The organism is Roseomonas aerilata DSM 19363 (assembly GCF_000711725.1).
GTDB lineage: Bacteria > Pseudomonadota > Alphaproteobacteria > Acetobacterales > Acetobacteraceae > Roseomonas > Roseomonas aerilata.
Genome location: NZ_JONP01000001.1, coordinates 500,206 through 598,756 on the forward strand (window position 1 = coordinate 500,206; position 98,551 = coordinate 598,756).

Sequence of the window (98,551 nt, forward strand, 5' to 3'; positions counted from 1 at the left end):
TGCGCGATCGCGCCTCCTACGCCTTCGCACTCGTCTCCGTGGCGGCCATCGTGCAGCCGGACGGCACGGGACGGGTGGCGATGGGCGGCGTGGCGCACAAGCCCTGGCGCGTCGAGGCGGCCGAGGCGGAACTTCCGCGCGGCGCGAAGCCGGCCATGGCGGCAATCCTGAATGGGGCGAAGCCGATGCCGGACAACGCCTTCAAGCTGACCCTCGCGGAGCGAATCCTGACCTCCGTGCTCACCGAGGCGAAGGGCTGAGACGATGAAGTTCGACACCCCCGCTACCACGAGCCCGATCGACCAACTCAAGTTCGTCGGCCGCCCGCTGGACCGCATCGATGGGCCGCTCAAGACGACCGGCACCGCCCCTTACGCCTATGAACGGCACGACGTCGCGCCCAACCAGGCCTATGGCTTCGTCCTCGGCGCCGGGATCGCGAAGGGGCGCATCGCCGCCATGGACACCACGGCTGCCAAGGCGGCGCCGGGCGTGATCGCCGTCGTCTCCACCCTCGACATGCCGAGGATGGCGAAGGGGCGGATGAACATTGCCTACCTATTCGGCGGCGCTGAGATCCAGCACTACCACCAGGCCATCGCCCTCGTCGTCGCCGAGACCTTCGAACAGGCGCGCGGGGCTGCAGGGCTGATCCGCGTGGACTACGCGCGCGAGCCGGGGCGGTTCGACCTCGCCGCGGCCGCAAAGACCGCGCCGCTGGCGGGCGGCGACAGCGACGAGGGAAGCGGCGCCCCCCCCGAGGACCGCTTCGGCGACTTCGAGGGTGCCTTCGCGGCCGCCCCCGTCCAGCTCGACGAAACCTACACCACCCCGGCCGAGAGCCATGCCGCGATGGAGCCGCACAGCTCCGTCGCCTCCTGGGAGGGCGACAAGGTCACCATCTGGACCTCGAACCAGATGATCGCCTGGGGCCGGCGGGACGTCGCCATGACCCTCGGCATCCCCGTCGAGAAGGTCCGGCTCGACTCCCCCTATGTCGGCGGCGGGTTCGGCGGAAAGCTCTTCGTCCGCGTGGACGCGATCCTCGCGGCACTCGGCGCCAAGGCGGCAAGGCGGCCCGTGAAGATAGCGCTGACGCGCCCGCTGATCGCGAACAACACCACCCACCGCTCGGCGACGATCCAGCGCATCCGCATCGGTGCTGGACGGGATGGGAAGATCACGGCCATCGCGCATGAGAGCGCTTCCTACAACCTGCCGGACGGCAAGCCGGAAACGGCGGTCTCCCAGACGAAGCTGCTCTACGCCGGAGCGAACCGCCTGACCGCCATGCGCCTCGCCGAGCTCGACCTGCCCGAGAGCAATGCCATGCGCGCACCGGGCGAGGCGCCGGGCCTCATGGCGCTCGAGATCGCGATGGACGAGATGGCCGAGAAGCTCGGCATCGATCCCATCGAGTTCCGCATCCTGAACGACACGCAGGTCGATCCGGAGCATCCCGAGCGGCCCTTCTCGCAGCGCCAGCTCATCCAATGCCTGCGTCAGGGCGCGGAGCGCTTCGGGTGGAACCGGCGCAGCGCGATATCCGGGCAGCGGCGGGAAGGCCAGTGGCTCGTCGGCATGGGTGTCGCGGCCGGCTTCCGCAACAACCTCCTGACGAAGTCGGGCGCGCGCGTCCGGCTGGACAAGAGCGGCGTGGTCACGGTCGAGACGGACATGACCGACATCGGCACCGGCAGCTACACCATTATCGCCCAGACCGCGGCGGAGATGATGGGCGTACCGATGGAGAAGGTGGTCGTGCGCCTCGGTGACTCCGACTTCCCCGCCTCGGCCGGGTCGGGCGGGCAGTGGGGCGCCAACAACTCGACCGCCGGCGTCTACGCGGCCTGCACGAAGCTGCGCGAGGACGTGGCGCGCAAGCTCGGCTTCAACTCGGCCGATGCCGTCTTCACGGATGGCGTGGTCCGCGCCGGCAACCGCGAGGTTCCGCTCGGTCAGGCGGCGGGCGAGGAGGGCATGACGGCGGAGGACGTGATCGAGTACGGCGATCTCGCCAAGCGCTACCAGCAGTCCACCTTCGCCGGCCATTTCGTGGAGGTGGGCGTGGATGCCATGACCGGCGAGACGCGGGTACGCCGCATGCTCGCCGTCTGCGCGGCGGGTCGCATCCTCAACCCGAAATCGGCGCGCAGCCAGGTGATCGGCGCGATGACCATGGGCGTGGGCGCCGCCCTGACGGAGGAGCTCTCTCTGGACAAGCGTCTCGGCTTCTTCGTCAACCACGACCTCGCGGGCTACGAGGTGCCGGTGCACGCCGACATCCCGCACCAGGAGGTGATCTTCCTCGACGAAGTGGACCCGATCTCCTCGCCCATGAAGGCTAAGGGCGTGGGCGAGCTCGGGCTCTGCGGGGTTGGCGCCGCCATCGCGAACGCCATCCACAACGCGACCGGCATTCGCCTGCGCGACTACCCGATGACTCTCGACAAGCTGCTGGACAAGCTGCCGCAGCCGGCGTGAACGGCCGGGGGAGGGGTCTTGTCCTTCCCCCGTTCCACTTGTCAGGCGGGAAATCCCCCGTCGAGCACCCCCGCCGGCCGGAAGGTGCCCGCGCCGATCAACCCTGCCCCCATGCCCGCGTTCAGCGATTTAAGCGGCCGGCGCCGTGGGGAGGAACGGGCTTGGCTCTGCTGACGCGCGACGACATCCGCCGGCAATCGCGCCTTGCCTGGTTCTGCCTCCTCCTCCTCGCCGCGATGTCCGCCTGGTTCTGGTCGCTCGACAAGCGCAACGCCTCCATGGGCGTGCTCGTCTCTCTCGTGGGCTGCCTCGGCCTCATCCTGCCCCCGCGGGAGAGGATGGAGGTGCTGCCGGCCCGCCTGCGCTCCCTGCCACGCGCCCTCGACTGCACGCCGATCCTCGCCACGCTCCTCAGCAGCCCTGGCTACGGGCTGAACTGGTTCTACGGCGAGAACCCTTATGACGAGATCGTCCACCTCTTCAGCGGGGCCATGGCCGGGGCCGTCTTCGTCGCGCTGCTGCTGGCGGACGGTCGCCCCTGGCGGAGCGGGCGGGTCATCCTCGCCGGCGCCGCCTTCGGCCTCCTGCTCGGGTGCTCATGGGAGGTCTTTGAAGCGATCACTGGCCTCATCGGCGATTTCACCGACACCTGGACGGACATTGTGCTGACCACGCTCGGCGCCACCGTCGCGGCAATGGTCCTGGCGCGGCGGGCGGAATGAGTCACGCGCCACCCCCGCCGCCCGGCCGACCGATGCTGGTCGCCACCTACAACGTCCATCGCGGGCGCCCGCCCGCGGGGCTCTTCCGCCCGGAGGGCATCGCCCGCGTCATCGCGGAGATCCGCCCGGATCTCATCGCGCTGCAGGAGGCGCAGCACTACCTCCGCCGTGACGCCCCGATGCTCGATGAGGATCATCTGGCGCAGGAGGCCGGTCTGCGCCCTCTCCGACTGCATGATCGCCCGCGCGAGCAGGGCTGGCGCAGCAACCTCATTCTCATCCGCCGTGACGCGGCGGTGCTGCGGCCGCCGATGGGCCTGCGGATCGGCGGCATGGAGCCGCGGGGCGCAATCATGGCGGAACTCGACCTCGGCTGGGGACCCTTCCGCGTGATCGCGACGCATCTCAGCCTCGGCGCCGCGCGCCGCAAGCGGCAGGCGCAGGCCCTGCTGGCGGCGATGGAAGCCGGCCACGGCGCGCGCTTGCCGACGGTCCTGCTCGGTGACTTCAACGAGTGGCGCCTCGGCGCCTCGGCCCTCGGCGTGCTGCAACCGGTCTTCGGCACGCCGCCGCAGGTGCCGACCTTCCCGTCCTTCCGGCCATTCCTCAGCCTGGACCGGATCATGGCGCATCCCGCCGGGATGATCGGGCCAGCGGAGGCGCATGACACGCCGCTCGCGCGCCGCGCCTCGGATCACCTGCCTCTCAAAGCCAAGGTGTCGTTTCCGGCAGTTGCGTAGGGGCCGCGGCCCGGTTGGGGCCGCGGCCGGCGCTTTGTCAGCCGATCTTGCGGCTGGCAGCGGGCGGCAGGAAGCGGTCGGTGAACATGTCCCCGACCTTCGGCGGGTTCGCCACGCCATAGGCCTCGGCATTGACGCGGATGAGCGTCTCGGCGCGCGCGTTGTCGAGCACGCCCGTGCCGCCGGCCTTCACGTTCGGCGTCAGGATGGAGCGCTCGTAGGTCATGCCCCAGCGGCGCTTCTCCAGCGCCTCGTCGAAGAGCGGCTCGCGCTTCTTGAGGGAGGCCATGCCAGCATCGGGCTCGGCGATCAGCATCTTCAGCCCCTCGACCGAGGCGCGGACGAAGGCGGCGGCCACCTGCGGGTTCTTGTCCAGCCAGTCGGCCCGGGCAACGAGGGCGCTGCCGTAGATGTCGAGGCCGTTCTCGGCATAGGGCCAGGCCACAATGTCGCTCTCCGCCGTGCCGAGGCCGACAAGGTTGAAATAGGTGGTGAAGAGGAAGCCCGTCACCGCATCCACCTGGCCCTGGGCGAGCATCGTGTCGCGCAGGTTCGCCGCCATGCTCGTCCAGCGGACGCCCGAGGCATCGATGCCGGCCACGCGCGAGAAGGCGGGGAAGAGCATCCGGCTGCCCTCGCCCTCGGGCGCGCCGAGGCGCTTGCCGGCCACGCCCTTGGGCGAGGTGATGCCGGACTTCTTGAGAGTGATCAGCGCCGCCGCCGTGCGGTCCAGCACCTGGTAGAAGCAGACGAGGCGCTTGTCCGGGTTCTCGGCGTTGAACTTCACCATGGTCGAGACATCGGTGTAGCCGACATCGTAGGCGCCGGAGGCCACCTTCACGGTCGTGTCGCCCGAGCCGAAGCCGCGGTCCATCCGAAGGTTGATGCCCTCGCGACGGAACACGCCGCGGTCGTCGGGCAGGGAGAACATGCCGTGGTTGCCCTGCAGCGCCCAATCGAGGGCGAAGCGCACGGGCGTCGCGGTCTGCGCGCCAGCGGGGCGGATGGCCGGCATCGCCAGCCCGGCGGCGCCGGCGGCGAGGAGGGTGCGACGAGCGAGCATAGGCGGCGTTCTCCGGTAAGTCTCAGCCATGTGACCTGGCACCGGTATCGCCCGGCGCGAGGCGAGCGTCCATGCAGGATCGATGCCGATGCGGCTCAGCCCGCCGCCACCGCCGCCTCGTCCATGTCCACGCCAACGCAGACCGAATGCCTGCCGCCCCCCAGGATGACACCGAGCAGCGGCGAGACATCCCCGAAGTCGCGGCCCCAGCCGAGGACCACGTGCTCCTCCGCGACGAAGAGGCTGTTGGTGGGATCCATCTCCACCCATCCTGCCTCAGGCCCCATCCAGGCGGCCACCCAGGCATGGGACTGGTCCACCCCGACCCGGCGAACTCCGCCTGGTGGCGGCCGTGTGCGAATATAGCCGGAGACGTAGCGCGCGGGGATGCCGAGCATCCGGAGGCCGGTCACGAGCAGATGCGCAAAATCCTGGCACACCCCGGCCCGGCGTCGCAGCACCTCCTCCACCGGGGTGGAGACGGTGGTGACGCCCGCGCGGAAGGCCATGTGGTCGCGGAAATCCGCGATCAGCTCTACTGCCGCCTCCCCGACCGGGCGACCGGGCGTGAAATAGGGGGCGAGGAAAGCGCGCGCAGCCTCCACGGGCGGCAGGGTCGGGCTCGGAAAAAGGAACTCCGCCGCCTCGGCGCGCGCGAGGGCAAGGCCGCGGATCGCCTCCCAGGGCGGGGTCGCAGTCGGCAGCGGCGCGGGCGCCGTCACCTCCATGATGGAGTCGGCGGTCACCGTCAGGCGCGCGTGCGGCCGGTCGAGGTAGAGCCAGGCGGTCGGGTTGCCGAAATGGTCCAGCCCCTCACTCCGCCGCGCCGGCGCGGGATCGCAGGACAGCGACGTGTTCAGCACCCGCTGGCGCGGCAGCGGGCGCGGCGTCAGGTGCAGGAGATGCGTCGCCATCTCCACCGGCAGTTCATAGGCATAGGCTGTGACATGGCGGACCCGGTAGATCACGCCGCCCCCCGCACGGGCACTTCCGCCGTATCCACGCCCAGCAGCCGCGGCGCCGCGACGAGGGTGAAGTAGCGCCGCCCGATCGCGTCCGAGAGGGTCCCGACCGAATTCTCGAGCGAGAGCAGCCGCGGCGAGAGGCGGGTCGCGGCCAGCGCGGGATCCGAAGCCTCCGCCACCTCCGCCGCCATCGCCTCGCCTTCCCGCCGCAGCCGCCCCGCCCAGCCCGAGAGCGTGGGATCGCCGCCGCCCTCGACGCCCGCCAGCAGCGCCTCCGCGGCGGCAAGCTGGAAGACGAGGCCCCGCGGATTGGCCGGATCCGCCATCACCAGGTCCAGCGCCGGCGCCGGCTGCAGGAGGTGGAGGTAGCGCGTGCGATAGGTGATGACGGAATCGCAGAGCTCGAGGGAGAGGGCGAGCGCGCTCTCCACCCGCGCCGGCGGCTCAGCCAGGAGATGCCCGAGAAGCGCCGCGACGCTCGCCCCCCGCTCCAGCCGCCGACCGAGGTCGAGGAAGGTGTGGGCACCCCCGCGCACCATGTTCTCCGCCGCCACTCCGGCAACGCCGGACGCATAGCGCACGAGCCCGCCGAGCGCCGCCCCCAGCGCCGCGGGTGTTGCTGCTTCCATCAGCGCGGCCCGGCAGTCCCGCAGCGGCAGCGTGAAGGCGGCGTGCATGTCGCCGGTCAGCCGGTCCCGCGTGCCCTCCACCAGCCGGGCGACCTCGCCCGTCAGCCGGTGCAACCGGCCGCCGCCGCGCCCCGATTGCAGCAGCGCCCGGCGCAGCGCCGCGTCGTCGCCGGAAGTCGGCAGCTCCTCCTCGGTGATAAGCTTCGCGTCCAGCAGGCAGCGCGACAGGGCTGCGACCTCCGCGAGGTCGCGGGGAAGCATGGGCGCACGGTCCAGCCGGGCCATGGCGGCCCGCATCAGCCGCGCGGAATCGTCCAACCGTTCTACGTAGCGGCCAAGCCAGAAGAGATTGTCCGCCACGCGTGAAGGCAGGTCACCCGCCGCACGGCGGATCGCGAGCGCCGGCACCTGCAACGCCCCCGGACCGCGGATCTCCGCGCCCTCTTCCGAGAGCACCCAGACATCCTTCGAAATCTCGCCCGAACGCCCCTCCGCATCCGCCACCCGCGCGACGCCGCCCGGCAGGCATCGCCAGCCCGCCCCGTCGTGCAGCAGGAAGAGCCGCAGCGCGACCGGCCGCGGTTCCAGGTGCTCCCCGACCAGCGTGGGAGCGAGCGAGGCGGCCCCCCGCGCCACGGCCGCCCAGCCCCTCGGGTCGCCCCCGGCCTCCACGGCCCCGGCGCCCGCCTCGCCGGCCCGGCGCAGGACATATCCCGTGGGCGCGGCTTCGTAACGGGCGAGGGAGGCCGGATCGCCCAGCCAAAGCGTCTCCACCGAGGGCAGCGCCAGCTCCTCGCCGAGCAGGTCCCGGCACAGCACGGGCAGAAAGGCCGGCAGGGCAGGGGCCTCGGCCAGCCCGGCGCCCGGGTGGTTGTGCACGGAAAGACTGCCCGCCCGCACGGCATCCAGCAGCCCCGAGACGCCGAGCGCCGTCCGGCCGCCCAGTTCCAGCGGGTCGAGCAGCGCCCCGGGCACGCGAGAGAGAAGCACGCGCACCGGCTGCAGCCCACGCAACGTCTTCAGGAAAAGCACCCCGCCGCGCGCCGTCAGGTCGCCGGCCTCGGCCAGCGCGCAGGAGAGATCGCGCGCGAGCGTTACGTGCTCCGCCCATTGAGGGTGGGCAACGCCGGGGGTCAGGAGGGCGACTGCCGCGGCCCCCGCATACTCGGCACCTGCCGCCCGCTGCAGCACGTCCCGCCAGGCGTCCACGAAGGGGCGCAACGGTCGCATCTGCACGGCGCGCGCGCATTCCGGCAGTGTCCGCGCCATGTGGGAGCGGTTGGCATAGGCCTGCGCCAGCCCCTCCATCGAGACCACGCTGTCCGCCGCGACGCGCCAGCGCCCGTCGGCCCCGCGGATCAGGTCGGCGGCATAAAGGTGCAGGAAGGGCCCGGGCACGCTGTTGCAGCAGGGCCGGAGGAAGGCGGGGTTGGGAAAGACAAGCTCCGGCGGGATCGCGCCGCCGGCGAGGAGGGATTGCGGGCCGTAGAGATCGGCCAGCACCGCTTCCAGCAGCCGGGCGCGCTGGGCCAAGCCCTGCGACAGTTCGGCGAACTCGGTGCCGTCCAGCAGCAGCGGCACCGGGTCCAGCCGCCCCGCGGCGCGCTGCCCGGGCGAGGCGGGCGAGGGGAGAAGGCCCGCCGAGCCCTCCTCCTCGAAGGCGCGATCCAGCAGGCGCGCGCGGGCGGCGAGCCCTCCCTCCGGCAGGCTCGAAAGCGCCCCAAGCAGCCCGCGCCAGCGCGGCCGCACATGCCCCCTGCCGTCGACCATCTCGTCGACCGGCTCGGCGGCGTCGCTCACGCGGGAACCAGGGTGAGGGAGGCGGAGAAGTCCACGCCGCAGGCCTCGTGCGTGCCACTGACCGGCGCAGCCAGCCGCGGATCGGAGGCGGCGGAGAGCGGCAGGTGGAACTCCGCCGCGAGCAGCCCGGAGGTCGGGTCGAAGCCTACCCAGCCCGCGCCAGGCAGGAATGCTTCTGCCCAGGCGTGCAGCTCGGCCGTCCCCTCGTTCGTGTCGAGGAGATAGCCGGAGCAGAAGCGGGCGGCGATGCCCATGGCCCGGAAGGCCTGCACGAGGAGCCAGCCGGTGTCGCGGCAGGAGCCCTCGCCGCGGGAGACGACTTCCTCAGCTTCCCAGATGCCCGGTTCGTCCCGGCGGATGTAGCGAATTTCGCCGGCGACGCGGCGGGCGAGGGCGATGAGCAGCGGGATTGTGTCCTCCCCGCCGGCCTGCGCCTCCGGCAGTAGCGCCGCGAGACCCGGCCCGGCGGCCCCGCACCGCAGGTTCGGCGCCAGCTCCGCCGCCAGCAACGGCTCGTAGGTGAAGGGCCAGCGGTCGGCGCCGTCCTCCAGCAGGAAGGCGAAGGGGTTCACCGGCACCAGCTCCGCCTCCAGCACCGCGGTAATGGTGAAGTGCTCCACGCGTCCGTCGAAGACCGCCCGCGCCTCCGGATTGCCCTGCGGGTCGCGCCGCTGGAACAGCCGATGGTTCGCGGGCTCCACCGTTAGCGCATGCCGCCGGATCACGGCCGCCGCGTGCGGCGCGGGCGAGAGCCGGATCGTCTGCGGCCCCAGCAACACCGGCCGGTCATACCGATAGGTGGTGACATGGGTGATGGTGACGGCGCTGACCATGCGGGGCGGAAGATGACCTCTCGGTGACGGGGCGCGCAGCATAGCCACCGGCGCGGCGGGGGATAGCCCGGATAGCCGCGCCGCGGCCCTGGCGCCCTGCCGCGCCGCCATGGCATCAAGGGCGGCGCGCATCGCGGCGGGCAGTGGGCCCGCCGACGGAACCGGCATCCAGGTACGGAGAAGCGGCCTCATGGGCACGAAATATGTCATTCAACGCCGTGCCCTGCTGGCCGGCGGCACCGTGCTCTCCCTCGTTCCGGTGCCGGGCGCGCGCGTCACTGCCCAGGTGCTGGACAAGGTGGTCTTTCAGACGGACTGGCGCGCCCAGGCCGAGCACGGCGGCTACTACCAGGCGGTCGCGAATGGCATCTACCGCCGCTACGGCATCGAATGCGACCTGCGCCAGGGCGGCCCGCAGCAGTCGCCCGCGCAGCTCCTCGTCGGCGGGCGGGCGGACATGATCATGTCCAACCCCTTCCAGGCCGTGAACTACGTGCGGGAACGGATCCCCTTCCTCTGCATCGCCTCGATCTTCCAGAAGGATCCGGTGATCCTGATGACGCATGAGGAAGCCGGCATCAACGGCTTCGAGGACATGCGCGGCAAGCCGATCATGATGAGCGCCGCCGGCCGCGTCACGCACTGGCCCTTCCTGCGCAGCCGCTTCGGCTTCAGCGATTCGCAGATCCGCTCCTATACCTTCAACCTGCAGCCCTTCATGGCCGACAAGGGCGCGATCCAGCAGGGCTTCGTCTCGTCGGAGCCCTTCGCGGCCATGCAGGCCGGTGCGCGGCCGCGCGTCCATCTCCTCGCGGATGCCGGCTACGAGGCCTACAACACGACGATCGACATCTCGCGAAAGATGGCCACCGAGAAGCGCGACCTCGTGCAGCGCTTCATCGACGCGACGATGGAGGGGTGGAGCCAGTATATGAAGGGCGAGGACATCGGCGCCGCCAACGCCCTCATCCAGGCCCAGAACGCCGAGATGCCCACCGACAAGATGGCCTATGGCCTTCGTGTCATGCAGGAGCGAAAGATCGTGACCGACCACGAGGCCGCAACGCTCGGGATCGGCGCCATGACGCATGAGCGCTGGGGCCGCTTCTACGAGACGATGCGCGACTACGGCGTCTATCCCGCCGGCCTCGACATCCGGCAGGCTTATTCGCTGGACTTCGTGAACCGCCGCATCGGCCCCTGACCCCCGCGCCGGGCTACCAGGGCAGGTCCACCCAGGAGAGGTGGCCGCCCTTCCCCGCGCCCGTGTCCATGAACACGGCCGCCCCGCCGCCGGCGCCCACCTGCATCAGCGGGCGCCCGTTGGCGCTGCGCACCTCGTGGCCGCAATAGATGGTGAAGCCCTGGGGGATGCGGTCCACCCAGTCGTGCAGGCGCTCGGGGTAGCCGTCCTCCCGCATCCGGCTGGTCACCTGGCCGAAGATGGCGCGGGGCACGAGGCCCTCCGGCTTCCGCGCCCCCGCATCGGGCGGGGAGACGGCGTGCAGCATGCGCGGGTGGAAGCCGCCATGGACGAAAAGCCGCTGGTCGATCCTGAGCCAGGCCGGCGCCCGGCCGATCTCGAGCACCGCCCGCCGGCGCAGCGCCTCCGCGTCCTCCGCGGCGTCGATCTGCTCGAGCGTGCGGCCCAGCCCGTTCGCCTCGATCCGGATCGTTGCGCCTTCCAGCGCGCGCCGCAGCTTGTGGTCGTGGTTGCCGAGGACGAAGAGGCCGCGCCCCTCGGCCCGCAGCGCGAAGGCCCGGCGCAGCACGCCCGGCGCATCCGGCCCGCCATCCGTCAGGTCGCCGAGCTGGATAAGGAACAGCCGCTCCGCCTGCGCGCCGTCCGCGGCGGCGTGGAAGGCCGCGGCCTCCCCGTGCACGTCGCCGACGACGCGGATGCCTTCGAAGCGGTCGCGCAACTCCCTCAAGCCGCCTCCTCCTCGGACAGCGCGCCTCGGGCCACCGCGCGAAGGGCGGCGAGCGCGCGGGCGCGCCCGGCTGCGTGCTCCACCACAGGGCGCGGATACACGCCCTCCTCAAGCCCGGCCGCGCGGCGCACCGCCTCCGGCGCCTCCCAGGGGCGGTGGATGAAGCGCGAGGGCATGCGCGCCAGCTCCGGCACCCAGCGGCGCACATAGACGCCCTCCGGATCGAACTTCTCGCCCTGCGCCACCGGGTTGAACACGCGGAAATAGGGCGAGGAATCCGTCCCGCTGCCGGCGATCCACTGCCAGGAGGCGCCGTTGTTCGCGGGGTCGGCGTCGACCAGCGTGTCCATGAACCAGGCGAAGCCGTCCTGCCATGGCTGGAGAAGGTGCTTCACCAGGAGCGAAGAAGCGATCATCCGCACCCGGTTATGCATCCACCCGATCCGCCAGAGCTGCCGCATGCCGGCGTCCACGACCGGATAGCCGGTGCGCCCGCCACGCCAGGCGGCAAGCAATTCCCGGTCCGGCGCGAAAGGGAAGGCGGCGAAGCGCTCGCGCAGCGCGCCGCGTCAGCTCCGGCCGGTGCCAGAGGAGGTGGTGCGAGAATTCCCGCCACAGGACCTCCCGCAGGAAGGGCAGGGCCGCCTCTCCGCCGGCCTCCCGCGCCGCGTGCCAGACCTGGCGCGGCGAGACCTCCCCCCAGCGAAGATGAGGCGAGAGGCCAGATGAGCCCTCGATCCCCGGGTCGTTCCGACGCGTCGGATAGTCCGGCAGCCCGCCCGCGGTGAAGCGCGCCAGGCGCTCCATCGCCCCGGCTTCGCCAGGCCGCCATGCGGTGCCGAACTCCGCCGCCCAGTCCGGCTGGGGCGGGCGCGGAAGCAGGGCGAGGTCGTCCAGCGCCAGACCGGGGGAGGGCAGGGCGATACCGTCCAGACGCGCCGGCGCCTCCTGCGGCGTCGGCGGCTCGCCCATGGCCAGGATCTTGCGGGCGAAGGGCGCATAGACCGTATAGGGCCGTCCCGATCCCGCCAGGATCGAATCCGGCCGCAGCAGGTGGGTGGAGGCGTGCAGTTCCAGCCGTCGCCCCTCGGCCGTGAGCCGCGCGGACAGCGCCGCTTCCTGAGCCCGCGCCCAGGGCTCCGTCAGCCAGCCTGCCCGCACCGAGGCCGCGCCCGTTTCCTGCGCCAGCCCCGCCAGCAGGGACACGGCATCCCCACGCAGGAGCAGCAGCGGCGCGCCCCGCGCGGCGAGTCCCCTTCCCAGCGCCGCAAGACTGTGGTGCAGCCACCACCGCGCCGCGCCGCCATAGGCGAGATCCCCCGCCGCCACGTCGTCGAGCACGAAGACCGGCAGCACCGGCCCCTCCGCCGCCGCCAGAAGGGCGGGATTGTCGGCCAGCCGCAGGTCCTGGCGGAACCAGACGATCGAAGGGGAAGTCATGCCGCGCTCTCCGCCCGCCGCCGCATCGGGGGCAGCGGCACGCTGTGCAGCCGGTCCGCGCCGAGCATGAAAACCCGCCCGCCCCGCGGGAACAGCCCACCCAGCGCCGGATCGCGCATGTCGAGCCCGCCCGTATAGGCGCCGAAGGCCGGCAGGATCACCCGCCGCCCATCGGTCGCGAAGCAAGGACGGCTCACGGGGCCGGCGCGGGTGGCGAGCGTGGCCTTGGGGTGGAAATGCCCGCTCAACTCGCCCATGGCACGCGGATCGGCCTCGTGCCGGAAGGTGAGGGGGCCGTCCGTCATCGCTTCCACCGCCACCCCCGGCAGTCCCTCCGGTGCCACCGGGTCATGGTTGCCGAGTACCCAGACAACCTCCTCCACCGCGCCGAGGATGCGGACGAGGGTCGCGCAGTCGGCCGGCGCCATGCGCTGGCAGCCCAGCGCGTCGTGAAAGCTGTCGCCCAGCAGGATCAGGCGCGCCGGCCCGTAGCGCCGCACGGCGAGCGCGAGCTTCGAGAGCGTCTCCCTGGTATCGTAGGGCGGCACGAAAAACCCGCGCGCCGCGAAGTGGCTGCCCTTCTCGAGGTGCAGGTCCGAGACGACGAGCGTTCGCCGCGCCGGCCATGAGACGACGCCGCAGGGGTCAAGCATCAGCCGCTCTCCCGCCAGGTGCAGGGGGGCGGCGGTCACGTCGCGGGTCTCCCGTCCGGCAGTTTCGCCGATCGCACGAAGCGGCGCGGCGGGGGGCGGCGCTTTCTGTCCTGTCGTCTCGGGCGGTCCACCACCCCGGAACGCACGCGCAGGCCTTCCGTCACCTCCGAGAGAACATCGGCGAAATGGTCGGCGCCCCCGGTCGCGTCGTCCACCAGGGCGGCGGCCTCGGCCAGCAGCGCGTCCTCCGCGCCGCCAGCCACCCACTCGCGCCCCTCCTCGATGAGGGCGGGGACCGCAAGCGGCGAGACGCGGTCGAGGCGCCGGACCCGGATGGCGCCCCGGATGCGCGCCAGCAGGGTCGCGATGCGCCCGACATCGGTGAGCCCCGTCGCGGCCTCGGCGCGGGTCGCACGAAGGAGGATATGATCGGGCTCGTGCCGTCGCAGCACGTCATAGATCAGGTCGGAGTTCATGCTCATCTGCCGCCCGGACTTCTCGGCGCCGGGATGGTTCTTCTCGATCAGGCCCGCGATGGTCGCGATGTTGCGGAAGGTGCGGCGGAGCATGGAGCTCTCCGCGATCCACTCCTCCAGCTCCTCGCCGAGGATGTCCTCCTCGAACAGGCGCTCGGGATCGGCCGGCTCGAAGGCGCTCCAGGTCGCGAGGACGTAGTCGGTGCCGAGATAGCCCATGGGACCGTAGCCCAGGCGCTCCATCCGCTTCGTCACCAGCATCCCCAGCGTCTGGTGCGCGAGGCGGCCCTCGAAGCAGTAGGCGACCATGAACCAGCGACCGCCGCGCGGGAAAACCTCGATCAGCATCCCGTCACGCTGGGGCAGCTCGGAGCGCCGCTGCTGAAGCCGCAGCCAGTCTCGCACCGGCTCGGGCATGGCCCGCCAGCGCCGGGGATCGGCGAGGATGGAGCGCACCCGGAGCGACAGGTTGGTCGAGAGCGGCAGCCGCGCGCCGGCATAGGCGGGCACGCGCGGCTCCCCCTCGCCGCCGCGGGTGACGACCATGGTGAGGGCGTCGATCCCCTCGTAGCGCAGCGTCTGGCCCGCGAAGATGAAGCAGTGGCCGGGCTCGAGGGTGGAGGCGAACCATTCCTCCACCTCCCCCAGCACGGGGCCGCCGCGGATGCGCACCTTCAGCATCGGCGTGTCCACGATGGTGCCGAGATTCATGCGCGCCTGACGGGCGACGCGGATATCGCGCACATGAACCAGCCCCTCGGCATCCCGGAACAGGCGCCGGAACCGCTCATAGGCGCGCAGCGCGTAGCCGCCGTCCTCCACGAAGCGGAGCACGTCGTCGAAGTCCCGGCGGGAGAGCGTGGCGTAGGCCCCGGCGCGCGTGACCTCGGCATAGAGGTCGTCCGGGTGGAAGGGTGCCTGGCAGGCCATGGCGAGGACGTGCTGCGCCAGCACGTCGAGCCCGCCCGGCCGCGGCGGCTCGCCGTCCAGCTCATGCGCGCGCACGGCCTCGGTGGCGGCGACGCACTCGATCACCTCGAAGCGGTTGGCGGGGACCAGCACGGCGCGGGAGGGCTCGTCCATGCGGTGGTTCGCCCGCCCGATCCGCTGGAGCAGTCGCGCCACGCCCTTGGGCGCGCCGACCTGGATCACCTGGTCCACCGCGCCCCAGTCGATGCCGAGGTCGAGCGAGGCGGTGGCGACCACCGCCCGCAGCTTCCCCGCGGACATCGCGGCCTCCACCTTCCGCCGCTGCTCGATCTGAAGCGATCCGTGGTGCAGGCCGATCGGCAGGTTGCTCTCGTTCAGCCGCCACAGGGCGGCGAAGATCAGTTCCGCCTGGGCGCGGGTGTTGACGAAGACGATGGTGACGCCGGCACCCTCGATCCGCTCCAGCACGCGCGGGGCCGAGGCGATACCCATATGCCCGCCCCAGGGCAGGTGCCCCGCCGGAAGCATGAGGTCCATCACCGGCTCCGCGCCGCCGCGGCCTACTACCAGCCGTACGTCCTCGGTCTGTGCGGTGGGGGAAAGCCAGGCGCGCAGGGCATCCGGATGCGCGACGGTGGCCGAAAGCCCTACCCGCCGCAGGCCCGGCGCCAGCAGGTCGAGCCGCGCCATGAGGAGCGAGAGCTGGTCCCCGCGCTTCGTGCCGGCCATGGCATGCGCCTCGTCCACCACCACCGCGCGCAGGCCTCCGAACAGCTCCGGCGCTTCGGGAGAGGAGAGAAGGACGGCGAGGCTCTCCGGCGTGGTCAACAGGATCTGCGGCGGGGTCTGGCGTTGCCGGGCGCGTCGGTTCTGCGGCGTGTCGCCGGTCCGGGTCTCGATGCGGATACCGAGGCCCATCTCCTCCACCGGGTCCATCAGGTTGCGGGCGATGTCCACCGCCAGCGCCTTCAGGGGCGAGACATAGAGGGTGTGCAGCCCCTCCCGCGGGTTCTCGTGCAGGTCCAGCAGCGTGGGCAGGAAGCCGGCCAGCGTCTTGCCGCCGCCCGTCGGCGCGATCAGCAGCGCGCTCTCGCCCGCGCGCGCGGCGCGCCAGAGGGCCAACTGATGGGGGCGCGGTGTCCAGCCGCGCGCGGCGAACCAGCCCGCGAAGGGTTCCGGCAATGTTCCCATGGGCCCCCCGTATATGGCATGGATCGGGATAACGGCGAGGCCCCGCCCCGCGCGACAGGTGCTGAAAGACCCGCATGGCTGACTTGGCGACGCTTCTTCCCCTTATTCTCGCCGGGCTGGCGCTCATCGGAGTGGCGGTCCTCCTGCTGCGGCGGACAGGCGGGGACGAGGCGCTGGGGGCGCTGGCCGGTAAGCTCGACGCACTCGGCGCCGCGCAGGACCGCCAGGGCATGGCCGCCGCCGAGCGCATGGCCGCGACCGAGCGCGCCCTGGCCGACCGCCTCGCCGCCACGACCGCCAGCCTGACCGAGACGCTGACGAGCGCGCTCGCCCGCCAGAACGAGCGCCTGGCCGCGCAGGAACGCGCGCTGGCCGACCGGCTGGCGGGGCAGAACGAGCGCCTCGGCAAGGTGCTGAGCGACAACGCCCTGCGCGCCGAGGAAACCGCGGGAAAGATCCACGAACGGCTGGCCGTGATCGACGCCGCCCGCGCCAATATGGAGGCGCTGGGCGCGCAGGTCGGCAGCCTCGCGCAAATCCTCGGCAACAAGCAGTCCCGCGGCGCCTTCGGGGAGGTGCAGCTGCGGCAACTCGTTGAGGACCGCCTGCCGCCCGACGGCTTCTCCTGGCAGCACACCCTGGCCAACCGCACACGCTGCGACGTGCTCATCCGCCTGCCCTATCCGCCCGGCCCCATCGCCGTGGACAGCAAGTTCCCGCTGGAAGCCTGGCTCGCGGCCCGCGACGCCGCGGACGACGCCGCGCGCATCGCCGCCACGAAGCGCTTCGCCGCCGACGTGACGCGGCACGTGGACGACGTGGCCGGCAAGTACATCTGCCCCGGCGAAACGGCGGAGGGCGCGCTCATCTTCGTCCCCTCCGAGGCGATCTACGCCGACCTGCACGCCGCCCACGCGCCCGTGGTGGACGCGGCGGCGCGGCGGGGCGTCTACATCGTCTCGCCCAGCACGCTCTGGGCCGTGCTCGGCACCATGCGCGCCCTCATGCAGGACGTGCGGATGCGGGCCGAGGCCGGGCAGATCAAGAACCAGGTGGCCGAACTGATGAAGGACGTGACGCGGCTGGACGAGCGCGTGACAAAGCTCCGCAAGCACTTCCTGGACATGCAGATGGACGTGCAGCAGATCGAGATCACCACCGGCAAGATCACCCGCCGGGGCGTTTCGATCGAGGCGCTGGAGCTGAGCGACCTGCCGGCCATTGGCGCGCCCGTCGCCTCGCTGGCACCCGCGCAGGACTGACGCGCGGCGCCCGGCCGGTCAGGCCGGGACGCCGCCCACCCGCATCAGGTGGTGCATCCCGACCTCGGCCGGGGACTGGCAGCCGAGGAAGGCGAGGTTCCGGTTCACCTCGGAGGAGAGGATGGAGATGGCGTGGTGCACTCCCGCCTCTCCGCCCACGGCCGCCGCGTAGAGGAAGGGCCGGCCCACGAAGACGAAGTCGGCACCCATGGCGAGCGCCTTCAGCACGTCCGAGCCGCGGCGGATGCCGCCGTCCATCATCACCGCCATGGAGCCCGCCGCCGCGCGCACCTCCGGCAGGGCGCGGAAGGCCGAGATGGCGCCGTCGAGCTGGCGCCCGCCGTGGTTGGAGACGATGACGCCGTCCGCGCCCTCCTCCGCGGCGCGCCGCGCGTCCTCCCCGTGCAGCACGCCCTTCACCACCAGCTTGCCCTTCCAGCGCCGCCGGATGAGCGCGAGATGCGACCAGTTGAGGTGGTCCCGCGCGCCGAAGTCGCGCTCCACGTGGCGCGCGATGATCGGGGCGCCGCGCGTGGCGTAGGAGTTCTCGAAATGCGGCATGCCGTGCCGCATCAGCGTGGGCAGCATCGTGTCCAACAGCCAGCGCGGGCGGATGGCACCGTCCCAGGCAAGGCGAAGGCCTGGCTTCAGCGGGGTCGAGAAGCCGCTGCGCACGTTGTTCTCGCGGTTGCCGAGGGTGGTCGTGTCCACCGTCAGCAGAAGTGTCCCGAAGCCGGCCGCGGCCACGCGGTCCACTAGTCCGATGATGCGGTCATCCTCGCCGGGCAGATAGGCCTGGAACCAGCTTCCCGGCGCCTCCCGCGCGATCTCCTCGAGTGGGATGAGCGACGATCCGCTCATGATCATCGGGATACCGGCGTCGCGCGCCGCTCGGGCGAGGACGAGGTCGCCGCGATAGGCCATCATCGCGCTGATACCCATGGGCGCAATGCCGAACGGCGCCGTGTAGGTCGTGCCGAAAAGCGCCGTCGCGATGCTCCGGCGGGAAACGTCAATGAGGTAGCGCGGCCGGAAGGCCCAGTCCGCGAAGACGCCGCGGTTGTCCTTCAGCGAGGCATTGGTCTCCGCCGCCCCTGCGATGTACCCGAACAGCGGGCGCGGCAGCTTCCGGCGCGCCGCCGGCTCGAAATCGTCCAGCGCGAGGATCGGGCGCAGGGCGCGCGGGAGGTCCTTCGAGACGGTGCGGTACACCGATTTCGCGGGCGGCGGGACGGGCGCTGCCCCATTGCCGTCGGGCGGGCTCATGCGAGGCGCGCCAGCACGCGGTCCACAAACAGGCCCGCGCTGCCGAGATAGGTGGAGGGATCGGTGATGCGCTCGATCGCTGCCGCATCCAGCCGCGAGGAAACGGCCTCGTCCCGCCCCAGCGCCTCGGCCAGCGGCACATGCTCGGCCAGCGCCACGTCGCAGGCATGGTGCACGGCGTCGTGCGCCGCGCCGCGGCCGAGCATCGGGGCCAGTCCCATCATCACCGCCTCCGCCATGATCGCACCGCCCGTGACCTCAAGGTTCCGCCGCATTCGCGCCGCGTCCACCGTCATGCCCTCGGCGATCTGCCGTGCCTGGTCCAGCGCTCCATGGGTGAGCAGCAGCGCCTGCGGGATGGCCAGCGGCTCCGCCTGCCACGGCCCTGTACCGCGCTCGTGGTCCAGCGCCATGGCGGACATCACCTGCGGCACCAGCGCGTGCACGCCGCGCGCCTGGGCCAGCACGTATTCGCAGGCGATCGGGTTGCGCTTCTGCGGCATGGTGGAGGAACCGCCGCGCCCGGCCTCGTGCGGCTCGAAAACCTCGGCCACCTCGGTCTGCATGAGCAGCATCACGTCGGTCGCCATCTTCGAGAGCGACCCGCAGAGGATGCCGCACCAGGAGACCGCTTCCGTCACCGTGTCGCGCGCGACGTGCCAGGGGATTTCCGGAACGCTCAAGCCCAGCTCGCGCGCCAGCGCCTCGGCCACAGCCGGGCCTTTCTCGCCCAGCGAGGCAAGGGTGCCCACGGCGCCACCGAACTGCACGCGCAGCAGGCGGGGCAGCAGGGCGTCGAGCGTCTCCCGTGCGTTGATCAGCGGGGAGAGCCAGACGGCGCATTTGTAGCCGAAGGTCACGGGCAGGGCGTGCTGCAGATGGGTGCGCCCCGCCATCACCGTGTCCCGGTGCTCGCGCGCCCGGGCGGCGAGCGCCGCGATGGTGGCGTCGAGATCGGCGCGAATGAGGGCGAAGGCCTCCCGCAGCGCGAGGACGAGCGCGGTGTCGAGGATGTCCTGCGTGGTCGCGCCCCAGTGGGTCCAGCGCGCCGCGTCCTCCCCCGCGAGCGCGCCAAGCTGCTTCACCAGCCCGACCACGGGATAGCCGGTGTTGCGCGTGGCGGCGGCGAGCTTCGCAAGGTCCAGCCTGTCGGCGGTGGCCGCCGCGGTGATCGCCCGCGCCGCCTCCGCCGGCACGATCCCGAGCCCCGCTTCGGCGCGCGCCAGCGCCGCCTCCACGTCCAGCATCCGCTGGAGAAGCGCCATCTCTCCCACGACGCCGCGCATGGCGTCGGTGCCGTAGAGCGTGCCCCAGACCGTGCTGTCCGCCGGATTGACCGCCACGCTCAGACCACCATCCAGCCGGTTTCGCTCTGGAGGCGAAGGTGGAGGTTCCAGGTACCCCCAGGGCGCCGGGCGCCGTGCACCACCTCGCTCATCGCCTCTCCTCCCCTTCCGAAAGGATCCCCTTCGCAACCTTCAGCGCGTGGTTGGCCACGGGCACGCCCGCATAGGCGCCGACCTGCAGCAGCACCTCCGCGATCTCCTCGGGCAGCACGCCGGTGTTGCGGGTCGCGCGCACGTGCAGCGCGAACTCCCCCTCCCGCGCGAGGGCCGCGGTGATGGCGAGGGTAAGGAGGGAGCGGGTGTGCCGCGGTAGGCCCGGGCGGGTCCAGATCCCACCCCAGACATTGCGCGTGATGTAGTCCTGGAAGGCGGCGTCGAGCGCCGTGATGCCGGCGCTCGCGCGGGCGACGTGTTCCTCCCCGAGGACGGCCTTGCGCACGGCCATGCCGGCAGCGAAGGCATCCTCCTCCGGCGAGGGAGACAGATGCGCGAGCAGCGCCTCGGTCACCGCTTCGGCAGCCTCGAAGGTCGGGATATGCGCGACGCCCGGCAGGACGATCAGCCGGCTGCCCGGGATCGCCTCGCGGATCGCCTCGGCCGCGGAAACCGGGGAGGCCTGGTCGAGCTCCCCCACCACCACCGTCGCGGGGCCCTGCATCCGGCCAGCCAGCGAGGCGGCCCGCGCGTCGCGGAGCGCGGCCGCGCAGGCGGAATAACCCTCCGCCGGGGTCGCGAGCAGCATCGCCCGCAGCGCGCGGGAGGAAGGAAGTGACTGGTCCGCCACCCAGCGCGCCATCACGCCGTCCGCCACCGCCGCCATGCCGCCCGAGGCGATCGCCTCGATCCGCTGCTGCCAGCCCTCCGGCGGCGGGAACTCCATGGCGGTGTCGAGCAGAAACAGGGAGAGCACCCGCTCCGGCCGGCTCGCCGCCATCTCCATCGCGATGCGCCCGCCGATCGAGATGCCACCGAGATGGGCCGCGCGGATGCCGAGATGGTCGAGCAGTGCGAAGGCGTCCTCCGCCAGCGCCGCCATGGTCGCCTCGCCGGGTACCGCCGAGGTGAGTCCGTGGCCGCGGAGGTCGAAGCGGATCACGCGATGCGTGCGGGCCAGAACCTCCGCCTGCTCGTCCCAGACGTGCAGCGAGGTACCGAGGCTGTGAAGCAGGAGAACCGGCGGCGCTCCGGGCGGCCCCGCCACCTGCACATGCACCGACATGCCGCCCAGCGCGATGAACATCCGCCCGTTCACTCCCCCGGCGGGCCCGAGCCGCGCCGCGGGCAAGGCGTAACACGGGCACCCCCGGGCGAAAACCCGGGGGTTATTCCCTTCTCAGACGCCGGCGACCATCACCTGGCCCTGGTCTTGCCCGCGCATAGCCCAGCCGGTGGTGCGGTTCTCGATGGCAACGGCCACGACATACATGATGACGCCCATGACGCCCGTGATGATGAGGCCGGCAAAGACCAGCGGCACGTCGAACCGGGAGGAGGCAAGCATCATCAGATGCCCGATCCCCTTATTCGCCGCCACCGTCTCCGCGATGATCGAGCCGACGAAGGCGACGGTGATCGCGATCTTCAATGAGGCGAAGAAATAGGGCATCGCCCGCGGCAGGCCGACCTTGCGGATGATGTCCGACGGCCGCGCGCCGAGGGCCCGCAGCACGTCCCGCAGCTCGGGCTCCACCGTCGCGATGCCCGTCGCCACGTTCACGACGATCGGGAAGAAGGAGATGAGGAAGGCGGTGATCACCGCCGGCACCGTGCCGATGCCGAACCAGATCACGAGGATGGGCACCACCGCCACCTTCGGCACCGAGTTGAAGGCGATCAGCAGCGGGTAGAGCCCGTGGTAGAGAAGGGTGGAGGAGCCGATCGCCACCCCCAGCAGCAAGCCGAACACGATCGCCAGCGCGAAGCCGATGAGCGTGGTCATCAGTGTCTGCCAGGAATTGTCGAGCAGCGGCAGCCACCACTTGATCATGCTGGCGATGATGGCGGAGGGCGCGGGCAGGATGAACTGCGGGATCTCGAAGGCGCGGCAGATCACCTCCCAGAGGAGGAAGGTGCCGACGATGATGATCCAGGGCAGCCCGGCCTGAAGGCGCCGGCGCCGGCGTGCGGCGGCTGAGAGCGCCTCGATGCGGCGCTGGGCCGCGGTGGGCGCGGCCGGCGCGGCGGTGGGGGAGACGTCAAGCGGCATGGGGAGCCTCCTGCGGGGCCACCGTGGCGACGGGAGCATCGTCACCGCGACGGGCGGCGCTGATATGCTCGCGCAACTCGTGGACGAGCGCCTGGAAGGGCTGCGTGTAGGTCATTTCAAGTGAACGGGGGCGCGGGAAGGGCACCGTCCGCTCCGCGATGATGCGGCCCGGGCGGGCGGACATGATCATCACGCGATCCGCGAGGAACACCGCCTCCTTCAGGTCGTGCGTCACCAGCACCACTGTCGGCTTGAGGATCCCGCAGACCCCCTCCAGCTCCACCCAGAGATCCTCGCGCGTGAAGACGTCGAGCGCGCCGAACGGCTCGTCGAGCATCAGCAGTTGCGGATCGTGGATGAGCGCCCGGCAGAGGCTCGCCCGCTGCTGCATGCCACCCGAGAGCTGGTGGGGCGTCTTGTCCTCGAAGCCCTTCAGGCCGACGAGCTCGAGCAGCTTGCGCGCCTTGTCCTCGTACATCGCCCGCTCGCCCCGCAGGCGGCGGCGATGCGGCTCAACCACCTCCAGCGGCAGCATCACGTTCTGCAGGATGGTGCGCCAGGGCAGCATCGTCGGCGCCTGGAAGGCCATGCCGGCGATGGAGAGGGGCCCGTCCACCTCCTTGCCCGCCACGATCACGCTGCCCGCCGAGCACGGCCAGAGCCCCGTCACAAGCCGCATGAGGGTGGACTTGCCGCAGCCGGAAGGCCCGACCACCGCGACGAACTCCCCCTTGGCGATTCGCATGGAGGTGTTGCGCAGCGCGAGCGTCCCCTCCGTGCCGCCATACCGCATGGAGACGTCGTCGATCTCCACGAAGGGCCTTTCGAACCCGGTCATACCCGAACTGGCCTCCCGATGACGTTCCCGGCCAGACCAACCACGGCCAGCCTGCTTGGCGGCCCCTTCCGGTCCGCGGGCCCCGCTGGACCGCCGCGTCCCGGCACGCGGGGCGCCGAAATAGCCCGACCCTCCTAGCAAGGGCCGCGCCAGACAGGGTAGTGCAAAGCTCACTGCTCAGGACGGGTACATGTGCGGGCGCTACCCCCCCTGGTGGCGGACGGGCGCTCGACCAATCTTGCGCGGGACCCACAGATCCGCACCGAAGGAGCGCGCCATGCCCGTCGAGGACATCACCCCCAGCGACAGCTACGAGGCCCTTCGCACCGATCCCGACGCGCTGCTGGTGGACGTGCGGACCGATGCGGAGTGGAACTTCGTCGGCATCCCCGACCTTTCCGCCACGGGCAAGCAGCCGGTGCTCATCCCCTGGCAGGTCTATCCCTCCATGGGCGTGAACGGCGCCTTCGTGGAGCAGCTCCGGCGCGCGGGCGCGACGCCGCTCAGCAAGCTCTACTTCCTCTGCCGCTCCGGGGCGCGCTCCCTCGCTGCCGCCCAGGCGGTGCAGGCGGCCGGCTTCCCCAATGCCTACAACGTGGCCGACGGCTTCGAGGGGCCAGTGAACGCCGACGGCCACCGCGGCAGCACGGCCGGCTGGAAGGCCGACGGCCTGCCCTGGCGCCAGCGTTGAGCTGAAGCCGGATGAGGGGGCACCGGCCCCCTCGTTCATCCTGCCCTATTCGACCTGGATATTGGCGCGGCGGGCCACCTCGCCCCAGCGCCGGGTCTGCTCCGCCACGAAGTCGCGGAAGGCGTCGGGCGACATGGTGTTGGCCGTGATGCCCAGTTCCTCGTAGCGGGCGCGGATCTCGGGCGTCCCGATCGCCGCCAGCGCCTCGCGGTTCAGCCGCTCCACGATGGGGCGCGGCGTCGCGGAGGGGGCGAAGAGGCCGTGCCAGGACACGCTCTCGAAGCCCGGCAGGGTCTCGGCGACGGTCGGCACGTCGGGCGCCTGCGGCACCCGGTTCAGGCTGCCCACGCCGAGGGCACGGATGCGCCCCTCCTTGGCATGCGGCCAGGCGGAGGAGAAATTATCGAAAGCCATGGGCAGCTGGCCGGAGAGCATGTCGGTCATGATCTGCCCGCTGCTGCGATAGGGCACGTGCACCGCCGTCGTGCCGGTCAGCTGCGTGAACAGCTCCCCCGCCAGATGGATGGAGGTGCCGACGCCCGAGGAACCGTAATTGATCACCCCCGGCCGCGCCTTCATCAGCGCGATCAGCTCCGGCACCGTCCGGGCCTGGATATTGTTGGCAACCACGAGAAGATTCGGCTGGCTGCCCAGAAGCGCGAGCGGCGCGAAATCGCGCAGGTTGTCGAAGGGAATGCGCGGATAGATCGAGGCGTTGATCGCGTGGCTGCTGATCGTGCCCATGCACAGCGTATAGCCATCCGCCGGCGCCCGGGCGCAGGCCTCCGCGCCGATGTTGCCGCCTGCACCAGCCCGGTTGTCCACCACCAGCGGCTGGCCGAGGCGGCGCGACATCTCGCCGCCGACGAGGCGGGCGATGAGGTCCGTGGTGCCGCCGGCCGCGAAGGGCACGATCACGCGGATCGGCTTGTTCGGATAGCCCTCCTGGGCGAGCGAGGGCAGGGGCGCGAGGGCCATGGCGAGGGCGCCGGCGGCCCCTAGCAGGGCACGCCTCGCGAGGCCGCTCCGGAAGGGACGGTTTCGGCGCATGGCTGTTTCCTTCTCCCGCCCGGCCGTCGTCAGGCTGCGGCCGCGCTTGTTCAGGCTTTGCGGCGCGGCGGGTCTTCGGTCAAGCCGGGGGCTCAGCCCGCGCCGGCCGGCACCCAGACCTCCAGCGTGCCCTGGCGCGGGCGAGGCGTGAAGGTCGTGAAGTCCTGCACCATCCAGTCCCGCCCGAGGCTGCGGGCAAGCGCCTCGGCATCGTCCTGGTCCACGGGGTTGAAGTAGCGGATCACCCGGCGGGATGGCGTGGCGCCCACGACGCGCCGCTCCACCGGCACGCCGAAGCTGCTGAGCTGGTCCACCAGGACCTCCACCCCGTCCCAGAGGCCGGGCGGGTAGTGCACGACGATTCGCCGGCCGAGAGGCGCGGGCGCGCGCGGCACCTCGGCCTGCGGCCCGGGCGTCGGCACCAGCGGCTCGCCGCGATAGCCGGGGAAGCGCGGCGTGGCCTGGCGCGGCAATGCGGGCGGCGGCGCGGGGGGCGGTGGCGGCAACCCGGCCTCAGCCTCCGGCCTGACGGCAGGCGAGGCAGGGGAGGGCGGAACCGGCGCGGGGCTCGCCTGCGGCGGCACGGGCAGGATGGTGGCCTCCTGCACCGCCTCGGCCGTTGCGCCCGCCCCCGTTTGCGCGGGGCGGCCGCCGAGCAGCGCGGTGGCGACCCCCCCGGCAACCAGCAGGGCCGCCAGAGCCGTGTAGAGAAGGAGGCGCCTGCGCGACCGGCGCCCGGCTCGCGAGGTGGGTAGCGGCGGGCGGGGGGGCACGACCGGCGCACGACGCGGCGGGGCAAGCTCGGCCATCGCCGCCGGCGACTGCTGACCGGCGCGAGGCGCCTCCTCCGGCATCTCCGTCACCCGGGCACGGCGGGTCGGGCCCGCCTCCGCGGCGGAGGCCGCCATGGGAGGCTCGGCGGGCGGGCGGCGCGGCGGGGTGTCGAGGTCGGGTGGCATCGCTGCCGGAAGCGGCGGCCTCTCCCGCCGGAGCGCCGGAGCCACCTGGGGCGGCGGCGCGGACCGGGGCAGGGGCGGCAACTCCCTCGCCGCAACCGGCGCCTCCGCCGTTGGGGCATCCGTGATCGGGGCCTCCGTCACCGGGGCTTCCCCAACGACCGGCAGATCAGGCACCGGCGCCGCTGGTAACACCGGCACCGGCACCGGCGACGCCGACGGCGCGGCAGGCTTGGCCGGGGCAGCGGCCGGTGCCTCGCTGGCCCCGATCACGCGGCGCAGGCCTGCGGGCCACTCCCTGACCTGTGTAGGGATGGGCGGCAGGGCCGCGAATTGAGGGTCAAGGACACTGGTCAGCCGCCAGAGGTCCTCGCCAGTGAGGGAGTGATAGATCACTGGCAGGCCGGCCGGCCCGCCGGCCTCCTCCAGCCGCTTGAGAAAGGTTGCGACCGCCCCCGGCGTGGTCTCGGGCGCGAGGTCGAGCAGCGCCACGCCGAAATCCGGGTGCAGGGCCGTGAAGCGCGGCTCCTCCCTTTCCACGGCTCCCTTTGTCGGGCCAGGCCTGTGGCGCAGCACCTGCCAGCCGAGGTCGCCCAGGGCTTCCTCCGCGGATAGATCGGTCGCGGCCTCGGGCTGCAGGTCGGCGAAGGGGTCTGTCGCTGGCTTCATCACTCTCCGGGCCTCCCTCGGGCCGCGGGAGCGGCGCGGGGTAGGGCATGGACATGGGGCGGGCCGAGGGGAAACGGTCGCGGGGAAGCGCGCGGAGGTATCGGGCGCGGCGGCGCCTGTCACTTCACGATGCTGGGTGTGCGCAAACGGGGGACTGCCCGGCCGGTCACGCCGCCCGGCCGCCGTCCTCCGCCAGGGCCGCGTGCTCCGCCACGCTGGTGCGAGCCGGCCGTGTCCGCGCTTGTCCGGTGGGGCAGAGGTCCAGCAGCACGCAGCGGGTGCAGGCCGGCGCGCGAAAGTGGCAGGTGCGCTGCCCGTGCAGCATCAGCACCTCATGGTGATCGTAGACCGCCTGCGAATCCCACTCCTCCGGCAGCATCGCCTCCAGCACCCGGTGGGAGGGCCCAACCGCCAGCGTCTCGGGGATGATCCCCAGGCGCTGCGCCACCCGGTGATGATGGCTGTCCACGGGCAGCGCACGCGCGCGCAGCGCGGAGAAGGCGAGCACCGCCGCGCTTGTCTTTGGCCCGACGCCGGGGAGGGATTCCAGCCAGGCCCGCGCCTCCGTCACCGGCATGTCGGCCAGGTGATCGAGGTTGAGCGAGCCGCGCCGGCCGGTGATGAGGGTTAGGATGCGCTGCAGGGCCGGGGCCTTCGCCTCCGGCCAGGTGCAGGGGCTCAGCGCGTCCTGCACCTCGGCCACCGGTGCGTCCCGCACCGCCTCCCAGTCCGGAAAGCGCTCCTTCAGGTTGCGGAAGGCGCGGGCACTGTCGGCGTTGCGCGTGCGGTGGGAGAGAAGGGAGGAGACCAGCTCCTCCATCGGCCCATGGGCGTGAAAATACCCGATCGGGCAGTTGAAATGCTCGCAGAGCCGGCGATGGGCTTCCAGCAGGCGCTCGCGCGGCGCGGTGATCGGGGCGAACTCGGCCATGCGGGGATCCCAGCTGATGGGGTGGAACGCCGCGCCGCCGCCGCGGTTCCGGGGAGGGCTTCCGCCTGAGGTCCAGCCCCGTCGGTCGGCGCCCGATTGAAGCGGCGCGGGGCGCGGCCAAGTAGGAGGCGTGCCAGCCCCGCCAAGCCGTCCGCGGCCCTACCGCCTCGTCATCTTCGACTTCGACGGCACCCTGGCCGACAGCGCGGGATGGGTCCTCCACGCCCTGACCGAGGCGGCCGGGCTCTACAACTTCCGCCGCATCACCGCGGACGAGGCCGCGATGCTGCGCGGCTGGGACAACCGCGCGATCATCCGCTACCTCGGCGTGCCCTTCTGGAAGCTGCCATCCATCGCGCGCCACATGCGCGAGCGCATGGCGGCAGAAGCGGATCGCATCTCCCTGTTCCCGGGTGCGGAGGAGACGCTTCGCGGCCTGCTGGCGGCCGGTGCCAGGCTCGCCATCGTCAGTTCGAACGCCGAGCCCACGGTGCGCCGCATCCTCGGCCCCGAGCTATCGGCTGATATCGCGGCCTTCGAGTGCGGCGCCTCCCTCTTCGGCAAGGCGCGCCGCTTCCGGCGCGTGCTGCGCCGCCTGGGCGTCCCACCGGGGGACGCCATCGCGATCGGCGACGAGGGCCGCGACATCGAGGCAGCGCGCGCGGCCGGCATCGACACGGGCGCGGTGACCTGGGGCTACGCGACTGCCGCCCTGCTGGCCACCCGCCGCCCCACCGTCACCTTCGAGCGGATGGAGGAGCTGGCGCCGCGGCTCCTCGGCGCCCTACCGCCCGGCGATGGCCTTGTTCTCCAGCCGTGAGAGCAGCCGCACCACCGGCCAGAGAATGATGAAGTAAGCCAGCGCCGCCGCCACGATGGGTGAGGCGTTGTAGGTCACGCTCTGCGCCTGCCGCGCCTGGAACAGCAGCTCCGGCATCGCGACGACGGAGGCGAGGGAGGTCAGCTTCACCACCTCCAGCGTGTTCGAGACGAGGTCCGGCAGGACGTTCCGAACCGCCTGCGGGATCACGACGAGCCAGAGCGCGAGCCAGGGCCGAAGCCCGAGCGCGCGCGCTGCCTCCATCTGCCCCGCCGCCACACTATCGAGCCCCGCGCGCAGCACCTCCCCGTAATAGGCGCCGGTGTTGAGGAAGAAGGCGAGCGCCACCGCCCCCCAGGGGCCGAGGTCGATGCCCAGGAAGGGCAGCCCTGCATAGAGAAAGATGAGCAGCACGAGCGGCGGGAGGGAGCGAAAGGTATCCGTCCAGACCGCGAGCGGCAGCCGCACCCAGGGGCTGCGCGAGCGCGAGAGCAGGGCGATCGCCATCCCGCCGAGCAGGCCGAGCGGCACCACCACAGCCGAGAGCAGCAGCGTCTGCCCCAGTCCGCGCGCGAGGATCGGCCAGGCGCGGAGCACGATCTCGATGTTCAGGAAGTTGTCGACGAAGTCTTCCAGCACGTGCCTATCGACCCGGAATGGCGGCGCGCCGCTCGATCCACCGCCCGATGCCGACCACGGGCATGAAGAGCAGCGCATAGGCGATGGCGCCGAGCGTGAGCGGCGAGGGATTGCCCGAGAAGGCCATGGCCGATTGCGCCGAGCCCAGAATCTCCGCCACGCCGACCACCGAGGCCAGCGCCGTGCCCTTGGTGATGGCAATGGTGCGGTTGGTGAGCGGCGGCACCACCATCCGCACGGCCTGGGGCAGGATGATGCGGAAGAGGATGGTCAGGAAGCGCAGCCCCAGTGCGCGCCCTGCATCCCACTGCCCCCGCCCTGTGGCCGTGATGCCCGCCCAGAATATCTCCTCCGAGAAGGCGGCCAGGACGAGGGTGAGCGACAACCAGGTGGACCAGAAGCCCGAGAGGGAAAGCCCCATCCCCGGCAGCCCGAAATAGAGCAACACGATGATCACCAGCGGCGGCAGGGCGCGGAACAGGTCCACGAGGAAGATGATGCCCAGGTTCACCAGCTTGACCCCGAAGGCCCGCAGCACCGCCAGCGCGAGGCCGAGCGCGAGCCCCGCCGCGACGATGAGCGCGGCGAGCGCCACCGTCAGCACGAAGCCCGCCGCGATCTTCGGCAGCCACTCCGCCATCACCTTCAGGTTGAGGAAGGTGAAGGCGAAGCCGTCCAATCCCCCCACGGCTCAGTTACAGCGCGGTTCGTGCGGCGTCGGGTCGTAGCCGGGCAGGTTGGGCACGCCATAGCCGGGGAAGACGGTGTTCTCCGCGTCGTCGGCAGCGGGCTTGGCGCCGAACCACTTCTCGGACAGCGCGGCGAGCGAGCCGTCTCGCTTCATGCATTCGAGCACGTTCTCGACGGCGTCACGCAGCGCCGTGTTGTCGCGGCGAAAGGGCGCTGCCCAGTGCGCGCGCGTCTCCCGCAGCACGAAATCGGGCACGAGGTTGCGCTGCTGGCTCGCGGCGTACTTCACCACCGTATTGCCCGCCAGCACGGCATAGGCGCGGCCGGAAACCACGGCCTGCACCGCGTCAGGGTTGGTGTCGTAGGCCTGGATGGTGAAGCCAAGCCGCTCCGCATTCGCCTGGGCCCAGGCGTCATAGGCGCTGCCCTTGTTCACGGCGAGCGCCTTGCCGCGCAGGTCCTCCAGGCCTCGGATCGGCGCGCTGCCGCGGCGGATGCCGAGCTGGAACTCGGTGAAGAGGTAACCCTCGGTGAAGAGCATCCCCTCCGCCCGCTCCTTCGTCACCGTCACCGGCGCCGCGAGGAAGTCGTAGCGCCCGGCGTTCAGCGCGGGAACAAGGCCGGAGAAAGAGGCGCTATCGACAGTGATCTCCCGCCCCATGCGCCGCGCGACCTCGCGGAACAGGTCCACGTTGAAGCCCTGAACGCCGCCTTCCAGCCGCGGGAAGGCATGGGGCGCGAAGGTGCCGTCCACGGCAGTCCGCAGCGGCGGCCCGCCCTGGGCTCCCGTCTGGGCGTGGGACGGAAGGACAGGCAGGGCGGCCAGGACGGCAGCGAGCAGGAGGCGTCGCATCGGTGTCTCCGGAAATGAGGCGTTGGGAGCCTCGCACGCAAGCTCCGGGCCGTGGAGAGGGGGGGAGGCTCCGCCCTGCACGTGCCCCATTCCTGCCATCATCCGGTCGCGCGATTGCCGCGTGGTGGTCGTTCTATCCGGTGGTCATCCGGCGCATCGCCGGGATGGAGGTTGCCATGGACCGCATCGCCCTCTCCCTCGTGGCCACTGGCCTCGTCGTGATTCTTTCCACCGTTGTTTCCGTGCTCGGCGGCACGGGCGGCGCGATGGCCGACCTGACGGCGCCCGGCGCTGCCCTGGGTGGCCTCACGATCGTCGCCGGCCTCGCCATGCTGGAGCGCCGCGCTTTTGTCGCGGCCCGTCACACGCCGGGCCGCGCCCTCTCGGCCTAAGCGGCCTTCTCGGGGTAGAGGGCCGAAAGCCCCGCCTCGCTTGCCTCGCAGCGCCCGCGCTCGGTAATCAGCCCGGTCACCAGGCGGGCGGGCGTCACGTCGAAAGCCGGGTTCGCGGCCGGGGTTCCCTCGGCGGCCACCCTCACGGTTGCGACCGTGCCATCGGGCAGGCGGCCCGTTGCGTCCGTCACCTCGCTGCCCGAGCGCTCCTCGATCGGGATCTCGGCCAGCCCGTCGCGCACCTTCATGTCCAGTGTCGAATGGGGCAGGGCGACCCAGAAGGGCACGCCATTGTCCCGTGCGGCCAGGGCCTTGAGATAGGTGCCAATCTTGTTCGCCACGTCGCCCTGGCGGGTGACGCGGTCGGTGCCGACCAGCACGATATCGACCAGTCCGCGCTGCATGAGGTGGCCGCCCGCATTGTCGGCGACCAGCGTGTGCGGCACGCCATGCGCCCCCAACTCCCAGGCGGTGAGCGCCGCGCCCTGGTTGCGCGGCCGCGTCTCGTCCACCCAGACATGCACGTCCATGCCAAGGTCGTGCGCCTGATAGATGGGCGAGAGGGCGGTGCCGAAATCCACCGTCGCGATCCAGCCGGCGTTGCAGTGGGTCAGCACCCGCACCGGCTCGCCCGCGGGCTTGCGGGCGGCGATCTCCTGCAACAGCGGCAAGCCGTGCGCACCGATGCGGCGGTTTGTGTCCACGTCATCGTCGCAGATGGCGGCAGCCTCGGCATAGGCGGCGTCCGCCCGGCGCTCGGGCGGGTGGTTGCGGACGGCCGCGCAGATGCGGTCGAGCGCCCATTTCAGGTTCACCGCCGTCGGCCGCGTCTCGTTCAGCATGGCCGCCATGTGCTCGAGATTCCCGATCGAGGGATCCCGACGCAGTGCCATGGCCAGCCCATAGGCACCGACCGCCCCAATAAGTGGCGCGCCGCGCACCTGCATAGTGCGGATGGCCGCTGCCACTGCCTCCTCGTCGGAGAGGCGAAGCTTTTCCACCCCCCAGGGAAGCCGTGTCTGGTCGAGGATGCCGATGGAATGGCCGTCCTCCTCCAGCCAGACGCTGCGATGGGGCGTGCCGTCGATGTTCAAGGGCTCAGATCCGCTGGTGCATGGCGCAAACAAGGGTGAAGAGGCGCCGCGCCGTCTCGAAGTCGAGCACGACCCGGCCATCCAGCCGCTCCCGCAGCAGCTCCGCCGCCTCGTTGTGCAGGCCGCGGCGCCCCATGTCGATTGCCTGGATACGGGCCTCGGCCGCGCCCTCGGTCACCGCCTGCTCGTGACCCTCGATGACCATCTGATAGTCCTTGATCAGGCGACGGAACGGGCCGAGGGCGAGCATGTAGGCGTGCAGCGGCGCGTCGCCCTCGTCGCGGATATCGAGCAGCAGCCGCCCGTCACGCAGCGCGAGGTGCAGCACATAGGGGCCGGGCGGAAGCCCCTCCGGCGAGAAGCGGTTACCTTCCAGCAGGTCTGCCACGGCCTGCTGCCGATCCGCCTCCGCGAAGGGGGAGGGGAGCGGCGCATGATCCGGCAGTTCGATCCGAATGATGTCCCGCGACACGACCTCCCGCTCCGCCAGCGCCAGTTCAGCCATCTCGCAGGGCTCCGGGAGGGTTAGGCCCGTCGCGCGGCGGCTCGCCGTCGGCGAAGCCCAGTCGCAGCATCCAGGCGACCACTGCCCCTTTCACGGGGCGCAGCAGCAGGGTGCAGATGATGGCGAAGAGGGGCAGCCACACGACCATGTGCAGCCACATCGGCGGCTCATAGGCGCGCTCGATCCAGAAGATCGGCGGCAGCAGGAGATGGCCGGCCAGGAAGATGACGATATAGGGCGGCGCATCGTCGGCCCGCAACACGCCGAGCGGCGCGTGGCAGACCGCGCATTCGGGAACGACCGTCAGGTAGCCCTGAAAGATCCGGCCCTGGCCGCAGACCGGGCAGCGCCCGACAAGGCCGCGGCGGACCCCGGTCCACAAGGAGGGCGGGGAGATACCCTCGGCGCGAAGGGCCGATTCGGGCCGCCAGGTGGCGACGGTCTGCGGTACGCCGGGCTGGACGGGCATGGCATCGATCCTCCGGACAGGTGGGTTGAACGCGATCCCGCCCTGTCTTGTTGCATTGCAATATGGGCGCCCGCGGGAGGCGCGGCAAGGCTGGGGCGGGCTTGCCGCCCTGCCGGGCGGCCGTCACCATCCCCGGCATGGAACGGCGCATCCTCATCGTGAACCCCAACCAGGACGCGGCCTGCACGGCAGGGATCGCCGCCGCCGTCGCGCCGTATGCGCGGCCAGGACATGCCCGCTTCGACACGATCGGCCTGCCAGACGGTCCGCCGGCGATCGCAAGCTGGCGCGACTGGTACTCGGCCACCCTGCCGCTGGTCTCCGCCGTGCAGCGGGAGGCGGCGGATGCCTATGTCGTCGCTTGCGTCTCCGATCCCGGCGTCGAGGCGGTCAAGGAGGTGACGGACCGCCCGGTCATCGGCTGCTTCCGGGCGGCCACGCTGGGCGCCCTCGCACGCGCCGACCGCTTCGGCGTCATCGCCTTTGTGGAGGCAAGCAAGGAGCGGCAGCGCCGTGTGCTGCTCTCGCTCGGGATCGATAAGCAGCTCGTGGGCAGCGTGGCGCTCAATCTGACCATGACCGAGCTGATGGACGAGGAAGGGCCACGAGCGGCGCTGCTGACGGCGGGGCGCCAACTTGTAGCCGCCGGCGCCGGAGCGGTAGTCCTGGGCTGCACGGGGATGGCAGGCCATCACGCGTTCCTCCAGTCGGCGCTCGGCGTGCCGGTCATCGAGCCCTGCGCGGCGGCGGCAGCCCAGGCACTTCTTGCGGTCGCCTGAAGGCGGCCGGTCCCCGCCTTAGCGGACGGTGGCGATCTCGCTCCGGACGTCGCGGGCGGAACCTGCCATCTCGGCCGCCACAAGGCGGCGCTCACGTTCCCAGTAGCTGCGGCGAAGGTTCCGCGCCTCGCGCTCCCGATGTTGCGCCTCGGAGCCGACCGTGAGCGCCGGCGGTTCTGGCAGTGCGAGGATGTCGCCGAATAGAGAATCCCCGGCACTGGCCGGTGCGGCGGAGAGCAGCGACACGCCCAGAGCGGCGATCAGGGCGACGTCACGAGGGCGCATGGCACGTTTCTCCTTCACCCCCAACGTCGCCGCACCGAAGCGGTTGCCCGCGCCTGCGCTTCAGCGCCGGCGGCGCTCGTCGTCGAGGCGCCGCCGCTCATCGGCTAGCCTGCGTTGCTCCTCGTCCAGCCGGCGCTGCTGCTCGGCCAACTGGCGGTCGCGGTCTGACCGCCCGCGGTCGTCGGAATAGCCTCGGCTGTCGCGACGATCGCGGTCAGAGCGGCGCTCATCATTGTAACCGCGGTCGCTGCGGCGGTCATAGTCGCGCTCCCGGCGAGTCTCGTCGCGCCGGATCTCGTCGCGGCGCCGGCGCTCATCCTCTTCCGCACGCCGGCGTGCCTCCTCGGAGTTGCCACCGCCAAACTGGCGCACCGCACCCTCGAGAAGCTGGTTGATGTCCTGCGCCCGTGCGCCGCCGGCCGCCAGGGGGGCAAGCAGGCCGAGCGTGGCAGAAAGAAGGAACTGGCGGCGCATCTCTCGCTCCCCGTGAACTATTCTTCATGGGGAGAACGCCGCCCGTCCGCCGTCGTTGCCGGGTCGGGCTCAGCGCTGCGGGTTGTCGCTCAGCAGGGGGATGTTGGACTCCGGCACCGTCCGGGAGGTCACGCCGGGCGTGGATAGGCGCTCGGGCGTAAGGGTCGGCCGGTCGCGATTCAGGTCCTCGACAAGCGCCGGACCGCTGGTCCTCCCGCCGGTCGCCAACTCCCGCGCGGCGTCGTCCACCCTGTCCTCCGCCTGGTCACGCGCTACCTGACGCTGCGCCTCGCGCTGCGCGGGGCTTTGCGCATGGGCGAGCGCGAGAGGCGCCGCGGCGAGAACCAGGGAAAGGACGAGACGGCGCATGGCGGGATACCTCCGGGGCCTCAACGCGCCCCGGGGCATCGTGGTTGTCGTCAGCCGCGCGTTGGCTCCCACACCGACGGCGTCTCCGCGCCCGTCTGCGCGGTGATGCGGCCATAGGCCTCGACGCGGCGGTGGGCAGCGAAGTTGAAAATCGTCTCCCTTCCCAGGCGGCACATGTCGAGGTCGAGATCGGCGGTGATCAGCTCATCATCCCAGGAGGTCGCCTGGGCCATGATCTCGCCCTGCGGGTTGACGATGATGGAGTGGCCGAACAGCTCGTGCCCGTCCTCCACCCCGGCCTTGGCCGTCGCGATCCCGAAGGTCGCGTTCTGGTAGCACCCCGCCTGGATCGAGAGGTGGGAATGCAGGACGCGCAGGTGGTGCGCCTCGAAGCCGCGGTTGTCCATGTTCAGGCTCGGCGTGTTGTAGCCGAGCATCACCAGCTCGACCGACTGCAGCCCGAGCACGCGCCACGCCTCCGGCCAGCGCCGGTCATTGCAGATGAGCATGCCGATGTTCACCGGCCCCGCGCTGCCGACGGGCGCGCGCACCACGGGGAAGCCGAGGTCGCCCACCTCGAAGTAGCGCTTCTCCAGGTGCTGCACCGTGCGGATCGGGTCGTGCTCCGCATGGCCGGGCAGGTGGACCTTGCGATATTTGAGCGCGATCTCGCCGCTCGGATGCACATAGGCCGCGGTGTTGAAGTGGCGCCCCTCCGGCGTCTTCTCCGCATAGCCGAGATGAAAGCCGATGCCGTATTTGCGCGCGGCCTCGAAGAGCGGCGCAGTGGCATTGGAGGGCAGGGAGGTCTCGAACCAGTGGTCCGCGGCTGCGCGGTCCTCCTCGTACCAACGGGGAAAGAAGGTGGTGAGCGCGAGTTCCGGAAAGACCACCACCTCCACGCCGCGCCGGTGCGCCGCCTCCATCAGCCGCACCATGCGGCCGACGGCGACCTCGCGTCCTTCGTCCTTCTGGATGGGGCCCAGCTGGGCGGCGGCGACGGTCAGTCGGCGGGACATGCGGTGCACTCTCCGTGGTGGTGCGCGCACACTATATATGTGCGCGCGTCAGAACAGGCGGTTCGTGGTCTCCGGGCAGCAGCGTGCCGGCCGATGCCGCTCAGGTCGTGCCGTCGGGCCGGCGCCAGGGCGTGCGGTCCACCGGCGGCGGGGCGCGGCGGGTGGAGGGCGGAGGCGCGGCTTCCGCGCTCGTCGGCTCAGCGACGCGATTCTCCGGCATGACGCGCAGGGCGAGCCACCAGCCCGCGCGGCCGCAGAGCACTCCGCAGAGTAGAGCGATGAAGGCGTTCGGCACGGAGGTGCCGGGCCCTGTCAGCCATACCCAGCCGCCGAAGCCGAGCAGGGCGGCGAGCACGGCGTAAAGCAGCGGCTGCCTCATCGCTTCCTCTCCCTCCCTCCCGTCAGGCGGCCGGGGGCAGGGCTACGGGCAGCGCGTTCTGGCGTGGCACGAAGCGGCCGTCGCCGGGCTTCGCCAGCACCTGCGCCCCATCCCACACGCAGTGGCCGCGCAGGTAAGTGGCCGCGACGCGCCCGCGAAGGGCGCGGCCATGATAGGCGGAGTGCTGGAACTCCGGCCGGTCGAGGATCGCCGCCTGGTCGAAGACGAAGTCGCCCCGCTCGATGACGCAGAGATCGGCATCGCCGCCCACCGCGATGCTTCCCTTCTTCGGCGCGAGGCCGTGGTAGCGGGCGGGCTCCGCCGCGCAGTAGCGCGCCATGAGCGTGAGCGGCAGCCCGCGCTCCTCCAGCAGGGTGAACATGACAGGCGCGAAGCTCTGCATGCCTGTCAGCCCGGCGCCGAGGGCGAAGATGTCGCCCTGGTAGACCTTGCGCTCGCGCTGCCAGGGCGCGTGGTCCGTCGAGATATAGGCGACCTTGCCGGCCAGCAGCGCGGCCCACATGCGCTCCACCTCGTCGGCGGTGCGGAAGGGCGGGTTGCACTTCCCGAACCCCTCCAGCCGGACGATGTCCTCCTCAGTCATGCAGAGATAGTGCAGGCAGGCCTCGCCGGAGGAGCGGGCGCCGGCGCGGCGGAAATCCTCGGCGATCGCAAAGCCGCGGGCGAGGGAGGAGTGCGCGATATGGACATGCGCGCCCGTCTCCAGCCCGATCTCGAAGATGGCGAGGTTCGCCAGGTTCTCGGCCAGCGGCGGGCGGGTGCGGCAGTGCATGATGGGATCGGTCCGCCCGGCGGCCTTCGCCTCGGCCGTCAGCTTCATCACCAGCTCCTGGTCCTCGTTGTGCACGGCGACCATGAGGTTCGTTTTCGCGATCTCGGCGAAGGCCTCGCGCATCAGGCCCGGGTCAATCCGGGGGAAGCGCACCGCGTCGTACTCATAGGTGGAGAACTTGAAGGAGCAGGCCCCGGCCTCGGCGAGCCCCGCGATGGCCTCGACGCCGCCTTCCTTGCGGATGGTGCCATAGAGGGCGACGTCCACATGGGCGAGGCGGTGCAGCCACTCCACCTTGTCGCGCAGGATCGCGGCGTCCGTCACGGGCAGGGGGATGTCGTAGGGCATGTCCACGCAAGTGGTCACGCCGCCGGCGGCGGCGGACATGGTCGCGCCTTCGATCCCCGGCCAGCCGATGGAGCTCGCGGTATGCATGTGCCCGTCGACCAGCCCGGGAAAGACCAGCCGGCCGCGATGGTCCTCGGTCGCCGTCGCCGCCGGCGGCTCGCCCTCGCCGATCGCCGCCACCGTCTCGCCGCGCACGGCCACGTAGCCGTCCCGAAGGATCCTGTCCGGCAGGACGAGGTCGCCAAGGATCACGCGGTCGAAGGTCTGGCTCATGCTCTGGTCCCGGCTCTGCTACGGTGCGCCGGAGGTTAGGGCAGATCGCCCGCCCCGTGTATCCCGCGCGCCGCCGGGAAAAGCTCCCTCACCAGCGACAGGGCGAGGGAGGTCACCTCGCCCTCCCGCTCGGCGTTCCAGGCGAGTGCCACGCCCACCGCGCGGATAGGGCCGGCAAGCGCGCGGAATGCCACGCCGGGCGGCCGCAGCCGCGCCATGCCCGAGGAGACGAGGGCGACGCCCAGCCCAGCCGCGACGAAGCCAAGCTGCGCCATGGCCGAGCCCACCTCCCGCACCGCCCGCGGCGCGAAGCCGGCGCCGTGGCAGGCAGCAACCATGGCATCCGCATAGGCCGGCGAAATCGAGCGCGGCAGCATCAGCATCGCCTCGTCCGCGAGCAGCGCGAGGGGCAGCGGATCGGGGGCCGAGAGCAGCGCGTGCCCTTCGGGCAGCGCGACGAGAAGGTGGTCCTCGCCGAGCGGGCGGATGCGGATCGGCGGCCGCGCCCGGTCGTCGCGCAGCAGGGCGATGTCCACCTCGCCGCGCCGCAACGCCTCCATCGCGTCCGCCGTGTCCATCTCGCGCACCGACACCGCCGCCTCCGGCCGCGCGGCGGAGAGGGCGCGCACGAGGGGCGGCAATTCCTCCAGCAGCGCGGAGGTGACGCAGGCGATGGCGGCCGGCGCGTGGCGCCCCGCGCGCAGCTCACGCGCCAGCGCCTCCAGCGCGCCCGCATCCTCGGCCAGGCGGCGCGCGAGCGGCAGCAGCGCCTCCCCCGCCCGCGTGGGGCGCGTGCCGCGACCACCGCGCTCCAGCAGCCGCACGCCAAGTTCCTTCTCCAGCGCCTGGATCTGCGCGGTGAGCGGCGGCTGCGAGAGGCCGAGCCGTGCGGCGGCGCGGCCGAAATGCCCCTCTTCCGCCACCGCGAGGAAATGGCCGAGCCGGCGGACGAGGCGGAAATCCATCGCTCATACGAGAAGCCTATCGCGCAGTCCCGTCAATCGGATTGGACGATCAAGCGCGCCGGGTGCAGAACCGCGGACGTAGGATTCCAAGGGAGACGCCAATGCAGTCGCATGCCGTGAAAGTCCATCCGTCCAAGGCGCTGTTGAAGCGCGAGGACCAGCTTGCCTGGAAGATCGCGGCCGTTGCCGCCGATCCCGTGCCCGTGCCCGAGGACACGGCGGCGATGATCATCAACCGGGTGATCGACAACGCCTCCGTCGCCATCGCCGCCATCAACCGCTCCGCGCCCACCTCCGCCCGCCAGATGGCGCTCGGCCACCCGCGCCCGGGCGGCGCGACGGTCTTCGGGCTCGACCCCTCGCAGCGCGTCTCGCCGGAATGGGCAGCCTGGGCGAACGGCACGGCGGTGCGCGAGCTCGACATGCACGACACCTTCCTTGCCGCCGACTACTCGCACCCCGGCGACAACATCCCGCCGATCCTCGCCGTGGCGCAGACGATGGGCAAGTCGGGCGCCGAGCTGCTGCGCGGCCTCGCCACCGGCTACGAGATCCATATCGACCTCGTGCGCGCCATCTGCCTGCACGAGCACAAGGTGGACCACATCGCCCATCTCTGCCCCGCCCAGGCCGCCGGTCTCGGCACGCTGCTCGGGCTGGACCAGGCGACGATCTTCCAGGCGGTGCAGCAGGCCCTCCACGTCTCCGTGACCTTCCGCCAGAGCCGAAAGGGCGAGATCTCCTCCTGGAAGGCCTTCGCCCCCGCGCATGCCGGCAAGCTGGCGGTCGAGGCTGTGGACCGCGCCATGCGCGGGGAGGGCGCGCCGAGCCCGATCTACGAGGGCGAGGATTCGGTTATCGCCTGGGTGCTGGCCGGGCGCACCCATCGCTATCAGGGCGACGTGTACGAGCCCGTCTACTACGAGGTCCCGCTGCCCGCGCCGGGCGAGGGCAAGCGCGCCATCCTCGACAGCTACACGAAGGAGCACTCGGCCGAGTACCAGTCCCAGGCGCTGATCGACCTCGCCTTCCGCATGCGGGAGCGGATCAAGGACCTCTCCCAGGTCGAGAAGATCCTTCTCCACACCTCTCATCACACTCACTATGTCATCGGCACCGGCGCCAACGACCCGCAGAAGATGGACCCGAAGGCCAGCCGCGAGACGCTGGACCACTCCATCATGTACATCTTCACCGTCGCGCTCGAGGACGGTCGCTGGCACCACGTGGACAGCTACGCCCCCGAGCGCGCCGCCCGCCCGGAGACGGTCCGCCTCTGGCACAGCATGGAAACGCGCGAGGACCCGGAGTGGACGCGCCGTTACCACTCGCGCGACCCGAACGAGCTTGCCTTCGGCGGCCGGGTGGAGATCACCCTCAAGGACGGTACCGTGCTGACCGATGAGCTGGCGGTGGCCAACGCGCACCCGCTGGGCGCGAAGCCCTTCGGCCGCGCGGACTACATCCGCAAGTTCCGGATCCTGACGGACGGCATCATCGACAAGGCCGAGCAGGACCGCTTCATCGCGGCGGCGGAGAACCTGCCGAACCTTAAGGCGGGGGAGCTCGACCAGCTGAACGTGCGCCTGCCCGAGGGCAAGCTCACCGTCGGCGGCCCCGGCATCTTCTGATCGCACCCGCGCCGCCGGCCGACCCGGCGGCGCGCCCGCCCCACACGGAAAGAGGAAGCAACCAATGAGCGAAACCAAGCCCGACATCCGCAAGGGACTCGTCGGCGTCGTCGCCGACGTGTCCGCCGTCTCGAAGGTCATGGCCGAGACGAACAGCCTTACCTATCGCGGCTACCCCGTGCAGGACCTGGCCGAGAACTGCTCCTTCGAGGAGGTTGCCTACCTCCTCTGGAACGGGGAGCTGCCCAACGCCTCCCAACTCGCCGACTTCCGCGCGGAGGAAGCCGCCGAGCGCGCGCTGAGCCCCGCGCTGCACGAGGTCATCCGCGCCATGCCGCGCGGGGCCCACCCGATGGATGCCATCCGCACGGCCGTCTCCTTCATGGGGATGGAGGATCCGGAGGCGGGCGACGTGTCCGAGCCCGCGACGCGCCGCAAGGCAATGCGCCTGCTGGCGAAGATCCCGACGGCGATCGCTGCCGCCCACCGCGCTTCCAAGGACCTGCCGCCGGAGGCGCCCGACGCCTCCCTCACCTTTGCGGAGAACTTCTTCCAGCTCGTCTTCGGCCGGGTGCCCCAGCCGGAGGTGGTGAAGTCCTTCGACGTCTCCCTCATCCTCTACGCGGAGCACGGCTTCAACGCCTCCACCTTCACCGCCCGCACCATCACCTCCACCGGCGCCGACCTGCACGGGGCGGTCGTCGGGGGCATTGCGGCGCTGAAGGGTCCGCTGCACGGCGGCGCCAACGAGGCGGTGATGCACATGCTGAGCGAGATCGGCGATCCCTCCCGCGCGGTGGAGTGGCTGCAGTCCCGCTTCGACCACCGCGCGCTGGTGATGGGCTTCGGCCACCGGGTCTACAAGAACGGCGACAGCCGGGTGCCGACGATGACGAAGTACGCCGAGCGCATGGCCGAGGTGGTGGGCGACCGCCGCTGGATGGAGATGTCCCGGCTGCTGGCGGCGGAGATGCTGGCGAAGAAGAACATCCACCCGAACCTCGATTTCCCCGCGGGTCCCGCCTACCACCTGATGGGCTTCGACATCCCGCTCTTCACCCCGATCTTCGTCGCGTCCCGCATCACCGGTTGGGCCGCGCACGTCATCGAGCAGTCCGCCGACAACCGCCTCATCCGTCCGCTCTCGGAGTACACGGGCGTCGCGCAGCGCACGGTTCCGTCGATGTCCGCGCGCGGCTGACGCGCTCAGCTGACAGGCACCACGACGAACGGACGCGCTGCTTGCGCGTCCGTTAACGATCGTGGCGCAGCGCAACGCACTGCAGCGTGATTTGGATGCACGTCAAAATAAATGCGCGTGCTGCGTCTTTCCGTTGACAACATGCTTGTGCGTGAAGATAGCGTGGCGAGCGCATGAACGGTCACACGCGATTCGCACGCGATGCTGTCAAGCAGCTTGTGCTCACTCCATGCACCGGACTGCTCGGCCCAAAGCGACGCTGGTGACGGTGATCGGCGCGACGCAACACGGAAGGACGGTTCCTGGCATCCTCGGATGACACCTTGAACCAGGGGCGAGAGCGGAACGTGATCCTCGAAGGAGGATGCCGGACACCGCACGAAGCCCGGCACGGCGTGGCGCTGCCGCCAGAGGGCAAGGCCCCGGCGCGCGTCAGGCCCTTGGCCGCCCCGCTTCCGCGCTGCGAAGACCCTGTGACGCCTCCCTCCCGACAGGTGGGCGCGTCCTCGGGACAGTATTGGCCCATGACGTGACCCATCCGGCACGAAACCCCCAGGAGATCCAGCACGTGAGCGAAGAGAAGACCCCCCGAGCGGCCGCGATGGCCATGAGCACAACGCGCCGCAGCGCCGGCACGCGCAAGGCGAGCACCGCCGGCCGCGCGAAGCCGGCCGCAAAGACCACGAAGACCGCCGCGAAGAAGCCCGGCCCCGCCAAGGGCAGCGCGACCGCGAAGAAGGCGACCGCGACCGCCCGCAGCGCGAAGAAGGCGGCCCCCGCCCGCAAGACCGCCGCGACGAGGACTGCGACCAAGACCGCGGCGAAGTCCGGCACCACGCGCCGCACGACGGCGGCGAAGAAGGCCGCGCCCGCCCGCAAGACCGCTTCCACGCGCAGCACCACCGCGCGCAAGGCGGCGCCTGCCCGCAAGACGGCCACCGCGAAGAAGGCGGCCCCCGCGAAGCGCGCGACTGGCGCGAAGACCGCCGCGAAGTCCGCGACTGCCCGTCGCCCGGCGGCGTCCCGCACCAGCACCGCCGCCAAGCGCACCACCGCGACGACGGCCCGCAAGGCACCGGCCCGCAAGGCCGCGACGAGCACGCGCGCGACCGCCAGCCGCTCGACGAGCACGCGCTCGACCGCCGCGAAGGCGCCCGCCAAGCGCGCCGCCGCGACCCGCAGCACGGCCACCCGCAAGAGCGCCACGACCTCGGCGCGCAGCGAAGCCGCGAAGAAGGGTGCCGCCACCCGCGCCCGTCGGAAGGCCGAGGCCACTGCCTCCGCCGCGCCCGAGACAACGGCGCCGGAGACGGAGGCTCAGTCCAGCAGCGACGCGACCTGATCGCTCCGCGATCACCGTGAAGGGGGGCGCTCCGGCGCCCCCTTTTTTCATGCCTGCGCGGCGAAGGCGCTCAGCATGATGTCCCGCGCACCCGCGGCTCCGGGCTTGAGCAGGAGGTGGAGCGGCGCTCCCTCCACCGCGCACCAGGGCAGCCCTGCACCAGGCTCCGCACCGAGGCGAAGCGAGCGTGGGGCGAGCGCCGCGACCACGTCCTCGCACGCCTCCTCGCCCGCGACGAGCAGCCTCGTGACGCCGCGCGCCACCAGCCCCTTCGCAAGCTCCCCCGCCAGGTCCGCCCGCTTCGGCGCGGCGATCACCACCGGCGCCTCCTCGGACAGAAGCGGCGCAGCCCAGTCGAGCGCCGCCGCCAGCCCCTCTGCGTCGCGCAGGTCGTGCGTCGGCGCATAGAGCCGCGCGAGCCCGGCCTGGGAGAGCGTCTCTCGTGCGCCGGAGCACACGAGAACCGCGCCGGGGCCGTGCGGCGCCTCTGTCGGGCGCTCGGCGCGGGAGAGGTGCTGTGCGAGGCCGGAGGCGAGGCCCGCGCCACCGATAAGCAGTCCCTGCGTGCCGGCAGCTTCGCCCAGCGCCTGCAGGTGCGTCTGCGTCAGACCATCCACCACCGCGTAGCGCCGGCCCCACTCCGCAAGGCGCGACATCTCCGTACGGATCGCGCCCGCGCCCGCCTCGACCACGCGAAACGGGATCAGCCCCACCGGCTCCTCGGTCCCCGCCGCGAGGCGACGCGGTAGGTTCGCCTCGCCCGACGCCGGCGCGGTGCCGAGGAAGAGGTGCCCGAGATAGACGGTGCGTCCCCGCGCGGGATCGGCCGGCACGATCGGCGCGAAGCTCGTCCTCAACCGGCGCAGCAGCGCGTCGGCGAGGCGCCCCGTCGCCATGGGCTCGAAATCGGCGGCAATGGCCTGCACGATTCGCTCTGCGCCGGCCGCGAGCAGCGCGTCGCAGGCCGCCAGACCGTCCGGCGGCGCGATCACCACCACCGCCTCCGCCCTGGGCAGCGCGCCCTCGAAGGTGCCGGGCACCAGCGCCGTGTCGATCCCTTCGGCCGAGAGCGCCGCGCCGAATTCGAGCGCGGCCGCAAGGCTCTCCGCGATAGCTCCGAGGCGCGCCATCTCAGCGGGTCCTGGGCAGGGCGAGCAGGTCCGTGTGGCCGACCACGGCGCGCAGCCCGCCGCGCCGCGCCTGTGCCCTGCGCGCGGCCGACCAGGCCTGCACCGCGGCTCGTCCGCGCGGAAGCTGCTCCAGCGCGGCCGAAGCATGCCCGCCCGCGAGCTCCATCAGCATGCGTGTTTCCGCCGGACCGATGCGCCAGGGGGAGGGAGCGGTTGCCACCGCGTATCCCTCCTCCCTGAAGGCCGCTGCCATTGCGCCCACCGCACCGGGCCCGAGCGCCCGGCCGCCGAAGCCCTTGTCGCGCCCCTGGTCCCGCCGGAAGGCGCGGCCGACGAGGCCGTCCGCCGGATGCGGCGGCAGGAAGCGCGCGTCGCCGGCGACGTTCAGCGCGCTGTAGAAGGGAAGCTGCAGCTCCTCCGCCATGCGCGTCACCCAGGAACGGGAGACGAGGTCGCAGAGCGCTGTGCAGACCACGGCATCCGCGCGCTCGAGCGGCAGCCCGTCGGGCGCGTCCGCGAGGTCCCGCACCAGCCCGTCCACGCGCCAGGCGCCGGAGGGGGTATGCACGAGCAGCGTCCGCTTGTTCGGCGCCGAGACCTCGAAGCCGACGGAAACCGCGCGGTCCGCGATGGTGTCGAAGGCGAACTCGATCAGCGTCACGTCCGCATCCACCAGCGTCCAGGCCTGGGGGCGGTTCAGGATGGGCGCGAGCCAGCGGAAGAGGCTCCCGGTCCCGGCGCCGAGGTCCAGCAGCCGAGGGCGCGCAGGCAGTGCCTCCGACAGCGCCAGCGCCAGGGCGATGCTGCGCGCCCTCGCGTCGTGCGGCTCGCGTAGCTCCAGCCAGTCGGCGTCGAAGCTCTCGGTCATGCGGGGGTGCTCAAGCGATGGCTGCCCTTATCTCTGCGGCGAAGGCGGCCGCGCGGTCTTCCCAGCGGGGAAGCCCCGTGCCGGCGCGCCAGGCGGCGTCCGCCATCGCCTCGCGCAGGCCCTTGTCGTAGATGGGCCGGCGCATGGCGCGGGAAAGGCTGTTGTGGTCGCCGGGCGCGCAAACCACCGCGGCGTCGCGCGGGGCGAGGTCGGCCAGTGCGCCACCCTCGGTGATCGCGAGCGGCAGGCCGTGCGACAGGGCCTCCGCGACGGCCATGCCATATCCCTCCCACCAGCTCGCGGAGGCGAAGAGGTCGGCGCGGTCGTAGAGCGCCTCCAGCGCCTGGCCCTCTACCTGCCCCACGAAGGCAACGCGCGGCCCGATGCCAAGAGAATCGGCAAGGGCGCGAAGCTCGTCGAGAAGTCCCGGGTCGCGCGGTGCCCCTGCGATGGTGAGCGTCCACTCGATGTCCGTCAGCCGGCCGAGCGCCCGCAGCAGCACGTCGTGCCCCTTCCGCCGCGTGATGGTCGCGACCGAAAGGATGGCGCATCCGGTTCCCCCCGACCCGCGCGCACGGGCCGCCGGCTCCGTGCCGGGCTCTACGATCCCGATGCGCGCGGGCTCGGCGCCGAAATCCGCGGGCAGTCGGGAAGCGGTGAGTCGTGAGGTGGTGACGAGTCGCGCGAGCCGCGGGAAAAGCGTCCGCTCCCGCTCGCGCAAAGCATCGCGCTTCGCCTCGGGGAAGCCGGCCTCCAGTGCCGTGGGGTGGTGGATCAGGCCGAGGCAGCGCCGCATCCAGTCGCCTCCGGCGAGTGGCGCGAAGGCGGGGAGCCCGAGCCCGTCGAGCACGAGGGCCTCGTCAGGTGATAATCGGGCGATCACTGCGCGCGCCGCGGCCTCCGCCTCCTCGTCGGGCAGCGGATGGCGGCCCGGCATCTCCTCCACTCGCACATCGTGGCCGAGCTCGCGCAGCCCCGCGATGATTCGTCGGTCATACCCATAGCCGCCGCTGACCGTGGAGAGAGGTGCCGGAACCGCGAGGGCGATCCTCACGCGCCGACGGAGCTCGGCACGTCAGCCTCGTAGGCCGCCCAGGCGAGCGGGCTCTCGCGCAGCAGCACCTTCACCGCCCGCACCGCCCGCCCGCCCTCGCCGAGCTTGCCCTCCGCCAGCGCGGCGCAGAGCAGGGCGTGGATATGGAAGCAGAGGAACTCGGTGGTCGTGTTCTGGCCCGCAAAGGCGGGCAGGGTGTCGAGGTTGTTGTAGTCGAAGCTATCGAGGATCCGGCGCAGCTCCACCCGCGCCGCCGCGATGTCCACCAGCAGGTTGGCGTCGTCCAGCCGTGGGGCGCGGAACTCGGCCTCCACCACGAAGGTCGCGCCGTGCACGCGCTGGGCGGGGCCGAAGCCCTCGCCGCGGAAGGAATGGGCGACCATGACGTGGTCGGCGACGGTCAGGCTGTACATGCTCTTCTCATTCGTAGGTGACGACGGGCAGCAGCGGCGCGGCCCCTCCCTCGGCAGCGTCGCCCAGCAGCCCCGCCATCGCGCGCGGCAGTTCGCGGAAGGCGACCATGGGGCCGCAGAGCGCATCCAGCGCCGGATCGGAGAGGAGGCGGAGGGCGAGGGCCAGCCGCTCGGCGTGCGTCCGCCGACCGCGCATCGGCCCCGCGACCTGCCCGACCTGGCTGGAGCGGATGCTCACCCGCCCGGCATGGAAGGCCCCGCCGAGGGGCAGCGCGCATTCCTTGTCGCCGAACCAGGACGCCTCGACGATCCGCCCCTCGAAGCCGGCGCAGCGGATGGCGGTGCGCAGCCCCTCGGGGTTGCCGCTGGCATGCACGATCAGGTCCCGCCCGCCCGGCGCCTCCGCCGGCGCGACGAGGCGCAGGCCGAGCGCCTTCGCGACGGCCGCGCGCGAAGGGTCCGGATCGGCCACCACCAGCTCCACCGCCGGGAAGCGCGAGATCAACCAGGCGCAGAGCAGCCCGACCACGCCCGCGCCCACCACCAGCGCGCGCTCCCCGGCCATGGGCTGCGCGTCCCAGGCCACGTTCAGCGCGGTTTCCATGTTCGCGGCCAGCACCGCGCGCCACTCCGGCACGTTGTCCGGCACGCGCGCGCAGAGCGAGAGGGGGGCGACAAAGCGGTCCTGATGCGGGTGGAGGGAGAAGATGCGCGCACCCAGCCAGTCCTCCGGCCCGTCCTCTACCACGCCGACGGCGGCGTAGCCGTACTTCACCGGAAAGGGAAAATCGCCGGATTGCTGGGGCGCGCGCATCCGCGCCCACTCGCTCTCGGGCACGCCGCCATGAAATACGAGGCGCTCCGTCCCGCGGCTGATGCCGCTGGCCATCGTGCGCACCAGCACTTCACCGGCTCCAGGCTTGCGCAGCGTCTCGCCGTGGATCGCGCCCTGGCCGGGGCCGGTCGTCCAGAAGGCGGTGGCGGTGAGCGTGCCGCTCATGCGCCGCCGCAGACGCGCGGGCGAACCCGGGCGAGGGGGATATCGAGCAGGATGTCGCCGCCCTCCAGTGGAAAGGGAGTCCAGGTGAAGCGCAGCCCGTCCGCGATCCGGGTCGCTTCCGGCAGGGTGAAGGCCGCGCGGCCGGAGCCGAGGATGACAGGCGCGACGGTGACGTGCAGCCGATCGAGCAGTCCTGCCGCCAGGAAGTGCGAAACCGTGACGCCGCCGCCCTCCACGAAGATCCGCGAGAGGCCGCGCGCGCGGAGCGCCCGCAGCAGCGCCTCGAGGTCGAGTCCCGCCCCGCCGCGCGGCAGGCGAAGCACCTCCGCCTGACCGTGCCGCTCCCCACCCGGCGCATCCTCCCGGCAGGCGAGCAGAGTCGGCGCGGCCCCGTCCTGGAACACGCGCCGGTCATCCGGCAGGCGATGGGCGGGGTCGAGCACCACGCGCACCGGATTTGTGCCCTCTACCTCGCGCGTCGTCAGTCGCGGATCATCCTGCTCGACCGTGCCAGCGCCGACGATGACGGCGTCGCAGAGCGCGCGCAGGCGGTGCGTGTGCAGGATGTCGCCGCGTCCGCCGATCCACTGGCTGGAACCGCAGGCGGTGGCGATGCGGCCGTCCAGCGTCTGCGCCAGCCGGCCGATGACGAGGCAGCCGTCGCCGCCCGCCCCACCGCTGAGCACGGGGTCGAAGAGGCGCGATGGCCGCGTGGCGTCGCAGGCTCCCGCCTTCCTGGCGAGGAGCGAGGGCCAGCTTTCCTCGGTCGTGCAGTCCTCGGCCATGGCGTCCATCCGCCACGAGCTATGCCCCAGCGGGCCTCCTCGCGCCAGGGCGCATCACGCGCCGCGGCGCCGCGCAGGCTGATCAGGCGCGCGCGGCGAGCGCCAGCGCGGGTGTCTGGCGCGCCATCGCACGCTGGCCCATCCCGCCATAGGTCGTCGGCCGGCTGGCGGGGATCGCCGCGCCGGCGATCGTCTCGATCACGCGGGACTGCAGCCCGATCGCGCGCTCAAGCAACCGGCGGTTCTCGTCAGAGAGGTCGCGCAGCCGCGCGGCCAGGCGCTCGGCCGCGTCGCGCAGCTCGCCCTGCGCCTTGCCGCCCGTCTTCATCGCCGCGCCGAAGGCGGCCGCGAAGGCGTCGGAGGCCTGCAGCTTCGTGGTGGCGAGCGTCGCCGCGCGCGAGAGGTCGAGCCGCGCGAGCGCCTCGTTCTCCTCGCGCAGCGCCTCGGTCAGGCGCACGCCGGCGTTGAGCAGCGCCTGGATCATCGGCGCGTGGTTCGCGGGGCTCTCGTTCACGGGCGGGTTCCTTCCTGAGGTGTCGTCGGCAGCACGGGTGCGGAGGGGATGGAGGGAAGGGCGTTGCGCTGGCCGCCTGCGGGCGTCTCGCCTGACTGGGCGGCGGCCTGCATCCGCAGCATCTCGGCATGCACGGCGTTGGCCAGGCCGATGCCGCCGCGCTCGGCCCAGGACTTGGCGTGCTGCTCGATGAGCATGGGCCGCCACTGCTCCTCCGCCGCGCCGCCGGAGAGCAGGCCCTTCGGCGCCTCGCCATAGACGGGCTTCAGAAGGGCGCCGAGCGCCTGGGCCTCGAAGCGCCGCGCGGTGCGCGCCATCGCGGAGCCGTCGGTGGGGGAAAGGGCGTTCATCAGCGCACCTCCAGCTCGGCCTGCAATGCGCCGGCCGCCTTGATGGATTGCAGGATCGTGATCATGTCGCGCGGCCCGACGCCGAGGGAGTTGAGCCCACGCACGAGGTCCTCGAGCGTGACCGAGCGGGGGAGGATGCCGAGGCGCCGGTCTCGCTGGTCGTCCACCTGGATGTTGGTGCGCGGCACCACCACCGTCTCGCCGTTCGAGAGCGGACCGGGCTGGCTCACCTGCGGCGTCTCGGTCACGCGGATGGTCAGGTTGCCCTGGGCGATCGCCACGGTGGAGACGCGTACATTCGCGCCCATCACGATCGTGCCCGAGGCCTCCTCGATAATGACGCGGGCGGCCATGTCGGGCTCCACCCGCAGCTGCTCGATGTCGGTCAGCAGGCGCGCGACGTCGCGGCCGCCGGTCATCAGCACGATCGTGCGCGGGTCGGTTGCGGTCGCGCTGCCGTTGCCGATCGCGCGGTTGATGGCGGCCGCCATGCGCTGAGCCGTGGTGAGGTCGGGATTGCGGAGCGAGAGGCGGATGCGGTCGCGCCCGGCGAGCTCGAAAGGCACCTCGCGCTCCACCACGGCGCCGCTGCTGATCCGGGCAGAGGTCGGCACGCCCCGCTGCACGGAGGCCGCGCCGCCGCGGGCCGCGATCGCGCCCGTGGCGACGGCGCCCTGCGCCACCGCATAGACCTCGCCGTCCGCGCCGAGCAGCGGCGTGACGAGCAGCGTGCCACCCGTCAGGTTCGAGGCATCGCCGAGAGAGGAGACGGCGATGTCGAGCCGGCTGCCCGGCCGGGCGAAGGGCGGCAGGTTCGCCGTCACCATCACCGCCGCCACGTTGCGCGTGTCGAGCCGCGCCTCCTGGTCCCGCGTGTTGACGCCGAGGCGCTCGAGCATGCCGACCAGGGACTGGCGGGTGAAGATGGCGGTCCTCAGGCGGTCTCCGGTGCCGGGCAGGCCCACCACGAGGCCGTAGCCGACTATTTGGTTATCGCGGACACCCTCGATGTCCGCGATGTCCTTGATCCGCACCTGCGCCGCCGCCGGCCCGCTGACGAGAAGCACCCCGCCGAGAAGGAGGGCGGCAAGGAGGAGAACAACCCCCGCCACATGGCCCATCCTGGACCCCTCCTTCGCGGTTCGGAAACCGGTTGCGTGCAAGGTGACCTCCAGCCAGGCGCCGTCCTGGCGCAATCTCTTTGGCGAAGCAGCAGCGCAACGGCTGTGCCAGGGAATTGGCGGGGGACGGCGGCAGGAAGTGCCGGGAGGAGGGTGCTTTTCACCACCGCACTCGGCAGGATCGGGCGCCGGGCGCGGGCCGGGGCCGCGGGGGCAGGAGGATGGGATGGTAGGCACTGTGACAGGAATGGTTCCGGGACTGGGCGGCGCCCTCGCGGCGGGGCGGGCCGGCGCGGCCCGCGGCACCCGGGCGGGCAGTTTCCGCCTTCCCGAGTCGGCGCAGGAAGCCGCCGCCAGCGCGGCGACGGAGGAGGTGGCGCCCCTTGGCCTGATGGCACTGCAGGAGGTGGACGACGCCACCGCCCGCAACCGCCGCGGCGCCGCCCGGGCGCGGGAGATGCTGCGCGACCTTTCCGCCCTTCAGGCAGCGATGCTCTCGGGGGAGACGGACCCTGCCGCGCTCGAGCGGCTGGCGAGGCAGGCTGAGGAAGAGGCGCCGCCAGATCCGGTACTGGCGGAGGCGCTTGCCGGCATCGCGCTACGGGCGCGAATCGAGGCCGCGCGCCATGGGCTGCGCCTCGCAGGCCGGGATGGCAGGGCCTCCTCCCCGTCGCCTGAAGGTGCCGGACCAGGGCGATGAAGTGATGTCAATGTTGTGAAAGCCAATCGGTTTCAGTCCTTTGGCTGGTCAGCCCTCTTGTTTTGCGCGCATCCCCGTCGCTATACGCGGCTGCCTGACCGGCCGGGTGACCGGCTGGCTCGGAGCCAGGCCATCAGGATGCAAGCCATGCTCATCACCCTGCCGCCGGACTACAGGCCCTCGGACGACGAGGACTTCATGAACCCGCGGCAGCTCGCCTATTTCCGCCAGAAGCTGCTTCTCTGGCGGCAGGACCTGTTGAGGGAGGCGGGCGAGACCCTTTCCTCCATGGGCCAGGGCGGCATCGTCGAGGCGGACCTGACCGACCGCGCGAGCGTCGAGACCGACCGCGCCCTCGAACTTCGCACCCGCGACCGCGCCCGCAAGCTGGTCAGCAAGATCGACCAGGCGCTCGAGCGCGTGGACAACGGCACCTACGGCTACTGCGAGGAAACCGGCGAGCCGATCGGGCTTCGCCGCCTGGAGGCGCGCCCGATCGCGACCCTCTCGATCGAGGCCCAGGAGCGCCACGAGCGCATGGAGCGCGTTCACCGGGACGACTGAGCGCCCCGTCCTCCCGGTCAGGCCCGGAGCAGCCCGGACTTCTCCCCGATCGCGGCGCTGCCGGGGAAGGCCGCCGCGACGGCCGCGGGCGAGAGGCCGAGATGGTTGCGCAGCAGCGCCTTCGCCACCGCCCGCAGGTCCAGCGTCGGCATCAGGTCCCGCTTCTCGTAGAGCCGGCCCTCGGCGAGGCCGGGCCAGTCCGCCACGACCCGCCCCCCCGCCACCGCGCCGCCCAGGAGGAAGGCGGCGCTGCCGGTGCCGTGGTCGGTCCCGCCATTGCCGTTCACGCGCGCGGTGCGGCCGAACTCCGTCATCACCAGCACCGCGGTCCGCGCCCAGGCCGGGCCGAGGTGCTCTCGCAGGGCGTCCAGCCCGTTGTCGAGTTGCGCCAGCACCACGCGCAGCCGGCCGTTCTGCCCGGCATGCGTGTCCCAGCCCGTCATTTCCAGCGCCGCCACGCGCGGGCCGCCCGGCGCGGCCATCAGCCGCCCCGCGGCACCGGCCAGCTCCACGAAGCCGCCCCGCTGCTCATCGGGGGGCAACACCCCGGCGGTGAACCCGCGGGCCCGCAGCCCTTCCTGGATCGCCGGACCGGTCAGAGGGTCCGCGTGGTTGATCTCCATCAGCTTCGCGTAGAGGTCGGGCGGCGGCCGGTCGGAGCGGGAAGGGGCATACATCCCCACCGGCTCCGCGCCCCGCATGATCAGCGGCAGGTCGGTCCCGATGGCGAAGGCGGCGCGATTCGCGCCCTCCTCGTGCCCCGGCAGCCCGGCGAGCGCCCGGTTGAGCCATCCCGAGGCGAGCCGTTGCTCCGCGCCGATCTCGAGCATGTCCTGCGCGACGAAGTGGCTGCGCGAGCGGGTGGGGCCGCAGGCGGCGTGCAGCGCGATCGCCTCGTTCGCCGCGTACATCGCGTGAAGCTTCGGAAGGCGCGGGTGCAGGCCGAAGAAGCCGCCGAGGTCGAGCAGGCCTTCCTCCTCCCCCGGCTGGGCCAGGGCCAGCGGGCCCCGGAGCCCCGCCAGCGCGGGATCGCCATAGGGCTGCACCGCCGCGAGCCCGTCGAGCGCCCCGCGCAGCAGCACGACCACGAGGCGGGGGTCGCCCGACGGCCCGGCGCCGAGCGCCAGCCGCGCGCCGCCGAGAACCGCGCCCGCGCTGAGGCCGAGGAGGAGCCCTCTCCGGCCGAGGGGGGGAAGGTGGCGCGTCATCGGCGCTGGAACTCCGGGCTGCCGAGGAGAAGGGTGAGCGCCTCGCGGTTGGACCCGGCGCGGAGCACGGCCTCCCGCGTCCCGGGGGAGGCGAGGGGGCCGAGCGCCAGCTCCAGCGCCTCCCTCGCGTCCCGGCGCAGGAAGCGGCCGCTGATCGCGTGCATGCGGTCGAGGCGGAGGAGCATTCCCTCGGGATGGATCCAGGCATCGGCCACGTCCGGCCAGCCCTTCGGGGCGGTCGGGGACCAGATCCGCTGGCCAAGCGCGAATTCGGTCGTGGCCGCGAAGGGCGCCGCCCCGGCGTCCGCCCCCATCGCCCGGAGCGCGGCGATGACGAGGTCGTGGGGCGAGCGCAGCTTCGACAGCGGGGGCGACCAGGCCTCGGGCAGCGCCACCAGTTCCCGCGAGACGGCACCGAGGTCGCCGCCCGTGTCACGCAGCACCCCGGCCAGGCGCTCCACGACCGTCGGCGGGGGATCGTCGGCCACGAAGTGCCGCGCGAGCTTGAGCGCGAGGTGGCGGTGCGTCGCGGGATGGGCGGCGAGCCAGTCAAGCGCCGCGTCGATCGACGCCTCCCCGGGGGGGAAGACCTTGCCCATCACCGTCTTGTCGCCGGGCTCGTGGCTGGCCGACCGGAAGAAGGTGCCGAGCGGCTCGCGGTTCCGCTCAACCGTCAGGCCGGTGAGGAGGCGCGCGAACTCGGTCACGTCGCCCTGGGAATAGCCGGCGGCGGGCGTGAGGGTGTGTAGCTCCAGCACCTCCCGCCCAAGGTTCTCGTTCAGCCCCCGTCCGCTCCGCCGCCCGGCCACGCTGTCGGGCCCGACCGACGAGTCCTGGTTGAGGTAGGTGAGCATCGCCGGGTGGCGGATGGCCGCCTTCAGCAGCGTCCCGAAGGGCCCGAGGACATGGGGCCGGATGGCGTTCCGGACGTAGTCGCCCACCAGCGGCAGCATCGGCGATTCCCGCGCGCTGACCGCCAGGTGATTCGCCCAGAACGCCACCAGCCGTTCCCGGAACGGGGCCGCCGTCGTGAGGAGCCGCGCGAAATAGGACCTGAACTCCGCGTCGTAGAGGGTGGCCCCCCTCGACCGCTCCCCGGCCGGCAACCGGTTGCGCCGGTCGAGGGCATTGAGCGCGAGGGCGTCCGCGAGGGTCGGGTCCTGCTCCCAGTCGAGCGGTGGGTCCATGGCCTCCGGCGGCCCGTCGAGCTGGGCGAGCAGCCAGGCCCGCGCGTCGTCGGGCGGCGGGGCGTCCGGGCGCGGTCCCAGTCCGAACCGGAGGGCGGCGATATGGCCTGCGGAACTCATTGGCTCCGAAGGTAGCACCCGGCGGGCAGTCCGACTCAAGGGCGATCTGGCAACGAAACGTGACACGGCCGCCTGAATCAGGCGTCGCGGCGGCCGAGAAAGCTTGCAAAATCCCGCACGCGAGAGCATGTGTGCCGCCGCGGCAAGGGCGTGGCAGCCGAGCCTTGCGGCATCAGGCAGACCGGATTGGCAACGGGCGGAGCGACATGGTCGCGAAGGCCCGTGCAGCCGCATCCGGGACGCCGGGCCCTCGGGCAAATCAGCTGCAGCCCCAGGCGGCGCAGGCGGAGTCCTTCCGCCCCGCGCCGCACGAGACGACCGCACGGCACCGCCGCGCACAATCCTCGCGGCCCCCCGCCGCGGTTCAACCGCGCGGCCCGGCCGCGTACCAACGCCGCGGCAAGACCGCGACATGACGGCGCGGCCCGGCCGCGACTGACGGAGGCCCAAGTGGCGCGCACCCCCCTCGACCGAATCCGCAACATCGGCATCACCGCGCATATCGACGCCGGCAAGACCACGACGACCGAGCGGATCCTCTACTACACCGGCAAGAACCACCGCATCGGTGAGGTCCACGAGGGCAACACCACGACGGACTACATGGAGCAGGAGCGTGAGCGTGGCATCACGATCACCTCCGCCGCCGTGACCGCCGAGTGGAAGGACTACCGGATCAACGTCATCGACACCCCGGGCCACATCGACTTCAACATTGAGGTGAACCGCTCGCTGCGCGTGCTCGACGGCGCGGTGTTCATCATCGAGGGCGTGGCTGGCGTGCAGCCGCAGTCCGAGACCAACTGGCGCCTGGCGGACCGCTACAACGTTCCCCGCATCATCTTCATCAACAAGCTCGACCGCACCGGCGCCGACTTCTACCGCGCGGCCGCGACGCTGACCGAGAAGCTCGGCATCAACTGGGTCACCCTCCAGCTGCCGATCGGCATCGAGGACACCCTCAAGGGCGTCGTCGACCTCGTTGAGATGAAGGCCCTCATCTGGGAGGGCGACGAGCTCGGCGCCAAGTACCACGAGGCCCCGATCCCCGCCGACCTCGCTGACAAGGCCGCCGAGTACCGCCAGATCCTGCTCGACACCGTCCTGGGCGCCGACGACGCGGCTATGGAGGAGTATTTCGAGAAGGGTGACGTCTCCGTCGAGGCCCTGAAGCGCGCCATCAAGAAGGGCACGATCTCCGGCGAGTTCCGCCCGGTCTTCTGTGGTTCCGCCTTCAAGAACAAGGGCGTGCAGCCCCTGCTGGACGGCGTGATCGACTACCTGCCGAGCCCGATCGACATCGAGGGCATCAAGGTGGCCCCCGAGGAGGGCGAGGACGAGACGGCCGAGCGCCGCATCATCCCCGCCAACGTGGACGCGCCCTTCGCCGGGCTCGCCTTCAAGATCGTCAACGACAAGTACGGCAACCTCACCTTCGTGCGCGTCTACCGCGGCGTGCTGAAGTCGGGCGACACCGTGATGAACACGACGAAGGGGAACAAGGAGCGCATCGGCCGCATGTTCCAGATGCACGCCGACAAGCGCGAGGAGATCAAGGAGGTCACGGCCGGCGACATCGCCGCCTTCGTGGGCCTGAAGGACACCGGCACTGGTGACACCCTGGCTGACTCCTCGGACCCCGTCGTGCTCGAGCGCATGGCCTTCCCCGTCCCCGTGATCGACATCTCCGTCGAGCCGAAGACGAAGGAGGGCGTCGAGAAGATGACGCTCGGCCTGCAGAAGCTGGCCGGCGAGGACCCCTCGCTGCGCCTGCGCACCGACCAGGAGACCGGCCAGACCATCCTCTCCGGCATGGGCGAGCTGCACCTCGAGATCATCATCGACCGCCTGAAGCGCGAGTACGGCGTGGACGCCAACATCGGCGCCCCGCAGGTGGCCTACCGCGAGACGATCACCAAGTCGCACACCGAGACCTACACCCATAAGAAGCAGTCGGGCGGTTCGGGCCAGTACGCCGAGGTGAAGATCACCTTCGAGCCTCTGGAGCGGAACACGGGCGTCGAGTTCGTGAACGCGGTGGTCGGCGGCTCGGTGCCGAAGGAGTACATTCCGGCGGTCGACAAGGGCATCAAGGTCCAGGCCGACACCGGCGTGCTCGCCGGCTTCCCGACGGTGGACTTCAAGTTCTCCCTCGTGGACGGCAAGTACCACGACGTCGACTCCTCGGCCCTGGCCTTCGAGATCGCCGCCAAGGCCTGCTTCCGCGAGGGCATGAAGAAGGCCAGCCCGGTGATCCTGGAGCCGATCATGGACGTGGAGGTCACCACCCCCGCCGACCATGTCGGCGACGTCGTCGGCGACCTGAACCGCCGCCGCGGCGTCATCCAGTCGCAGGACATGGCCTCTACCTCGGTCATCATCCGGGCTCACGTGCCGCTGAAGGAGATGTTCGGCTACATCTCGAACCTCCGCGGCATGACGAAGGGGCGCGCCTCCTTCTCCATGCAGTTCCACCACTACGATCCGGTCCCCCGGAACGTGGCGGAGGAGATCATGAAGGCTTCGGCCTGATCACCCTCCGGCCGCGCCCGGCGCAGCCGGACGGGAACAGCGAAGGGGGCGGCACCGGACCCGGTGCCGCCCCCTTCGGCTTTTCTGGCGCTCCCTTCAGCGCCGCAGGTGGTGCAGCCCCGTTGCGTCCAGCACCACCACCCCATCCGCCGTGCGGGTTGCCACGTAGCGCAGCCGGGCCGAGCCCCGGTCCCGCCGGGCACGGGAGGTCTTCACCTCCATCACCTCCACGGTCACCAGCACCTCCTCTCCCGGGCGGAGGGCGGCGGGCCAGCGGACATCCATTGCCGAGCCCGCCAGGCTGATGTCGCGGAGCAAGGCGCTGGCCATCAGCAGCCCGAAACTGGCCGAGAGTGTGTGCAGCCCGGCCGCCACCACAGTGCCGAAGACCGAGGACCGCGCCGCTTCCTCGTCGAGGTGGAAGGGCTGGGGATCGTAGCGGGAGGCGAAGTCCCGAATCTCCTCCAGCGAGAGCGTCAACCGGCCGATCTCGTAGCGGTCACCCACGTGAAGGTCGTCGAGGGAGCGGAGACGGGGGGGCGCCATCTCCCCTCCTTAACCCTTCGGAGGGACCTCTTGAAGCACGGGCGGGCAGGGGCGACATGCGCCCCATGATCCAGGATCAACGCCGCCCGCCGGTTCTCGACATGACGCCCGATGGCGGCTTCCGCGAAGCGCCGCGGCCGCCCGTTGGCGCCACCTGGCTCGACCGCGCGCTGATGAAGGTCGGCGGCGTGGCTGTGCTGGCTGCCCTCATCGCGGGCGGGCTGGTGCTCGCGGCCTCCGCCGTCGTGATCCTCGGCCTGCTGATCCCGGTGCTGCTCGTGGCCGGGGCGGTGGGCTTCGGCTCGCTCTGGTGGCGCGTGCGGCGGGCCCGGCGCAGCGGCGGCGCGGTCTTCGTCGTCTCCCGCCGTTGATCCCCGCCTCCGCGTGGCCGGGGGCTTCGTCCCGGACCCTGCGCGGCTCTACGAGGTAGGCCGCGACGGGCTTCCCTATACCGTCGAGCCCGAGGCGCCGGGCGCCGCCGTGGCGCTGGAGACGCGGGCCCGTCGCTGGTGGGTCGGCGCGGTCCTCGCCAATGCCGCGGCCATGGGCGTCGCGGCCGGGGCGGCGATGCTGGGTTCCCGCCTGCTTGCGGCCTGGCTGGGGATTCTCCCGATCCTGACGGCACCGCTGTTGCTGGTCGCGCCGCTGCTGCGCCACTTCGCCCCCCGCCGCCTTCGCCGGTTTCACCGCAGGCGTCCGGGAGACTTCCCGCCGCCTCCGTCTCCTCCCCCGCCGGTGCTCCCGTCCTGACCGATTGCGCGTAGTCCAATGCCGTGGAAGCCTCCCGGGACGGCCTCAGAGCCGCAGGGGAGGATCTCCATGAAACGTCGCAGCCTCGGCGAAGGGGCGCTTGCCGCCGCCCTCATCCAGGCCATCGGGCCCGACGCCCTCGCGCAGGGCGGTCCTTCCGCGGGTGGCTGGGCGACGGCCTGGGCGGCCTCCGTCCAGGGCCCCTATCCCGTCGGCAACCCCTCCGCCCAGCCGGACCAGCGCTTCCTCTTCCCGGAGCCTGCGGAGGGCGCGCGCGACCAGACGCTGCGGCTCGTCCTGCGCCCCTCGCTCTGGGGCCAGCGCGCGCGGCTGCGCTTCTCCAACGCCCTGGGCACGCGACCCCTGGTGCTGGACGGGGTCTATGCCGGGTTGCATCTCGGCGGCGCGGCGGTCGTGCCCGGCACCAACCGGCCGGTCATCTTCGGCGGCAGCCCTTCCGTCACCATCCCGCCGGGCGGACAGGCCTGGTCGGACCCGGTAGATCTCCCCTTCGCTGCCGAGCCCGCCTCCCCCCTGCTGATGGGGCGCAAGCTGGCCGTCTCCTTCCACGTGGCCGGTGCCAGCGGGCCGATGACCTGGCACGCCAAGGCCCTGCAGAACTCCTTCGGTACCGCGCCCGGCGCGGGCTCCAAAGGCGCGGAGGAAGGGGAGGGGTCCTTCCCCTTCTCCACGGCGTCCTGGTTCTTCCTCGACGCGCTCGACATGGCCGCGCCCGCCGGCACCCCGGTCATCGTCTGCCTCGGCGATTCGATCACGGACGGCACGGCCTCCACCATGAATGGCGACGACCGCTGGCCCGACGTGCTCGCGCGACGGCTGGATGCCCAGCAGCCCAACAGGGTGGCCGTGGTGAACGCGGGCATCGGTGGCAATCAGGTGGTGGGACCGGCGGAGTACGGGCCGGACAAGCCCTTCCCTGGCGGACCCTCCGCCCTCTCGCGCCTGGACCGCGACGTGATCTCGCTCTCGGGGGTCACGACGGTCATCTGGCTGGAGGGAACGAACGACTTCAGCCGCAACGGCAACGCGAGCCTTGAGGCGGTGCGGGGCGGCATGCAGGAGGGCGTGCGGCGCCTCCGCGCGGGCATCCCCGGCGTGCGGGTGATCGGCGCCACCGTCACCTCCGCTCTCGGCAGCACGAGCGCGGCGCACGGGCACAAGGAGCAGGACGACAACCGCCGCGCCCTGAACGCCTTCATGCGCGACGGCAATCTGTTCGACGCCGTGGTGGATTTCGACCGGCCGACGCTCGACTCCGCCAGCGGCGGGCTGAAGCCGGAGATGGTCCCGGAATCCACGACTGGCGCGCCGGGCGACAAGCTGCACCCGAACCGCGCCGGCTACCTGGCGATGGGCTCCGCGATCGACCCCACCGCCGTCCTGCCGGCGCGCCGCTAGAGGCGGCTCAGGCGGCCCTGGCGCCGCCGAGATCCGCGCGCCGGTCGAAGCGCGCGACGCGGGAAAGGAGGTAGTCCACCTCCGCCCGCGCCGTCTGCGTCAGGCCTGGCCCGGGCCGGCGCTGCGCCTCGCTCGCGAGGATGCCGCGCCGCTTGAGCACGTATTTCCGCACCGCCAGCCCCACGCCCTGCTGCTGCTCGTAGCGGACCAGCGGCAGGTGGGCGTCGAACAGGTCGTGGGCGGCGTCGCGCTCGCCGGCGGCCTGCATCCGCACCACGTCCACCAGCATGTCCGGGAAGGCGTAGCCGGTCATGGCGCCGTCCGCCCCGCGCTCGCACTCGAAGTCGAGGAAGAGCCCGCCATTGCCGCAGAGGATCGAGATCGGCTTCATCGAGCCGTCCTTCTGGAAGCCGCGGAGTGCGGTGATCTTCTCGAGACCGGGCCAGTCCTCGTGCTTGAGCATCACGCAGGACGGGTTGCCCTGCACGATCCGCCGGATCACCCCCGGCGTCATGATGACGCTGAAGGAGAGGGGGTAGTCCTGGATGACGAAGGGCACGTCCGTCCCGATCGCCTCCGCCGCCTGGGCGTAATAGGTGACGATCTGGTCGTCGGTCCGCAGCGTGTTCGGGGGCGCGATCATCACGCCGGCCGCGCCCGCGTCCATCACCGCCGCGGTCAGCGACTTCATGGCCGCGAAGCCGGGGGCGGAGACGCCGACGATGATCGGGATGCCTGCCCGCTTGATCATGCGGGAAGCGATCGAGACGCTCTCCGCCATGTCGAGCTTCGGCGCCTCGCCCATCTGGCCGAGGACGGTGATGCCCGTCGCGCCGCTCTCGACGAAGAAGTCGGTGAGCCGGTCGTTGGAGGCCTCGTCCACCCTCCCGTCATCGTGGAAGGCGGTGGGGGCGATAACGTAGACGCCCTTGGCGGTGGTCAGGTCGGTCATGGAGGTCACCCCTTCTTCCAGGCCTCGTAGCGGGCCTTGTTCTCGGCATTCGGCGGGTAGAGGCCGGGGAGCGCCGCGCCCTTCTCCACCTCGCCCATGATCCAGGTCTCCTGGCGCTCCTGCTCCACCGCGGCCTCGGTCACGGCCTCGAGCAGGGCCTGGGGGATCAGCACGGCGCCGTCCTGGTCCACCACCACGACGTCATCGGGGAAGACGGCCACGCCGCCGCAGCCGATCGGCTGCTGCCAGGCGACGAAGGTGAGGCCAGCGACGGAGGGCGGGGCGGCGGCGCCGCTGCACCAGACGGGGAGGCCGGTGCCGAGCACCCCCGCCACGTCGCGCACCACGCCGTCCGTGATCAGGGCCGCCACCCCCTTCTTCGCCATGCGGGCGCAGAGGATGTCGCCGAAGATGCCGGCATCCTGCACGCCCATGGCGTCCACGACTGTGATGCAGCCCTCGGTCATCGCCTCGATGGCGGCGCGGGTGGAGATCGGGGAGGCCCAGCTCTCGGGGGTCGCCAGATCCTCGCGCGCAGGGACGAAGCGAAGGGTGAAGGCGCGCCCGACCAGGCGGGGCTGGCCCTCGCGGATGGGCCGGGTGCCGCGCATCCAGACGTTGCGCAGCCCCTTCTTGAGGAGGACCGTCGTCAGGGTCGCGGTGGAGACGCCTTCGAGCGCCTTCTTGATCTGGGGATCGAGGTCCAAGGGGTCTTCTCCGGAAGCGGGCCGCAGTCGGCCGGCTTCGCGCGCCCGGGCGAGCACGTCAAGCGCGTGGCAAAAGGTAGCAGGGCGCACCCCGGCCTTCTCCTCGGCGCTGCGGCGCACCATCTTGCGCCAGCATGACTCGCCTCTCGCTCATCGGCGGCCTCGGGGCCGCGGCCTTCCTGCTCGGGCTCGCCGCGCCTGCTCCGCAGGCGGCAGCGCAGGAGCGGCGGGTTTTCCAGGTGACGCCGGGCCCGCGGATCGTAACGCAGGAGATGCCCTCCCTGACCGACGCGGCGGCCATACGCCGCTGGCTCTGCCCCAATGGCGGCACGCCGATGCGCGGTCGGCCGGGGCGCTGCGATGGCCGGGGCGTCGCGCGGGTGGGGGGCGCCACAGGCGGCGGCACCGATCCAGACGTGGCCGGCTGGTACGCCGACCTTCCGCCGCCCTCGCGCCGACAGGTGGCCTGCCCGGCCGGGACCGTCGCCGCGGAGGCGCGCCTCAATCCCGGCACGGTTCGCTGCGTCCCCGGCTGAGCCGGGCGCGCAATCAGGCCGCCGCGCGGCGCCGAAGTACCCCGCGCGCGGCCCACCAGACGCAGGCCGCCACGTAGGTCGCAAGGCCCGCCACCAGCACCCAGACGGCCGGCCGGATCTCGAACTCGGTGTCGAAATTGGCCAGGAAGATCATGTCCGCCGGCAGCTTCGTCGCCAGGTCGTACCAGAGGTATTCCAGCCCGGCGGCCCCCGCTGCGGCCAGAAATGACACCGGCAAGAGTGGCCACAGGCTCATCCGCCAGCGCGCCGGCACCGCGCGCCAGAACATCACGTAGAGGAAGAAGCCGGTCATCAGCACCGGCTCCGACACGTTGATTTTCGATTGCATGTAGAAGTGCAGAAGGCCGAGCGCCGTCAGTGCATAGTTCAGCTTGTGCAGCGGCTTCCACTCCCGCCCGAGGTGCCGCAGCCAGCCGTCCGTCGAGGTCCAGCCAAGCACCACCAAGCCGATCAGCGCCGTGAAGCCGGTGGAAAGATAGGGCCGCTTCACGATCTCCAGCAGCACGTGCCAGAGCCGCAGGTGCTCGTTCCCGACATAAAGCAGGAGATGGAGCACGGCGTAGCCGAGCGCCGCGATCCCGAGCATCCGGCGAACCTGAAGGATCTTCGTCTCGTCGAGGATCCAGCGCGCGGGCGTCACCGCCAGGCCGATCAGCAGGAAGCGCACGCACCAGTCGCCGGTGTCGTGCGTCGCCCGCGTCAGCGGCTCCGGCCCGAGGTTGCGCGTCGCCCAGTCCCAGGCGAGCACCAGCAATGGCAGGAAGCAGCCGAGCAGCACGGCCGCTTTGAACCAGGAGAAGCGGCCGCCGCGGTCGAGCCAGGGCCACGGGCCGGGCTTCGGCGCCGGCGGCCCCTCTCGCCGCGCTCGTCGCGGCCGAGCGGGGGAGGGGAGGGTCGCGTCGCTCACATTGGCGGGACCACGCCGTCCTTCGCGACCGTAACACGGGCGGCGTTGAGGGTTCCGTCGGCACCCGGGGTTGCCGAGAGGAAGACCTGCGCGCCGGGCTTCAGGTCGTCGAAAGTCGCCGGGATGAGCGTCACCACCGGCACCTCCGGCGGAACCATCACCTGGATCCTCTGGCCGCGGGCGTTCAGCGTCAGGCTGCGCCCGTCATTGCCCTGGACGGCCGAATCGACCGTGGCATTGGTCATGGAGGAGGTGGGCGTCAGGTCCCAGGCGAAATGGCCCTCGCCCGTGCCGCGCATCGCCTCGGGGAAGACAAGCACCTCCAGCGCGCGCCAGACGCCGTCCGGCCCCGGCTCCGCCGCCGTGCCGATGAAGCTGCCGGGCGTGACGTCGGAGAGGGACATCTTCCGCAGCGCCGAGACTCCGACATTCTCCGCGAGCTTCACCGTCACCTTCGTTCCCTCGCGGGTGGTGATCGCCATGTCGCGGCCGGAGACGCTGTCGATCGTTCCGCGAAGGCGCCGCGGCGCCGCCTGGGCGTGGGCGGGCAGCCCCGGCAGGGCGCCGGCCAGAGCAAGGGCGGTGGCGGTCAGCAGCAGGTTACGCCGTGTCATCCAGCTTCTCCGTTAGGGCCGCGCCGTGCCCCGGCGCCGCGAATCGTCGTGATCGCTCGGTCAGCATCGCATGGTTCCCGCCCCTCTCTGGTCGGCGGAACCACGGCAATCCAGATCGGGTCGGGAGACAGAACGTCCAGTGCGGCGCCGCGTTGGCCCCATCACTCCACCCCGTCACTCCACCCCGTCACTCCACCCCGTCACTCCACCCGGATGTTCGCGGCGGCCGCCACCTCGCGCCAGCGGGCAAGGTCCGCGCGCAGGAAGGCGTCGCCCTCTGCCGCGCTGCGCGGGGTCGGCGTCGCGCCCTCGCTTTCGAGATAGGCGGCGAGCCGCCCGCCCGAGAGTGCCTCGTTCGCCGCCGCGTTCAGCCGGTCCCGGATCTCCGGCGGCGTTCCGCGGCGGGCGAGAAGGCCCCACCAGATTCCCGCCTCGTAGTCCGGCAACCCGCTCTCCCGCGGCGTCGGTGCCTGCGGGCCGCCGGGCGGGCGGTTCTCGGCGGTCCAGCCGATCGCCTTCACGCGCCCCGAATCGATGATCCCGCGCGCCGAGGGGAGAGTGGTGAAGAGAAGCTGGATCGTCCCCGCCGCGAGATCGGTCGTCGCCGGCCCCATGCCGCGATAGGGCACGTGCTGGAGCGACAGCCCGCCCGCCTTCTGCGCGAAGAGCTCGGCCGAGAGCTGGTTGATGCTTCCCGGACCGGCCGAGCCGTAATCCACCCGCCCCGGATGGGCGCGGAGATAGGTGACCAATTCCGCCAGCGTGTTCGGCGGGAAGCCCGGCGCCGCCAGCACCACCAGCGGCGCCACGGCCAGCATCGCCACCGCCTCGAACTCCGCGGCCGCGTCGTAGGGCGTGCGCTGCACCGCCGCACTGGTCGAGAAGGTGGAGGAGGTGACCATCAGCGTCAGCCCGTCCGCCGGCACCCGCACCATTTCCGCCGAGCCGATGGTGCTGCCGGCACCGGGGCGGTTCTCGACCACGAAGGGCTGGCCGAAGCGCGCCTGAAGATGCTCCGCCAGCGGGCGCGCGACGGCGTCGTTGCTGCCGCCGGGCGGGAAGGGGACAATCACGCGCACCGGCCGAGACGGCCAAGCGGCCTGGGCGCGGGCGAGGCCCGGCATCGCCAGCGCCGCCGCGACCGTGGCCCTCCTGCTGATGCCCATCGCTGCCCTCCTACCCCGTTCGCCGCGCACCATGCCGCCATCCGCCGGGCGGGCGCCAGTGCCCCTCGCGCGCCCTTGTTCCCGGCCGCCACTTCCCGGCGGAAGGGGTGCGTGCGAAAGCCCGGCTATGCGCATCCACGTCCAGAACCCGCCCAACGACCCGCATTTCGAGATCACCAAGGCGCAGTGGAACGCTGCCCTCGCCCGCCACCCCGACATGGGCCCGATGGCGGTTTCCTTCGCGCGCGACGATGAGGGTTTCGCCGGCGCAATCGGAGAGGCGGAGGTGCTGCTCACCTGGACCCGCCAGCTCCGCGCCCGCTTCCCCAAAGGCGCACTGCCCGGCCTCGCGCCGCGGCTGAAGGTGATCGCCACCACCTCCGCCGGCCTCGACCCTGCCGCGCCCTTCGACTGGCTGCCGGCGGAGGTCGCGCTGCTGAACAACCGCGGGACCCATGGCGACAAGGCCGGGGAGTTCGGGATCATGGCGATCCTCATGCTCCACACCCGCATGCCCGCTTTCGTGGAGCAGCAGCGCCGCGAGGAGTGGAAGCCGATCTTCACCTCCACGCTGGAGGGGCGGCGCGTGCTGATCATCGGGCTCGGCGCGCTCGGCGGAGGGATCGCGCGGCGGGCGCGGGCCTTCGGCATGCGCGTCATCGGCGTCCGCAACGGCGCTGCCCCGCACCCGGACTGCGACGAAACTCACCCGGCGGAGGCGCTGGACAGCCTGCTACCCGGCGCGGACTTCCTCGTCCTCGCCTGCCCGCTGACCGAGCGGACGCGCAACATTCTCTCCCGCGAGCGCATCGCGCTCCTGCCGCCCGGCGCGCGCCTCGTGAACATGGCTCGCGGTCCCGTCTGGGATCAGGAGGCGGTGCTGGACGCTCTTGATGCTGGCCACCTTGAAGGCTGCGTCACCGACGTGACGGTGCCCGAGCCGCCGCCGCCGGGGCACCGCATCTGGAAGACGCCTGGCATGATCGTGACGCCGCATATCTCCGCGGACGACCTCGTCCGCTACAACGACCGCACCCTCGATATCCTGATGGAGAACCTTCGGGCCCTGCGGGAAGGCCAGCCCCTGCCGAACCGTGTGGACCCGGCCCGGGGGTACTGAGGGCTGGTTCGGGGAGGGCAGGGCCTGCCCCAGCGGCCCGGTCGAGCCGCGATGAATCCGCCAAACTGCGCCCCCACCCCCGCGTTCCCGTCCCATGCAGGTTCATTCGATAGAATGCGGATCCATGCGCCCCTACGGGGGCGGCTTCTGGGATGCGACCACGCCAGGGCTCGGCCCAGCGCATCTGGCCTGCCGCTGCCTCCTGCTCGAGAGCGAGGCGGGGCTCGTGCTGGTGGACACCGGCTTCGGCCTGGATGACGCCGCGCAACCGGTGCCGCGCCTCAGCCGCGGGTTCTACCTGGCCGACCGGCCGCACCTGGAAGCGGACGAAACGGCGGTGAGCCGCCTGCGGCACATGGGGTTGGACCCGCGCGAGGTCCGCCACATCGTCATGACCCACCTCGATTTCGACCACGCCGGCGGTCTGACCGACTTCCCCGAGGCCACCGTCCATGTCTCCGCGCGCGAGATCGAGGCCGCCCGCCGCCGCGACACCCCGCGGGAGCGCGGACGCTATCGCCCGATGCAGTTGGCGCATCCGATGCGGGGGTATGACAGGACGGGCGAGCCCTGGTTCGGCCTGCCCGCGTTGCGCGGGTTGGAGGGCCTGCCGCCGTCGATCTTCCTGGTGGAACTGCCGGGCCACACGGCTGGCCATTGCGGCGTGGCGATCGACACCGGCAACGGCTGGGTGCTGCACGCCGGGGACACGATCTTCATGTACTCCGAGTTGGAGCAGCCCCCGAGGATGCCGCCCCTCGCCTCGGCCTACGCAAACTTCATGCAGGTGGACCGCGCGGCCCGGCTGGAGAGCCGGCGCCGCCTCATGGCCCTTGCCCGCGACCACGCGGAGGAGGTGACGATCATCTGCACGCACGATCCCTACCTGCCGGAAGAGGCCGGCAGGCGGGTGATCGGCTAGTTCAGCCCCCCTGGAGGGCGGCGACGCCCGGAAGGGTCTTGCCCTCCAGCCACTCGAGGAAGGCGCCGCCGGCGGAGGAGACATAGGTCATCCGCTCGGCCACGCCCGCATGGCGCAGCGCGGAGACCGTGTCGCCGCCGCCGCCGATCGACTTCAGCCCGGCGGACTGGGTGAGGCCCGCCACGCTCTCTGCCACGGCAACCGTCGCGGCATCGAAGGGCGGCGTCTCGAAGGCGCCGAGCGGGCCGTTCCAGACGAGGGTGGAGGCCTTGCGCAGCCGGTCCTCGATCGCGTCCACCGTCTCCGGCCCGACATCGAGGGCCATCATGTCGGCTGGCACGGAGTCGACGGGCACGGTGCGGGTGGCGGGGTTCGCCTTGAACTCCGCGGCCACCACGAGGTCGCGCGGAAGAAGGATCTCGCAGTTGGCGGCCTTCGCCTCGTCGAGGATGCGCAGCGCCGTCGCGTGCATCTCGGCTTCCTGCAGGGACTTGCCCATGCCGTAGCCCTGGGCCGCGAGGAAGGTATTGGCCATGGCGCCGCCAATCACCAGCACGTCCACCTTGCGCGAGAGGTTCCCCAGCAGGTCGAGCTTGGTGGAGACCTTCGCGCCGCCGACGATGGCGACGACGGGGCGGGAGGGATTGCCGAGCGCGGCTTCGAGGGCCTTCAGCTCCGCCTCCATCAGCCGCCCGGCATAGGCGGGAAGCAGGCGGGCGACGCCCTCAGTCGTGGAATGGGCGCGGTGCGCGGCGGAGAAGGCGTCGTTCACATAGACATCGCCGAGCTTGGCGAACTCGGCCGAGAGCGCCGGGTCGTTCTTCTCCTCGCCGGCGTGATAGCGCGTGTTCTCCAGCAGCAGCACGTCGCCGTCCGCCATCTTCGCCACGGCGGCCTCGGCCTCCGAGCCGACGCAGTCATCGGCGAAGGCGACGGGCCGCCCGAGGACGGAGGCGAGCGCCTCCACCAGCGGGCGGAGCGACATCTCTGGCACGCGCTTGCCCTTCGGCCGATCGAAATGGGAGAGCACGATCACCTTCGCGCCCTTCTCCGACAGCTCCTTGATCGTCGGCGAAAGCCGCTCGATCCGCGTGCGGTCGCTGATGGCGCCGTCCCGCACCGGCACGTTCAGGTCGGCGCGCAGCAGCACGCGCTTCCCCTTGGCGTCCAACTGGTCGAGCGTGCGGAACGAGGCCATCGGCGTTTCCTTCAGGGATGCACAAAAAGGGGGGGCGTCGCCGCCCCCTCCAGGTCTCAGAGCGAGCCGAGAAGGGCGGCGGTGTCGCTCATGCGGTTCGAGAAGCCCCACTCGTTGTCGTACCAGGACATCACGCGCACGAGCCCGCCATCGACCACCTGCGTCTGCGTCGCATCGAAGGTGGAGGAATGGGCGTCGTGGTTGAAGTCGATGGAGACGAGCGGCGCCGTGTTGTAGCCGAGGATGCCCTTCAGCGGGCCGCTCTCGGAGGCCGCCTTCATCACCGCGTTGATCGCGTCCTTCGTCAGCCCCTCCGTCTTGGCTGGCACGAAGTCCAGGCTGACGAGGGAGACGTTCGGCGTCGGGATGCGGATGGCCGTGCCGTCCAGCTTGCCCTTCAGCTCCGGCATCACGAGGCCGACGGCCTTCGCCGCGCCCGTCGAGGTCGGGATGGCCGAGACAGCCGCGGCGCGGGCGCGGTGCAGGTCCTTGTGCAGCGTGTCCACGGTGTTCTGGTCACCCGTATAGGCGTGGATGGTGACCATGTAGCCGCGCAGGATGCCGAAGTTGTCGTGCAGCACCTTCGCGATGGGCGCCAGGCAGTTGGTGGTGCAGGAGGCGTTGGAGACGATCTTGTGCTCCGGCTTCAGAACCTGGTGGTTCACGCCGTAGACGATGGTCGCCTGCGCGCTCTCGTCGGCCAGCTCCTCGCCCCAGGTCACGGGGGCGGAGACGAGCACCTTGCGGACGCCGGCCTGAAGCAGCTTCGCGGCGTCGGGGGACTTGGTGAAGATGCCCGTGCACTCGGCGCCGACGTCCACGCCCTGCCAGGGCAGCTTCGTCGGGTCGCGCTCGGCCGTCACCTTGATCGGCTTGTGGGTGCGGCCGGCGGCGGTGATCACCAGGCTGTCGCCCTCGACCCGCACCTCGCCGGGGAAGCGGCCGTGCACGCTGTCGTAGCGGAAGAGGTGCGCGTTCGCCTCGATGGAGCCGAGGTCGTTGATGTGCGTGAACTCGACGTCGTCCCGCCCGCTCTCCATCGCTGCGCGCAGAACCAGGCGGCCGATGCGCCCGAAGCCGTTGATCGCAACCTTGACCGCCATGCTTTCTCTTCCTTCTCTCTTAACCAATTGAGCCGGCCGTCCCGCGCGTCGCCGCGATGGGGGGCCAACCGAAGCGCGGTCTTCCCAGACGGGCGGCGGGGCCGCCGGTCCTTTCCGGGAAGCGCCGCCTCATGCGCCCGGCAGGCGCCTCCGGACCGCGGCCACCACGGCCTCGGCCGTGATGCCGAAATGCTTGTACAGGTCGTCCGCCGGCGCGCTGGCCCCGAAGCCCGCCATGCCCACGAAGATGCCATCCGGCCCGAGCCAGCGGGACCAGCCGAACTCCAGCGCCGCCTCGATGCCGACGCGCAGCCCCGAGCCGAGCACCCCCTCCTGCCAGGAGGGGTCCTGCAGCTCGAACAGCTTCCAGCAGGGGAGGGATACCACCGCGGTGGGGATGCCCTCCGCCTCCAGCGTCTCCCGCGCCGCCATGGCCAGCATCACCTCGGAGCCGGTGGCGATCAGCGTCGCCATCCGATCGCCGCTCGCCTCGGCCAGGACGTAGCCCCCGCGGGCGCTGCGGTTCTCGCCGACATCGGTGCGCAGCGTCGGCAGGTTCTGGCGGGAGAGGGCGAGCACGCTCGGCCCGTCCGTCCGCTTCAGCGCCAGCTCCCATGCCTCCGCCGTCTCGATCACGTCCGCCGGGCGGAACACGTAGAGGTTCGGGATCACCCGCAGCGCCGCCAGGTGCTCGACCGGCTGGTGCGTCGGGCCGTCCTCGCCGAGGCCGATGCTGTCATGTGTCAGCACATGCACCACCCGCTGGCGCATGAGCGCCGCGAGGCGGATGGCAGGCCGCATGTAGTCGCTGAACACAAGGAAGGTGCCGGAATAGGGGATGATCCCCCCGTGCAGCGCCATTCCGTTCATCGCGGCGGCCATGCCGTGCTCGCGGATGCCCCAATGGACGTAGCGCCCGCCGAAATTCTCCGGGCTGAGGGCCGGGATGCCCTTCACGTTGGTGTTGTTCGAGCCCGTCAGGTCCGCCGAGCCGCCGATCATCTCGGGCAGCGCCGGCACCAGCGCCTCGAGCGCGCGCTGGGAGGAGATGCGCGTCGCGATCTTCGGCCTTTCCGCCGCGGCCTTCGCCTTCCACTCGCCCAGCGGCGCGTCCCAGCGCTCCGGCAGGCGCCCGGCCATGGCGCGCTCGAACTCGGCGCGGCTCGGGTGCTTCGCCAGCCGCTTGAGCCAGGACCGGCGGGTTCCCCCGCTGCGGCGGCCGGCGGCCTCCCAGGATTCGCGGATCTCGGCCGGCACCTCGAAGGGCGCGCCCTCCCAGCCGAGGGCCGCCTTCGCGGCCGCCCCCTCCTCGGGCCCCAGCGGCGCGCCGTGGCTGCCCGCCGTGCCCGCCTTCCTCGGGGCGGAGAAGCCGATGATCGTGCGGCAGGCGATCAGCGTCGGCTTGCGGGACTTCGTCGCCGCGGCCATCGCCGAGGCCAGGGCGTCGTGGTCGTGCCCGTCCACGCGGCGCACCGCCCAGCCATAGGCGCGGAACCGCGCCAGCGTATCCTCGGAAACCGAGATCGACGTGTCGCCGTCGATGGAGATGTGGTTGTCGTCCCAGAGCACCGTCAGCTTGCCGAGCTGGAAGTGCCCGGCCAGCGAGGCCGCCTCGTGGGAGATGCCCTCCTGCAGGTCGCCGTCGCCCGCGATCACCCAGGTGCGGTGGTCCACGAGGCTCTTGCCGAAGCGGGCCGCGAGATGGCGCTCGGCCATCGCCATGCCGACGGCGGTGGAGATGCCTTGGCCGAGCGGCCCGGTCGTCGTCTCGATCGCCGGGTGCTCGCCGAACTCGGGGTGCCCTGCGGCGGGCGAGTGGAGCTGGCGGAAGCGCCGCAGCTCCTCCGTGCCCATTCCGGCATGGCCGGTCAGGTGCAGCCAGGCATAGAGAAGCATCGAGCCGTGGCCGGCGCTGAGCACGAAACGGTCGCGGTCGGGCCAGCGGGGATCGGCGGCGTCGTATTTCAGGAAACGGCTGAACAGGACGGTCGCCGCGTCCGCCATGCCCATGGGCATGCCCGGATGGCCGGACTTCGCGGCCTCGACGCCGTCGATCGCGAGGGCGCGGATGGCATCGGCCATGCGCCGGACCGGCGTCACCGGGCGAGCGAGGATCGCGTCCTGCGCCACGAGCGCCGGGCTTCGCTCTGGGGTTGCGGGCTGACGGTCTGGTTCGGAGGTGGCCAAGAAGGGTGTCTCCCGCAGCACAGGCGGCGCGGCCCTGAGCCGGTTCCGCACATCCCCGGTGCGCCGCGGCCGCTATAGAGGCCCGCCGGCCGGATGCCAACCCTGCCGGTCGTCCCACGCAACGAGACATACCCCTGGAATCGCTGGGTCGTCGTTGCGCTTTCCCGCGGATGCCGCCAACGTCCCCCCACCGCGTTCCGGATGGGCGACGGGGCCGCAAGGGGCGTCACCGGAGAGGATGGAAGCCGAGGCTTGACGCGCTCCGACGAGGCCACGCTGCGGGGTTACCGGCGCCTCGCCTTAGTGGGCGTGACCCTCGTCCTCGCGGCCGCCGTGGCGGCACTGGCGGCCGTGCTGCTGCTGCCCGCGGACTCGGTCCTGCCGGCGCTCGCCGCCCTGCCGCCGGCTCTCGCGGCCTTCCTTCTGGGGGCGGGGTTCATGGCATGGCCCGCGCTGCGCCAGGCAGTCCTGCTGCGCGAGGCGATCGAACGCGCGCCGATCCGCTACACCCTCCTCCGCCCGGACGGCACCCTGCTTGACCGCAGCGCTGCCCACGACCTGCCGGACGCCGGAGCGCCCGCGGGCGTCGAGGGCCCGGATCGCGACTACGACCTCGTACTGCCCGATGGCCGCACCTTGCGGGTGAGCGAGCGGCGCCTTGCCGGCGGCGAGGTCGCGCGCCTCGCCGTCGATGTCACCGCCGTTCGCGCCGCCGAGCGCCGAGCCCGCGCCATCCATGAGAACGTGCCCGCCGCGATCTGGCGCCTCGATGCGGAGGGCCGCACGCTCTCGGCCAATGGGCGGCTGCTGGACCTCTTCGGGGGAACGGCGCCCGGCAGCCTCGCCGAAGTTGGGCTCCACCCCTGCGGGCCCGCCGGCGGCGGCCCCTTCGGCCTCCCCGTCGGCCAGGAAGCGGAGGCGGTCCTGCCGCCCGGGGGAACCCTGCCCGAGCGTCGCGTCATCGTCGTCGCCTCCTCCTGGCTGGAGGACGAGGGCGGCGCCCGGGAGGCGGTGCTCATGCTGCAGGACATCACCCGGCGCCACCTGGCCGAGGCGCGGGCCGCTCACCTCGCGCTCCACGACCCCCTCACCGGGCTGCCCAACCGCGCCCGCTTCCGCCAGGCGCTGGCCGAACTGGGCGGCGATGACTCCGGCGGCGCGCTGATCCTCGCCGAACTCTGCGAGCTGCGCACGGTCAACGAGTCGCTTGGGCTCCTCGCGGGCGACGCGATGCTGCGCGAGGCCGGGGAGCGGCTATGCTCGGTGATCCGCCCGTCGGACATCGCCTTCCGCCTTGGCGGAAGCGAGTTCGCGGTCATTGCGCGCTGCCTGCGCGACGGCGTTGCCGCCCATGCCATCGCGGAGCGGATCGGCAGCGCCTTCGCCCGCCCGCTCGATCTCGGCAGCGGGGCGGCGCCGCTGCGGACGAGTATCGGCTTGGCGCGGATGCCGGAGGACGCGGCGGACGCAGGCTCGCTGCACCGCGCGGCGGCCCTTGCGCTCGCCGGGGCGCGGCGCGCGGGCGGGCCGGCGATCTGCACCTACGACGCCGCACTCGGCGAGAGCTTCGCGCGGCGCCGCGCGCTGCGGGAGGGCCTCCGGGCCGCGGCCACCAAGGGCGCCTTCCAGCTTGCCTGGCAGCCCCAGGTGGATGGGCGGACCGGCGCCCTCCGCGGCGCGGAGGCGCTGATCCGCTGGCCGAACGGGCCTGGAGGCCCCGTCAGTCCCGGGGAGTTCCTCCCCGTGGCCGAGGCGATGGGCCTGATGCCCGCGATCGACGCCTGGGTTCTGGAGGAGACGCTGCGCCAGAAGGCGGCCTGGATGGCTGCCGGCTCGGGCCCCGAGGTGGTGGGCGTCAACATCTCCCCCTTGACCCTGCGCGATCCCGGCTTCCCGGCCCGAGTGTCCTCGAGCCTCGCGCGATACGGCGTCGATGCCCGCTGGCTGGAGGTGGAGATCCCGGAGGTGGTTGCCGCGAGCGACATCGACAGCATCGCTCCCGTTCTCCACCAACTCATTGCCTATGGCGTGCGCCTCTCGCTCGACGATTTCGGCGGCGGCAGCTCGGCGCTGGCCCATCTTCTCCGCCTGCCGGTGGACCAGGTGAAGCTCGACCGCTCCATCGTGGCCGGCCTGCCCAGCGGCGAGCGGGAGCGCGCGATCCTGCGCGCCGTCGCGGCGCTCGCGCAGGGCATGGAAATCCCCCTCCTCGCGGAAGGGGTGGAGACGGAGGCGCAGCGGGACGCCCTCCTCTCGGAGGGCTGCTTCATTATGCAAGGCTGGCTCTTCGGCCGAGCGGTGCTCGCCGAAGAACTGCCAGCCTATCCGGCCGCGAGCTAGAGCGGCCGGTTCGCGCGGGCGATCACCGCCTCCAGCAGTACCTGGCAGCCGTCCGCCGCCTCCTCCGGGAGAATGCTCTCCGCCTCGTTGTGGGAGAGGCCGTCCTTGCAGGGGGTGAAGATCATCGCGGCGGGGATGCGGCGCGCCACATAGATCGCGTCGTGCCCGGCGCCCGAGATGATCTCGCGCGCGGGCAGGCCGAGCCGCGCCGCCGCCGCCCGCACGAGGCCGACGCAGTCGGGGTCGAAGGGCTGGGCGGGGATGCGGAACAGCTCGCGTAGTTCGAGCGCGAGTCCCAACTCCTCCGCGATGGCCGTCGCCCGCGCGGGGAAATCAGTCGCCAGGGCCTCGATCTCCTCGCCCGAGGGGTGGCGGAACTCGACGGAGAAGCGGACTTCGCCGGGGATGACGTTGCAGGAATTGGGGAAGACCTGCATCCGCCCGACCGTACCGCGCCCCTCCTCGCCCCGTGCGCGCATGAGGCTGTCCACGAGCGAGACGATGCGTGCCGCGCCCAGCAGCGCGTCCCGGCGCGCGGAGGGCGGGGTGGTGCCGGCATGGGAGTCCTGGCCGGTGATCACCGCCTCGTACCAGACCTGCGCCTGCCCACCGGTGACGATGCCGATCCGCATGCCCTCCCGCTCCAGGATCGGGCCCTGCTCGATATGCAGCTCGAAGTAGGAGTCGGCGGGGAAGGGGGCCGCGGGCGCCTCGCCGCGGTAGCCGATCCCCTCCAGCGCCTCGATCACCGACACCCCCTCGGTGTCGCGCAGCGCGTAGGTCGCGGCCTGGTCGTAGACGCCGGCCCAGACGCCGCTGCCCATAAGGGAGTGGCCGAAGCGGCTGCCCTCCTCGTCCGTCCAGTTCACGAGCTCCAGCGGCGCCTCGGTTTCGATGTTGAGGTCGCGCAGCGTCCGCATGACCTCCAGCCCCGCGATGACCCCGAGCGCGCCGTCGAACTTCCCGCCCGTCGGCTGGCTGTCGAGATGGCTGCCGAAGAGCACGGGCGGGCGGGAGGGATCGCGCCCGGGGCGGCGGGCGAACATGTTGCCCATGCTGTCCACCCGCAGCGCCAGCCCCGCCTCCTCGCACCAGCCGGCGAAGCGCTTCCGCCCCTCGCGGTCCACCTCCGTGAGCGTGAGGCGCTTCACGCCGCCCTTGGGCGTTGCGCCGACCTCCGCCATCGTCATGAGGCTGTCCCAGAGCCGCGCCGGGTCGATGCGCCAGTTGCTTCCGGGGCTGGTGCCTGTGGCGGACATGGGGCTCGGCCTCTCGCGGTTCGGTCCGCCGTGATGCGGCGCCCGCGCCAATGGGGCAAGGGGAGGGGCTTCAGCCCGTCAACTCGGCGCGGACTGCGGCCAGGATCTCCTCCGAGAGCGGGTCCTCGCCCACTGCCCGGGCGATCGAGACGGCGCCGACCATGGCCGCGAGCGCCAGCAGCGCGCGCTCACGGCGCCGGCGCCGCACCGCCGCCGGCAGCAGCCGCTCCAGCGCCCCGGCCAGGCCGCGGATTCCCGCGGCATAGGCCTGGCGGACACTGCCACCCGGCTCGTCACGCGCCGCCTCGGCCAGGAAGGTCGGCCCGGCGCAGCCGTTTCCCGGCGAGTCGCGATGGGCAGCGGCAAGGTAGCTGCCGAGCAGCCGGGCAAAGCCCTCGCCCGCCGGATCGGCCGCGAAGGATTCCCATCGGGCGCAGGCGCGGCCGAAGGCCTGCCCGCAGGCCTCAGCCGCCAGCGCCTCCTTCGACTCGAAATGTCCGTAGAAGCCGCCATGGGTGAGCCCGGCCGCCGCCATCACCTCCGCCACGCTCACGGCCTCGACGCCCCGCTCGCGGAAGAGCCGCGCGGCGACCTCGAGCACGGCCTGCCGCCTCTCGGCCACCTCCGCCCGCGTGGATCGCGCCATGGCTCGTCTCCTTCCGGTCCGTAAAATCTCTCTTGCTGTTTATCATGACGGGCGTCATGGTCATAGATGACAATCATCATGGAAAGCGTGACCATGCCCGCCCCTTCCACAAGCCAGGCCGCGTGATGCTAGCAGAGGCCCTCAATGCCCGGCTCGCCCGGCGCGGCATCCACTACGGCTGGGTGATGGTCGCGCTCACCTTCCTTGTTTCCCTCTCCTCCGCGGGGGCGATGGGCATCCTCGGAGCGCTGCTGCTGCCGCTCCAGCGCGAGACGGGGTGGGAGACGGCCACCATCTCCGGCGCGCTTGCGCTGCGCCTACTCCTCTTCGGGCTGATGGCGCCCTTCGCCGCGGCCATCCTCGCCCGCTACGGCCTGGCGCGCACCATCGCCGCGGCGCTGGCGCTCGTCGTCCTCGGCTGCCTTCTCTCGATGGGCATGACGCAGGCCTGGCAGCTCTGGCTCTTCTGGGGCGTGATGACCGGGCTGGGCACGGGGATGACGGCCCTCGTCCTCGGCGCCACCGTCGCCAACCGCTGGTTCGTGCAGCGGCGGGGCCTGGTGCTAGGGATGCTGACGGCGGCCAACGCCACGGGCCAGCTCGCCTTCCTGCCGCTCGCGGCCTGGCTGGCGACGAACCAGGGCTGGCGCGTCGCCATGGCCCCGGGGCTGACCGTCTGCGCGGTCGCGGCCGTCCTCGCGCTGCTGCTCATGCGCGACCGGCCGTCCGATCTCGGCCTCACTGCCTATGGCGAGGCGCCGGGCACCGCGCCCGTCCCGGCGGCGGCGGCCGGGAACCCGATCCGCAACGCTCTCGGCGCTCTCGGCGGCGCCTCGCGCGAGCCGATTTTCTGGATCCTCTTCGCCAGCTTCGCGATCTGCGGCATTTCGACGGCCGGGATCATCCAGACCCACTTCATCCCCCTCTGTGTCGATTTCGGCATGGCGGAGGTGGAGGCCGCCTCGGTGCTCGCGATGATGGGCGCCTTCGACTTCGTGGGCACGATCGCCTCCGGCTGGCTCTCCGACCGCTACGACAGCCGCAAGCTGCTGTTCTGGTACTACGGGCTGCGCGGCCTCTCGCTGCTCTTCCTGCCGATGAGCACCTTCTCGCTCTACGGGCTCTCGATTTTCGCGGTCTTCTACGGCCTCGACTGGATCGCGACGGTGCCGCCGACCGTGAAGCTGGCCGGCCAGGCCTTCGGGCGGGAGCGGGCGCCGATGGTCTTCGGCTGGATCTTCACCGGCCACCAGCTCGGCGCCGCCGCCGCGGCGCTCGGCGCCGGGCTCAGCCGGGATGCCTTCGCCACCTATCTGCCGGCCTTCTACATCGCGGGCGCTGCCTGCCTCGTGGCGGCCCTTCTGGTGCTCGGCGCGCGGCCGAGGCCGGCGGTGAAGCCCGCCGCGGCCTGAATCGCGGAGGGGCCGCGAGGCGATGCCTTGCGGTCCCGCCCGGTGGGCGCAACCCTGGGCGCCTCGGCGCCGACGCGCTGCCCCTTCCGGAATCCAGCCATGGCGCAAGCGCACCCCTACGCCCCCCCGATCCTCCGCAACAGCGACCTCGACGGGCCGGAGGTGCGCGCCGCCCGGGTGGACCTCGCGGCCTGCTTCCGCATGGCCGCCCGGCTCGGGTTGCAGGAGGGGATCTGTAACCACCTCTCGGTGCTGGTGCCCGGCCGCTCCGACCTGATGTTGGTGAACCCCTACGGCTGGTCCTTCGCGGAGATCACCGCTTCCCGCCTGCTGATCTGCGACTTTGAGGGCAGTGTCCTGGCCGGGCAGGGCGTGCCGGAATCGACGGCCTTCCACATCCACGCGCGCCTGCACCTGCGCCACCCGCGGGCCGTCGCCGCCTTCCACACCCACATGCCCAACGCGACCGCGCTCTCCATGCTGGAGGGGCCGCCCCTCGTCTGGGCCGGGCAGACGGCGCTCAAGTTCTACGGCCGGACGGCGGTGGACGAGGACTATAACGGCCTCGCGCTCGACAATGCCGAGGGAGACCGCATCGCGGCCGCCATGGAGGGCGCGGACATCGCCTTCCTCAAGAACCATGGCGTGATGGTCGTCGGCCCCTCCATCGCCGAGGCCTGGGACGACCTCTACTACCTGGAGCGCGCGGCCGAGGCGCAGCGCCTGGCCCTCTCCACCGGCCGCGCCCTCAAGCCAGTGCCGCGCGAGGTGGCCGAGCGGACCTATGCCCAGATGCGCGAGGGCGGCGACGAGAGCGCGCGGCTCCACCTGGAGAGCATCAAGCGCATCCTCCGCCGCGAGGAACCCGACTACCTCGACTGAGGCGCGGCACCGGGGGCTGGGCGCGCGGCGTCGATCCGGCCTATGCCCCCGCCATGTCCGACCTACCGCTGATCCGCCTCCTTCCCGGCCGCAACCGCCGCGCCAAGGGCGGCCACCCCTGGATCTTCTCGAACGAGGTGGCGATGACGCCCGCCGCCCGCGCCATCCCGCCCGGCAGCACCGTCCGGGTGGAGGCCGATGACGGCGCCCGCCTCGGGGTGCACCACTTCAACCCGCATTCCCTGATCGCCGCCCGCCGCCTCTCGCCCGACCCGGCGGCGGTGGTGGACGATGCCTTCTGGGGTGAGCGCCTGGGCGCGGCCCTGGCGCTGCGGGACCGCCTCTTCACGACGCCGCACTACCGTCTGGTCCATGCCGAGGCGGACGGCATGCCCGGCCTCATCCTCGACCGCTACGGCGACCTCGTGGCGCTCCAGGCGAATACGGCAGGGATGGAGGAGGCCACGCCCGCCATCCTGCGCGCCCTGGACGCGCTGATCGCCCCCCGCGCCGTGGTGGCGCGGAACGAGGCCGGGGTGCGCGCGCTCGAAGGGCTGCCGGAGGTCACGCAGCTGCTCCGCGGCACCGATGCGACGGGCACCGTGGAGGAAGGTAGCGTCACCTTCTCGGTCGATCCCCTCGGCGGGCAGAAGACCGGCTGGTTCTTCGATCAGCGGGAGAACCGCGCCCGCGTCGCGCGCCTCGCGCGCGGGGAGGCGGTGCTCGACGCCTTCTGCCACACGGGCGGCTTCGGCTTGCAGGCCGCGGCCGCCGGCGCCGCGCGCGTGACCCTGCTCGACCGCTCCGAGCACGCCCTGGCCACCGCCATGGAGACCGCCCGCCGCAACGGCCTGGCCGAGCGCGTGGAGGCCGTGCGCGGGGAGGCGATGGACACGCTGGAGCGGATGGGCCGCGAAGGCGCCCGTTTCGGCGTGGTGGTGGTCGATCCCCCTGCCTTCGCGAAAAGCCGCAAGGACATCCCGGCGGCCATCCGGGCCTATAACCGGCTGGCGCGCCTCGCCGCCGCGTTGGTGGCACCGGGCGGCTTCCTCTTCATCGCCTCCTGCAGCCACCACGTGCCCAGCGGGGAGTTTGCCGACACCGTTCTCGCCGGGCTGCACCGCGCGCGGCGGGATTCACGTATCCTGGCACTGACGGGCGCGGGGCCGGACCACCCGCTGCATCCGATGTTGCCTGAAAGTGCCTATCTCAAGGCACTCACTTTGCAGCTTTCCTAGCGGCAGACCGACGGCTTCCGGGCCGTTCGTGCCGCGGCTTGAATAGTCAGGGCGGCTGCCCAAATGGGCGCTATGTTAGCTTGCTACGATAGCCGGCCATGGCACTGAAGGCGGAGTTCGTGCTCGCGCTCCGCCGCGTCACCCAGAAGTGGCGCACGCGGTGGGACGCGGCGTTGCGCGACAGCGGGCAGACGCTCGGCCGGGCCCGCGCACTGATGCTGCTTTCGGAAGCCGGCGGCGGCGCCATGCAGCGCGACCTCGCGGCGGGGCTCTCGGTCGAGCACCCGACCCTCGTTCGCCTCCTCGACGGGCTCGAGCGGCAGGGGCTCATCCGCCGCGAGCCCGCGCAGGGGCGGGCGAACCGAATCCGCCTGACCGAAGAAGCCTGCCCCGTGGTCGAGGCGGTGAACCGCGTCTCCGAAGCCCTGCGCGAGCGCGTGCTGGCCGGCATCCCCGAGGGCGACCTCGAGACCGCCCTGCGCGTGCTCGGCCAGATTTCCGCGAACCTGGAGGGCCTCGGCCCCGTTGAGCCGTTGCAGGACGCCGCGTCCGAGGAGGCAGGATCGTGAGCGATACCGACCAGCCCCGTCCGGAGGCGCCCGCCACACCTCCCGCGCCACCGCCCGGGCCGGACCGGATCGTCCCCGGGCACCTGCTGGTCTACGCCCTCGCCTCCCTCACCTTCGGGCTGACGCAGGGGCTGGGGAACAACCTCGTGGCGGCGAACCTTCAGGCGGTCCAGGCGACCTTCGGGGCGACCACGAACGAGGCGGTCTGGCTCACGGCGGCCTACAGCTCCACCAGCATCACGGCCTCCATCCTTCTCTGGAAGCTGCGGACGCAGTTCGGCCTGCGGCTGGTGGCGAAGGTCAGCCTCATCTTCATGGTGGTGCTCTCCCTCGCCCATGTGGTGGTCACGGAGCTTGGGGCCGCGGTCATCCTGCGCGCGGTCGCCGGCTTCGCGGGGGCAATGCTGAACACGCTTGCCTTCCTCTATGTGCTGGAGGCGATGCCGGCGAAGCACAAGCTGACCACGGGCATCGCGCTCGGGCTGGCGGGCTCACAGATCGCAGTGCCGCTGGCGCGGCTGGTCTCGCCGAGCCTTCTGGACATCGGTCTCTGGCCGCAGCTGAACCTGCTGGAGCTGGCGCTCTCCCTCCTGTCGCTGGCCTGGGTCTACATGCTGCCGATCACGCCGCCGCCGCGCGCGAAGGTCTTCGACCGGGTGGACGCGATCAGCCTGCCGCTCCTGATCGTGGGCATGGGGCTGATCGCCGTCGTGCTCAGCCTCGGGCGCTACTACTGGTGGACCGAGGCGCCCTGGCTCGGCGTCTGCCTCGCCCTCGGCATCGGCCTGCTGACCCTCCTCGTCCTGGTGGAGCTGAACCGGGAGCGGCCGCTGGTGAACCTGCGCTGGCTCTCCTCCAGGGACATGATCCTCTTCGGCGGATCGATGTTCTTCGCCCGCTTTGTCCTGTCGGAGCAGACGACGGGCACCATCGGCTTCTTCCAGAACCTCGGCCTGCTGAACGAGCACATGACGGGAATGCTCTGGGTGGTTTTCGCCGCCACCTTCGCGGGCTTCATCCTCGTCGCGCCAATCAACAAGCCCGAGAATCGCGCCGCCATCCACATGGTCGCCCTCGCGCTGATCGCCATCGGCGCCTTCATGGAGAGCCGGGCCACCAACCTGACGCGCCCGCAGGACGTCCTCCTCGCCCAGGCGCTGGTCGCCTTCGGGGGCGCGATCTTCCTGCCGCCCGCGGTCGGCTGGAGCTTCGCCCACACCCTCCGCTGGGGCATCCAGCACCTGACCAGCTTCTTCGCGGTCTTCCTTGCCTCCCAGACGCTTGGCGGCCTGCTCGGCTCCGCGGCCCTCGGAACGCTCGTCACGGTGCGGGAGAAGTTCCATTCCAACCAGATCGTCGAATCCCTGACGCTGGCCGACCCGGTCGTGGCCCAGCGCATCCAGCAGTATGGCGGGACCTATGCCCGGGTGCTCGGCGACCCGGCGCTCCGCAGCGCGGAGGGTTCGGCCCTGCTCGCCCAGGTCGCCACGCGGGAATCCTATGTCCTCGCCTACAACGACCTCTTCCTCGTGGTGGGCATCGTCTCGGCGCTCCTACTCGTCGGCCTCATCATCAATCAGCTCGTCATCCGGCACAGCCGTGAGCAGACGGCATGAAGATCAACCGGTAATCCCCTGATGTTCCCGAAGTTCAGCCCTGCCCGCGCGACGATCCCGGCCCTGGTGGTGGGCCTGCTCGCGGTCCTGCTCATCCTCTACACTTGGCGGCTGCCGCCCTTCACCTCCTCGGTCCAGACGACTGATGATGCCTATGTGCGCGGCCTCGTCACGGTGGTGAGCCCGCAGGTCGCGGGCTACATCGTCGATATCCCGGTGCGCGACTACGCCGAGGTGCGCGAGGGCGCGCTCCTCGCCCGGATCGACGACCGCATTTTCCAGCAGCGCCTCGCGCAGGCGCGCGCGCAGCTCTCCACCGCCCAGGCGGCGCTCGCCAACCTCGACGTGCAGCGCCGGACGAAGGAGGCCAGCATCGAGGTCTCCCGCGCCGGAATCGAGAACGCCCAGGCCGTGCTCACCAAGGCGCAAGCCGATGAGCGCCGGATCGCTCCACTGATCGAGGCGAACATCCAGTCCCGCGCCCAGGGCGACCAGGTGCGCGCGGCCCTCCGGCAGGCCGAGGCCGGCCTCGCCCAGTCCCAGGCCTCCGAAACCGTCGCCCAGCAGTCCCTCGCCGAAACCCTGGCGACGCGCCCCGGCCTTGAGGCGGCTGTGCAGAACGCCGAGGCCGCGGTTCATCTCACGGAGATTGACCTGCAGAACACCCGCATCCTCGCGCCGGGCAATGGGCGCCTGGGCGAGGTGGGCGCCCGCGTCGGGCAGTACGTGACCGCCGGCACGCAGATCACCTCCCTCGTGCCCGAGCTGCGCTGGGTGGTAGCCAACTACAAGGAGACCCAGCTCGCGGGCATGCAGGTGGGTCAGCCCGTCACCTTCCAGGTGGACGCCCTCCAGGGTGCGCAGCTCGCCGGGCGGGTGGAGCGCTTCTCCCCGGCCACGGGCTCCGAGTTCAGCGTCATCCGTGCCGACAACGCCACCGGCAACTTCACCAAGGTGGCCCAGCGCCTGCCCGTGCGGATCGCCATCGATGCCGGCCAGCCCCTGGCGGACCGCTTGGCACCGGGCATGTCCGTGGTGGTGCGCATCGACACGGCGAGCGCGCCGGCTCCCGCTGGGCCGGCCATGGCTCAGGATTGAGCGTGAGGCCGGCTCTGGCTGCTCCTGGAGAGGGCTCTGCCCTCTCCAGGCCTCACCCGCCAAGGGCCTGAGGCCCTTGGATCCCCGGCTGACTGGCGCGGATGCGGTGGTCGAGGGCCGACTTCTTCTTCTGACCCCCTTCCTGCCTTTAGAGGCACGTCACCCTTCAAACCCTTCAAGTCGAAGAAAAAGATGATGGTGAGGGGGCTGGGGAGAGGAAGCATTCCTTCTTCCTTTCCCCAGCGTCACCAGCGCCGAAGGATCAAAGAAAGCGCGCCCGAAGATCGACGCTGTCGCGCTGACCAAGGGCGTCGCGGTTCTCCTGCAGCCAGCTCTCGGCAGCAGCGCGGCCGTTCTCCCGCAGGCTGGTCAGGAACTCCCAGTCACCGTTGTATTTGCTGCTCATCCCGAGCTTTCTCATCCGCTCCTCGTCCTCGATGAGGTGGACGAAGAGGCGCTGGTAGCGCGGCGGCTTGAGCACGCCCTGCTCGACGAGGCGCTGCACGAACTCGATGGCCCTCATCTCGTACATGAGCGAGGCGTTGAAGCTGATCTCGTTCACCCGCGTGTTGATGTCCTGAACCGTCTGCGGGATGTCCGGGCGGTTCAGCGGGTTGATGCCGACGAGCACGATGTCCGGCGGCCCGCCGCTGTCGTAGAGCGGCCAGAGGGCCGGATTTCCCAGGAACCCGCCGTCCCAGAAGGCTTCGCCGTCGATCTCGACGGCGCGGAACAGGGCGGGAAGGCAGGCGGAGGCCAGCAGGGCATCCTGGGTGACCTCGTGGCGCGCGAAGACGCGCGGCTTGCCCGTCCGGACATTGGTGGCGGTGACGAAAAGGCGGGGCGCTTCCGGGTGAGCGCAGAGGACGCTCATGTCCAGCACCGCCTCGAGGACCTTCCTCAAGGGGTTCATGTTCAACGAAAAAGGATCAAGCTGATAGGGCGAGAAGGCGCGGGTGACGGCGTCGAAGGCCTGCCAGGCGAAGCCATTGCTGAGATCCGGCCCCCAGAGGATCCGCTCGAAAGGGTTGTTCCGAAGCGGGCTGAAGGCCGCCCGCGCGCCGATCTCGCCCCAGAGCTTGTCCAGCAGGGCCTGGGCCCCGGCGCGGCCGCCAGCAGCCATCCCCTGCACGAAGGCGGCGCCGTTGATCGCGCCGGCCGAGGTGCCGGAGATAGCGGCGACCTCGATGCTCTCCTCCTCCAGCAGGCGCAGCAGCACGCCCCAGGTGAAGGCGCCGTGGGTGCCGCCGCCCTGCAGGGCGAGGTTGATCCGCCGCGGCTGCTGAGGGCGCGCAACGGCCGGGGAGGCCGGCGTGCCCTCGATCGGCGGCAGTCCCTCCTCGCCGGCCCCCTCCGTGGTCAAGAGGCGGTCCAGGCGCCGTCGATAGAGAGGGCGGCGCCGTTCACCGCGCCGCTGTTCGGGCCGCAGAGATAGACCGCCATGCCGGCGACCTCCTCCACCTCGACCCAGCGCTTGCTCGGCTGCTTCTCCAGTAGGAAGTCGGTCAAGGCGACCTCCTCCGGAACGTTGTGCTGCTTGGCCAGCGGCGGGATCTGCGCCTCGGCAAGGGGCGTGCGGACGAAGCCGGGGCAGATGGCGTTGCAGGTCACGCCCGTGCGCGCGATCTCGATCCCGACCGTCTTGGTCAGCCCGACCACCCCGTGCTTCGCCGTGACATAGGCCGCCTTGAAGGGCGAGGCGACGAGGCCGTGGGCGGAGGCGATGTTGACGATCCGCCCCCAGTTGCGCGCCTTCATGCCGGGCAGCAGCGCCTTGATCGCGTGGAAGTTGGAGGAGAGGTTGATCGCGAGGATCGCGTCCCACTTCGCCTCCGGGAACTCCTCCACCGGGCTGGTGAACTGGATCCCCGCGTTGTTCACGAGGATATCGACCCTCCCGAGGGCGGCGGTGGCGTCCGCGCACATCCCGCGGACGGCGGCGGCGTCCGAGATGTCGGCGGCCGAATAGGGCGTCTCGCCGCCCTGGATGGCAGCGACCTCGTCGCGCGCGGCTTTGATCGCCTCGGGCGTGCCGAAGCCGTGCAGCATCACCCGCGCCCCCTCCCGCGCGAAGGCGAGGGCGATGGAGAGGCCGATCCCGCTGGTGGAGCCGGTGACGAGAGCCGTGCGGCCCTCCAGGAGCTTGATCATGACCCAGGAATCCCGGTTCGTTGCGGCGCGAAGGTAAAGGCCTAAGGCAGCCGCTTCGCAATCCCTGCCAGCCAGCGCACTGCCGGGCGGGCGAGGTCGGGCGCGCGGTGTTCCAGCGCGGCGCGGGCGATGGCGGCGGAGAGGGTGGGGTGGGGCAGGGCGGCCGCCGCCAAGTCCGAGACCGGCCGGCCGAGCGCTAGGGCGAGCATCCCCGCCATCTCCAGCCCGCCCGGCGCGAGCAGCCCGGCGCCGGAGAGATGGCCGCGCCGGTCCACGCGAAGGGTCACAAGCCCCTCCGCGCCCTCGGCGGAGGCGCGGGCCGTGTCCGCCAGGGGCCAGCGGAGGGTCTCGTCGCCTTCCGAGGGAGCACCGATCTCCACGAGGGCGGGATCGGTGCGGATGGCCCGGACCGGCGCCGGCGGGTGGCTGGCTCCCGGCACGCGGAAGAGCATGCTGCGGGCGAGGATGCCGAGGTCGCCCGCGCCCGGGCGGCCGATGGCACCCCCCGCGGCCCAGACCCGGCGATTGCCGCCAACGCGCAGCCCGCCATCCACCGCCGGCACGGCGCCATCGATCCCGGCCGCCGCCAGGTCGAGCCCCACGAGATGCGGGCTGCGCCCAAGGGCGACGAGAAGATGCGAGCCCTCGAGCGCCGATCCATCCGAGAGGCGCAGCAGCACGCCATCCGCGGTTCGCTTCACGGAGGCGGGTTCCGCCCCGTCGATCAGCACCACGCTGTCCCGCTCCAGCGCCCTGGTGAGGCCGCGGGCAAGGTCCGGATCGGCCGCGGGGGCGATACGGGACGCGACGACGAAGGCGCGTGCGCCGAGGCGGGCGAAGGCCTGAGCCAGCTCCAGCCCTGGGCCCTCGCCGCCAAGCACGATCAGGTCGGAGGGAAGCGCCCCCAGCCCATGAGCCGTGTCGGCAGTGAGGTAGGGCACCGTCTCCAGCCCCTCAAGCGCCGGCACGACGGGGGAGGAACCAGTAGCGATGAGGGCGCGGCGGAAACGCCAGGCGCGGCCGGCGGCGGCCAGCGTGTCGGGCGAGTCGAAGCGGGCGGCGGCGCGGACGACCTCCACCCCCATGGCCTCGAAGCGCGCCTGGGTGGATTCCGGGGCGGCGTCGGCGGCGGCCTCGGCCATGCGCGCGCGGATAGCGGCCCAGTCCGGCACCGGCGCGCCGGCCGCGGTGCGGGCGGCCACCGCGCGCAGCGCCGCCTGGGCCACGGCGGGCTCCTCCGCCTCGCCGCCCATGGGGCCGCGTTCGAAAAGGGTCACGCGAAGGCCGAGGGCGGTGGCGAGGCCCGCGATGCCTCTCCCGGTCGGCCCCGCGCCGATCACGGCGATGTCCGTCTCTGCCATGCTGTTCCCATCCGGTGCGGCCGCAGGGATAACGCGGTTCTGTGGGAAGGATAGGGGGCCAGGGCGCAAGGCCGGCCCACGCTTTGGTTGACGCGGGAGCGGCCCTCTACCTATACACCGCCACCCGCGCCGGGCATCCCGCCGCGGCCGCCCGCGTCCGTGCCCGCTCAGCGGGGCGGTGGCCGGGAGGCCGGAAGATCGGAATGCCAGGCGGAAGCGGTCCGGTCCCGCCGGCCCGACGCGACACCACCACGCCGCCGCGCCCCGATCCAGGCCGGCCAGCACCCAGACGGAGCGACCTGCCGTGAAGCGTACCTATCAGCCCTCGAAGCTCGTCCGGAAGCGGCGCCACGGCTTCCGCTCCCGCATGGAGACGGTGGGCGGCCGCAAGGTCATCGCCAACCGCCGCTCCAAGGGCCGCGCGAAGCTCTCGGCCTGAGCGCCCCAAGGGTCCGGTAACCAGGGCTCCAAGGATGGGGCGCCGGCGATGGCGCCCCAGCGCGGTAAAGCCATGAAACTGCCCCGGATGAAGAAGCGGCGCGATTTCCTTCGCGCCGCCCAGCGCGGCAAGCGCGCCGCCCGGCCGGGGATGGTGATTCAGGCCCTGCCCGGGACGGGCGGCCCCCTGCGCCTGGGCTTCACCGTGACGAAGAAGGTAGGCAATGCCGTGGTGCGCAACCGCACCAAGCGCCGCCTGCGCGAGGCGGCCCGCCTCGTCCTCGGCGCCGAGCCGCCGGCGGGATGGGACGTCGTGCTGATCGGCCGCGATGAGACCCGTGGCCGCCCGTTCACCCAGTTGCAGGGCGACCTGCGCGGGGCGCTCCGCCAAGTGGGCGTGATGCCCGGGAACGCCGCCTCGGCTCCGCCCGGCGCCGCCCCATGACCGCACGATCGATCGACCCCGTCGCCGAGGCCTTGAAGCTCGGCATACGGGCCTACCAGTTCACGCTGCGCCCCTTCATCGGCGCCAACTGCCGCTTCCATCCCCATTGCAGCGCCTACGGCATCGAGGCCCTGTCCGAGCACGGCGCGCTGCGCGGCAGCGCCCTGACAGCCCGGCGGATCCTCCGCTGCAATCCCTGGAACCCCGGCGGCTACGACCCCGTGCCCCCTCCGAAGAAGACCTGAACGCCGGATCCGATGGACAACAAGCGACTTCTCGCGGCGATCGCGATCTCGATCGGCATCCTGCTGATGTTCGACCTCTGGCAGCGTCCGGCGCGGGAGGCGCAGCGCCAGGCCGCGCAGAACGTCCAGCAGTCCCAGACGAGCAGCGTGCCGCTGCCCCAGGCGAACACGGCGCTGAACCCGGCGGGGGTGGCCAGCACCGGCGGCAATGACGGCGCGCCCACCACGCCCGCCCCGCGCCTGCGCATCGAGAGCGCCCGCGTCGAGGGCAGCGTGAACCTCCGCGGCGCGCGCCTGGACGACCTCGTGCTGCGCGACTACCGCGAGACGATCCAGCCCAACAGCCCGAACGTTCGCGTCCTCGCCCCCCGCGAGGACCCGGCGGCCTATTTCGCCCAGTGGGGCTGGACGGCCGCCGACGGCCGCACCGCCGTGCCCGGCCCGAACACCGACTGGACCGCCGAGGGCACGCTGACCCCGACCACCCCGCTCACGCTGCGCTGGAACAACGGGCAGGGGCAGCGCTTCGAGATCGCGCTCTCCCTCGACCAGAACTTCATGGTGACGGCCGAGCAGCGGGTGGTGAACACGGGCGCCGAGCCCGTGCAGGTGCTGCCCTGGGCTCGGGTGCGCCGCGAGCACACGCCCGTCGTCGCCGGTTACTACATCCTGCACGAGGGCTTCGTCGGCGTGCTCGACGGCCGCCTGCGCGAGACGAAGTATGCCGATGCCAAGACGGAGGCCGCGCGCCGCAACGGCGCCCCTGCGCTGGAGCAGGAGGGGGCTGGCGGCTGGGCGGGCTTCACCGACAAGTACTGGCTCGCGGCCCTCGCGCCCGTGGACCAGGCCGGTCGCGACCGCGCCGCCTTCCGCCACACGAGCGAGGGCGGGCAGGATCGCTGGCAGGTCGATTTCAGCCCCGTCGCGCCCGTCGCGGCCGCGCCCGGGGCGACGGCCGGCTTCGCCACCCGCCTCTTCGCGGGCGCGAAGGAGGTCCACCTTCTGGACTCCTACACCTCGGGCCTCGGCATCACCGACTTCGACAAGGCGATCGACTTCGGCTGGTTCTATTACATCACCAAGCCGTTCTTCTATGGGCTGGACTGGCTGTTTAAGCTGACCGGCAACTTCGGCGTGGCGATCCTTCTCTTTACGGTCGCCCTCAAGATCCTGTTCTTCCCGCTGGCCAACAAGTCCTACAAGTCCATGGCGCGGATGAAGACGCTCGGCCCGAAGATGCAGGAGCTGAAGGAGCGCAACAAGGACGACCCTGCGAAGATGCAGCAGGAGATGATGGCGCTCTACAAGGCCGAGAAGATCAACCCGGCCGCGGGCTGCCTGCCGATCCTGCTGCAGATCCCGATCTTCTTCTCGCTCTACAAGGTGCTCTTCGTGACCATCGAGATGCGGCACGCGCCCTTCTTCGGCTGGATTCGCGACCTCTCGGCGCCCGACCCGACGAACCTCTTCACGCTCTTCGGGCTGATCCCCTGGGAGGCGCCGGCCTTCCTGCACATGCCGGCCTGGGCGATCATCATGGGCATCACGATGTGGATTCAGTTCAAGCTGAACCCGACGCCGCCCGACCCGATCCAGGCGAAGCTCTTCGGCTTCATGCCGATCATCTTCACCTTCATGCTGGCGAGCTTCCCCGCGGGCCTCGTGATCTACTGGTCCTGGAACAACCTCCTCTCGGTGGCCCAACAGTACTACATCGGCCGCGAGGACCGGATCGCGCGGGCCAACGAGAAGGCTCTGGCCCGGACGTGAGCGACGCACCGGCCAAGGAGCGGACCCCCGAGGAGGAGGCGCTGATGGAGGCCGGGCGGCTGCTCTTCGCCCGCCCCGTCCGCTTCTTCTTCGCGGCCCAGCAGCTGGAAGGCCTGCCCCCGACGGACGCGCCGGAGGTGGCCTTCTGCGGGCGCTCGAACGTGGGCAAGTCCTCGCTGATCAACGCGCTGGCGGGGCATCACGGCCTCGCCCGCGTTTCCCACACGCCCGGCCGCACCCGGCAGCTCAACTTCTTCATGGCCGGCGAGCCCGCGCCGGGCGACGCGCCGGGAAAGGGACCCTCCCGCCTCACGCTCGTGGATATGCCCGGCTACGGCTTCGCGGCCGCCAGCAAGCAGGTGAAGGCGGACTGGCAGGGACTGATGTTCAACTATCTCCGCGGCCGCCCGACCCTGCGCCGGGTCTTCCTGCTGATGGATGCGCGGATCGAGACGAAGGACGGCGACCGCGCCGCCATGGACCTGCTGGGCGAAGCCGCGGTTCCCTTCCAGATCGTGCTGACGAAGGCGGACGACGCGAAGCCTGCCTCCCGCCTCGCCAAACGGCAGGCCGAGATGGCCGAGATTGTGAGAAAGCGCGTCGCGGCGCACCCGGTGGTGCTGACCACCTCCTCCGCAAAGGGCGCGGGCATCCCCGAGCTGCGTGCCGCGCTGGCCGAGATCGCGCTGGCCGGCTGACCGCGCGCGGCCCGGCACGGGTTGACCGGCCCGTGGCCCGCCGCTTACCACCCCCGCCGCGGTTCGCGCCGCGCCGACACGCCTTCCTGGAACAGCTATGAACACCGACGCGCAAGACCAGATGGCCATTCTCGCCGGCGCGCTGCCCTATCTGAAGCGCTACGACGACCAGGTGGTGGTGGTGAAGTACGGCGGCCACGCCATGGGCGAGGAGGAGAGCGCGCTGCGCTTCGGCCGCGACATCGCGCTGCTGGAGCAGGTTGGCGTCAGCCCCGTGGTGGTGCACGGCGGCGGGCCGCAGATCAACGCCATGCTCAAGCGGCTGAACGTGCAGTCCACCTTCATCAACGGGCTGCGCGTGACCGACGCCCAGATGGTGGACGTGGTCGAGATGGTCCTCGCCGGCAGCGTCAACAAGCAGGTGGCCGAGGCGATCACGCGGGCAGGCGTCATTGCGGTAGGTATCTCCGGCAAGGACGGCAACCTCATCCGCGCGCGCAAGGCGCAGCGTACGGTCCGCGACCCCGGCAGCAACGTGGAGCGCGTGCTCGACCTCGGCTTCGTGGGCGAGCCTGAGCACGTGGACACGAAGGTCCTCAGCCTGCTGATGGGCGCCGATATCGTGCCGGTGGTCGCGCCCGTGGGCGTGGGCGAGGACGGGCAGACCTACAACATCAACGCGGATACCGCGGCAGGCGCCATCGCCGGGGCGCTGCGCGCCGCGCGGCTGCTGATGCTGACGGACGTGCCGGGCGTGCGCGGCCCGGACGGGGTGCATATCCCGGAGATGACGGTCGCCGAGGTCCGAGAGGGCATCCGCGCCGGCTGGATCTCGGCCGGCATGATCCCGAAGGTGGAGACCTGCATCTACGCGATCGAGCAGGGCGTGCAGGGCGCGGTTATCCTCGACGGCCGGGTGCCGCACGCGGTTCTGGCGGAGCTCTTCACCGCCGAGGGGCCCGGAACGCTCATCAAGCCCTGATCCCCGGCCCGCGGGTCAGGCGGCGCCGAGGAGATTGCCGACCAGCGCCTGCATGGCCGTGGGCTGCATCGCCCAGATGCCGCCAGGCAGGATGAGGAGTTCGTTCGGCTGGCTGCGCGTCAGCCGCATCTGGGCGAAAACGGCGGCGCTGGGCGAGAGTCCGGCCTTCCAGCAGAGGGCGACGAGCACCGGCGCCTCCCGCCGTTCCAGTGCCCGGATCACGGCGCCCGCGGGCAGGCCGCAGAGGGCCCCGAGGATGCGCCCGCACTCGTTCAGCGCGCCCTTGCGGGCTGCGGCGATGAAGCTTCCTTCATCGAGCCCGCCGGGCTCCGACAGCGCGGCGGCGTCCTCCTCCTCGGCCGGGCTGTACGCATGGGACCTGAATTCAGGCCGCGCCAGCAGCACGCGCAACGCCTCCTCCGCGAGAACACCCTGGAGACTCGTCAGGACCGCCGGGCTGAGCGCCGGGCGCCGGACCAGGGCGGCCTGCCAGGCCTTCTGGTCCGCGCAGCGCTCGGCAATGGCGAGCAGCGTCGCCTCCCGCAGCTTGGCGGTGGCGTTCGCCAGCAGGGCGGCGACCGATGGACCATCGGCGCGCGCCGCGATCGCGTCCGTAGGGGCTTCGGGAAGGTTCGGGCGGCGCGCGACCGCGGCCAGCGTCTCCGGCGCCGGCGGATCGGCGATGAGGACGAGAAGGTCCGTTTCCTCGAGCAGCGGGGAGCCGCGAATCACCGGCTCGGCCACCGCCATGGCGATGTCGTGGGCGAGGCGAAGCACCAGCGCGCGCGGCACGTCCGGCTGCTCCGCCACCAGCTCGGCCACCGCGGCGCGCACCGGCACGGCGTCATCGCGCACGAGGAGGAGGAGCGTGTCCCAATGCACCCGCCGGTTCCGGTCGGTCGCTTCCGGGTCGAGCATCGGGGAGAGGGCGGCGAGCTTGCGGGCCAGCACCCGGCGCACGCCGGGCTCGGCGTCCCGCGCCAGCACCTGGTCGGCGAGCGCGGGTGTGGCGGCGTTCGCCGCGATGGCCGCGCGCACGTTGGTCGCCGGGTCGTTGGCGAGAAAGAACAGCATCTCGGGCGGGGTATCGACCCGCTCCGCCAATCGCGCCCGGCCCATATCATCGAGGCGACGGGGCGCGAACGCCATCATGGCATCCATCAACGCCTCCAGTTTCCGGGCGCGTCCCGCCCGGAGAAGGTGACCCGCCCACGCGCAGGATGGCGCCCCTTGGATGAAGAAGGGATGAATCGGGCCTCGTTGACAGCGCCGCCCCGCCGGGCGAAGGGGGCCGCGCCCCGCATGCAGGACGAACCCATGGAACTCTCCGCCCTCCAGCCCCGCATCGAGGCGCTCTGGGAGCGCCGCGCGGACCTCTCCCCCGCGACCACTGGCGAGGACCGTGACGCGGTGGAGGCCGCGCTCGAGGCGCTCGACTCCGGCAAGGCGCGCGTAGCGGAGCCGGACGGGCAGGGCGGCTGGCGGGTCAACGGGTGGCTGAAGCAGGCGGTGCTGCTCTCCTTCCGCCTGGAGGACAGCGTCGTCACCGACGCCGCGGCCGGCGCCTACGACAAGGTGCCGCTGAAGTTCGCGGACTGGGGCGACAACCACTTCCGGGAAGCTGGCTTCCGCGCGGTGCCCGGCGCCGTGGTCCGCCGCTCCGCCTTCATCGCGCCCGGCGTCGTGCTGATGCCGAGCTTCGTGAACCTCGGCGCCTATGTGGACCGGAACACCATGGTCGATACCTGGACGACGGTCGGCTCCTGCGCGCAGATCGGGAAGAACTGCCACCTTTCCGGCGGCGTCGGCATCGGCGGCGTGCTGGAGCCGCTGCAGGCGAACCCGGTGGTGATCGAGGACGACTGCTTCATCGGCGCCCGCTCCGAGGTGGCCGAGGGCGTGATCGTCGAGCGGGGCGCGGTGCTCTCCATGGGCGTGTTCCTGGGCGCCTCCACAAAGATCATCGACCGCGCGACGGGCGAGGTCTTCGTCGGCCGCGTGCCCGCCTATTCCGTGGTGGTGCCAGGCACCCTGCCGGGCCGCCCGCTTCCGGACGGCACGCCCGGCCCGTCCCTCTACTGCGCGGTGATCGTGAAGCGCGTGGACGCCCGTACGCGGGAGAAGACCTCGATCAACGAGCTGCTGCGCGACTGATGGCGACCGACCCGCTCCCCCTCGCGCAGGCCCTCATCCGCTGCGCCTCCGTCACGCCCGCCGATGACGGGGCCATGGCGGTGCTGGAGGGGGCGCTGGCGCCGCTCGGCTTCGAACTCATGCGGCTCCGCTTCGGGGAGGTGGAAAACCTCTTTGCCATCCGCCGCTCCGGCGGGAACGGGCCGCACCTGTGCTTCGCCGGGCATACGGACGTGGTGCCGCCCGGCGAGGGCTGGCGGCACGGGCCCTTTGACGGCGCGGTGGAGGATGGCGTGCTCTACGGGCGCGGCGCGGTGGACATGAAGGGTGGCGTCGCCGCCTTCCTCGCCGCCGCGGCCGACGCGGTCGCCGACGGCACCGCGGACCGCGGCACTCTTTCTTTCCTCATCACCGGCGATGAGGAGGGGGTGGCGACCGATGGCACCACCCGCGTCCTCGACTGGATGGAGGAGAAGCGGATCATTCCCGACATGTGCCTGGTCGGCGAGCCGACCAGCCGGGCGCGGCTCGGGGACACGATCAAGGTCGGGCGGCGCGGCAGCGTCTCCGCCGAAATCATCGTGCACGGCACCCAGGGCCACGTCGCTTACCCCGATCGGGCGGACAACCCGATCCATCGCCTCGTCCGCGTGCTGCATCGCCTGACCGCAGCGCCGCTCGACGCCGGCACGGAGTGGTTCCAGCCGAGCACGCTGCAGGTGACGAGCGTCGATGTCGGCAATCTCACCGGGAACATCGTGCCGGCGCGCGCGGTGGCCCGGTTGAACATCCGCTTCAACGACACCCACAAGGCCGCGAGCCTGGAGGCCTGGATCCGCGGCATCCTGGCGGAGGAGGCGCCGCGGCACGAGGCATCCTTCTCCTCCTCCGGCGACGCCTTCCTGACGAAGCCCGGCCCTTTCGTCGAGGCGCTGCAGCGCGCGGTGCGGGCGGAAACCGGGGAGGAAGGCTTGCTGGATACCGGCGGCGGCACCTCCGATGCCCGCTTCATCACCCGCCTCTGCCCCGTGGCGGAGCTGGGCGCCGTCGGCACCACCATGCACAAGCTGGACGAGTGCACGCCGGTGGAGGAGCTGCGCCGCCTTTCCTCCCTCTACGGCGCCGTCATCCGGGAGTGCCTAGGCTGAGCGCCCCCGGGGTCAGCACGGAGGAGCAGGTCGCCGCCGGTGTCCGTGCGGCCGGGCTGCTCGCCATGGGGCGGGAGGAGGGGCTGCGCTATGCCCTGCTCTCGATGGAGGGCACCGCCCGGTCCTTCTGGGCCGGCGCCATCTGCCTGCTGCCCTTCCTGCTCATTCGATCGCTGGGCAACGATGCCCTTCTCGGCGCTGGCCTGCCGGTGGAGCTGATCGGCTACGTGCTGGGCTGGGTGGCCTTTCCGCTCGCCTCCCTCCTGCTGGTGGACGCCTCCGGCCGCGGGCCGCTCTGGCCTCTCTTCGTCGCCGCCTGGAACTGGGCGAACCTCGCACAGTACGCGGTGCTGTTGCTGAGCACGCTGCTCGGCTCGGTGCTGCCGCCGGCGCTGGCCGGCCTGCTGACCCTCGCCTCCTTCGCCTACGCGCTCTGGATGGAGTGGTTCGTCGCGCAGCGGGCGCTGCGGATCAGCGGCGTCCGCGCCGGACTCTTCGTGCTGCTCGACATCGGCCTCGGCCTGCTCATCGCAACCCTCGTCGGCCGCATCGGCGGCTAAGGATTCAGCGCCGGGCAGCGAGGCCCCGGCCGGCGAGCACCGCGCCCTCGCCGAAACGGGCGCGCAGCGACTCCATCGCGGCCCAGCGGGCAGCGCGACGTGGGGCCTCCGGGTCGGCCAGATCACCGTGATCGGCCGAGGCGGCCTCCACCAGCGGGGCCGCGCCGATGCCGATGAGGCGGAAGGGCGTGCCGTCCACCTCCCGCGCGAGGAGGGAGCGGGCGGTGGCGTAAAGGGTCTCCGGCACCGCGCTCGGCCCCGGCAGGCGCAGGTTGCGCGTGCGCTGGGCGAAGCGGGCGGTCTTGAGCTTCAGCACAACGCCGCCCGCCGCGAAGCCCTTCTCCCCGAGCCGGCGCGCGAGCTTCTCGCAGAGGCGCCAGAGGACTGGCTCCAGCTCCGGCAGGGTCGAGAGATCCCGCTCGAAGGTTGTCTCGGCGGAGATGGACTTCGTCTCCCGCTCCGGATTGACCGGGCGGCTGTCCTCTCCCCGCGCGCGGGCGACGAGGGTCGCGCCGTCCTCGCCGAAGCGGCGCATGGCCTCCCGCGGGTCCAGCGTCTGGAGCTGCCCGAGGGTGGCGTAGCCGAGCGCCGCGAGCTTCGCCGCGAAGGCGGGTCCGACACCGGGGAGGATCGTCACCGGTTCGGACGCAAGGAGGGAGGCGGCCTCCGCCGCGCCGATGCAGGCGAGACCGCGGGGCTTGTCCCGCTCGACCGCGATCTTTGCGAGCAGCCGGTTGGGGGCGAGGCCGATCGAGATGGTGACGCCTACCTCCCGCTCCACCCGCCGGGCGAAGCGGGCCAGGGCGACGGCGGGCGGCGCGCCGTGCAGGGCCTCGGTGCCGGAGAGGTCGAGCACGGCCTCGTCGATCGACATCGGCTGCACCAGCGGCGTCAGCTCTTCCATCAGCGCGCGGATCTGGCGGGAGGCCGCGACATATTTCGCGAAGTCCGGCTTGATGACCACCGCGTCCGGGCAGGCCTGCAGCGCCTTGAACATGGGCATGGCCGACTTCACCCCGCGCGTGCGGGCGACGTAGCAGGCGGTGGAGACGACGCCCCGCTGCCCGCCGCCGACGATCACCGGGCGGCTGGCCAGCTCCGGCCGGTCCCGCTTCTCGACGCTCGCGAAGAAGGCGTCGCAGTCGATATGGGCGATGGGAAGGGCGAACAACTCGGCATGGCGCGCGATCCGGGCCGAGCCGCAGGCGGTGCAGCGGCGCTGGTGGTCCTCGGGGCGCGCCAAACAGTCCCGGCAGAGGGAAGGCATGGCGCGATCATAGCACAGTGGCCGATTCGCCTCATGCGGCCCGTGCGAGTGGCGCCCGTGAAGGCAGGCTTCCTACCCCGGCGCCATCGGCCGGCCGGCGCTACCCCTTGTCCCAGAGGCGGGCCGCGCCGAACACGCCGGAGCTGTCCCCGTGCTTTGCCCGGACGAGGTTCACCTTCTTCGAATCGCCGAAGATCCAGGGGGCCATGAGGTCCGGCACATCGCGGTAGAGGTGCGCGTAGTTGGACACCCCGCCGCCGAGGACGATGACGTCGGGGTCCACGATGTTCACGATGAGGGCCAGGGCACGGGCAAGGCGGTCCGCGTGGCGGGCGAGGCCGGCCTGGGCCGCGGGATCGCCGGCCAGGGCGCGGGCCTCGACCTTGCCGGCATCGCGGTGGCCGGGCCCGTCCGTATCCTCGGCGATGGCGGGGCCGCAGAGGAAGGTTTCCAGGCAGCCGTTGCGGCCGCACCAGCAGGCCCGGCCGGGGAATTCCTCGGGGCGCATCCACGGCAGGGGGGTATGGCCCCACTCGCCGGCGACGCGGTTCAGGCCGTCCAGCGGGCGGCCATCCACCACCCAGCCGCCGCCGCAGCCGGTGCCGAGGATGGCGGCGAAGACCACGGGGTAGCCGGCGCCGGCGCCGTCCGCGGCCTCGCTCATGGCGAGGCAGTTGGCGTCGTTCATCACGCGCACCTCGCGGGAGAGGAGGGCACCGAGGTCCTTGTCCAGCGCCTGGCCGTTGAGCGCCTGGGTGTTGCCGTTGCGGACGAGGCCCGTGCGCGGATTGATGCTGCCGGGAATGCCGACGCCGACCGTTCCGGTCTCGCCCAGCTCCGCCTCGGCTTCGCGCACAAGGCGGGCGATCGTTTCGATGATCGCCTGATATCCCTGGCCGGTGGGCACGCGGCGGCGCAGCAGCACCTCGCCCCCGGGATCGAGCGCCACGATCTCCGTCTTGGTTCCGCCGAGGTCCACGCCGAGCTTGATTGCCATTCCCGATGAATGCCGGGGCGGCGCCGCCGCGTCCAGCGGGGGCGCGTTCACGGCCGCGTCGCTCGCGACCCTGGACTTGTGAGGGCCGCGGTGGTGGATTGGCCGGCCCCATGGCAACGCCTCCCACCAGCCCGGTACCGGGCCCCAAGCGCCCCTCCAGCACGGCCGCGAAGGCGGGCGGGGGGGAGAACCTGCTGGATGTGCAGGGCCTGACCTGCCCACTGCCGGTGTTGAAGGCGAACAAGGCACTGCGCGCCCTGCCGCCGGGCGCGCGGCTGACGGTGCTGGCGACGGATGCGGCGAGCGTCGCCGATTTCCAGGCCTTCTGCCGCGAGACCGGCCACGCGCTGGTCTCCTTCAGCGAGAGCGACGGGGTTTATAGCTACACGCTCCGCAAGCGGGACGCCGAACCGACCGCGAAGGGGGAAGGCTGATGCTGCTTCTCACGCATCCGGCCTGCCTCAAGCACGACAACGGCCCTGGCCATCCGGAATGCCCGGATCGGCTGCGGGCCGTGATGCAGGCGCTGGAGGCGCAGGAGTTCTCCACCCTCGTCCGCGCCTCCGCGCCGGAGGCGACGCGGGAACAGCTCTTGCGCGTGCATCCCGCGGACCATGTTGACCGCATCCTCCTCACCCGTCCGGCCGAGGGGCAGCGGATCCATCTCGACGCCGACACCTCCGTGAATGCCTATTCGGCCGAGGCCGCGCTGCGCGCCGCCGGCGCCGGGGTCGAAGCGGTGGACAGCGTCATGCGCGGCGAGTTCCCGCGCGCCTTCTGCGCCGTGCGCCCGCCCGGGCATCACGCGGAGCCCGACACGCCCATGGGCTTCTGCCTCTTCGCCAACGCCGCCATCGCGGCGCGGCACGCCCAGGCGGCGCACGGGGTGGCGCGGGTCGCGGTGCTCGACTTCGACGTCCACCACGGCAACGGCACCCAGGCGGCCTTCTGGGACGAGCCCTCGCTGATGCTCGCCTCCTCCCACCAGATGCCGCTCTATCCCGGCACCGGCGGGGCCTCGGAGACCGGGAGGGGCAACATCCTCAACGCGCCGCTCGATCCCGGCACGGACGGCGTCTGGTTCCGGCGGATCTGGGAGCGGGAGATCCTGCCGGCGGTGGAGGCCTTCGCGCCCGGCCTGATCATCATCTCCGCCGGCTTCGACGCCCACCGGGCCGATCCGCTCGCCAATCTCCGGCTTGTGGAGGGGGATTTCGCCTGGGTGACCGGGGCGATCTGCGATCTCGCGGGCCGCGTCTGCGGCGGGCGGGTGGTCTCCATGCTGGAAGGGGGCTACGACCTCCCCGCGCTCGGACGCTCCACGGCGGCCCATGTCCGCGCCCTGATGCATGCCTGACCACCGGAATTCCCGATGACCCAATCCACCCCCCCCGAGGTTGAGAGCCTCTCCTTCGAGGAGGCGATGAACGAGCTGGAAGCGATCGTCCGACGCCTGGAAGGCGGGCAGGCGAAGCTGGAGGAGGCGATGGACTCCTACGCCCGCGGCACCGCCCTTCGCGCCCATTGCGACCGCAAGCTGGCCGAGGCCGAGGCCCGCGTGCAGGCCCTGGTACCCGGTGCTGCTGGCCCGACCCTGAGGGACGTGGAATGAGCGCGATAGCGGGCACCGATCTGGCCGAGGATGCCAGGCTGAAGGCGGCACTCACCGCCGCCGCTTCCGAGGTGGACGAGGCGCTGGACGCCCTCCTCCCCGCCGAGGAAGGGGACGAGCGCGCCCTGTTCGCGGCCATGCGCTACGCCTGCATGGGCGGCGGCAAGAAGATGCGGGCTTTCCTGGTGCTGGAATCCGCACGCCAGTTCGGGGTGGCACCGCAATCCGCGCTGCGGGCCGCGGCGGCGGTGGAGATGCTGCACGCCTATTCCCTCGTGCACGATGACCTGCCGGCGATGGACAACGACGACCTCCGCCGCGGCAAGCCGACCGTCCACCGCGCCTGGGACGAGGCGACGGCGATCCTGGTGGGCGACGCGTTGCAGTCCCAGGCCTTCGTGGTGCTGGCCGCCCCCGAGACGCACTCGGACCCGGCCGTGCGGGCCGAGCTGTGCCTTCACCTGGCCCTGGCGGCCGGGCCGCGGGGCATGGTCGGCGGGCAGATGCTGGACATGATGGCGGAGAAGGCGACCACCCCGTTGGACGAGGCGGCGGTTGGCCGGTTGCAGCTTCTCAAGACCGGGCGGCTGATCGAGTTCTCGGCCGAGGCGGGAGCCATTCTCGGCAAGGCCGGGGCCCATCAGCGCCAGTGCCTCGCGGCCTATGGGCGCGAGGTCGGCGCGGCCTTCCAGATCGCCGACGACTTGCTGGACCTCACCGCGACGCCCGAGGAGGCCGGCAAGGCCACGGGCAAGGACGCGGGCGCGGGCAAGGCCACGCTTCTCTCGCTGCTCGGGCCGGAGCGCGCGCGCGCGCAGGCGGAGCGGCTGGTGGACCAAGCCGTGACGCATCTCGACAATTTCGACGACCGTGCGGACCTGTTGCGCGCCCTCGCGTCGCACGTGGTTCGGCGCAAGAACTAGAACGCCTAGGAAAGTCTCGATGTCTATGTCACGCCCTCGGACGCCATTGTTGGATCGCGTGTTGGTACCGTCCGACATGCGGAACCTGTCGGCCGAGCAGTTGCGTCAGCTGGCCGATGAGTTGCGGGCGGAGACGGTGGAGGTGGTTTCGACCACGGGGGGGCATCTCGGGGCGAGCCTTGGGGTGGTGGAGCTGACGGTGGCGCTGCACGCCATCTTCGACACGCCCAACGACCGGCTGATCTGGGATGTCGGGCACCAGGCCTACCCGCACAAGATCCTCACCGGCCGGCGGGACCGCATGCGCACGCTCCGCCAGGGGGGCGGGTTGTCCGGCTTCACCCGGCGCGCGGAGAGCGAGTACGACCCGTTCGGCGCCGCGCACTCCTCCACCTCGATCTCGGCCGGGCTCGGCATGGCGGTCGCGCGCGACCTGCTGGGGGCGCAAGGCGGGGGCGGGGTGCCGCTGCCGGGCGGCGGGGCCGCGCCCGACCGGTCCTCCCAGGCGGTGATCGCGGTGATCGGCGACGGCGCCATGTCGGCGGGCATGGCCTACGAGGCGATGAACAACGCGGGCGCGATGAGGTCGCGCCTGATCGTCGTGCTCAACGACAACGACATGTCCATCGCCCGGCCCGTGGGCGCCATGTCGGCCTACCTGTCGCGCCTCATCTC

The 98,551-nt window shown here is 71.8% G+C and carries 101 protein-coding genes (1 of these 101 cut by a window edge); 42 read left to right on the forward strand and 59 right to left on the reverse strand.

All coding sequences use genetic code 11. The features are described 5' to 3' along the window. From BO39_RS02390 to BO39_RS02405, 4 genes are all read left to right on the forward strand, one after another. On the forward strand, positions 1 to 260 hold the 3' end of the coding sequence (locus BO39_RS02390) for an FAD binding domain-containing protein (RefSeq protein ID WP_043829472.1). It extends 691 nt beyond the left edge of the window; only the last 260 of its 951 coding nucleotides appear in the window; its start codon lies beyond the left edge, outside the window; the stop codon is at positions 258 to 260. A gap of 4 nt (positions 261 to 264) precedes the next feature. Then, a complete protein-coding gene (gene paoC / locus BO39_RS02395; protein WP_043829475.1) occupies positions 265 to 2,484 on the forward strand; it encodes an aldehyde oxidoreductase molybdenum-binding subunit PaoC in 2,220 nt (739 codons plus the stop codon). Between the two features lie 161 nt (positions 2,485 to 2,645). Then, on the forward strand, positions 2,646 to 3,206 hold the full coding sequence (locus tag BO39_RS02400; protein WP_043829477.1) for a DUF2238 domain-containing protein: 561 nt from the start codon (positions 2,646 to 2,648) through the stop codon (positions 3,204 to 3,206). Further along, positions 3,203 to 3,946, forward strand: a complete 744-nt coding sequence (locus BO39_RS02405) for an endonuclease/exonuclease/phosphatase family protein (RefSeq protein WP_084697773.1) — start codon at positions 3,203 to 3,205, stop codon at positions 3,944 to 3,946. The genes BO39_RS02400 and BO39_RS02405 overlap by 4 nt, the downstream gene beginning before the upstream one ends. 37 nt (positions 3,947 to 3,983) lie before the next feature. Here BO39_RS02405 and BO39_RS02410 read toward each other — a convergent pair whose 3' ends face one another. The 4 genes from BO39_RS02410 to BO39_RS02425 form a co-directional block, all read right to left on the reverse strand. Beyond that, complete coding sequence (locus tag BO39_RS02410) at positions 3,984 to 5,009, reverse strand: ABC transporter substrate-binding protein (RefSeq protein ID WP_043829481.1); 1,026 nt, start codon at positions 5,007 to 5,009, stop codon at positions 3,984 to 3,986. Between the two features lie 95 nt (positions 5,010 to 5,104). Next, positions 5,105 to 5,977, reverse strand: coding sequence for a transglutaminase family protein (locus tag BO39_RS02415; RefSeq protein WP_043829482.1), 873 nt, complete (start codon positions 5,975 to 5,977; stop codon positions 5,105 to 5,107). Further along, positions 5,974 to 8,403 carry a circularly permuted type 2 ATP-grasp protein gene (locus tag BO39_RS02420; protein WP_052401334.1) on the reverse strand — a complete coding sequence of 810 codons (2,430 nt, stop codon included), beginning with the start codon at positions 8,401 to 8,403 and terminating at the stop codon, positions 5,974 to 5,976. The genes BO39_RS02415 and BO39_RS02420 overlap by 4 nt, the downstream gene beginning before the upstream one ends. Next, positions 8,400 to 9,428 carry a transglutaminase family protein gene (locus BO39_RS02425; RefSeq protein WP_169742715.1) on the reverse strand — a complete coding sequence of 343 codons (1,029 nt, stop codon included), beginning with the start codon at positions 9,426 to 9,428 and terminating at the stop codon, positions 8,400 to 8,402. Before BO39_RS02425 ends, BO39_RS02420 begins: the two co-directional genes overlap by 4 nt. Here BO39_RS02425 and BO39_RS02430 point away from each other — a divergent pair. Continuing rightward, entirely contained in the window at positions 9,427 to 10,440 is a 1,014-nt protein-coding gene (locus BO39_RS02430; RefSeq protein ID WP_043829485.1) for an ABC transporter substrate-binding protein, read from the forward strand. The two genes, BO39_RS02425 and BO39_RS02430, sit on opposite strands and share 2 nt — an antisense overlap. A gap of 13 nt (positions 10,441 to 10,453) precedes the next feature. Here BO39_RS02430 and BO39_RS02435 read toward each other — a convergent pair whose 3' ends face one another. From BO39_RS02435 to BO39_RS02450, 5 genes are read right to left on the reverse strand one after another with little or no spacing between them, the layout of a single operon-like run. Further along, positions 10,454 to 11,167, reverse strand: a complete 714-nt coding sequence (locus BO39_RS02435) for a metallophosphoesterase (RefSeq protein WP_043829486.1) — start codon at positions 11,165 to 11,167, stop codon at positions 10,454 to 10,456. Further along, positions 11,164 to 11,682, reverse strand: a complete 519-nt coding sequence (locus tag BO39_RS35130; protein ID WP_342666305.1) for an FAD-binding domain-containing protein — start codon at positions 11,680 to 11,682, stop codon at positions 11,164 to 11,166. Before BO39_RS35130 ends, BO39_RS02435 begins: the two co-directional genes overlap by 4 nt. Then, complete coding sequence (locus tag BO39_RS02440) at positions 11,594 to 12,607, reverse strand: deoxyribodipyrimidine photo-lyase (protein ID WP_342666306.1); 1,014 nt, start codon at positions 12,605 to 12,607, stop codon at positions 11,594 to 11,596. The genes BO39_RS35130 and BO39_RS02440 overlap by 89 nt, the downstream gene beginning before the upstream one ends. Further along, positions 12,604 to 13,299, reverse strand: coding sequence for a ligase-associated DNA damage response endonuclease PdeM (gene pdeM, locus BO39_RS02445; RefSeq protein WP_043829488.1), 696 nt, complete (start codon positions 13,297 to 13,299; stop codon positions 12,604 to 12,606). Before pdeM ends, BO39_RS02440 begins: the two co-directional genes overlap by 4 nt. Beyond that, positions 13,296 to 15,857, reverse strand: coding sequence for a ligase-associated DNA damage response DEXH box helicase (locus tag BO39_RS02450; RefSeq protein WP_084697775.1), 2,562 nt, complete (start codon positions 15,855 to 15,857; stop codon positions 13,296 to 13,298). The genes pdeM and BO39_RS02450 overlap by 4 nt, the downstream gene beginning before the upstream one ends. 74 nt (positions 15,858 to 15,931) lie before the next feature. Here BO39_RS02450 and BO39_RS02455 point away from each other — a divergent pair, with 74 nt between their 5' ends. Continuing rightward, positions 15,932 to 17,119, forward strand: a complete 1,188-nt coding sequence (locus BO39_RS02455; protein WP_043829489.1) for a DNA recombination protein RmuC — start codon at positions 15,932 to 15,934, stop codon at positions 17,117 to 17,119. An 18-nt stretch (positions 17,120 to 17,137) separates the two neighbouring features. On the opposite strand, the gene BO39_RS02460 is transcribed toward BO39_RS02455, so the two are convergent. The 5 genes from BO39_RS02460 to BO39_RS02480 form a co-directional block, all read right to left on the reverse strand. Next, positions 17,138 to 18,385 carry an alpha-hydroxy acid oxidase gene (locus BO39_RS02460; protein ID WP_084697776.1) on the reverse strand — a complete coding sequence of 416 codons (1,248 nt, stop codon included), beginning with the start codon at positions 18,383 to 18,385 and terminating at the stop codon, positions 17,138 to 17,140. After that, a complete protein-coding gene (gene pcaB, locus BO39_RS02465; RefSeq protein ID WP_043829492.1) occupies positions 18,382 to 19,728 on the reverse strand; it encodes a 3-carboxy-cis,cis-muconate cycloisomerase in 1,347 nt (448 codons plus the stop codon). The genes BO39_RS02460 and pcaB overlap by 4 nt, the downstream gene beginning before the upstream one ends. Before the next feature lie 91 nt (positions 19,729 to 19,819). Next, on the reverse strand, positions 19,820 to 20,971 hold the full coding sequence (gene pcaDC, locus BO39_RS02470; RefSeq protein WP_043829494.1) for a bifunctional 3-oxoadipate enol-lactonase/4-carboxymuconolactone decarboxylase PcaDC: 1,152 nt from the start codon (positions 20,969 to 20,971) through the stop codon (positions 19,820 to 19,822). A 93-nt stretch (positions 20,972 to 21,064) separates the two neighbouring features. Further along, the gene (locus BO39_RS02475) at positions 21,065 to 21,937 is read right to left on the reverse strand and encodes an ABC transporter permease (RefSeq protein ID WP_084697777.1); all 873 of its coding nucleotides are present in this window, start codon (positions 21,935 to 21,937) and stop codon (positions 21,065 to 21,067) included. Beyond that, complete coding sequence (locus tag BO39_RS02480) at positions 21,927 to 22,775, reverse strand: ABC transporter ATP-binding protein (RefSeq protein ID WP_052401335.1); 849 nt, start codon at positions 22,773 to 22,775, stop codon at positions 21,927 to 21,929. The genes BO39_RS02475 and BO39_RS02480 overlap by 11 nt, the downstream gene beginning before the upstream one ends. Before the next feature lie 277 nt (positions 22,776 to 23,052). Between BO39_RS02480 and BO39_RS02485 the strand changes: the two genes are divergently transcribed. Then, positions 23,053 to 23,466, forward strand: a complete 414-nt coding sequence (locus BO39_RS02485; protein WP_043829495.1) for a rhodanese-like domain-containing protein — start codon at positions 23,053 to 23,055, stop codon at positions 23,464 to 23,466. Positions 23,467 to 23,511: 45 nt separating this feature from the next. Here the strand turns inward: BO39_RS02485 and BO39_RS02490 are convergent, their stop codons facing one another. From BO39_RS02490 to BO39_RS02500, 3 genes are all read right to left on the reverse strand, one after another. Beyond that, a complete protein-coding gene (locus tag BO39_RS02490; protein ID WP_052401336.1) occupies positions 23,512 to 24,516 on the reverse strand; it encodes a Bug family tripartite tricarboxylate transporter substrate binding protein in 1,005 nt (334 codons plus the stop codon). Positions 24,517 to 24,608: 92 nt separating this feature from the next. Then, entirely contained in the window at positions 24,609 to 26,141 is a 1,533-nt protein-coding gene (locus tag BO39_RS02495) for a hypothetical protein (protein WP_043829497.1), read from the reverse strand. Between the two features lie 166 nt (positions 26,142 to 26,307). Continuing rightward, positions 26,308 to 27,072: an endonuclease III domain-containing protein gene (locus BO39_RS02500; RefSeq protein ID WP_084697778.1), complete on the reverse strand. Its 765-nt coding sequence runs from the start codon at positions 27,070 to 27,072 to the stop codon at positions 26,308 to 26,310. Positions 27,073 to 27,202: 130 nt separating this feature from the next. On the opposite strand from BO39_RS02500, the gene BO39_RS02505 reads away from it, so the two are divergent. After that, positions 27,203 to 27,892, forward strand: coding sequence for an HAD hydrolase-like protein (locus BO39_RS02505; protein ID WP_043829499.1), 690 nt, complete (start codon positions 27,203 to 27,205; stop codon positions 27,890 to 27,892). Here the strand turns inward: BO39_RS02505 and BO39_RS02510 are convergent. From BO39_RS02510 to BO39_RS02520, 3 genes are read right to left on the reverse strand one after another with little or no spacing between them, the layout of a single operon-like run. Next, positions 27,857 to 28,531 (reverse strand): amino acid ABC transporter permease, encoded by a 675-nt coding sequence (locus BO39_RS02510; protein WP_245614897.1) that lies wholly within the window; start codon positions 28,529 to 28,531, stop codon positions 27,857 to 27,859. The genes BO39_RS02505 and BO39_RS02510 overlap by 36 nt on opposite strands. Positions 28,532 to 28,535: 4 nt before the next feature. Further along, a complete protein-coding gene (locus BO39_RS02515; protein ID WP_043829501.1) occupies positions 28,536 to 29,219 on the reverse strand; it encodes an amino acid ABC transporter permease in 684 nt (227 codons plus the stop codon). A 3-nt stretch (positions 29,220 to 29,222) separates the two neighbouring features. Then, entirely contained in the window at positions 29,223 to 30,074 is an 852-nt protein-coding gene (locus BO39_RS02520; protein WP_043829502.1) for a transporter substrate-binding domain-containing protein, read from the reverse strand. A gap of 176 nt (positions 30,075 to 30,250) precedes the next feature. Here BO39_RS02520 and BO39_RS02525 point away from each other — a divergent pair, with 176 nt between their 5' ends. After that, positions 30,251 to 30,466, forward strand: a complete 216-nt coding sequence (locus BO39_RS02525; protein ID WP_156963394.1) for a hypothetical protein — start codon at positions 30,251 to 30,253, stop codon at positions 30,464 to 30,466. Here BO39_RS02525 and mtnA read toward each other — a convergent pair. The 3 genes from mtnA to BO39_RS02540 are packed head-to-tail and all read right to left on the reverse strand — an operon-like array spanning position 30,463 to position 32,534. Next, on the reverse strand, positions 30,463 to 31,560 hold the full coding sequence (gene mtnA, locus BO39_RS02530) for an S-methyl-5-thioribose-1-phosphate isomerase (protein ID WP_043829504.1): 1,098 nt from the start codon (positions 31,558 to 31,560) through the stop codon (positions 30,463 to 30,465). The two genes, BO39_RS02525 and mtnA, sit on opposite strands and share 4 nt — an antisense overlap. A 4-nt stretch (positions 31,561 to 31,564) precedes the next feature. Further along, a complete protein-coding gene (locus BO39_RS02535; protein ID WP_043829505.1) occupies positions 31,565 to 32,065 on the reverse strand; it encodes a UPF0262 family protein in 501 nt (166 codons plus the stop codon). After that, positions 32,058 to 32,534, reverse strand: a complete 477-nt coding sequence (locus tag BO39_RS02540; protein ID WP_084697780.1) for a DUF983 domain-containing protein — start codon at positions 32,532 to 32,534, stop codon at positions 32,058 to 32,060. The genes BO39_RS02535 and BO39_RS02540 overlap by 8 nt, the downstream gene beginning before the upstream one ends. 101 nt (positions 32,535 to 32,635) lie before the next feature. Between BO39_RS02540 and BO39_RS02545 the strand changes: the two genes are divergently transcribed. After that, positions 32,636 to 33,313 carry an aspartate/glutamate racemase family protein gene (locus BO39_RS02545; protein ID WP_245614899.1) on the forward strand — a complete coding sequence of 226 codons (678 nt, stop codon included), beginning with the start codon at positions 32,636 to 32,638 and terminating at the stop codon, positions 33,311 to 33,313. 18 nt (positions 33,314 to 33,331) lie between these two features. On the opposite strand, the gene BO39_RS02550 is transcribed toward BO39_RS02545, so the two are convergent. From BO39_RS02550 to BO39_RS02580, 7 genes are all read right to left on the reverse strand, one after another. Further along, entirely contained in the window at positions 33,332 to 33,598 is a 267-nt protein-coding gene (locus tag BO39_RS02550; protein ID WP_043829506.1) for a hypothetical protein, read from the reverse strand. 60 nt (positions 33,599 to 33,658) lie between these two features. Continuing rightward, positions 33,659 to 34,072: a hypothetical protein gene (locus BO39_RS29570; RefSeq protein ID WP_052401338.1), complete on the reverse strand. Its 414-nt coding sequence runs from the start codon at positions 34,070 to 34,072 to the stop codon at positions 33,659 to 33,661. Between the two features lie 69 nt (positions 34,073 to 34,141). Further along, complete coding sequence (locus tag BO39_RS02560; protein WP_156963396.1) at positions 34,142 to 34,441, reverse strand: hypothetical protein; 300 nt, start codon at positions 34,439 to 34,441, stop codon at positions 34,142 to 34,144. A 50-nt stretch (positions 34,442 to 34,491) separates the two neighbouring features. After that, on the reverse strand, positions 34,492 to 35,460 hold the full coding sequence (locus BO39_RS02565) for an N-carbamoyl-D-amino-acid hydrolase (protein ID WP_043829509.1): 969 nt from the start codon (positions 35,458 to 35,460) through the stop codon (positions 34,492 to 34,494). A gap of 100 nt (positions 35,461 to 35,560) precedes the next feature. Beyond that, a complete protein-coding gene (locus BO39_RS02570; protein ID WP_043829511.1) occupies positions 35,561 to 35,839 on the reverse strand; it encodes a hypothetical protein in 279 nt (92 codons plus the stop codon). A gap of 22 nt (positions 35,840 to 35,861) precedes the next feature. After that, positions 35,862 to 37,253, reverse strand: a complete 1,392-nt coding sequence (locus tag BO39_RS02575) for a dihydroorotase (RefSeq protein WP_043829513.1) — start codon at positions 37,251 to 37,253, stop codon at positions 35,862 to 35,864. A gap of 35 nt (positions 37,254 to 37,288) precedes the next feature. Further along, on the reverse strand, positions 37,289 to 38,218 hold the full coding sequence (locus BO39_RS02580; RefSeq protein ID WP_052401339.1) for a LysR substrate-binding domain-containing protein: 930 nt from the start codon (positions 38,216 to 38,218) through the stop codon (positions 37,289 to 37,291). 101 nt (positions 38,219 to 38,319) lie between these two features. Between BO39_RS02580 and BO39_RS02585 the strand changes: the two genes are divergently transcribed. Further along, on the forward strand, positions 38,320 to 39,849 hold the full coding sequence (locus tag BO39_RS02585) for an MmgE/PrpD family protein (RefSeq protein WP_043829514.1): 1,530 nt from the start codon (positions 38,320 to 38,322) through the stop codon (positions 39,847 to 39,849). Positions 39,850 to 39,913: 64 nt separating this feature from the next. After that, positions 39,914 to 41,050: a bifunctional 2-methylcitrate synthase/citrate synthase gene (locus BO39_RS02590; RefSeq protein WP_043829516.1), complete on the forward strand. Its 1,137-nt coding sequence runs from the start codon at positions 39,914 to 39,916 to the stop codon at positions 41,048 to 41,050. Positions 41,051 to 41,482: 432 nt separating this feature from the next. Here BO39_RS02590 and BO39_RS32400 read toward each other — a convergent pair whose 3' ends face one another. From BO39_RS32400 to BO39_RS02640, 10 genes are all read right to left on the reverse strand, one after another. Next, positions 41,483 to 42,325, reverse strand: a complete 843-nt coding sequence (locus BO39_RS32400; RefSeq protein WP_052401340.1) for a hypothetical protein — start codon at positions 42,323 to 42,325, stop codon at positions 41,483 to 41,485. 114 nt (positions 42,326 to 42,439) lie between these two features. Then, positions 42,440 to 43,522: a four-carbon acid sugar kinase family protein gene (locus BO39_RS02600; protein WP_052401341.1), complete on the reverse strand. Its 1,083-nt coding sequence runs from the start codon at positions 43,520 to 43,522 to the stop codon at positions 42,440 to 42,442. Between the two features lies 1 nt (position 43,523). Next, entirely contained in the window at positions 43,524 to 44,390 is an 867-nt protein-coding gene (locus BO39_RS02605; protein WP_043829518.1) for a hypothetical protein, read from the reverse strand. A 10-nt stretch (positions 44,391 to 44,400) separates the two neighbouring features. Then, on the reverse strand, positions 44,401 to 45,444 hold the full coding sequence (locus BO39_RS02610; RefSeq protein ID WP_043829520.1) for a glycosyltransferase family 4 protein: 1,044 nt from the start codon (positions 45,442 to 45,444) through the stop codon (positions 44,401 to 44,403). Next, positions 45,441 to 45,857, reverse strand: coding sequence for a 6-pyruvoyl trahydropterin synthase family protein (locus BO39_RS02615; RefSeq protein ID WP_043829522.1), 417 nt, complete (start codon positions 45,855 to 45,857; stop codon positions 45,441 to 45,443). Before BO39_RS02615 ends, BO39_RS02610 begins: the two co-directional genes overlap by 4 nt. A gap of 7 nt (positions 45,858 to 45,864) precedes the next feature. Then, positions 45,865 to 46,857: a zinc-dependent alcohol dehydrogenase gene (locus BO39_RS02620; RefSeq protein WP_043829524.1), complete on the reverse strand. Its 993-nt coding sequence runs from the start codon at positions 46,855 to 46,857 to the stop codon at positions 45,865 to 45,867. Next, positions 46,854 to 47,642, reverse strand: coding sequence for a RibD family protein (locus BO39_RS02625; RefSeq protein ID WP_043829914.1), 789 nt, complete (start codon positions 47,640 to 47,642; stop codon positions 46,854 to 46,856). The genes BO39_RS02620 and BO39_RS02625 overlap by 4 nt, the downstream gene beginning before the upstream one ends. Before the next feature lie 82 nt (positions 47,643 to 47,724). Continuing rightward, positions 47,725 to 48,156: a hypothetical protein gene (locus BO39_RS02630; protein WP_043829526.1), complete on the reverse strand. Its 432-nt coding sequence runs from the start codon at positions 48,154 to 48,156 to the stop codon at positions 47,725 to 47,727. Next, positions 48,153 to 48,506 (reverse strand): rod-binding protein, encoded by a 354-nt coding sequence (locus tag BO39_RS02635; RefSeq protein ID WP_052401343.1) that lies wholly within the window; start codon positions 48,504 to 48,506, stop codon positions 48,153 to 48,155. Before BO39_RS02635 ends, BO39_RS02630 begins: the two co-directional genes overlap by 4 nt. After that, positions 48,506 to 49,627 carry a flagellar basal body P-ring protein FlgI gene (locus BO39_RS02640; protein ID WP_052401380.1) on the reverse strand — a complete coding sequence of 374 codons (1,122 nt, stop codon included), beginning with the start codon at positions 49,625 to 49,627 and terminating at the stop codon, positions 48,506 to 48,508. The genes BO39_RS02635 and BO39_RS02640 overlap by 1 nt, the downstream gene beginning before the upstream one ends. 226 nt (positions 49,628 to 49,853) lie before the next feature. On the opposite strand from BO39_RS02640, the gene BO39_RS33560 reads away from it, so the two are divergent. Both BO39_RS33560 and dksA read left to right on the forward strand, forming a co-directional pair. Continuing rightward, positions 49,854 to 50,327, forward strand: coding sequence for a flagellar assembly protein FliX (locus BO39_RS33560; RefSeq protein ID WP_169742717.1), 474 nt, complete (start codon positions 49,854 to 49,856; stop codon positions 50,325 to 50,327). A 147-nt stretch (positions 50,328 to 50,474) separates the two neighbouring features. Further along, entirely contained in the window at positions 50,475 to 50,891 is a 417-nt protein-coding gene (gene dksA / locus BO39_RS02650; protein ID WP_043829527.1) for an RNA polymerase-binding protein DksA, read from the forward strand. Positions 50,892 to 50,908: 17 nt separating this feature from the next. Here dksA and BO39_RS02655 read toward each other — a convergent pair whose 3' ends face one another. Both BO39_RS02655 and BO39_RS02660 read right to left on the reverse strand, forming a co-directional pair. Continuing rightward, complete coding sequence (locus tag BO39_RS02655) at positions 50,909 to 52,099, reverse strand: DUF1501 domain-containing protein (protein ID WP_043829530.1); 1,191 nt, start codon at positions 52,097 to 52,099, stop codon at positions 50,909 to 50,911. Continuing rightward, positions 52,096 to 53,406: a DUF1800 domain-containing protein gene (locus BO39_RS02660; RefSeq protein ID WP_043829532.1), complete on the reverse strand. Its 1,311-nt coding sequence runs from the start codon at positions 53,404 to 53,406 to the stop codon at positions 52,096 to 52,098. Before BO39_RS02660 ends, BO39_RS02655 begins: the two co-directional genes overlap by 4 nt. 450 nt (positions 53,407 to 53,856) lie before the next feature. Between BO39_RS02660 and fusA the strand changes: the two genes are divergently transcribed. Further along, positions 53,857 to 55,938: an elongation factor G gene (gene fusA / locus BO39_RS02665; RefSeq protein WP_043829534.1), complete on the forward strand. Its 2,082-nt coding sequence runs from the start codon at positions 53,857 to 53,859 to the stop codon at positions 55,936 to 55,938. Positions 55,939 to 56,034: 96 nt separating this feature from the next. On the opposite strand, the gene BO39_RS02670 is transcribed toward fusA, so the two are convergent. Next, the gene (locus BO39_RS02670; protein WP_043829536.1) at positions 56,035 to 56,484 is read right to left on the reverse strand and encodes a MaoC/PaaZ C-terminal domain-containing protein; all 450 of its coding nucleotides are present in this window, start codon (positions 56,482 to 56,484) and stop codon (positions 56,035 to 56,037) included. A gap of 65 nt (positions 56,485 to 56,549) precedes the next feature. On the opposite strand from BO39_RS02670, the gene BO39_RS02675 reads away from it, so the two are divergent. The 3 genes from BO39_RS02675 (at position 56,550) to BO39_RS02685 (ending at position 58,653) form a co-directional block, all read left to right on the forward strand. Then, positions 56,550 to 56,855, forward strand: coding sequence for a hypothetical protein (locus tag BO39_RS02675; protein WP_156963400.1), 306 nt, complete (start codon positions 56,550 to 56,552; stop codon positions 56,853 to 56,855). Positions 56,856 to 56,868: 13 nt separating this feature from the next. Continuing rightward, a complete protein-coding gene (locus tag BO39_RS02680; protein ID WP_043829540.1) occupies positions 56,869 to 57,234 on the forward strand; it encodes a hypothetical protein in 366 nt (121 codons plus the stop codon). Positions 57,235 to 57,303: 69 nt separating this feature from the next. Continuing rightward, positions 57,304 to 58,653, forward strand: coding sequence for a GDSL-type esterase/lipase family protein (locus BO39_RS02685; protein WP_043829542.1), 1,350 nt, complete (start codon positions 57,304 to 57,306; stop codon positions 58,651 to 58,653). 7 nt (positions 58,654 to 58,660) lie between these two features. Here the strand turns inward: BO39_RS02685 and BO39_RS02690 are convergent, their stop codons facing one another. Then, the gene (locus tag BO39_RS02690; RefSeq protein ID WP_043829919.1) at positions 58,661 to 59,605 is read right to left on the reverse strand and encodes a dihydrodipicolinate synthase family protein; all 945 of its coding nucleotides are present in this window, start codon (positions 59,603 to 59,605) and stop codon (positions 58,661 to 58,663) included. Positions 59,606 to 59,610: 5 nt separating this feature from the next. After that, a complete protein-coding gene (locus tag BO39_RS02695) occupies positions 59,611 to 60,312 on the reverse strand; it encodes a ribonuclease activity regulator RraA (protein WP_043829921.1) in 702 nt (233 codons plus the stop codon). A gap of 134 nt (positions 60,313 to 60,446) precedes the next feature. On the opposite strand from BO39_RS02695, the gene BO39_RS29580 reads away from it, so the two are divergent. Then, positions 60,447 to 60,848, forward strand: a complete 402-nt coding sequence (locus BO39_RS29580) for a hypothetical protein (protein ID WP_052401345.1) — start codon at positions 60,447 to 60,449, stop codon at positions 60,846 to 60,848. Between the two features lie 13 nt (positions 60,849 to 60,861). On the opposite strand, the gene BO39_RS02705 is transcribed toward BO39_RS29580, so the two are convergent. The 3 genes from BO39_RS02705 to BO39_RS02715 form a co-directional block, all read right to left on the reverse strand. Beyond that, positions 60,862 to 61,776, reverse strand: a complete 915-nt coding sequence (locus BO39_RS02705) for a protein-methionine-sulfoxide reductase heme-binding subunit MsrQ (protein ID WP_084697782.1) — start codon at positions 61,774 to 61,776, stop codon at positions 60,862 to 60,864. Then, entirely contained in the window at positions 61,773 to 62,390 is a 618-nt protein-coding gene (locus BO39_RS02710) for a hypothetical protein (protein WP_043829544.1), read from the reverse strand. Before BO39_RS02710 ends, BO39_RS02705 begins: the two co-directional genes overlap by 4 nt. Positions 62,391 to 62,590: 200 nt before the next feature. Continuing rightward, positions 62,591 to 63,556 (reverse strand): Bug family tripartite tricarboxylate transporter substrate binding protein, encoded by a 966-nt coding sequence (locus tag BO39_RS02715; RefSeq protein ID WP_043829545.1) that lies wholly within the window; start codon positions 63,554 to 63,556, stop codon positions 62,591 to 62,593. 127 nt (positions 63,557 to 63,683) lie between these two features. Between BO39_RS02715 and BO39_RS02720 the strand changes: the two genes are divergently transcribed. Further along, positions 63,684 to 64,676 (forward strand): D-2-hydroxyacid dehydrogenase, encoded by a 993-nt coding sequence (locus BO39_RS02720; protein ID WP_043829547.1) that lies wholly within the window; start codon positions 63,684 to 63,686, stop codon positions 64,674 to 64,676. Positions 64,677 to 64,800: 124 nt separating this feature from the next. Then, on the forward strand, positions 64,801 to 65,598 hold the full coding sequence (locus BO39_RS02725) for an MBL fold metallo-hydrolase (RefSeq protein WP_211257360.1): 798 nt from the start codon (positions 64,801 to 64,803) through the stop codon (positions 65,596 to 65,598). A gap of 1 nt (position 65,599) precedes the next feature. Here the strand turns inward: BO39_RS02725 and BO39_RS02730 are convergent, their stop codons facing one another. The 3 genes from BO39_RS02730 to tkt form a co-directional block, all read right to left on the reverse strand. Beyond that, complete coding sequence (locus BO39_RS02730; protein WP_043829550.1) at positions 65,600 to 66,796, reverse strand: phosphoglycerate kinase; 1,197 nt, start codon at positions 66,794 to 66,796, stop codon at positions 65,600 to 65,602. A 56-nt stretch (positions 66,797 to 66,852) separates the two neighbouring features. Further along, complete coding sequence (gene gap, locus BO39_RS02735) at positions 66,853 to 67,899, reverse strand: type I glyceraldehyde-3-phosphate dehydrogenase (RefSeq protein ID WP_043829552.1); 1,047 nt, start codon at positions 67,897 to 67,899, stop codon at positions 66,853 to 66,855. Between the two features lie 129 nt (positions 67,900 to 68,028). Next, complete coding sequence (gene tkt / locus BO39_RS02740; RefSeq protein ID WP_043829925.1) at positions 68,029 to 69,981, reverse strand: transketolase; 1,953 nt, start codon at positions 69,979 to 69,981, stop codon at positions 68,029 to 68,031. 357 nt (positions 69,982 to 70,338) lie between these two features. Between tkt and BO39_RS29585 the strand changes: the two genes are divergently transcribed. Beyond that, entirely contained in the window at positions 70,339 to 72,426 is a 2,088-nt protein-coding gene (locus BO39_RS29585) for a putative bifunctional diguanylate cyclase/phosphodiesterase (RefSeq protein ID WP_052401346.1), read from the forward strand. Here the strand turns inward: BO39_RS29585 and BO39_RS02750 are convergent. Continuing rightward, the gene (locus tag BO39_RS02750; protein ID WP_043829553.1) at positions 72,423 to 73,685 is read right to left on the reverse strand and encodes a Zn-dependent hydrolase; all 1,263 of its coding nucleotides are present in this window, start codon (positions 73,683 to 73,685) and stop codon (positions 72,423 to 72,425) included. The two genes, BO39_RS29585 and BO39_RS02750, sit on opposite strands and share 4 nt — an antisense overlap. 70 nt (positions 73,686 to 73,755) lie before the next feature. Beyond that, positions 73,756 to 74,331, reverse strand: a complete 576-nt coding sequence (locus BO39_RS02755; RefSeq protein ID WP_043829554.1) for a TetR family transcriptional regulator — start codon at positions 74,329 to 74,331, stop codon at positions 73,756 to 73,758. Positions 74,332 to 74,387: 56 nt separating this feature from the next. Here BO39_RS02755 and BO39_RS02760 point away from each other — a divergent pair, with 56 nt between their 5' ends. The 6 genes from BO39_RS02760 to BO39_RS02785 all read left to right on the forward strand — a co-directional run bounded on the left by BO39_RS02760 (position 74,388) and on the right by BO39_RS02785 (position 81,146). Beyond that, a complete protein-coding gene (locus BO39_RS02760) occupies positions 74,388 to 75,743 on the forward strand; it encodes an MFS transporter (protein ID WP_342666307.1) in 1,356 nt (451 codons plus the stop codon). 99 nt (positions 75,744 to 75,842) lie between these two features. Then, positions 75,843 to 76,625, forward strand: a complete 783-nt coding sequence (locus BO39_RS02765) for an aldolase (RefSeq protein WP_043829555.1) — start codon at positions 75,843 to 75,845, stop codon at positions 76,623 to 76,625. Between the two features lie 53 nt (positions 76,626 to 76,678). Beyond that, positions 76,679 to 77,863, forward strand: a complete 1,185-nt coding sequence (locus BO39_RS02770) for a class I SAM-dependent rRNA methyltransferase (RefSeq protein WP_043829556.1) — start codon at positions 76,679 to 76,681, stop codon at positions 77,861 to 77,863. A 98-nt stretch (positions 77,864 to 77,961) separates the two neighbouring features. Then, the gene (locus BO39_RS02775; RefSeq protein WP_052401347.1) at positions 77,962 to 78,432 is read left to right on the forward strand and encodes a MarR family winged helix-turn-helix transcriptional regulator; all 471 of its coding nucleotides are present in this window, start codon (positions 77,962 to 77,964) and stop codon (positions 78,430 to 78,432) included. Then, a complete protein-coding gene (locus tag BO39_RS02780; RefSeq protein WP_052401348.1) occupies positions 78,429 to 80,048 on the forward strand; it encodes an MFS transporter in 1,620 nt (539 codons plus the stop codon). Before BO39_RS02775 ends, BO39_RS02780 begins: the two co-directional genes overlap by 4 nt. 21 nt (positions 80,049 to 80,069) lie before the next feature. Beyond that, positions 80,070 to 81,146, forward strand: coding sequence for an HlyD family secretion protein (locus BO39_RS02785; protein WP_043829557.1), 1,077 nt, complete (start codon positions 80,070 to 80,072; stop codon positions 81,144 to 81,146). 262 nt (positions 81,147 to 81,408) lie between these two features. Here the strand turns inward: BO39_RS02785 and BO39_RS02790 are convergent, their stop codons facing one another. The 3 genes from BO39_RS02790 to BO39_RS02800 are packed head-to-tail and all read right to left on the reverse strand — an operon-like array spanning position 81,409 to position 84,658. Further along, entirely contained in the window at positions 81,409 to 82,509 is a 1,101-nt protein-coding gene (locus BO39_RS02790; protein ID WP_245614901.1) for a patatin-like phospholipase family protein, read from the reverse strand. Further along, entirely contained in the window at positions 82,506 to 83,297 is a 792-nt protein-coding gene (locus tag BO39_RS02795) for a 3-hydroxybutyrate dehydrogenase (RefSeq protein WP_043829559.1), read from the reverse strand. Before BO39_RS02795 ends, BO39_RS02790 begins: the two co-directional genes overlap by 4 nt. Positions 83,298 to 83,338: 41 nt before the next feature. Then, positions 83,339 to 84,658, reverse strand: a complete 1,320-nt coding sequence (locus tag BO39_RS02800; protein WP_052401349.1) for an FAD-dependent oxidoreductase — start codon at positions 84,656 to 84,658, stop codon at positions 83,339 to 83,341. 304 nt (positions 84,659 to 84,962) lie between these two features. Here BO39_RS02800 and rpmH point away from each other — a divergent pair, with 304 nt between their 5' ends. The 6 genes from rpmH (at position 84,963) to argB (ending at position 89,236) form a co-directional block, all read left to right on the forward strand. Next, the gene (rpmH, locus tag BO39_RS02805) at positions 84,963 to 85,097 is read left to right on the forward strand and encodes a 50S ribosomal protein L34 (protein ID WP_043829560.1); all 135 of its coding nucleotides are present in this window, start codon (positions 84,963 to 84,965) and stop codon (positions 85,095 to 85,097) included. 72 nt (positions 85,098 to 85,169) lie between these two features. Next, complete coding sequence (rnpA, locus tag BO39_RS02810) at positions 85,170 to 85,541, forward strand: ribonuclease P protein component (RefSeq protein WP_084697802.1); 372 nt, start codon at positions 85,170 to 85,172, stop codon at positions 85,539 to 85,541. Next, complete coding sequence (yidD, locus tag BO39_RS02815; RefSeq protein WP_408735154.1) at positions 85,538 to 85,786, forward strand: membrane protein insertion efficiency factor YidD; 249 nt, start codon at positions 85,538 to 85,540, stop codon at positions 85,784 to 85,786. The genes rnpA and yidD overlap by 4 nt, the downstream gene beginning before the upstream one ends. Positions 85,787 to 85,798: 12 nt before the next feature. Next, positions 85,799 to 87,556 (forward strand): membrane protein insertase YidC, encoded by a 1,758-nt coding sequence (yidC, locus tag BO39_RS02820; protein ID WP_043829562.1) that lies wholly within the window; start codon positions 85,799 to 85,801, stop codon positions 87,554 to 87,556. Beyond that, entirely contained in the window at positions 87,553 to 88,254 is a 702-nt protein-coding gene (gene yihA, locus BO39_RS02825) for a ribosome biogenesis GTP-binding protein YihA/YsxC (protein WP_043829563.1), read from the forward strand. The genes yidC and yihA overlap by 4 nt, the downstream gene beginning before the upstream one ends. Positions 88,255 to 88,351: 97 nt before the next feature. Next, complete coding sequence (argB, locus tag BO39_RS02830) at positions 88,352 to 89,236, forward strand: acetylglutamate kinase (RefSeq protein WP_043829564.1); 885 nt, start codon at positions 88,352 to 88,354, stop codon at positions 89,234 to 89,236. A gap of 15 nt (positions 89,237 to 89,251) precedes the next feature. On the opposite strand, the gene BO39_RS02835 is transcribed toward argB, so the two are convergent. After that, entirely contained in the window at positions 89,252 to 90,388 is a 1,137-nt protein-coding gene (locus BO39_RS02835; RefSeq protein WP_169742718.1) for a DUF2336 domain-containing protein, read from the reverse strand. Positions 90,389 to 90,553: 165 nt separating this feature from the next. Here BO39_RS02835 and dapD point away from each other — a divergent pair, with 165 nt between their 5' ends. From dapD to BO39_RS02850, 3 genes are read left to right on the forward strand one after another with little or no spacing between them, the layout of a single operon-like run. Next, the gene (dapD, locus tag BO39_RS02840) at positions 90,554 to 91,390 is read left to right on the forward strand and encodes a 2,3,4,5-tetrahydropyridine-2,6-dicarboxylate N-succinyltransferase (RefSeq protein ID WP_043829942.1); all 837 of its coding nucleotides are present in this window, start codon (positions 90,554 to 90,556) and stop codon (positions 91,388 to 91,390) included. Continuing rightward, on the forward strand, positions 91,390 to 92,517 hold the full coding sequence (dapE, locus tag BO39_RS02845; RefSeq protein ID WP_043829568.1) for a succinyl-diaminopimelate desuccinylase: 1,128 nt from the start codon (positions 91,390 to 91,392) through the stop codon (positions 92,515 to 92,517). Before dapD ends, dapE begins: the two co-directional genes overlap by 1 nt. Further along, the gene (locus tag BO39_RS02850) at positions 92,505 to 93,077 is read left to right on the forward strand and encodes a hypothetical protein (RefSeq protein WP_156963406.1); all 573 of its coding nucleotides are present in this window, start codon (positions 92,505 to 92,507) and stop codon (positions 93,075 to 93,077) included. The genes dapE and BO39_RS02850 overlap by 13 nt, the downstream gene beginning before the upstream one ends. 4 nt (positions 93,078 to 93,081) lie before the next feature. Here the strand turns inward: BO39_RS02850 and BO39_RS02855 are convergent, their stop codons facing one another. Both BO39_RS02855 and BO39_RS02860 read right to left on the reverse strand, forming a co-directional pair. Beyond that, the gene (locus BO39_RS02855) at positions 93,082 to 94,344 is read right to left on the reverse strand and encodes a DNA polymerase IV (protein WP_043829570.1); all 1,263 of its coding nucleotides are present in this window, start codon (positions 94,342 to 94,344) and stop codon (positions 93,082 to 93,084) included. A 100-nt stretch (positions 94,345 to 94,444) separates the two neighbouring features. Then, positions 94,445 to 95,341, reverse strand: coding sequence for an ROK family protein (locus BO39_RS02860; protein WP_043829571.1), 897 nt, complete (start codon positions 95,339 to 95,341; stop codon positions 94,445 to 94,447). Positions 95,342 to 95,532: 191 nt separating this feature from the next. On the opposite strand from BO39_RS02860, the gene BO39_RS02865 reads away from it, so the two are divergent. The 5 genes from BO39_RS02865 to BO39_RS02885 form a co-directional block, all read left to right on the forward strand. Continuing rightward, positions 95,533 to 95,775: a sulfurtransferase TusA family protein gene (locus tag BO39_RS02865; protein ID WP_043829944.1), complete on the forward strand. Its 243-nt coding sequence runs from the start codon at positions 95,533 to 95,535 to the stop codon at positions 95,773 to 95,775. After that, positions 95,775 to 96,698, forward strand: coding sequence for a histone deacetylase family protein (locus BO39_RS02870; RefSeq protein WP_043829577.1), 924 nt, complete (start codon positions 95,775 to 95,777; stop codon positions 96,696 to 96,698). Before BO39_RS02865 ends, BO39_RS02870 begins: the two co-directional genes overlap by 1 nt. A gap of 15 nt (positions 96,699 to 96,713) precedes the next feature. Further along, positions 96,714 to 96,953, forward strand: a complete 240-nt coding sequence (locus tag BO39_RS02875) for an exodeoxyribonuclease VII small subunit (protein WP_043829580.1) — start codon at positions 96,714 to 96,716, stop codon at positions 96,951 to 96,953. Beyond that, positions 96,950 to 97,876 (forward strand): polyprenyl synthetase family protein, encoded by a 927-nt coding sequence (locus BO39_RS02880; protein ID WP_043829583.1) that lies wholly within the window; start codon positions 96,950 to 96,952, stop codon positions 97,874 to 97,876. The genes BO39_RS02875 and BO39_RS02880 overlap by 4 nt, the downstream gene beginning before the upstream one ends. A 25-nt stretch (positions 97,877 to 97,901) precedes the next feature. Then, a partial coding sequence (locus BO39_RS02885; protein ID WP_281175521.1) for a 1-deoxy-D-xylulose-5-phosphate synthase N-terminal domain-containing protein occupies positions 97,902 to 98,551 on the forward strand: 650 nt, incomplete at its 3' end.

Coding starts and splice junctions, on each gene's coding strand:
- BO39_RS02500 (WP_084697778.1), bottom strand. CDS start 27,072: ATGGCCGAGTTCGCCCCGATCACCGCGCCGCGCGAGCGCCTGCTGGAA.
- BO39_RS02410 (WP_043829481.1), bottom strand. CDS start 5,009: ATGCTCGCTCGTCGCACCCTCCTCGCCGCCGGCGCCGCCGGGCTGGCG.
- yidC (WP_043829562.1), top strand. CDS start 85,799: ATGGACAACAAGCGACTTCTCGCGGCGATCGCGATCTCGATCGGCATC.
- BO39_RS02835 (WP_169742718.1), bottom strand. CDS start 90,388: ATGATGGCGTTCGCGCCCCGTCGCCTCGATGATATGGGCCGGGCGCGA.
- BO39_RS02495 (WP_043829497.1), bottom strand. CDS start 26,141: ATGAAGCCAGCGACAGACCCCTTCGCCGACCTGCAGCCCGAGGCCGCG.
- BO39_RS02550 (WP_043829506.1), bottom strand. CDS start 33,598: ATGCGCCCTCGTGACGTCGCCCTGATCGCCGCTCTGGGCGTGTCGCTG.
- BO39_RS02475 (WP_084697777.1), bottom strand. CDS start 21,937: ATGCCGCTTGACGTCTCCCCCACCGCCGCGCCGGCCGCGCCCACCGCG.
- BO39_RS02525 (WP_156963394.1), top strand. CDS start 30,251: ATGGACCGCATCGCCCTCTCCCTCGTGGCCACTGGCCTCGTCGTGATT.
- pcaDC (WP_043829494.1), bottom strand. CDS start 20,971: ATGTTCATCGCGCTGGGCGGCATGTCGGTGCATGTGCAGGTGGCGGGG.
- BO39_RS02765 (WP_043829555.1), top strand. CDS start 75,843: ATGGCGCAAGCGCACCCCTACGCCCCCCCGATCCTCCGCAACAGCGAC.
- BO39_RS02750 (WP_043829553.1), bottom strand. CDS start 73,685: ATGTCCGCCACAGGCACCAGCCCCGGAAGCAACTGGCGCATCGACCCG.
- BO39_RS02535 (WP_043829505.1), bottom strand. CDS start 32,065: ATGGCTGAACTGGCGCTGGCGGAGCGGGAGGTCGTGTCGCGGGACATC.
- BO39_RS02660 (WP_043829532.1), bottom strand. CDS start 53,406: ATGAGTTCCGCAGGCCATATCGCCGCCCTCCGGTTCGGACTGGGACCG.
- BO39_RS02755 (WP_043829554.1), bottom strand. CDS start 74,331: ATGGCGCGATCCACGCGGGCGGAGGTGGCCGAGAGGCGGCAGGCCGTG.
- BO39_RS02795 (WP_043829559.1), bottom strand. CDS start 83,297: ATGATCAAGCTCCTGGAGGGCCGCACGGCTCTCGTCACCGGCTCCACC.
- BO39_RS02860 (WP_043829571.1), bottom strand. CDS start 95,341: ATGGCAATCAAGCTCGGCGTGGACCTCGGCGGAACCAAGACGGAGATC.
- paoC (WP_043829475.1), top strand. CDS start 265: ATGAAGTTCGACACCCCCGCTACCACGAGCCCGATCGACCAACTCAAG.
- BO39_RS02455 (WP_043829489.1), top strand. CDS start 15,932: ATGGCTGACTTGGCGACGCTTCTTCCCCTTATTCTCGCCGGGCTGGCG.
- tkt (WP_043829925.1), bottom strand. CDS start 69,981: ATGGCCGATGCCATCCGCGCCCTCGCGATCGACGGCGTCGAGGCCGCG.
- BO39_RS02635 (WP_052401343.1), bottom strand. CDS start 48,506: ATGAACGCCCTTTCCCCCACCGACGGCTCCGCGATGGCGCGCACCGCG.
- BO39_RS02800 (WP_052401349.1), bottom strand. CDS start 84,658: ATGGCAGAGACGGACATCGCCGTGATCGGCGCGGGGCCGACCGGGAGA.
- BO39_RS02675 (WP_156963400.1), top strand. CDS start 56,550: ATGATCCAGGATCAACGCCGCCCGCCGGTTCTCGACATGACGCCCGAT.
- BO39_RS02490 (WP_052401336.1), bottom strand. CDS start 24,516: ATGCGCCGAAACCGTCCCTTCCGGAGCGGCCTCGCGAGGCGTGCCCTG.
- BO39_RS02605 (WP_043829518.1), bottom strand. CDS start 44,390: ATGACCGAGAGCTTCGACGCCGACTGGCTGGAGCTACGCGAGCCGCAC.
- BO39_RS02430 (WP_043829485.1), top strand. CDS start 9,427: ATGGGCACGAAATATGTCATTCAACGCCGTGCCCTGCTGGCCGGCGGC.
- BO39_RS02785 (WP_043829557.1), top strand. CDS start 80,070: ATGTTCCCGAAGTTCAGCCCTGCCCGCGCGACGATCCCGGCCCTGGTG.
- BO39_RS02655 (WP_043829530.1), bottom strand. CDS start 52,099: ATGACGCGCCACCTTCCCCCCCTCGGCCGGAGAGGGCTCCTCCTCGGC.
- BO39_RS02590 (WP_043829516.1), top strand. CDS start 39,914: ATGAGCGAAACCAAGCCCGACATCCGCAAGGGACTCGTCGGCGTCGTC.
- BO39_RS02670 (WP_043829536.1), bottom strand. CDS start 56,484: ATGGCGCCCCCCCGTCTCCGCTCCCTCGACGACCTTCACGTGGGTGAC.
- dapE (WP_043829568.1), top strand. CDS start 91,390: ATGGCGACCGACCCGCTCCCCCTCGCGCAGGCCCTCATCCGCTGCGCC.
- gap (WP_043829552.1), bottom strand. CDS start 67,899: ATGGCGGTCAAGGTTGCGATCAACGGCTTCGGGCGCATCGGCCGCCTG.
- BO39_RS02600 (WP_052401341.1), bottom strand. CDS start 43,522: ATGGCGCGCCTCGGAGCTATCGCGGAGAGCCTTGCGGCCGCGCTCGAA.
- BO39_RS02460 (WP_084697776.1), bottom strand. CDS start 18,385: ATGAGCCCGCCCGACGGCAATGGGGCAGCGCCCGTCCCGCCGCCCGCG.
- rnpA (WP_084697802.1), top strand. CDS start 85,170: ATGAAACTGCCCCGGATGAAGAAGCGGCGCGATTTCCTTCGCGCCGCC.
- BO39_RS02770 (WP_043829556.1), top strand. CDS start 76,679: ATGTCCGACCTACCGCTGATCCGCCTCCTTCCCGGCCGCAACCGCCGC.
- BO39_RS02580 (WP_052401339.1), bottom strand. CDS start 38,218: ATGGATTTCCGCCTCGTCCGCCGGCTCGGCCATTTCCTCGCGGTGGCG.
- BO39_RS02690 (WP_043829919.1), bottom strand. CDS start 59,605: ATGACCGACCTGACCACCGCCAAGGGCGTCTACGTTATCGCCCCCACC.
- BO39_RS02540 (WP_084697780.1), bottom strand. CDS start 32,534: ATGCCCGTCCAGCCCGGCGTACCGCAGACCGTCGCCACCTGGCGGCCC.
- BO39_RS02425 (WP_169742715.1), bottom strand. CDS start 9,428: ATGAGGCCGCTTCTCCGTACCTGGATGCCGGTTCCGTCGGCGGGCCCA.
- BO39_RS29580 (WP_052401345.1), top strand. CDS start 60,447: ATGACTCGCCTCTCGCTCATCGGCGGCCTCGGGGCCGCGGCCTTCCTG.
- BO39_RS02875 (WP_043829580.1), top strand. CDS start 96,714: ATGACCCAATCCACCCCCCCCGAGGTTGAGAGCCTCTCCTTCGAGGAG.
- BO39_RS02570 (WP_043829511.1), bottom strand. CDS start 35,839: ATGAGGCAGCCGCTGCTTTACGCCGTGCTCGCCGCCCTGCTCGGCTTC.
- BO39_RS02620 (WP_043829524.1), bottom strand. CDS start 46,857: ATGAGCGGCACGCTCACCGCCACCGCCTTCTGGACGACCGGCCCCGGC.
- BO39_RS02575 (WP_043829513.1), bottom strand. CDS start 37,253: ATGAGCCAGACCTTCGACCGCGTGATCCTTGGCGACCTCGTCCTGCCG.
- dksA (WP_043829527.1), top strand. CDS start 50,475: ATGCTCATCACCCTGCCGCCGGACTACAGGCCCTCGGACGACGAGGAC.
- BO39_RS02615 (WP_043829522.1), bottom strand. CDS start 45,857: ATGTACAGCCTGACCGTCGCCGACCACGTCATGGTCGCCCATTCCTTC.
- BO39_RS02855 (WP_043829570.1), bottom strand. CDS start 94,344: ATGCCTTCCCTCTGCCGGGACTGTTTGGCGCGCCCCGAGGACCACCAG.
- yidD (WP_408735154.1), top strand. CDS start 85,538: ATGACCGCACGATCGATCGACCCCGTCGCCGAGGCCTTGAAGCTCGGC.
- BO39_RS02760 (WP_342666307.1), top strand. CDS start 74,388: ATGGTCATAGATGACAATCATCATGGAAAGCGTGACCATGCCCGCCCC.
- BO39_RS02685 (WP_043829542.1), top strand. CDS start 57,304: ATGAAACGTCGCAGCCTCGGCGAAGGGGCGCTTGCCGCCGCCCTCATC.
- BO39_RS02625 (WP_043829914.1), bottom strand. CDS start 47,642: ATGGCCGAGGACTGCACGACCGAGGAAAGCTGGCCCTCGCTCCTCGCC.
- BO39_RS33560 (WP_169742717.1), top strand. CDS start 49,854: ATGGTAGGCACTGTGACAGGAATGGTTCCGGGACTGGGCGGCGCCCTC.
- BO39_RS02730 (WP_043829550.1), bottom strand. CDS start 66,796: ATGGCCTCGTTCCGCACGCTCGACCAGTTGGACGCCAAGGGGAAGCGC.
- BO39_RS02520 (WP_043829502.1), bottom strand. CDS start 30,074: ATGCGACGCCTCCTGCTCGCTGCCGTCCTGGCCGCCCTGCCTGTCCTT.
- BO39_RS02710 (WP_043829544.1), bottom strand. CDS start 62,390: ATGACACGGCGTAACCTGCTGCTGACCGCCACCGCCCTTGCTCTGGCC.
- BO39_RS02880 (WP_043829583.1), top strand. CDS start 96,950: ATGAGCGCGATAGCGGGCACCGATCTGGCCGAGGATGCCAGGCTGAAG.
- BO39_RS02870 (WP_043829577.1), top strand. CDS start 95,775: ATGCTGCTTCTCACGCATCCGGCCTGCCTCAAGCACGACAACGGCCCT.
- BO39_RS29570 (WP_052401338.1), bottom strand. CDS start 34,072: ATGCGCCGCCAGTTCCTTCTTTCTGCCACGCTCGGCCTGCTTGCCCCC.
- BO39_RS02775 (WP_052401347.1), top strand. CDS start 77,962: ATGGCACTGAAGGCGGAGTTCGTGCTCGCGCTCCGCCGCGTCACCCAG.
- BO39_RS02405 (WP_084697773.1), top strand. CDS start 3,203: ATGAGTCACGCGCCACCCCCGCCGCCCGGCCGACCGATGCTGGTCGCC.
- BO39_RS02480 (WP_052401335.1), bottom strand. CDS start 22,775: ATGACCGGGTTCGAAAGGCCCTTCGTGGAGATCGACGACGTCTCCATG.
- argB (WP_043829564.1), top strand. CDS start 88,352: ATGAACACCGACGCGCAAGACCAGATGGCCATTCTCGCCGGCGCGCTG.
- BO39_RS02715 (WP_043829545.1), bottom strand. CDS start 63,556: ATGGGCATCAGCAGGAGGGCCACGGTCGCGGCGGCGCTGGCGATGCCG.
- BO39_RS02720 (WP_043829547.1), top strand. CDS start 63,684: ATGCGCATCCACGTCCAGAACCCGCCCAACGACCCGCATTTCGAGATC.
- BO39_RS02560 (WP_156963396.1), bottom strand. CDS start 34,441: ATGCGCCGTCTCGTCCTTTCCCTGGTTCTCGCCGCGGCGCCTCTCGCG.
- BO39_RS02640 (WP_052401380.1), bottom strand. CDS start 49,627: ATGGGCCATGTGGCGGGGGTTGTTCTCCTCCTTGCCGCCCTCCTTCTC.
- BO39_RS02450 (WP_084697775.1), bottom strand. CDS start 15,857: ATGGGAACATTGCCGGAACCCTTCGCGGGCTGGTTCGCCGCGCGCGGC.
- BO39_RS02440 (WP_342666306.1), bottom strand. CDS start 12,607: ATGACTTCCCCTTCGATCGTCTGGTTCCGCCAGGACCTGCGGCTGGCC.
- BO39_RS02565 (WP_043829509.1), bottom strand. CDS start 35,460: ATGTCCCGCCGACTGACCGTCGCCGCCGCCCAGCTGGGCCCCATCCAG.
- BO39_RS02485 (WP_043829495.1), top strand. CDS start 23,053: ATGCCCGTCGAGGACATCACCCCCAGCGACAGCTACGAGGCCCTTCGC.
- BO39_RS02725 (WP_211257360.1), top strand. CDS start 64,801: ATGCGCCCCTACGGGGGCGGCTTCTGGGATGCGACCACGCCAGGGCTC.
- BO39_RS02585 (WP_043829514.1), top strand. CDS start 38,320: ATGCAGTCGCATGCCGTGAAAGTCCATCCGTCCAAGGCGCTGTTGAAG.
- dapD (WP_043829942.1), top strand. CDS start 90,554: ATGGAACTCTCCGCCCTCCAGCCCCGCATCGAGGCGCTCTGGGAGCGC.